Below are 115,343 nucleotides of genomic sequence, written 5' to 3' on the forward strand. Positions count from 1 at the left end.
GCAGGTTCGCTATGGAAATCAGAAACCTGGCTATTGCCATCGTGGTGGCTCATTGCCAAGGAGACTTGGACAAGCTCTTTAAAACATAAAAAGTGGTCAGAATTTCTTCCGACCACTCCTGCTAAAGCCTTCCCTTTTTTTATATCCGTTGTTTTTATTAGAATTCTAACACGACATCCTCCAGATCCCAGTTTGCCCTTACGTCAATGGGCTTCGCATACAGATAAACCTTTTCCGGAGCCTTATCGAAATCTGGTGAGCCAGCGTCCCATACCTTGTTATTGTTTTCATCTACCAGTACCCGTATCAGATAACTGCCTGGCTTAAGCTTTTTGAACTGGAAGGTTTTTGATTCCCCTGCTTCCTTCACGACTTTGTAATCGGGCGTGAGCAACTGTATTGTATACGAGGTGAATTTTGTCTGGACTTTTCCTGAGATACTTCCGGTGCCGGTAGATTGCTCTACTATTATAGGAATTGGGCTAAGTTTAATTGGTCCTCCTGTGCCAGGTTTTATCATAGTGCTGTCCAGCACTATGGTCAACGCTTTATTCCTTGCATTCAGCACAGGCATGATAAAACTAAGCTCCGTCTTAGTCGGATCTATTGAGACAAGCCCTGGGTAATCTAGTTTTTTTAGTAAAGTCGAGTCCGCGTAAATTTGGATAGGTTCTTTTCCTGTTATTCGTACCGGGGTTTCCAGTTCAATTTTTACTGGTTTTCCTTCGGCGTATGCATTCTCCGATGTGTTAACAACTTTCAAAGCTGCCCCCTTTATTCGGGTATTTCGTTTCCCCTCAAACTTTATTTCAAGTGTGTCAGAGGCTATATTGCCGGCAGAATCAACAGCGGTTACCAAGGCTTTTCCACCTTTGTAATTATCGGTTTTAAACAGCTCTACACTTCTGCCATCCGCTCCTATTTTATAGTACAGTGTGTCTTTTTGCTGCCCTTGTGTCTTTGCTGTGAATTGCTTTATGCCTTCGTTATAATTGGCCACAAATCGATCCGTGAAGGTTTCCCTTTTTAACAAGATAGGCTTTTTCGTATCGAATTTGGTTAGCTGTAATTTCACTGGCTCCGTAGTTGGGGTAACGGTAACAGGGTTGGTTAGATATCCGATTTTCTCCTCTTCCGAATCGTAGTAGAAATTGTTATTCTTTTCAGTCAGCGCATAGATTTTATAATCTCCCTGCCGCACGTTCGCTATTTTAAAATTGCCTTCTGCATCAGTTTCCGTTTGGTAATAGGGCCTGTTTTTTCGGATACTTAGTGTATCATTTGTCGGGTAAAGCGCCACAATTGCTTTTGCCTCCGGTTTCTGTGTCCGTAGGTTTACCACTGTTCCTGTTACTTTGCTGGAGTCAATAAATGCGCCGGTGCTGAACGATAGGACGATGCTTGGGGCTTTGTTCTTTTCTGTGATATCTGTTATACCCTCTCTGAAGTTAAAAGAGTAGGTGGTGTTTTCTAACAGGGGCTTTTCAAACTCCAGGCTAATTTCATTCTTGTCAGTCCTGATTTTATACTTGTTTTGGGTATTAGGTGTGATGAGTAATTCTTTCAATAGGTTGTTTTGCTGCACTTCCTCGTCAAACGTCAAGGTTATCGTTTTCGATTTTACGTTTAGCGCCTGATCCGAAGGACTGCTACTGACCAGCGTTGGCGGGGTTTCATCTTTTGGGCCTCCCTCCGGGGCGCTTACACTGGCACACGATGTGATGGCAATGACTGTGGATAAAAGCAATGAAATATGCCCTAGCTTCATGGTTTACCTGTTTTATAAAAGCAAAAGAGGCAAACTTTCGCCTGCCTTTTACTTTCTCTTGAACTGTTTGTTTACTTCTTCTTTGCTATAAATATGAGACTCGAGAAATCGTTCCCGTTCTTTTCTGCGTGGCTATTAGACTTAAAGCCATTCATCACACTGCTAATCATTTTCGCTTTGCCTTCCTTATGCTTTTCACTCAGCATGCTTACATAATAGGCGTCAAATTTCATTGGCAGTACTTCTTCCAGCTCCAGTTTGTGTTTTTTCAGAAGGCGTTTCATAGTTGGTTGCGTGAAATGATACAAGTGCCTGGGCACATCATAGGCAGCCCAGTTCTCCTTGTACACTTCCGCGTCATGCGAATCAGCATTCGGCACTGCTATGATGATCGTGCCGTCTGGCTGCAGCATGTTTACCAACTGCGCCATCGTTTCGTTTAAGCTGTGGATATGCTCCAGCACATGCCACATGCTGATGATGTCATACTTTTCACCGTCCAGCGCGTTTAGATCAGAGGCGATGATCTCTTCAGTTTCTGAGGAGGCAATCTCCCTTGCCTTTTCGCTGGGCTCTACTCCTCTTATTTCCCAGCCGTCTTTTTTACAGGCTTTCAGGAACACCCCTGTGCCACATCCATAGTCTAAAGCAGTGCCCTTCGCCGGGGCATACTTGTTGATAAGCTCTACTTTCTGCTTTGTGGTAATGGAGCGCACCACGTGGTAGGCTCTGTTGATAATACCGCTTTTTGTGTTGCTGTGCGAGATATAATCATCTGACTCGTAATAGTTTCCTATACTGTCAGCATCGGGCCTGGGATTGGTGAATTTTAACGAACAGTTCTCGCATTCCACAATCACGAAACTCTCTTTAGATATGGAATTATCAGTAACTACTAAAAAGTTTTTAAACTCTTCCTTCCCGCAGATCGGGCATTGTTCCAGTCGTTCGTAGCTCATTTATTTTCCCAGGTATACCATTAGCACAGAAATATCCGCAGGTGTTACGCCGCTTATCCTTGCAGCCTGGCCAATGGTTTCAGGCTGTACTTTCAGTAGCTTTTCTTTTGCCTCTGCCGACAAGGCAGGAATATTTCCGTAATTTACTTTATCCTTTATCAGGTAGTTCTCCAGCTCATTCATTTTTAAAGCCATGGCGTACTCCTTCTCAATATAGCTTTCATACTTTACTGCTATTCCGGCCTGCTCCACACTGTCAGCTTTAAACTTGCTCAGGTATTCTGCTACGGACGGTACAGCGGCAGCTATGTTTTCTATCTCAACGTTAGGGCGCCTGATTAATTGGCCTGCGCGCTGCTTTTCTGTTATTGGTGCAGATCCCAAGCTTTCCAGCATGCTGTTGATATCCTCTGGCTCAATCGGCTTATTGTTTAAGTAGGCGATGATTTCACCTGTTTCCACGACCTTCTTTTCCACATTTTCCAGTCTGTCTTTATCCGCCAATCCGAGTGCGTAACCCATTTTGGTCAAGCGGATATCGGCATTGTCCTGGCGCAACAGAATGCGGTGTTCTGCCCGCGAGGTAAACATGCGGTAGGGTTCCTCTGTGCCCTTGTTCACAAGGTCATCAATCAGTACGCCGATATACGCTTCGGAGCGCTTCAGTACAAATGGAGCCTGTGCATTGATCTTCAGGTGTGCGTTGATACCTGCCATTAATCCCTGACACGCTGCCTCCTCATATCCTGTGGTGCCGTTTATCTGCCCGGCAAAGTATAAGTTATTTACCAGTTTGGTTTCAAGGGTCAGGTTTAACTGCGTAGGCGGGAAGAAATCGTACTCAATCGCGTAACCCGGGCGGAACATCTTGGCATTTTCAAAGCCTGCTATTTTACGCAGCGCTTTTAACTGCACGTCCTCAGGAAGCGAACTGGAGAAACCGTTCACGTATACTTCCACCGTGCTCCATCCTTCCGGCTCCACAAAGATCTGGTGTCTGTCTCGGTCCGCGAACCGGTTTATTTTATCTTCTATTGAGGGGCAGTACCTGGGCCCTAGTCCTTGGATACGTCCCTGGAACATGGGTGATTTCTCGAATCCGGTTTTCAGGATTTCATGTACCTCTTCGTTGGTGTAAGTGATGTAGCAGCTCCGTTGTTTCTGGAGTGGCACGGTATCAGTGTATGAGAACTTGGATGGCTTATCGTCTCCGTATTGCTCTTCCATTTTGCTGTAGTCCAACGAACGGCCATCAACCCGTGGCGGTGTGCCCGTTTTCATTCTGCCAGCTTCAAAGCCCAAGGAAATGAGCTGCTCGGTAATGCCCTTCGCTGATTTCTCTGCTGCGCGTCCCCCTCCCAGCTGTTTCTCTCCGATGTGGATAATGCCATTCAAAAAGGTGCCGTTCGTCAATACAACAGCCTTTCCGGGTATAGTTATCCCCAGGCTGGTCTGTATTCCGGTAGCTTTTCCATCTGCTACGGTAATGCCCGTAACCATATCCTGCCAAAAGTCTATGTTCTCGGTTTGCTCCAGGGTCAGGCGCCACGCTTCGGCAAATCGCATTCTGTCGCTTTGTGCCCGTGGGCTCCACATGGCCGGACCTTTTGATTTGTTCAGCATCCGAAACTGTATCATCGTCTGGTCTGTGATGATGCCGCTCATGCCACCCAAAGCATCTATCTCTCGCACGATCTGCCCCTTCGCCACGCCACCCATGGCGGGGTTGCATGACATTTGCGCAATGGTGTTCATGTTCATCGTAGCCAGAAGCACCTTCGAGCCCATTTTAGCCGCCGCTGCCGCCGCCTCGCAACCTGCGTGTCCGGCGCCAACTACTATTATATCGTATTCTGGAAACATGTATTTCTGGATTTAGAGATGTTTCACGTGAAACACCGTCTTGGGGATGGTAATTCCTTTTTGCAATTAAAATTTCCGCAAAGATAAGGAAGAATCTTCTTGTTTGCGCATCAGCCGGGCCTCATCTTCTGACTTGTCTTTGTAACCCATCAGGTGAAGGACGCCATGGATGATAACCCGGTGCAGTTCATCCTCAAAAGGGAGCTTGAGATCGGCTGCATTATCCCGTATTCGGTCTATGCTAATAAAGACATCACCTTCAACAGTGCCCTCTTCGTCGGCATTATTGAAGGTGATGATGTCGGTGAGGGTGTCGTGATCAAGGTACTCCACATTGATCTCGTGTAGGTAATCGTCGGAGCAGAAAATATAGGTGAGGTTAACTAGCTCTAAGTTGTGCTCCTCAATAACCGTTGTAATCCATTCCGAAACTTTTTCTGGATCTTTTAGCTCAAACTCAACATTCTCGCTAAAAAACTCAATTAGATCCTCCATTCTGGGATGGTATGATATTAAATACTAATTGCACGCGTTTCCCCTCGTTCAAGAAATTAACCTCGTCGCAAAGGTTCCGCATTAAAAAGATGCCGCGGCCACCGGGGTTCTCCAGGTTTTCAGGGGCAGTAGGGTCCGGTAGGTTCTCGTAATCAAAACCCGGGCCTTCATCTTCGATCTCAAAATACAATTGGTTGTTTTCTACTTGCAGGGTAAGGTATACGTTTTTATCCTTATCAAACTTGTTTCCGTGACGGATGGCATTGTTCACAGATTCCGTAACAGCAACCATAATGTTACCATAGATATCATCTTCAAACTCGAATTCATCTTTAGAGTTATCTATAAAACTTTCAATTACTCTGATGTTTTCGATTAGCGAAGGAATCTGAATTTTTACCTGATTCATATTAATCGTTAAGTGTAAAATAGGTGCTTGTTATTTGCTTATGTTCTGAAAATACTCATTTACTTTCTGCTTGTAATACGGAGAAAGTGCTGGCGGTATAGTTTTGAGTAATTCAGTTTGCTTTTCTTTTGACTTCAAATACTTTTCAAATGAAGGAGGAACCCTTCGGGCAATATCCTGAGCAGTTTTCGCTTCACGCTTGTTGTCCAATTCGCGCTCCTTCATCGACTTCTCTGCCTGTAGCAATCTGGTCAGTATTTCGCGCTGACGCATAATGGTTTGTTCAGTCAAACGTTTATTAACGAGATCAGTCTCGCTTTGTTCCATCATCTTACTGATATTTCCCAGTTCGCCATTCTTGCCGTTTTCGCCTGGTTTTTGGCCCTGCTTCTCCATTTCTTTCAAAGCATTCCGGAGCGCTTCCTGCTCGGCAGCCAATTTAGCTAATTCTTCAGAAAGTGCCTTACCTGATTTGCCTCCTTTTTTCAAATCTTCGATTTTTTTATTCAATTGGTCCTGTAATTCCCCCATGTTTCCCGGTTTGGGCTTATTCCCCTTCTGTTTTCCGGCCATACTCCCCTGCATTTGCTGCATGGCCTGCTGCATTTGCTTCAGGGCGTCGTTCAGCATCAGGGCCAGGTTGTTCATGCTTGTCATGGCCAGTTGCTGCTGGGCAGTGGCCTTGCCCACGTTGCGTTCCCTGAGCTCATGCATGCTGTTATCCATACTTTGGTTCATGGCGGCTACTTCCCTGGTCACAAACGACTGGATCTGGAAGACCTTCTTGGCCAATGAAAAAAGGCTATCCTCCACCACCTTGGCATTATCGCGGAGGTTAAGCTGTTGCTGCGAGAGCGTGATAAAACGCGGATCGCTTTGGTTTACCCCACGGAAATCTTTCATCAGAGCTTCCTGATCAAAAGAAAGCTTGATCAGGTTCTCCAGTATGTCGCGCAGATCGTCCAGGTTCTGTTGCATTCCAGACATGCTCATGGAGCTGTTCATCTGCTCCATTTCCTGCGCCATCTTTTCCATCTTCTGCCCGGCTTTTTGCTGCGACTCACTTGCTTTCTTATTCTGGTTTTTCTGGAGCTGCTGCTGACTCTGCTGCATGTCCTGTTCTATACTTTGCTGTTCCTGCTTCTGCTGTTCCTCATCCAGTTGATTTGGGCTTTCCAGTTTGTCGTTTAGCTCTTTGAGCTCCTTCATTTGCTCTTTTACATCCTCAAAGTCCTGCTGAAGCTCTTTTTGCTGCTCTTGCAGTTGCGCGTTTTCCTGCTCCTTCTGGTCTGTTTTATCCGAGAGCTGTTTCTGCTCCTGCGCCATCTCCTTTAGTTTATCCGTGAGGTTATCCAGTTTTTGCTCGAACTGCAACTGCTTGAAAAGCTCCAGCGTACGCTCTAGTTCCTTCTCCAGGTTACGTTCCTTATTATTGAGCTTGCTCAGCATCTTCTGTAACTCCTCGTCGTTTGGCTGTTGCTGCTGCAGTAATTTATCCAGCTCCTCGTACAGTTTTTTGGTTTCGGGATCAAGCAGGTCGGCCATTAGTTTCTGCAGTTGCTGTGCTTTTTCGGCTAGCTGCTTATGCTGCTCACCGAGCATATTCTGTTTTTTGTTGAGTTCGTCGAATAGCTCCTTCATGGAGGCAATGTCCTGCTCCAACTGCTTCTTTTTCTCTACCATGTCTTCCAGCTGCTTTTTGTCCTGCCAGCTCAGGTCGCGCTTGGTCTTCATTTTCTCTTCTGACCGCGAAAGCTCTTTTTCAAGTTTAGTTGCTTTCTCCAGGGTTTTGCTCAACTGGCTGGCCACAGACTGCGAGTTGCTGTCAAGCTCCTTCTGAAGTTCGCGCTTGTCCGGCACTTTAAGCTCGTAACTGCGGGAGCGGGCACTTTTGGGGCCATGCAGGCCATCGTTATCCCAGACTTGCACAAAATACTCAACTTTATCGCCGGGCTGTAGGTTTAGGGCAGCTGTGTTCCACTGGTAATAATAGGTTTGGCTGGTTTGCCGGGCGGCAAGGGGCAGGGTGATGCTTTTATAAGCGGCTTTTGGGTTATTGTTCTGTGAGATACGGTAGAAGAGGGAAAGGCGGGTCAAGCCATAGTCGTCCGATACATCTCCCCCTAAAACCGTGTAGGCATAAAGTGCGGTGTCCTGGTATTGCTCCAGGCTTATTTGAGGGTGCCTGTCCGGGATGGTGTTGATCTGATAAGTTATCTGTTCTTTGTTGGAGCTATGCTCGTTCTGAAGTTTAATGCTGTAGTTCTGGCTTTGGGTAAACTCTTTTCGGGCACTGAAACTGTTCCCGTCTTTCTGTGCGATCAGCTTTTGCTCTGGTTGCTCAAAGGCTAATTGGATGCGGTCCGTTTCTGTTGCTTTAAACTGCCATTTGATGGTGCTGCCCTCCGCCACGGTGGCGTTGCCAGTATTTTGAATGTAGTCGGGCTTTCGATTTAGGTAAGCCGGATACTGTACCTCCAGGTAAAAATCTTTTAGGTTAGGCCGTGAGAGCAATTCAAGTTGGTAGGTATCCGACATAAACCCCGACCCCTCCAGTTGGAAGGATACGTTCTTTTGCGGCTGTTTGAAAGTATAGGTGTAAATGCCATCAGCCCCAGGTGCAAGCTTCTGGCGCCTTCCGCTGTAATTGATAAACACCTCGTTCGGTACAGCCTTGCCGGTTATGTCAACTTTCAGGTTAAAGTCCTCTCCCCTGTAAGTCTGCAGCGTGTCGTTTTTCACCACAAACCTAAAGGGGGCCAACGGGGTGTAATGTCTTTTATAATTAATGATACGCTCTGTGCCCTGCACAAAAATGCTGGGGTATACCAACACAATAAGCAAAGCGATGACCGCTGGTAGGGCAATGTATTTCAACAAGGGCCTGTTTTCGCGGTACGTCACCGCGTCTTTAAACTGAAAGCCCAATAGCTGACCCGAGCGTTGCTCGATACTGGCGGCTATCAGGGCATTGGTTCGGTCAAAATTCTTTAACTGAATGGCATTCAATAGCTTATCCCTGATCTCGGGATAATGGGTGCCGACGTGCAGGGCTGCCTGTTCATCGGAGAGTACTCTGCTGAGTTTGGCAAGGGCGCTGATGGGCCTGGCGATCCAACGGACAAAAACATAGACAACCAGGGCAACAAAGGAGAAAAGCAGGAACCCCCGCACCAGGGCCGGGAAGTAAAACACATACTCGAGTAAGCTGTAAACGATGTAAATGGACAACAAGAGCCCGACAGCAAAAATACTCCCCCTGAGCAACATGTTCAGGTAGAATTTCTGCTTGAACTCCTGTAGTTGACGCAGCAACTGGTCCATGGCATCGTTTTGGTCCATTCTTTTTTCGCTTTGTTTAAGGATACCTACTGGATATATACTAGAGTGATGGATTAACCCAAAAAGCTTAACATACTGTAATATAGTACGAAAAGAGAATCGAAAGGGCACCTCTACTATAACTTCTTTTTAGTCGGGTTTAGTATAGCATTTTTAGGCCAACTCAAGCAGTACCGGGCAATGGTCTGAATGCTTTGCCTCTGTCAGGATGGCAGAGCGCACCAGGCGATTGCGCAGGTTTTCGGTGGCCATGTTATAATCAATACGCCAACCCAGGTTTTTGTTGCGTGCCCCTGCCCTGTAGCTCCACCAGGTATAGTTGTGCGGCTCCGTATTAAAGTGCCTAAAGGAGTCTATAAACCCGCTTTCCAGCAACGTAGCCATCCACTGCCGCTCTTCAGGCAAAAAGCCAGAGCTTTTCGCGTTCGATTTCGGATTGTGTATATCTATCGGCTGGTGGCAGATGTTATAATCCCCGCTGACCACCAACCCCGGCAGCGTTTGCTTAAGGTCATTGATGTAGCCATGAAAATCGTCCATCCACTGAAACTTGAAACTCTGACGCTCCTCCCCGCTAGAGCCAGAGGGCATGTATACGCTCATCACCGACACATCGCCATAGTCTGCACGTAAAACGCGGCCTTCCGCATCGTAACAATCTATTCCGCAGCCGACGGCTACATGCTTCGGCTTTTCTTTGGAGAGGATAGCCACCCCACTGTAGCCTTTCTTAATGGCTGGATGAAGGTAAACATGGTACCCCATGTCCTCAAACAAGGCGCTGTCAAACGTAGTCTCGTCTGCTTTGATTTCCTGCAGGCAAAGCACGTCGGGGTTGGCCGCCTGTAGCCACTGGTCAAAGCCTTTGGTAATAGCGGCCCGGATGCCGTTCACATTGTAAGTGATAATTTTCATGGGTGTATGTTTGAGTCGCGTTCCACGTATAAGAGGTCACGACAATCAATTAGCCAATAATGAAGTATAAAATTCTGAACAGCCTCCTCATTGTAACCTTGCTCCTGCTTGCCAGGGATACAGGCAAGCAAAAGAAAGTATGATGGTAAGTGTAGTTTTCTGAACAGCCTAAGCTTCGTCGGCATGTCTGAAATACTCGATGACATGCCACTTCAGCATATTCTCCTGCTCCCTCAGGTTAGCAAACGGGATAGACTTTACGGCTCTATAATGGGGCCATCCCTCCTCGTCGGTGCCCGTAAGCTCGTAATAACCAGACAGGCTGAACACCTTGCATGTGGCAATGTGCATCAGATCCTGCTTCTCTTCCTTTGTAAACTCCCTGATTCCCCTGCCAAGTTCCTGTATACCGATCAGAAACAGGATGGCGTTCATGTCTGGCTTTTTGCCGAACTGCTTCATGAGCGCAGCCCGCAGCTGCGTCCAGTTATGCTCTAAATTATCGGATTCAAGATCTAATTTCATGCTTCCAGGTAAAAGTTAAGCGCCGTTTCCTATAATGCCTGAAAGAAAAAGGAATGGCTTAACCGGTTTAAAATAACTTTATTCGGCGCTTCCCCGCTCCTTTAGCTCTTCCCAGTACTCCACGGCACGGCGGAAATGCGGAATTACAATGGAGCCTCCCACCAGGTTGGCAATGGAAAACACCTCCATAATCTGAGCATCCGTTAACCCCTCTTCGTAACACTTGCCCACGTGGTACTTAATGCAGTCGTCGCAGCGCAGCACCATAGAGGCAACCAAACCCAGCATTTCTTTCGTTTTCACATCCAGGGCACCCTCCATGTAGGTGTTGGTATCGAGGTTAAAAAAACGCTTAATCACTTTGTTGTCATACGACATGATGCGCTCGTTCATGCGCTCGCGATAATCATTGAATTCTTCTACTAAACTCATTGTTCTATGCTCTGATTGCTTATATAGCTGTTAAAAGTATATGTATAAAGTTACGCGAAAATAACTACAATACCTTAAACCAACGCATCCGGCCAATGTTCGACGATTTGCTTTCGCTGCTGTTTCCTGAAAGTTGCTATGCCTGCGACGGGGCAATGGCGCGTGGGGAGAAATATATTTGCACAGGATGCAGCATAAAGTTGCCGTACACAGACTGCCATGTGCATGGCGCCACTGAGCTCAACCCGTTTCAGCGCCGTTTCTGGGGTAAAGTACCGGTGCGATTTGCCTTCTCGTATCTCCATTTTACCTCCAAGGGGCGGGTACAGCGGCTGTTACACAAACTAAAGTATAAAGGAGCCCAGGATCTGGGCGAGCACCTGGGGCACCGCTATGGCACTGTTCTGGCGGAGCACCAATACACCGAACAGTTCGACTTGATTGTGCCGGTGCCTTTGCATAAGCACAAGCTGCGTCGCAGGGGCTTTAACCAGTCAGAGTGCTTTGCCCGTGGCCTGGCGGAAAGTATGGCCTTGCCTTACGAGGCCCATGGCTTAGTGCGGACCATTGACACCGGCACGCAAACCCGCAAAAACAGACTGGACCGGTGGCAGAACGTGGAACAAGTGTTTTTGGTGAAGGAAGCATCGGTGCTAGCGGGCAAGCGCATTTTGTTGGTAGATGATGTGATGACAACAGGGGCGACTCTGGAAGCCTGCGCTGTCGCGTTGCTGGGGGCAGGCGCCCTGGAGGTGAGCGTGGTTGCCATTGCAGCCGCATAAAGTACGGGTAATAGCGTTAAGAATAATACCCTTCAGAACCGAAGCTGTTTGGGTCTGTGTTAAAGAGAGGGAAATTTTAGCAGCGCATTTGAATGAAGAGGAGCAGACATCTTAACCACGATAGAAGCAGGTCCGGCGGGTTGCGCCTAAGTTATAAGGTAGCTTTCTGGGCCATTTTTGCTTTGTTGTTAGCCAGTTTATGGGCTGCCGGGCAGCCGAAAGGCAATCCGGCGGTGCTGGTACTACGCGCTGAGCCAATGCCCTTTACGCCGAAGGAGTTCTTTGTGTCCGAGATTCTGGACGAGCGGCAGGATAAAAGAGCGGTTGCCTACCTCCTGCCGGTGTCGGCGAACGGCAGTCTGTCTACCGCTGCGGTTCCCGTAGATCTTGTGGGAGGAGGTTTGGTTGCTATCCGGCAGTTTATGGCTAAAAGCCTGAAGCAGGACCCCTCGTTGCGGCCCATAGTGGCCAGGTTAAAGCAAGTGCAGGTAACCGAGACAGCCGGGGAAAAAGGGCGGGTGAACGGTACGGTTGCGGTGCACCTGGCCTTTGATCTGCAGGGCGAAGGCGGCAATGTTCCTTTATTGGAGTTTAAAGGGGGAGCCCGGTACATCAGGCTGGCCAGCAAGCAGGATGTGGTAGAACCTGTGCTGCGCCAGACGCTTGTTGAGGGCCTGCGCTACTTCAACACCTGGATAGAGCGGGAAGCAGACAGCAATGAACTATTTGCAAAGGCCATTCAGGTCAGTTTTCAGGACTATGCGGTTCCTTTGGCCAATGATACGGTTTTCTATGGCACCCATCGCTTACTGGACTGGGCAGACTTTACCGGTTTGCCCAAAGCATCCAGTAAGTATGCGGCGGCCGTTTTCCCGGGCTTTTCCTACGAAGGGCAGACGCAGGTAGCGAACGGGGTGATCGATCTGAAACTGATCATGAAAGTGTTTGTGGTGAAGAGCTCATCCTGGGTTAAAACTGCTGCTCGCGATGCCTATAGCCTGAACCATGAGCAGCGCCATTTCGATATCGCCAAATTGGTGTCAGAGCGCTTCAAGCAAAAGGTGCAGCCCGAAAACCTTACTTTAACAGACTACAACAGCATCCTGCAGTTTCAGTACATCGAATCGTTCAGGGAGATGAACCGCTTGCAGGACCAGTACGATACCGAAACCCGACATGGCATAGACCAGGCGGCACAGCAGCGCTGGAACCAGCGCATTGATGAGGAACTGCGGGTTTTGGCTGGCAAGAAATAGGAGAAGATACTAAGATGAAAAGATAGTTTTAAAGCCGTAACGTAAAAAACCCCCTGGAGAGCTTCCAGGGGGTTTTTTACGTAGTGCTTATACTTTCTATCTGTTCGAGCCGGCGTTGATCATGGCGCAACGGAAGCCAATGGTTGCTGTAGAGGAGTCCTGCGCCATGAAGCGACGTGTGCCAGGAGATAACCAGTAAGCAACGTCCTTCCAGGAGCCCCCTTTGTAAACACGAACCTCATCGTTGATCAGGGAGTGGAATCCTTCGCTGGAGTCATAGTTCTCAGACTCATCCAGGTAACCGTCTCTTCTAAAAGGGTTAAGGTCTTCCACATCCTCAAAAGAAAGCGGACGGTAAACATCCTGTACCCACTCGTTCACGTTTCCTGCCATGTTGTATAAACCGAAATCGTTTGGCGGGTAGCTGTAGATATAGTCCGTGATCATGGCACCATCGTTTAAGGCACCTGCAATACCAGCATAGTCACCACGCCCACGCTTAAAGTTAGCCAGGAACTTGCCCATTTCCTTACGGCCGTAAGGGTTACGCACCTGATGTCCGTCCCAAGGGTAAAGGCGGCGGTTGTTCTGGTTCTCGTCTTCAGAATATTGTGTGCCGATCATAGCCTGGGCAGCATACTCCCACTCTGCCTCCGTCGGCAGGCGGTAATTAGGCAATACGTAGCCTGACTCAATAGCCGGTTTAGTGGACTCTGCTGCCTGGTCACCGCGTTTGCGCCCAAACAAGCCTCTTTTGCCTCCTCCTTTTGCCTGTCCGGCCAGGTTTTCGTTTACTTTAGCAGTACGCCACACGCAGTAATCGTTTGCCTGCAGCCAGCTTACACCAACCACCGGGAAAAAGCGAAAACCAGGATAACGCAGGTAATACGTTACGTATGGGTCGTTAAAGGATAACTGATTTGACCACACGGTTGTATCCGGTAAAGCGGCCGTGTATACCTCCGGAAGGGAATCCTGCTTCAGGTAATGCAGGTATTCCAGCCAGTGAATATTGGCTACTTCTGTTTCATCCATGTAAAAAGAGGCTACCGTAACTGTGCGCTCCACGTTGTCGCGCGTCATGGCCACATCCTCTTCCATCGATCCCAACACAGTACGGCCGCCTTCGATAAAGATAAGGCCCGGGCCTCCCTGTATGTCAGCGTAGTCATTAACGGCAAAAGATTTTTCGTCTTCGCCATACTCTATACCAGTGGCGGAGCTGTAATTACCAGGGTCTCTGCTTGTTGGCTGCTTTCCTTTGGAACAGGATGTCAGGAGAAGACCTCCCAAAGCGACAACTGTTAGATACTTTGCAAACTTCATAAAAATAGTACCCAGTTTAGATTAGATTCTTGTATCGTAATTTAATATGCAATTATAAATAAAATCAGAATGCCGGACAAGGAATGAATTTGTTAATTTTCCGCCCTGATCTGCTCTGAAAGATTTTATTTAACGCTAGTTGTTCAAAAACAACGGTAACTTCATTGGCCCCACCCGCCTGACTGCTAAATTCGCTAAGGCCAATATCATGGCTAAAGCCAATTTTAAGGTTCTCAAGGCGTAATCCAGCTATTACGGCCAGCGCCTGCTCCTGGTTAGCTTCAGAAACTACAGGAATTCCTTTATATATTATACCTAACGTAAGAGGTGTGTATATAGTGTGTAAGCCAAGGTCGAACCGGTTAAAATTTAATTGATGAATGTAAGTTGCTGAAGGTGTAAAACTTAGCTCAAACAGCTGGCCTCGCTCCTGATATGATTTTGCATAGAACTTGTAACCAGCATTAGCAACGTAACTTTGGGGTAGTTTTGTTTCATTTGCAAATCCGAATTTTGGTTTATTTAGGTTACTTACTTTTAAACCTACCCAAAGCTGATCGGTGTAAACAAGGCCGCCCACGGCAAAACTCACATAACTGCTGGGCTCAAAATTATTAGCCTCCGCCGATGTGAGCGCCACTAGCCCGTTGTCAGAAAGTTGATCGCCAAACACCAGGTTTCCATAGTTCACCTGCAGCCGCCCAAAGGTGGCCTCCAGGCCTGCTGCCATGCTCCATTTGTCGGTTACCCTGGTTTGGTAGGCGTAACCAACCGTGGCTTGTAATTTCTGAAGGCCCCCGATGCCGGCCCCGTCCTGCTGCACGAGCAGGCTAATTGCACTTTTAGTATTTTCGAGGCTGTAATCGGCGGCCAGTTGGTTCGTTATAAAAGAGCCGTTCAGGGCGGGCCATTGGTTGCGGTGTGTCAGCGAAACGCTCCAGCTGTGGTCCATGCCTGCAAAAGCGGGGTTCAGGTAAAGCCTGTTCGCATAAAGCTGCGTAAAATGGGCCTCCTGGGCCCAGGCCGAAACACAGCACAGGCATAACAGCAGGCTGCCATACACGCTCTTTAATCCCTTATAAAAAAGCTTTCTCAAAACCATTTAACAGGGTGTAACTGTATATCTGATGAGAGGCTAAGAATATTCTGCACGGTTTTAGCTATAAAATATATAGTTTAGCTACTATAAGCTGTTATAATTTTTACTACCAATTATTTAAACGAATGAAAAAAGTAGCATTAGGTTTTTTTATCTTTCTGGCGTTGTTGTTTGTTGCCGCAGCATTGGTGCCTGTTCTGTTCAAAGATAAAATTAAGCAAACCCTCGACAAAGAGATCGCTAAAAATATAAACGCACAGGTCATCTACGAGACCGATGATGTAAGTGTGTCCCTTTTCAGGAGTTTCCCTAACCTATCCCTGAACGTAGATAACCTTTCCATCGTCGGCAAAGACTCTTTCCAAACGGACACGCTGGCCTACATTCCCTCCTTCTTTATGGGGCTTGACCTGATGAGCGTGATCAGCGGGGACGAGTTAAAAGTAAACTCTATTACCTTAAACCAGCCTGTAGTGAAGCTTATTGTCCTGAAAAGCGGCAAAGCCAACTGGGACATCCTTATAGAGGACACCACGACCAACGTATCCGATACTACGGCTTCAGACTTTAAAATGGCCATTAAAAAATGGCAGGTAGAAAACGGTACCCTGTACTACGATGACCGCAGCATACCACTCAGCCTGGCAGGGTTTCATGTGAACCACAGCGGCAGCGGAGATTTTGAGCAGGACGTGTTTGACATGGTCTCTGAGACCACGGCCGAGAAGTTTAGCATGGTGTACGATGGGGTAAAGTATATCCAGGACGCGACACTGGCTGCGGATGTTACCATGAGCATGGACCTGGAGCAGTCGCTTTATACTTTTAAGGATAACAGCATCCGGCTGAACTCGCTGCCCTTTAAGTTCGACGGCTCTATCCTGATGCCCGAGGAGACCATCGCCATGGACCTGACTTTTACAGCAACCGATGCCGACTTTAAGAGCGTGCTCTCGGTGGTGCCGGGCATGTACTCTGATAAGTTTGAAGATATCCAGACAAAAGGCAAGCTCAGTTTTGACGGTTACATAAATGGGCGCCTGAACGATACCCTGTTGCCGGGCTTTGGAACAGAGTTAAAAGTAGTAGATGCCATGTTTAAGTACCCTGACATGCCGCAGGCGGCCACCAATATCAATGTGCACATGCTGGTAGACAACCCGGATGGCGACGTAGCTAAAACAGTAATAGATGTAAAGCAGCTGCACATGGAGTTTGGAAATAACCCCATTGACGGCCGTGTGCTGGTGCGTGGGCTGGAGCCCATGTACGTGGATGGAAACGTGAAAGCGAACGTAAACCTGCAGGAGCTGACCAGAGTGTTCCCGATAGAAGGCATGACGCTGCGGGGCTTGCTAAAAGTGGATGCCGATGCCAAAGGAACCTACAGCGACACCAAAATGCCGGTGATCGATGCGGACATGGTGCTGACCAACGGCTACGTGAAGTCGAAGGATTTTCCGGAGCCGATAGAGCGTCTGAACCTGGCGGGCAACATTCTGAACAAGACCGGCAACACCGACGATACCCGCATCAACATACAGCACTTTAAAATGGCCCTGGCCGGCGAACCCCTGGAGGGCCGTGCCCTGATAGTGGGCATTGACAAACCCGCCTTCGATTTTAAAGTGGATGGGGTGCTCGACCTCACCAAACTGACCAAGATCTTCCCGATCGAGAATACCACGCTGGCCGGGGTGATTAGGGCAAATGTGGCGGCAAAGGGCAAAATGTCTGATATTGAAGCTGAAAAGTATGCCAATGTGCAGGCAAACGGCACGGTGGCCGTAAACGACCTGAAGTATGTAAGCACCGATCTGCCAAACGGACTGCGCATTGATAAGGCGACGGGCACCTTCAACAACGATCGCATTCAGATACAAAGCTTGAGCGGTTACCTCGGCAAAAGCGATATTCGGGCCACAGGCTCCCTCTCGAACTACCTGGGTTACGCCCTGGCTGATAACCAGTCGCTGCGCGGTAACTTTAACATCAGCTCTAACCGGTTTGATGTGAACGAGTGGATGGTGGACGATGAGGGCGCCCCGGCTGACGCCTCTACGGAAGGGGTGGTGGAAGTGCCGGCAAACTTGGATGTGACGCTTAACATCGATGCCAAGCAAGTGCTGTACTCGAACCTGAAGCTAAACAACATGAACGGGCAGGTGCAAGTGAAAGACATGACAGCCAGGTTAGATAAAGTAACCTTTAACACACTTGGAGCCACCTTTGCGACCAGCGGAAGTTACAATACCAAAGACCTGTTGCACCCGCTCTTCGATATGAAACTCGACATTCAGAACCTGGGCTTTAAGGAGGCCTTTGATGCTTTTAACACCGTAAAGGTGTTTGCTCCGATCGCCAAAGTGCTGGAGGGAAAATTCTCCACGAAGTTCGCCTTTGCCGGTGAGTTGGGGCAGGATATGATTCCTGTGTTTCAGACCTTAGACGGCGAGGGAGTGATTAATGTGCTGAAGGCAGCGGTGAAAGACGTGCCGATCCTGAACAAAATCAGCTCGCTTACCAACTTCCAGGATCTGAAAAACTTTGTGATCGAGAACAGGTATATCGATGCTCAGATTGTGGATGGGAAGTTTGTGGTAAAGCCTTTCGACATAAACGTTGGCAACATTGGCATGTCGGTGGGGGGTAGCACCAGCGTAGATGGCGGCCTGGATTATATCACGGCACTTAACGTGCCCGCCGGCAAAGTGGGCCGGGAGGTTAACTCAAAACTAGCCAACATATTGGGCAAAGAGAACATGCAGGAATCAGAGCGGGTAACGCTGAAGCTGAATATCGGCGGCACCTATTCCGATCCGAAAGTGGCCCTGACCGGCGGGTCTGTAAAAGAGAAGGCAACTGAGTTTGTGAAGGAGGCCGTTGAAAATAAACTGGATTTGGCTAAGAAACAGGTAGATCTGCGTAAGCAACAGCTGCAGGACAGCATACAGGCCGAAGTGGACCGTAAGAAAATGGAAGCTGAGCAAAAGGCTTTGCAGGAGCTGCAGAAGAAACGCAGCGAAGCCGAACAGCAGATTAAGAAGCAGGCAGCAGATAAGATCAGCGATTTCCTGAAGCCTAAACCCAAGCCGACCCCCAAGCAAGAGCCAGTAAAACAGGATACCACTAAAACGGGAACAGATTAATGCAATTAGCGGTTTTATGAAAGGAATTAGGTTTTGACTTGTTCTTTTTAAAGAAAGATGCCCGGAGTAGATGCTCCGGGCATCTTTCTTTGGAGGGTGAACGTAATTTCGTGCAATTATTTCCCTTTGCAAAAGAAGGCAACAGGTAGCGGGAAAATTACTGAATGTATCCCTAAAAATAAATAAACGTTATTTTTAATCCTTCATGTTGTCTTCATGTTCCTGCCTGATATTTGGCAGATAACTTTAATGTACAATGATTATGAAAAGAAAAAACCTTATTCCATTTATGCTTGGCTGCCTGGTATGGTTCAGCGCATGCGACAGTGATAACGATACCACAGGTACTGCTAAAATGCAAGTTCGCATGACGGATGCACCCGGCGACTACCAAGAGGTAAACATAGATGTACGCTCGGTGCAGGTGCACAAAGATGCCGACGGGGACGAGAAAGGCTGGATCACGCTGGATGAGATCAATCCCGGCATTTACAACCTGCTCGATTTTGCGAATGGCAACGATACCCTGTTGGCCAGCTCAACCTTACCAGCCGGAAAGATCTCACAGATCAGGCTCATACTGGGCGATAACAATTCTCTAAAGCTGAAGGATGGCACCGTTAAGCCCCTTAAAACACCCAGCGGACAGCAGTCAGGCGTAAAACTGCAGATCAATGCCGACCTGGAAAGCGATGTTACCTATGTGCTGTTGCTGGACTTTGATGCAGCTAAATCGGTAGTGCCGCGAGGCAACGGCTTGTATAACCTGAAACCTGTGATCCGCACGCTTACGCAGGCAGTAGCCGGAGGCATCAGGGGAAAAGTAACGCCGGCAGCTTATGAGCCGGGCATCTTTGTAATATCCGCTGCGAACGACACCATTGGAGGCTTTGCCAACGAAAACGGCGACTTCCTGATTAAAGGCGTACCCGCCGGTACCTATACCGTTAAATTTTACACGGAAGGTGACGCGCACAACAAAACGGTTGAAAACGTAAGTGTGTCGCAGAACCAGATCAAAGACCTGGGCACCGTAGCCCTGCCCGAATAGCCTGCCAGGGTTTTTAAGCGCAGTTAAAATAAAAGAGGAGCCCTTCTCATCGGAGGGTTCCTCTTTTATTTAATCAAGTCTCAGGAATAACAAAGTATGCCAGCGTGTTTTTCTACTTTGCTAGAAAGCTTGACTGGCAGGCAATTACTTACAATTAGAACACCTGCCCCATCAGTTCACGCACATAGGTAACGTAATCTGTGTTGGGTGGCGTATGCCCGCTCTTGCGGAGGTCGGTGGCCACTTGCGCGCGGTGGTATGTAGCATGGTTAAAAGCATGCGTGAGTATATCCAGCACGCGCGTGCTGTATTGGTGGCCCTGGCTGTTGGTATAGCTGATGAGGCGGTTAAACTCTGTTTCATCCGCATTGGCTACCAACTCCGCTATCTTATAGGAGGCATACCGGTGCAGCTCCTTTAGCTCGTCGAGCGTGTGCTCCTGCCATACTTTTACCGGGCTCTCTGTGCCTGTGATACGGGCAATCCAGATAGCCTGTGCGTTCAGGGCATGGCTCTGTAGGCGTGAGGCCTGGGCAGGCACTTCGGGTAGAGCGCTGAATACATCCAGCATGGTCTGGTTTGCCCAGATATTATATTCTGATAGATTCTTTAATACGTCGTTTCCGGTCATTTTACTTAGCGTTCTCGTTTATCTTCCCAAATTAAAGTTTCATTTTCCCGCTGGTTAAAAAAATCAGGGCAGCGGCCATCCCCTCTTCCTGTTATGCCACCGTCGGGCTCACAAATGATATTGCCCTTCGCGTCAAACAACTTGCTCGGCATATCGCAGCAGCGGCCGGTCAGGTAATAGGTTTCCTGCCCATGGTAGGTGTAACGGTATATGCTGGCGGGTGGATTCGCAGGCTCTTCCTGTTGTAACTGTTTTATTAAACTGTTCAACCACGGATGGGCCTGATTGTTTACAGAAGTATCCGCAGTACGCTGGGTTGACCTGCCGGGCTGGCAAGCCGTGGTAAAGCATAGCAGTAGCAATGCCATGGCCCACACATCTATTTTCGCCTTTACCATATTCATTTACCTAGAAGGAGGGCGCAAAGGTAAATATTTTCCTTTTAATTACAGGGCGGTTGGCGCGAAGTTGCTAAACACTGCGTTTATCCTTTCATTTTAAGTACCGTGTGGCCATAAACCGGTGAAAGCAAGCAGGTAAGGCACAAACACTATGGCACCAATTACCGCAGCCGTTAGCGCAGCTGTCAGCACAGCGCCTGCGGCCAGATCTTTCGCTTTGCCTGCCAGGGGGTTATTTTCCGGAGAAACCAGGTTGGTGAGGGTTTCAATAGCTGTGTTAAAGATTTCAGCCGTTAGCACCAGGCCAATGCTCCCTGCCAGCAGGCCCCACTCTGTACGGCTAACGTGCAAGGCAAATCCGGCTATAACCACTGCCACCGCCGACAAAATATGGATACGCATGTGCGGCTCAGACCGCAGGGCAGCGTTTATGCCGTTAAAGGCAAACCGAAAGCTATTGTATCGCTTCTTAAAGTATGTGCTCAAGGTTTTGTTCGTTTAATATTGAAAAGGTTTTATGGCGCTTTAAGCCCTGCGTTAATCCAGGTTAAACAAGCAGGAAGACCACCTACCGGCGCGTTTTACAAGATGGCAGGCTACGCAGGAGCCCTGGCCGCAATTTGCTGAAAAATTACTGGTTTTCAGCGTTGTTCTCCCAGGCGCTGTTTGCCAGTTCCAGCAGTACCGTATAGTAGGGCTGGCGAAGCATTTTTGCTTTAAGCCAGGCATAGAAACTCATGGCCTGGATATCGGTGCTCTCGAAAGTGGTAAACTCCAGTGTAGCCTCTACGTGCTGTACGAATTCAGGCCTTTCTATCGCTTCCGGCTGGTCGAGCATGTATTTGATCAGCTGCAGGTAATGCTTTACGTTTTTATAAACCTGCCCGTGCAGAAGTTTCCCGAAGGTGCGCTCTATAGCCCGCACTTTGTTCAGCACCAGGTCCTCGTTGCCCAATTCATACTGCAGGATCAATTCCCCCAGGTTTTTCTTCAGTACCCATTCCCGCCCCATTTTGCCTTCGCACCATTTATCTGAACGCTTTATGCTCATGAGCACCCGGTTTGCTTTGGCATAGGCTCCCTGGGCAAAGTAGTTAAAGCTTAGGCCTAACTGTGCCGTAAGCATGTCTTTGGTACCCAGCGTCAGCTTGCTTTTACAGAGCAGGTGCTCCATCAGGTCAATTGCTTCGTCGTTGCGGCGCTGAAACACCAGGTTGGCCACCATCAGGAAAATATAGCGCGGATAAAAAAGGGCATAATGGCTTTTCCCTTCCTTACGCATACCCTCTTCCAAAAGCCCCAGGTAATGCAGCGACTGCCCGAATTTCTTATTGCGGTAAAGCACGTGCGCAATCATGTACAGCAGGCTAAGTTTATAATACTGGTGCGCTTTCTTAAAGCCAAAGCGCTGCTCCGCCTCCTGGTACTGCCCAATGATGTAGGGCTCAAAAGAGAGGAAATCCTTACGGGCAAGTATGGCACTGCGGGTAATGGACATGAGTTTGTATAGCAGCGAAGGACGTTTGCTTACGGCCTCCAGCAGGTTGTAGGCGCGGAGCACTTCCTCCATGATCTTATCGAAGTGCAGGTCGCTGCCTTGCTGGCGCACGGCATGCAGGCGTTGGTTTATAATGCTGCTGGCAATGTTGGCGCGCTCGTCTTCGTCGGCTATCTTCTTATTCTCGTTTCGCTTGCCGATGATGCGCTCCAGCGGGTCCGCAAACTCGTTGTCCGCCTTTTCGATCTGCAGGTTATACACGGCGTTGAGCAGGTCATACTGTTCGTTGGCCTGTGCCAGTTTCTCGGCCTTGCGCAAGTGCGACCAGGCCAGGCGGTCTACCCGCGCATCGAAAAGATAGCTGGCCAGCGAGAGCAGGCCCATGATAGAGGAGGCGGCAGTAACGTCTTGTTTGGTGCGCTTGAGCAATATAAAATCGGTCAGGTGCCGTGCCAGGCGCTTGCGCAGGGCGTAGTAAGCCACCGGGTTGGGCGCCTCGGGGTATAGGCGACACACTATCTGCTCCGGTGTGAAACTCTGTGGCTGTTGTAATATCTGAAAAAGCTCCAGGTCCTTGCGCTGCTGCTTCTTTTTCTGCCGCTTGATAAACATGGCCAGTTCGCGCTTATCCTCCTCTGAGAGGGTATCCAGGGTAATTTTCAGATCGTCCATGCCTAAACCGACTTATTATCAGTATTTTATTGCCTGTTTCAAGGTAACTAAAATTTCATAAAGTCTGATATAAAAATTATATACTATTGTAAATCAGTAAATTATAGTAGCTATAACTTATTTTTAAAAGTCCTGTAAAGTGTAAAGATGGCTTGGCCCTGTTCTGCTGCTAACTTACTTTTATATAAATTATATCGTTAAATACTTTAATTAATCCTCAAAACAATGAAAAAGATCACGCTGATGTGCATTGCCCTGCTTAGCTGCCTTTTATGCCAGGCGCAGGACCTGTTAGTGAAACGCAATGGCGACGAGCTACAAGTTAAGGTCCAGGAAATAGGCTTGGACGCTATTAGGTACAAGCGCTTTGATAACCTGGAGGGGCCGGTAATTTCTGTGGCCAAAGCCGAGGTGTTTATGATAAAGTATGAAAACGGCACCAAGGAAATATTCAACGAAGTGGCAAGGCCTGCTGCTACACAGCCAGTGCTAAGGAACCCAGGCAGGCAAGGATATTACGAGCAGGAAAGCCTGAAACTGGCTGGTCCCCGCATAGGGTTCACCATCCTTAGCCAGCGGTACACCGACAACATCAGGGACGAGTTTGATACCGACATCAACAATTTTATGACCCAGTTTGGCTGGCAATTCGAAACCAGGGTATTTACGCTGGACAACGGCGTGTCGGGTTTATTTGAGTTTGTGCCTTTGGTAGGAGGCCTGGAGCAGGGTAAGTTCTTGCCCAGCCTGAGTGCCCTGATCGGTATAAGAGGCGCCAAGGGGCTGGAGTTTGGCGTTGGGCCGAACGTATCGTTGAGCGGGGCCGGCATTGTGCTGGCGGCAGGTACTAACTTCCAGAGCCAGGGGGTAAATTTCCCGGTGAACATAGCCTTTGCCCCTTCCAAAGACGGAGGGCGTTTTAGTGTGCTTTTTGGGTTTAATGCCCGCAAATACTAGTTACTTGTTTTACAAAACCAAACATGCTTTGCCCATGAAAAAGTATTTTATGCTGGCCCTGCTGGCGCTGGTAGTGCAGCAGGCCTTTGCCCAGGATGTGATTGTGAAAGTAAACGGAGAGGAACTTGCCGCCCGCGTTACCGAGATCACGCTTCAGAACATCGTGTACCAGCACCCCGACTCTGCACAGGGCATGCTGCACCGTATTGCGAAAGCAGATGTATTTATGGTGCGCTATGCCAATGGCACAAAGGAAGTGTTTGCTGAAAACCTGCCGGTTGCCCAGAGCGGGGCTACTGCCGCCCCCAACCCCGATGAAATGTATGCGCTGGGACGTGAAGATGCCCTTCGGTACTACAAAGGCAACGGAGCCATGTGGGGCTCAGCCGCCTGCGGACTCCTTATCCCTTATGGTCTGGCAGGCACGGCTGCTATTGGGTTCACCAGGCCAAAAGCCCACAACAATCCCGTATCGAATGTGAGCTATCTGTCAGACCCGGCCTACGTGAAAGGATACGAAGACCAGGCCCGCAAAAAGAAAACAGGAAAGGTACTGGCAGGCACAGGCATTGGTGTGGGTGCTTTATTGGCTGTAATTGTGGTTGTTGTCAACACGCTGCCTTACCAATAGGTAATTTTAAATTTTCCAGCAATTTTAAAAAGGCAATGGCCTTTTTAGGTAGGTTTATACTTTATGGCGGCGTTATTAACGCAGTAGCGCACCTTTGTGGGCGTACGGGCATCGTCGAAAAGGTGACCCAAATGTTGGCTGCACTGTTGGCAAAGCAACTGAGTGCGCTGCCTGCCATAGGTGTTTAGCGGCTTTAGCGCCACGTTCTCCCCTATCTGCGCCCAAAAGCTGGGAAACCCCGAACCCACATCGAACTTTTTACTGGATTCAAACAACCTTTCGCCACAGGATGAGCAAGTATAAATGCCCGGCTCATCCTGCCGCGTTTTAAGATCTACCTTCTGGTTCCGGACCATGTGTTGGCGCTTTAAATATCAGCCGACTGCAAACAGGCTGTTGCTTTTACTTCTATTGCTTTTCCAGTTCATCCACCGGCACAAACTTCATAGAGAGCGAGTTTACACAGTGGCGCACGTTTTTTTCAGTCAGGTATTCCCCCTCAAATACATGCCCCAGGTGCGCACCGCAGTTGGCGCAAACGATTTCGGTACGTCTTCCGTCAGCATCTGGTATGCGTTTTACCGCGCCGGTTATCTCATCGTCAAAGCTGGGCCAGCCACAATGCGACTCAAACTTGTACTCTGAAGTATAAAGTGGGTTGTTGCAGCGCTTGCACAAGTATACACCCTCGGCTTTGTTATGCTCATATTCGCCTGTACCCGGGTATTCTGTGCCTTTGTTTACAATAATGCGGGCTTCCTCGGGGGTAAGCGTGTTATATTCTGATGGATCTTTTGCTATTTTCATAGGATGTGGTTTTTACGTTGGTCTTTTTATACGTGTGGATTAAAGAACATGGGAAAGCATGTAAGTGTTTTAGCAATTCATACTTTCTAAACCCATTTCGCATTTCTCCATTTTGTCTGCTGCCCCGCATCCAGAAAAGTCCAGGCGACAAGGCGGCTCACTTTGTTTCCCTGGCTCATTTCAATGGTTCTTACATCTGTAGCACCTGCTTTTTCTATAGCATAGCGAACACTTTTCAGGTTGTCAGCTTTCGAGATCAGGGTTGTGAACCAGAAACAGGATGTAGCGAATTGCTTGCTTTCTTTTACCATGCTCTCTACAAACCGGGCCTCCCCTCCTGCGCACCACAGCTCGGCCTTCTGGCCACCAAAGTTCAGGGTAAGCTTGGCAGGTTTCTTTTGTTGCAGGTTTTTCAGTTTGCGCATGGTTCCTGCCTGGGCTTCTGCCAATGAGCTATGGAAGGGCGGGTTGCATATGATTAGGTCAAAGTATTCGTCTTCCCTGATGATGCCGTGAAAGATATGCCTGGGCTCTTGCTGCAGCCGTAGTTCCACATTCCCCTTCAAAGCAGGGTTGGATTCAACTATCTTACTGGCCGATTTAACGGAGACAGGGTCAATGTCTGACCCGACAAAAGCCCAGCCATACGTTTTGTGCCCGATGATGGGGTAAATGCAACTGGCCCCGGTGCCAATATCCAGGCATTTTATTTTGCTCCCAGCTGGTACCCTGCCTTTGTTTGAGGTCGCTAGTAAATCTGCTACGTGATGTATATAGTCTGCTCTGCCGGGAATGGGTGGAGTTAAGTAATTTTGAGGGATGTCCCAGTAGGTAATGCCGTAGAAGTGCATTAGCAAAGCCTTGTTCAGCATCCTCACCGCTTTAGGATCGAAGAAGTTTACAGCCGCATCGTTATAGGCATTTAGCGTAACAAACGGCCCCAGTTCCGGACAGCTGTTAACAAGCTGCGTGAAATCGTAGCGTTCACGATGCCAGTTTCTGGGGTGCAAACCCGCTTTCTTTGTTGGGAGTAATTTCTTTTGAGGTGCCATAGCGCTAAAGGCAAGGTACGAATATGCCTTTAGTAAAGCCAAAAGCTATCCGGATTCCGTTTTTTCAAATGTTTATAATAATGGCGCAAGCAGCTTTACGTATGCCAAAGCGGTTATGCCAGCTTATACTGTACAGGCGACTGGCCTTGCACGCGTTCAATCTCCTTTCTTGCTTCCAGATCCAGTTTAACCCACTCCATATGCCAGGCAACAGATCCCTTGAACGGCGTATTGTGCTTACTAAGCTTCTGGGTCACGGCTTCTGATATTTCAGTGTGCGTAGCTTCGCCTCTTTCTTTCAGGAAACTCAAAACAGCTTGCTTCAGGGTTTCATACTTGCCCGTTTCCATACGTACCGCTTTTTTGCCGGCAGGGTGCTGAAGTTGCATTTTGGTTGTCATGGTTACTGGGCTTGTCTATAAAAAATATGTTCTGATAGTATAGCGGATGCACAACTTTCGGGATGGAAGAAGGTGTTAGCAGGATACTTTATTTAGTCCAACTATCAGGTATTCCGGCTATCTTTAATCTTTTTCTGGCAATGCTATCTAGCCATTTGCTTTCAAGTCTGTTGAGAATAAATTCCAATGGTCTTTTCCCCTCAGCTCCTTCTGCTCTTTGATTGCCCTGGGTCGAGTCAGCTTTTATTTTCTCATTGTCGGCTGAAGTTAAGCTGTCGATGAGCGCATAATCCCCGTTGGTCAAAATCGGCTCTGTAAATCCGCTATGGTCAGTGTGAATGATTTCTTGGATAGCTTGGGAATTATTATAACTCTTAGCGAGTATCTGCCGGAAATAAATCAACTTAAACTGATCAATGTATATCTGCTTATATTGTTTTTTTAGCAGTGTTGCTCGACTTGTGCTACACTGCGTAAAAATTGCGCTGAGTAAAAAGAGAAGAGTTAAAGTAATCGTATGTTTTATCATAAAGCTCTGATCTTTGTATCTGATTGACAGCATTTAGGCGTGAATGACATGATTAGCTTACTTTAAGCATAAAGTAAGGCGAAGCCGTGGAATCTATTATCCCGCAAATCTGAGCGAGGAGGCAGCTGGTAGTAATATAATAATGGCTGCAAGTTTTTAGAGTGTGAAAGTATGGTTGCAGGAAACGCCAATTACAAACTGCCTCCAAAGTATAACCTCAGGTTGCGCTGAAGCTATACTTGCGGAATCGTAAATAGTTTAAAGTATAAATATAACCAACTCTCTTGCTGGCGCGAGCTTGCTGCCTTATCCTGTCCCATAACTTTTCTGAGAAGCAATTTTATAGCTCATTTATACCGCCAGTTTGAGCGCAGCGGTAAAGGTGGTTGATTTTGGAGCCAGTTTGCAACTGGCGCAACCCATTTTTATACCTCCGCCTTTACAAACTGGCCTCATGTGCAGTCACAAGTTGCGCTACCGCTAAACTTGCGACATGTACCGTTATTTCAGTTCATAATGGCCTCATTCCAGAAAAGTTATAGGACAAGAAAAGGCTTGCAGCTCGTGCCTTTACTTTTATGATGGAAAGGTAAATAAGAGCTACAAGCTCGCACTAGCGGGGCGCCACTTTTAAATTCGTAAATTCGCAATTACGTACAACGTACTTGGCCATAAGGCGGCGTAGCTGGCTTATGGGTGTGGTTATCTTTTAATCTTTTTTCAACATGCAGCTTTAACTATTTCAAATTGCTTATAATTTTTCCAATCCCATTACTGTTCTTTCAAGGTTTATTCTGTTCCTGACTGAATCTGGATGATGGTCTTTATGGAAACCGTAAGTGCCATATTTAGAATAGCCATTCACTTTATAGTTTACTCTGTCAAATAAATCCACGTACATGTTTTTATTAATTACAGAATCTGAATAATACGCTTTATCAAGATAAGGTAGAATTTGCTGGGAAAATTCTGTAGTGTTAAAATTGTGGTGTATTACTAGCCAAATAGCCATTGACGCTTCATTACCCATATCCTTTGTGTCGGGCCAACCCCCAAGATTGTTTAATAAATGAACCACAACTCTCTGATTCATTTTATCCCAACGGGACATTTCCTTGCTGTATTTCTTAAATTTAATTTTGTCGGAAATCCACGCATTACCATCCATCAGGCTATCACGATATACTTGATCCCAGTAATGAATAGTTTGTAATACTTTTTTAAGCGAGTCTTTAGGCATGTCTGGTCGTATGCCTTTGGTAATACTACTGTAAACAGACTGTATTTCCTGGTTCTCCCCACTCTCTTTATCTATTAAATGGCCTGCAAACTGATCAGAATAAATGCTTCCCATACCCGTTTCTGAAGAAGGAACCATGGTGTTGTTTGTGGTTTTATCCTTTGTACAAGAGCATGACAGTAGTAAAAGCAATATTATTAGTTTATTCATGTGACAGCTATTTTGCTTAAAGATTAAAGATAACTCGTGTATAGCAGGAATAAACTCCTGCTTTACACTCAAATCCGGTGGCTAAACGGAATCGGGCTAACGAATGTACTATATATTGTTTACAAAATATAACTAATTCAAACAAAAATAGCAGCCCCATCCGGAGCTGCTATGCCTTTATCTTACAAACGCAAAGTATTGCGTCTCTACAAGTTTAATCTAACCTTTATTTCAAGCTACCGATCATATCCTCCGGCTTCACCCACTCGTCGTACTGCTCGTTGGTGAGTAGGCCAAGTTCGATGGCTGCCTGCCGAAGCGTGGTGCCTTCTTTGTGCGCTTTCTTCGCGATTTTGGCGGCGTTGTCGTAGCCAATGTGCGGGTTAAGGGCCGTAACCAGCATCAGTGAGTTCTCCAGGTTGTGCTTGATGCGCTCTCTGTTTGGCTCAATACCTACCGCGCAATGCTTGTCGAATGAGTCGCAGGCGTCCCCGATCAGTTGTGCGCTCATCAGCAGGTTGTAGATCATTACCGGCTTAAACACGTTCAGCTCGAAATGGCCGTTCATGCCTCCTACCGAGATCGCTACATCGTTGCCAACTACCTGGGCGCACACCATGGTCATGGCCTCTGCCTGGGTTGGGTTCACCTTGCCTGGCATGATAGATGAACCCGGCTCGTTTTCCGGGATCATGATCTCAGAGATGCCCGAACGCGGTCCGGAAGCCAGCAATCGAATATCATTGGCAATCTTCATCAAGCTAACCGCCAGCTGCTTTAAAGCACCAGACGTTTCTACCATGGCATCGTGTGCGGCAAGCGCCTCAAACTTATTAGGAGCCGTGCGGAACTCATGACCAGCATACTGAGAGATCTTTTTAGCTACCAGCACATCGTATCCAGCAGGCGTGTTAAGGCCTGTACCAACTGCTGAACCACCTAGCGCAAGGTCTTTCAGGTGATCCAGTGTGTTCTCCAGCGCTTTCATGCCATACTCCAGCTGCTTCACGTAACCGGAAAGCTCCTGGCCAAGCGTAAGCGGCGTAGCATCCATCAGGTGCGTTCGGCCAATTTTCACCACATCCATAAACTCCTCCGACTTCGCCTGCAGGGTATCGTGCAGTTTCTTTACCAATGGCAAGGTATGCTCTACCACTTTCTTGTAAGCGGCAATGTGCATGGCCGTCGGGAAGGTGTCGTTCGATGACTGCGATTTGTTCACGTCGTCGTTCGGGTGGATCTGCTTCTTCTCGTCCATCAGGTCGCCGCCCAGCAGTACGTGCGCACGGTTGGCCACCACTTCGTTCACGTTCATGTTAGACTGCGTGCCCGAACCTGTCTGCCATACAACCAGCGGGAACTGGTCGTTCAGTTTGCCTTCCAGTATCTCGTCGCATACTTTAGAGATGATATCCGCTTTATCCTGCGACAGCACACCCAACTCAGCATTGGCTTGTGCCGCAGATTTCTTAAGGATGGCAAAGGCCTCGATTACCTCCTGCGGCATACGCTGGCCACCAATCGTAAAGTTCTCTTTTGAGCGCTGTGTCTGGGCGCCCCAGTATTTGTCTGCAGGCACCTCTACAGGCCCCATGGTATCTTTCTCTACGCGAACTTGCATATAGTTTTATGTTTGGATTAAAAGATCAGTTTCTGAGGTAAAATTACAAAATTATTCTTTCGGGATGCTAGCCTTTGGTTTTACTACAGCAGGCGCGCAAGGTTGGCGGGGTAAAATTGGTTATCGGATTACGCGCTTGCCGGAGCGCTCCGCCAGCAAGGCGATCATTTCGAGGGGCACCGGTTTCAGGTAGGCTGTATTAAAACTGGTCTGGTCGTTAAAGGATACCAGGTACTCCCCCTCCGTGCCCAGGTAATGTATGGACTGAATGTCCTGCATCCGGTACGTGCGCTCCTGTTTCAGCAGGTTGGTTAGCTCCAGTTTCTCTGAGTCGATGGCCACGTGCCAGCGCATGGCATACCACGATAAAATACCGGCCAGCACCAGCATGCCGGCAAACAGGTAATTATACTTTTGGGCGGACCTGTGGCCCTCTACGTGTTGCTTGTAGTTCTGATAAAGTTCGAGGTCGTGGCTGAGCAGCGTGCTTTGTGCCAGCCGGAGCGGAACGGTAGCCAGGGTGAGGCCCAGCAACAGGCCCGGCGCAAAAAGAGCCCTGAAATTAGGCGTTAGCACAAACAGGTGCTCCCGGGAAGCATGCATGATACTAGATGCCATGGCCAGTACCCCGGCACTGAGTACGGCCAGCACACAGGCAAAGAAAAAGTATAGAACGGTTAGTTTTACCTCCTGCCGCTGCATATACTTTGCCTCGTCTGCTGAGAGTGGCGTAAGGCCCCGCGCCGGCGAAAGCGTGCGAAGCATGTAACGCACCACAGGCAAAAGCACGGCAACAGCAAAAAAGGCTAGAAGTAGAATTTTGATAATCTCGAGCATAGGGCAAGTGTTTATCCCACAAAGTTAATACGGGATACCTAATTTCCGATAAATAAAGCCCAGCAGCCAGGCAGGCCCGATGAGCAGAAACTGTATGTCCTTCAGGAAAGACGGCTTTTTGCCTTCAATCCGGTGCCCGTAAAATTGCCCTATCCAGGCCAGCACGAAAACCGCCAGACTAACAAGCCACAGGGGGGCAGGCGCCTGGGTGTTCACCAGAAACACGGCCCAGAGCATAAAAGCACTGACCAGCAGCATGCCCATGAAAATAGGGAAAGACAAGCGGAGGTAAAACAGCAGCCCCAGCAACAACACCACCGTTCCGAAATGGATGAAAGGCTGTACCTGGGCCGGAAAAACAGCCTTTAAAGCAGCGCTGGGAATACTGGCCAGCAGCCCAATGATACTGAAGAAGATCAAAGGCACGCATACCCAATGGATGAGTTTATTTGTCTGGTTCCGGTGGCTTGCACCATACTCCTCGAACCAATGCTGTATTTTTTTCATAAAAGGCAGGCTATTTATAAATACTATAGGGGTGTATGCTTAAGGAAAGTACAATCTTTAGGAATGGTAAGCAAAATAATTGGCTGATTTAGTAAAGCTTGAAGGAGCCGTGGGCCAATGAATAGATTTTGAACTAATATGATGTTATCTTTTTTTGTATATTTGACTATAACAAAGCACAGGTTCAGACTATCACGGGGGTACTTATTCTTTTAAAGTCTGATTTGATAATCCCAAATTTATGAAGCTTGCCAGGCTTGCCTTTTTTATAAAAGATTACTTCATCGCAATATTTTCCTTCCTGCTTATTTTTCTGCTAACAATCTTTATTTACACCGAAACGAAGAAAAAAGCAGAGGAGCGCAGCGAAAAGCTGTTTGAGCTAAGGGCCAGCCAGGCTACCGAGGCCATCGAAAAGCGTATGCACGATTATGTGCAGATCTTGGTTGGAGCCAAGGCCCTTTTTGTAGCTTCCGATACGGTAAAACGAAAAGATTGGCACGAGTACTACAAAACGCTGCACCTGGAGGAGAACTACCCTGGTATTCAGGGCTTTGGCTATGCGCACTACATTCGGGCTAATGAGTTGGGGCAGCATGAGCAAAAGATACGGCGGGAGGGTTACAAATCTTATAAAGTGTACCCTGAAGGGGCAAGGCCAGCTTATACCTCAATTATCTACCTCGAGCCTTTTACAGACCGAAATCTCAGGGCTTTCGGTTTTGATATGTACAGTGAGCCCACGCGGCAGTCTGCCATGCGTATTGCCCGCGACACCAAACAGCCGGCGTTGTCGGGTAAGGTGCGGCTGGTACAGGAAACCGGGCAAAACGAGCAGGCAGGTTTTCTGATCTACCTGCCCGTTTACAAGTATAATGCCGACCCTTTGTCTATTCAGGAGCGGCAGAAGCTGATCAAAGGGTTTGTTTACAGCCCTTTTAGGGCAAGTGATCTGATGAACTCGGTGCTAGGCGATAGTTTCGGGGATATTGACGTGGAGGTATACGATGGCACCGCCATGGACCGGGAATCGTTGCTCTTCAGCTCCGGCTCCTCCCTGTACTTTCATACCAAGACAGACAGGCGCTTTAGCAAGGTGGGGACTATTAGCATCGGAAACCATACCTGGCGCCTGTTTATCTCAGCTAAACCGGAATTTGGGAGATCAGCCGACACGGAGCTGCCCTATTTTATCCTGATGGGCGGCTTGATCATCAGCCTGCTGATGTTTTTTATTATCTGGACCTTATCCAACATAAGACGTTCCAACAGGCTAAAACAAACTATTACCGACAATGCAACGGCAGCCCTTTTTATTATGGATGCACGGGGTTATTGTACTTTTATGAACCCAGCTGCCGAGGAGATGACAGGCTATACATTTGAGGAAATCTCCAGAAAACCGCTTCATGACATGGTGCACCATCATCATCCGGATGGCACACCTTATCCGCTGGAGGAATGCCCTATTGATAGGGCACTACCGACAAACAATGAGATGCGCGCTCACGAAGATGTATTCATTCGGAAAGACGGTACCTTCTTTAATGTAACCTGCGCCGCCCGTCCGATTATGGAAAGCGGCAGGCCAGCCTATACTATAATAGAGGTGCGTGACATAACAGAAGAGAAGCGCACCCAACAGGCTATACTTGAGAGTGAGGCGCGTTTCCGGAACATGGCAGACAACGCGCCTGTTATGATCTGGATCACGGATGTTTGGGGGCAGTGCGTGTTTGTAAACAAGCAGTGGGAAAATTTTACGGGCCATACCTTCGAAGAAAGTATAACAGAAGGTTGGCGCCAGGTGCTTGAGCCTGCGGAACTACAGAACTTTCTGGAAGTCTACCAGCAGTCCACCGACGATACCGCGTCATTCCGGGTGGAGACCAGGATGAGGCGCCACGATGGCGAAATGCGCTGGGTGGTAAACACCGGAACGCCGCGCTTTGGCATCGCCCAGGAGTTTCTGGGCTATATCGGCTCCGTTATCGATATTACAGAAATTAAAGAGGCAGAGCGTAAAATACAGCAGAATGCCGAGCTACTGCAAAAACTTTTCCTGGAGGTGCCGGCCCTGGTAGGCCTGGTGCGCGCACCGGATTTCCAGTATGTTTTGGCAAACCCTGAGTATCGGAAAATGTATGGCAACCGCCCGCTGGTTGGCCAAACCATGCTGGAGGCGCATACCGAACTGGAAAGGAGCGGCTTTTATGCCAAGATAGAGCAGGTGTTTAAAACCAGCAAGGCTTACGTTGGCAAGGAGGTGCCTGCCGTAATAGAGCGTAAGAAAAGCGGGGAACTGGTGCACGGCTACTTTAACCTGGTGTATCAACCGCTGCTGGATAGCGTGGGCCAGGCAGAAGCCGTGCTGGTGTTTGCCGTGGAGGTAACTGAACTGGTAAATGCCCGCAAAGAGCTGCTTAATAAGAACGATGAGCTGCATGACAAGAACAATGAGTTGCAGCGCATCAACAACGATCTCGACAATTTTGTGTACACCGCCTCGCACGACCTGAAATCCCCGATCGCTAACATGGAAGGGCTTGTGGCACTGCTGCGCGATATCCTGCAAGAAAAGTTAAATGCCGAGGATATCCAGGTGCTGGACATGCTGCAGAATTCAGTGAATAAATTAAAAGGCACCATTGCAGACCTCGCCGAGATAACAAAGGTGCAGAAAGAACTTCAGCTGCAGGTAGAGCCACTCTACTTCGAAGACATCCTGCAGGATATCACCAGTGATGTGCAGGGTATGCTCGATGAGTCGGGGGCTACTATTGTAACCGACCTGCAGGTGAGCAGCATGATGTACGCGCGCAAAAACCTGCGCAGCATCCTCTACAACCTGGTTTCCAATGCCATCAAGTATAAATCAAAGAAACGCAATCCACTGGTAAGCATCAAAACTTATCAGGAAAACGATAGGGTGGTGCTGGAAGTAAAGGACAATGGCCTGGGTATTAAAAAAGAGCAGCAGCACAAACTTTTTACCATGTTCAAGCGCCTGCATAGCCATGTGGAGGGCACCGGTATAGGGCTGTACATTGTAAAGCGCATCATCGAAAACAACGGCGGGCGCATTGAGGTGGAGAGCACGCTTGGGGAAGGTACTACTTTTAAAGTATACTTTCAGCAGGAACCGGTAGCGGAAGTGGTTTAAGCCTGCCAGTCTGCAGTAAGCCGATTTTAGAGCGGCGCCCCGCGGCGGTGCCAGGTAAGGGCAGCGCAATCGGAATGTATCTTTAATCAGAAGCAAACAGACCTGAATGGCCAAGATAAAAACATCATACTTTTGCCAGAACTGTGGCGCCCAATCAGCGAAATGGATAGGCAAGTGCCCCGCCTGTGGGGAGTGGAACACCTACGTAGAGGAAGTGGTGCAACGCGAAGAGCTAACCCCTACCACTGCCTGGAAAGTGGGCAGCAGCTCAGCGCAGGTATCCAATAAACCCAAACCGATAGCCGACATCAGCTTTCAGGAACAGCAGCGCATCATTACCACGGATCAGGAGTTGAACCGGGTGCTGGGCGGCGGCATCGTGCCGGGGTCCATGGTGTTAATCGGCGGCGAGCCCGGCATCGGTAAATCTACGCTGATGCTGCAGATAGCGCTTAGCCTGGCGGGTATGCGCATACTCTACGTAAGTGGCGAGGAGAGCGAGCAGCAGATAAAAATGCGCGCCGAACGCCTGGTGACCCAAACCTCCGACTGTTTTATCCTGACTGAAACCGGCACCCAGAACATCTTTAAGCAAATAGAGCAGCTACGGCCGCAGGTACTGGTCATCGACTCGATCCAGACGCTCCACTCCTCTTTTATTGAGGCTGGCGCCGGCAGCGTGAGCCAGGTACGGGAGTGTACTGCCGAACTCCTGAAGTTTGCCAAAGAGAGCGGCACGCCAGTGTTCCTGATCGGCCACATCACCAAAGAAGGCAACCTGGCCGGGCCCAAGATACTAGAGCATATGGTAGACACGGTGCTTACCTTTGAGGGAGACCGGCACATGACTTACCGCATTCTGCGCACCACCAAAAACCGCTTTGGGTCTACTTCGGAATTGGGCATTTACGAGATGCTGGGCACCGGCCTGCGCGAGGTGAGCAACCCTTCCGAGATACTGATCTCGCAACGTGAGGATGCCTTTAGCGGGATAGCCATTGGCGCAACGCTGGAAGGCAATCGCCCTTTGCTAATTGAGGTGCAGAGCTTGGTTAGCCCCGCTACCTACGGTACGCCGCAGCGGGCCAGCACCGGTTTCGATGCCAAGCGCCTGAACATGCTGCTGGCTGTGCTGGAGAAGCGCGGGGGCTATAGGCTGGGCGCGCAGGACGTGTTCCTGAATATTGCCGGCGGCTTAAAAGTGGAAGACCCTGCCCTGGACCTGGCGGTGTGCGCCTCCATCCTGTCCTCTTTCGAGGATATGGCCATTCCGAGTACCGCCTGCTTTGCGGCAGAGGTAGGCCTGGGTGGGGAGATACGGGCCGTAAACCGTGTAGAGAACCGCATCACGGAGGCAGAAAAGCTGGGCTTTAAGGATATCTACATCTCGAAGTATAACAAAAAGGGCCTTGACCTGAGTAAGTTCTCGATAAATGTGCATCCCTTTGGCCGCCTGGAAGACGTGTTCAGCAGCCTTTTTGGGTAGCACTCTGAAAACATAAGCGATCAGCGCAAGAACGGCAGAAGCAGCCTGGCACCCGAAAAGCGCCAGGCTGCTTCTTTTGTTAGGGCCATTGAGGTAAAAGCCTATCTTTTGCACCTCAATAACCGTTCATACTATAGACGCGTACTTTATCTCTACCTCTCTGTTACTTTGAGCGAGAAAGAATAAACTGTTTTCAGACAAGCAAACTAAATAATAACAAACTATGGCATTGATCAACAAAAATGACATTGAGAAACTGCTTAACGTGCAGACCAACTCAAACAATGCGCTATGCATTTCCATTTACATCCCTACACACCGCGCTGGCAAGGAAACCTTGAACGGCCAGGATCATATCTTATTTAAAAACAAAATTAAAGAAACAAAAGCCCTGCTGTCCAGGCATGATGTGCCGGATTCGGAGATTGAGGAATATATGAAGCCTGCAGAGGCGCTGTTAAACGACACCAACTTCTGGCGCCACCAGGCAGAGGGCCTGGCAGTGTTCATTACCAAAGGTTTTTCCACGCATTATACTGTGCCCGTAGAGATGCCTGATGTGGTTTACGTGCTGGATCACTTTTACTTCACACCGCTGCTACCTATCCTGAGCCAGAACGGCCGCTTCTTTATACTTAGCCTCTACCGCGAGAAGATCGGCTTCTTTGAGGCTACCATCGAAAGGATCAGGCCGATTGACGTGAGCTCTTTTGTGCCTGAAACCATGAACAAGGCGCTAAAGTTTGATGTGAAGGGAAATGACCAAGACTTCACCAACTCCACCACAACCGTGAACGGCACCAACATTGTGCACGGCCCGGGCTCCACCAAAGGCGATGAAGAGCATGAGCGCGTGCGTGAGTTTATGCTGGAGATAGACAACAGCCTCCAGAAAATTCTGCACAACGAGTCGGAGCCGCTTGTGCTGGCAGGCGTAGACCATTACTGCGGCATTTACCGCAACATCAGCAAGTATAAAAACATAGTGGCCGAGAACGTGAACATCAACGAGAACACTGACGTGGCTAACATGAACAGCCTGCACGAGAAGGCACTTGCCGTAATGAAGCCTTTGATGCAGCAAAGCCACACCGATTCGCTTAACCGTTACCAGAACGTGGCAGGCACAGGCGTTACCTCTGAGGATATCGCCACTGTGGCCGCAGAAGCCGTGCATGGCCGCATCGACACGCTTTTTATATCGCCCAGCGAACCGGTATGGGGCAGCTACGACGCTAAAAGCGCCACCGCCGAGATACACGACAACTACCAGCGCGGCGACCACGACCTGATAAACCTGGCGGCCACCAAAACGCTGGCGCAGGGCGGAAAGGTATACGTGAGCAGCTACGATGGGATGAAGGAGGCAGGTGATAACCGGGCCAACGTGAAAGCGCTCTTCAGATACTAATAAAGACCGAGATTTGGCCTTTAACGCCAGATAGCATAACTTAGTGGGGCAGCCTTTGCGGGCTGCCCTTTTTTTAGGCAGGAAGCACTTATTGCTTTTCGCTGATGTTCCAAAGTCTCCGATTTACATGAAGCTGCACTTAACCGACGGGTTTAATTTTCTGTCTAAACAAACGCCGCTGCGTGCCTTTAACGCACTGCAGGTGATCGGGAGTTACCTGGTGTCGAAGGTGACGGGCAGGGCAACCCATTGGGGGCAGCCACTGAGCATCTCCCTGGAGCCCACCACATCCTGTAACCTGCGCTGCCCCGAGTGCCCCAGCGGCCTGCGCTCTTTTACCCGGCCAACCGGCATGCTCCAAGACGACCTGTTTACCCGCACCATCGATCAGCTGCACAAGCGCCTGCTTTACCTGATCTTCTATTTTCAGGGGGAGCCTTACCTGCACAAGAATTTTCTGGGCCTGGTAAAATACGCTTCCGACAAAGGCATCTATACGGCTACCTCCACCAACGCCCATTACCTTACCGACAATATGGCGCGTAAAACAGTGGAATCCGGACTTGACAGACTCATCGTATCCATCGACGGCACCACGCAGGAAACCTACGCTGCTTACCGCATTGGGGGCAAGCTGGAGAAAGTGCTCGAAGGCACCCGCAACGTGGTGAAATGGAAAAGGGCGCTGAAGTCGAAAACCCCGCACATCATGTTTCAGTTTTTAGTGGTGCGGCCTAACGAGCACCAGCTGGAGGACGTGAAGCTGCTGGCAAAGGAACTGGGCGTGGACGAAGTTGTTTTTAAAACGGCCCAGATCTACGATTACGCGAACGGCTCGCCACTGATACCCACCATAGATTACTATTCGAGGTACCAGAACAACCATGACGGCAGCTACTCCATTAAAAATAAGTTGTTGAATCACTGCTGGAAAATGTGGCACTCCTGCGTTATTACCTGGGATGGCCTGGTAGTACCCTGCTGCTTCGATAAAGACGCCGAGTACAGGCTGGGCGACTTAACGGAGGGCAGCTTTACCGATGTGTGGCGCGGCACCAAGTATAGCAAATTCAGGCAGGCGTTGCTGGGCTCACGCGCCAACATAGAAATGTGCCGTAACTGCACAGAAGGCACCAAAGTATGGGCTTAAAGCAACTGAACGGAAAGATTAACTTTAATACTAACATGAAAGACATCAACAATTCTCTGGAACTGCTTTTAAGCAAACTGGAGTCATGGGGAGATCAAATTATCCTGATGCTTCCGAACCTTTTTGTGGCGCTGGTGCTGCTGATCATCACTTTTTGGTTGGCAAAGATCATTCAGAATGCCCTTGAGCGCGTTATAGGGCGCTTTTCGCATAGTGCGGCCATCAACAACCTGGTTTCTACCATCGTGTACCTGGTATTGCTGCTGATCGGCTTCTTTTTTGTGCTGAGCGTGCTGCAGCTCGATAAGGTCGTGGTATCGTTGTTGGCTGGTGTCGGTATCATTGGCTTGGCCCTGGGTTTTGCTTTTCAGGATATTGCCGCCAACTTTATTTCAGGAGTCATTATTGCGGTGCAAAAGCCATTCGGTGTAGGCGACATGATCGAGACCAACGAGTATTTTGGCATCATTGAGCGGATTTCCCTGCGTACGGTGGATATTCGGAAACCGACTGGCGAGTTGGTGAAGCTGCCCAACAAAATGGTTTTTGAGAATCCATTAACCAATTACTCCGTTCATGGCATTCGCCGTGTAGATGTGGAGGTAGGCATATCGTATGCCGAAGACCTGGAGCAGGTGCAGGGCATTGTGATCGAGGCACTGGAAGACGTGAAGAACCGCGTGAAAACGCGTGACATTGAGGTGATGTATGATGCCTTCGGCGATAGCTCCATCAACTTTAAAGCGCGGTTCTGGATAAGTTACAGCCGGCAGGTGGATTATGTGGGGGCCAAAAGCGACGCCATTATCCGCATAAAGAAAGCCTTCGATGCAAAAGACATCCTGATCCCGTTCCCGATCCGCACCCTGGATTTTGCCATAAAAGGCGGCGAGAAGCTAAGCGACGAATTGCAGTCTATCAATTCGTCCATCAAAAATGGCCAGGGCCTGAGCGGCAATGGCCATTAATAAAGCACTTTGAGCTTAAGTAACCACAAGGGCCGGCAGTGAAAGCCGGCCCTTGTGGTTACTTGTCTTTCTTGTCCAGGTTTTTACCCATGTCCTCTACTTGCTTCAGGAAATTATCCACCTGCTCATCGGCATAAGGGCCATACGAGTTGGAAATCGTGCCTTTTGTTCCGGCTGTTGTTTCCAGAGCATATAAAATAGACATGTCACTGGGGTCACTTTCACCTTCGAAGCGGTAAAAGTCTACAATGCGCACCTGGTCAGGCGAAAAGGTTTCTTTCTCCTCCATGGTGCATAAATTCCCATCTCCGGATATTTTGAAATCATACTTAAAGCCGTCTTTGCGTAAGCGGTTGAGTACGTTAACCAGGGATCTTTCTTCAACTTTATCTTGCATAGCAATTTGTGTTTATAGTTCTAACTTGTGGGTATAGAACTATACGCAAAAACAAAGTTTGGATACAAAAGAGAGGGAATTAATACGCAATTAAGCAGCAGATGAAAAGAGCAGGCCTTTAGGAGGCGTTTGCTTTCTGCTGATCCAAATCTTTCTGAATCTTTTTGAAATCGATGGAGGAGCAGGCGCCTCCGCAGCCCTTGGTGCAGCCGCTTTTAGCCGTGAAGCTGCGGTAAAACATACGCCCCATGTAAAAAGCCGCTGCCAGAAAAATGAGTAGAATGATGATTTCCTGTACCATATGCTCTAACAACCTCACAAAGGTATAAAAAGTTTACTTGCCGGGGTGTTTCCAGTGCGCGGCTATGGTTGCCAGCATCTCCTGGTGTATGGCGGTGTTGCTGGCTACGATCTCCCGGCCAAACAGGTAATCGCCACCCGCAGTGAATTTGCTCACCTGCCCGCCGGCCTCCTGCACGATTAGGGCCCCGGCTGCCACATCCCAGGCATTCAGGTTGTACTCAAAAAAGCCCTCGAACCTGCCAATAGCCACATAGGCCAGGTCTAAAGCGGCCGAACCCAAGCGGCGTACCCCATGCGATTTTTGCATGAAACTGCCCAGCACCTGCAGGTAAGACTGGGTCAGGCCGAAGTCATAGTACGGAAAGCCTGTGGCTACCAGGGAGTCTTTAAGCGCTGGTGCATCCGACACCCGAATGGGGTTGTCGTTGCAATAGGCACCCCCTCCTTTGTAGGCCCAGAAGCACTCGTCGCGGTTGGGGTCATACACCACGCCTACCACTACTTCGTCCCCGTCGGTTAGCCCCACGCTTACCGAGTAAGCTGGCAGGCTGTGCATAAAGTTTGTGGTGCCATCCAAGGGGTCCACTATCCAATTGTAGCGTTCGCCTTTGGTGTTGTCTGTGTCCTCTTCTGTAACAAAACCGGCCTCGGGGCAAAGTTGCCGCAAGCCATCCACCAGTTTTTCCTCTGCCTGCTTGTCAACATAAGAAACCAGGTCGTTCACACCCTTTTCCTCAATTTTAGAACGGTCGAAATGCTCGCCCTCATGCCGAATAAAGGCCCCTACGCTGCGGGCGAGTATGTTCAGGTTCTGACTTAGCTGGTGGAGGTTCATATACGCTCTTTTACTTTAGGGATTTGTATGGTTGCTTTGGCTGCCCTGGAAAACCATACTGTGTACGCAGCCCGTACGCCCACAGCCAGTACCAGGGGCAAAAAAGCCGCGTTAAACTCCTGGGGCCACCAAGGCCAGGCAACAACCACTATGGCCGCCACAACCGCTGTTACCAGCAGGTATACAGGCACCCAGTCAGGAAGCGTTCTCCTGATCAAGTAAAAAGCAACGATCAGGTGCGTAGGGATTCCCCACAGCAGGTTAAAGTTGTTGGCGGTTGCCTGATGGTCGGTGGCAAACCACAGCAACAGGAACAGCAGGCCAAGCAGGCCGGTGCCAAAGAACCAGGCGAAATCGAGGCCACGGCTTCTGGAGCGTTTCATATAATCGAAAGCGGTAAGGGCGAGCGTAAGCACCAGCAGCACCCAACACAGCAGAAAAGGCGTGAACACGGGTGTTTCAGGTAAGCGGGAGGTATCCTGCAGAAACACTGCCTGGGGCAAGCCTGTGAGCGGGGTGGCCGTGCCGTTTTGCGTAATGCTGGCATTGGCGAACCCTTTGGAAAGGTAATCTGGCAGGAACATGTACTCGTAAGGCGTGGCCTCCCGATCGATGCGCGCCCCCAGTGCCAGGTCGATACCAAAATCGCCCCATGGCTGCGGGGGCAGGTAAAGGTCAATTAGGTTTCTGAAAGTATAATCTTTGTCGAACTGACTGATGTTAAAGGTTACCTGGTTTGGAAAAGTGGCCTCTAGGCCGTCACGGATGCGGGTGGCACAGTTATCGAAGAAGAAGTCGTAGAGGTAAAAGCGATTTTCAGGCAGGTAATTGTTCGTCAGGAAATTCCAGTACTGCTGCCGCTGCTCCGGGTTCAGGTTAAGTACCTGCTCGTACACGGAGCGGTTATCCATGGTGTAGCTATACAGGAAGTCGGAGAAGTAGGCCGCCGATAGCTTATAGTTCAGCTTTCCCTGGGCAAACTTGAGATAAAAATTAGGCTCGTTAAAATCGAAGGTGCCGTAGTTAAAAATGATGTCCAGGCCGCTGGCGGGGTCGTTTACCCGCACGGCACTGTGTCCGAAAACGGCATACAGGTCGTTTCCGCTGGAGCAGGTAATCAGGCTGATTTTAGCTTCCGGTGAAAGCTGGTAACCTTCGAACTGTGCCTGCCCCGGCAAGGCGTAAAGGCAGAGGGCAAGTAAGAATAAGAGTTTTTTGAGGTGTTGCTTCATATAAAACGATTGCCCGAACTAGGCTTTTGCTCCTGCTACTACTATAACAAATTCACCTTTAATAGGCTTGGTGGTAAACAGCGTTACCAGCTCATTCAAGGTGCCATTAATCGTCTCTTCAAACATCTTGGAGATTTCACGTGAAACAGAAGCCTCGCGCTCCCCGCCAAAAAACTCCCCAAACTGGGTTAAAGTTTTCAGCAAACGGTGGGGCGACTCGTAGAAAAGCATGGTGCGCTCCTCTGCTGCCAAACTTGTCAGGCGCGTCTGACGTCCTTTCTTCACAGGCAGAAATCCTTCAAATGTAAAGCGATCGGTGCTGAACCCGGACTTGACCAGGGCAGGCACAAAAGCGGTAGCCCCTGGCAGGCACTCGATTTTGATGTCGTTTTTCAGGCATTCGCGCACCAGGAAAAACCCCGGGTCCGAAATGCCCGGCGTACCTGCGTCCGAGATCAGGGCCATCACCTCGCCGGCCTTCAGGCGGTCTACCAGGTGGGCGGTGGCCTTGTGCTCGTTGTGCAGGTGGTGGCTGTGCATGCGCTTCTCAATGCCCAGGTGCTGCAGCAGCTTTCCGCTGGTGCGGGTATCCTCGGCCAGTATCACGTCCACCTCCTTAAGCACACGAATCGCGCGCAGCGTAATATCCTCCAGGTTCCCGATCGGCGTGGGCACCAAGTACAGATGAGTTTTTTCCTGTTCCTGCATATTACAAAGGTAAGGCAAAAAGAGATAGCAGCAGAAACCTACTTTCCGTACGATCGGGTGATCTGGTCATAAATTTTATCGATGCTGGCGGCCAGGCGATGGTCTTTTTCAGTAACGGTGTTCCCGGCGTCGTGTGTGGTAAGCTCTATTTCCACTTTGTTATACAGATTGCTCCACCATGGGTGATGGTTCGTTTCCTCCGCAACGGCAGCTACCGCATTCATAAAGGCCATGGCTTGTTTAAAATCCCTGAATGCAAGGCTACGGGTTAATTTATTATCTTTTTCCTGCCACATATTTTCTCTGATTGAATGTATACCTGTCTTGCCTGCTCCCCTACAACGCGTACAGAAGCGGGGGCGTATAGTGTTAGAACGAGCAAAGCAAACGGAACCATCACATAAAGCTATGAAATCTACGGAAAAGAAACCTAAAACTATGCCCGCCCAGGTGCAGAAAGACCAACCCGGCGACCAATATAAAATGCATCCGGAGCCGGAAGTGATCAAGGCCTCCTACAAGGGCAGCGGCAAACTAAAGGATAAAGTGGCGCTGATCACCGGCGGCGACAGTGGCATTGGGCGCTCGGTGGCTGTCCATTTTGCCCGCGAAGGTGCCGATGTGGCCATTGTTTACCTGGATGAGGACAAAGATGCCCAAGACACCCGGGAAATGGTGGAGAAAGAAGGGCGCAAGTGCCTGTTGCTTTCCGGTGATATCGGCGATGAGAAGTTCAGCCAGAAAGTGGTGGCCCAAACAGTAAAGGAGTTTGGAAAGCTGGACATACTGGTGAATAACGCCGCAGAGCAACATGAACAGACCGACCTGAAAGACATCTCCAAAAACCAGCTGCAGCAGACCTTCGAGACGAACATATTTAGTATGTTCTATATAACGAAGGCGGCTTTAGAGCACTTGAAAGAAGGAAGTAGCATTGTAAATACCACCTCCGTTACCTCTTATCGCGGCAGCCACCACCTCATGGATTACGCCGCCACCAAAGGCGCCATTACCGCCTTTACCAGGTCGCTGGCTCAGAACCTGGCCGAAAAAAATATCCGGGTAAACGGCGTTGCTCCCGGACCAATCTGGACACCGCTCATTCCAGCTTCTTTCGGGAAAGAGAAAGTGAGCGAATTTGGGAAAAATGTGCCCTTAAAACGGCCTGGGCAGCCCTCTGAGGTCGCGCCTGCCTATGTGTTGCTTGCCTCTGAAGACGGTTCCTATATCACTGGTCAGGTGATTCATGTAAACGGAGGAGAGCAGGTTGGTGCCTGACAGCGCTAAACCCTGCGGCTTTAAAAAGAGTAAAAAGTACAGGTTGCGCAAGCGCAGCAAGTATAAAAATTAAAGAAAAAGCAATTATGGCAGAAGATAAAGAGCAAGAAGGCCAGCTTTCAGGCCAGGCACCTAACAAAAGGCCCGTTCGCGTGATTGAGGACGATACCAGCGAGCAGGAAATGAAAGCAGGCCACATCGTGCCAGGCGCTGACCCGCCCAAGAATGAGCACCAGCGCGGTGGTTTTGGCAACCGCGACGGTAAAGAGGGTTACGGCAGCGACACTGCATCGGAAGGACCATCGGCCACCGGCGTAAACGACTATGCCGACGACGGCACTCCGCCGCCCGACAACATGCGCACCGAAGAGGAAGGTCGCGGCACCTGATGCACACAATTAAAGGCCTGAAACGATCAGGCTAGTTTTTAATTATATATTATATAAAGGAGGAATTATGCCATCTTACAAGCACACACAGGACAGCTCTGAAAACAAAGGCAATCCCGCTGGCAAGGGCCAGGACAAAGCCGCCGGCGGAAAGCCAGTAGACCCCGGTCAGACACGGGCCGAGCACAAGGATTTGAAGAAGAAGTATACGGAAGGGGCCGATGACGCAGGAGCCAACACCAAAACCAACAACCCCAACCGCAACACCGACAAAACCGAAACAGACAACAACACATACAATTAGCAACCGATGCTTCTGTATAAAAATAGCACCTGCCATACAGGTGCTATTTTTTATATATTTGCTGGCCGAAAACAAAAACTCAATGGCCCGATACACCCTTACTGACATCCATGGCTGTGCCCGCACACTTAAAAGCCTGGTGCAGGACCAGCTTAAGCTTAACAAAAAAGATGAACTCTATATTTTAGGTGACCTGGTAAACAAGGGGCCTGACAGCAAAGGCGTGATCGATTTTATTCAGCACTTGCAGAAACAGCATTACCAGGTTTTTTGCCTGCGAGGCAACCATGACCAAATGCTGCTCAATTCCTCTAAAAAAGGCGAGAAGGCCCTTTCCTTAACCAAAACGGAAAAAGAGCTGCTTTTACAGAGTTTTGGGATCTCTGATTTCGAGCACCTGCCCGTTAAGTATGTCCAGTTCTTGAAAAGCCTCCCCTATTATATAGTGCTACCGGATTTCTACCTGGTGCACGCCGGTTTCGACTTCCACCAATCCAATATCTTTAAAGACACGGATGCCATGATGAACATCCGCAACTACAAGGTGGACTGGGACCTTCTGGATAACAAGCGGCTCCTGCATGGCCATACCCCCACCCCACTTCATAGTATAAAAAAAGCAACCGGCCATAAAGACGCTAAAGTAAACCTTGATGCCGGCTGCGTGTATTACCGCAATGCCGCCTTGGGCAACCTTGTGGCCCTAGACCTCGACTCCCAGGAGCTTTTCGTGCAGCCCAACCAAGACAGGCCTTATGCTGTAGCCAGAAAAAGCTAATTTTCTCCTCCTTATAATTGTGCATTCTGTTTAGGCACAGCTGGGTTTAAGCCATCTTTTCTATAAATTGAATTAATTGAATATACATATATATTTTAATAACTTTATTAAATTATTATAGTATATTGAATAGGTTAAACTGCTCTAAACCCTGAATACAGCATCAGATAAGGGTAAGTTTATATTCATCTGCAAAGATACAGTTGATTTTAATCGTTTCTGCTGCGCGTCAGCCTAAGAAGTCCGGATTATAAGGTTTGTAATTTTCAAATATTTGCTGCTGATGTTTCCACAATTTGTACTATAAAAGCTAGAGTTATGAAGCAACTTTACGTAACGCTCCTTCTTCATTATCCATCTAATAATCTGGGGTTGTATTTAAGGTGCTGGCAACAGAAATGTTTAGGTGTAAGCGTGTGGGCAATAGCTGTTGTGGTGTTACTGTGGTGCCCCTTGGTATCATCGGCAGCAACGTTTACTGCTAAGAATAGTGGTAACTGGTCGGCCACAACAACCTGGACACCTGGTGCAGGAGCCACTACAACCATACCAGGTGCGGGAGACATTGTGAATATACCAGGGGGCATTACAGTGACGGTTTTAGAGACCACGCTAGACGCAGTCTGCACTACACTGAACTTAGAATCCGGGGGCACGAGCAGCACTGGCGGAGGCATCATTATTATTAGCGGCACCCTGCAGGTGACAACTATTAACCAGTTAGCAGATAACTCTACAAATAAGAATCCTAAATTACAGATAACCGAAAAGGGGCATCTTAAAATATATGATGCATATAATTTTGAGGCTCCTCCAAGTGGGTGGGTGGGTTATAGTTTTCTGGCTGGGAGCAAGGTGGAGTATAATGGAACGGGAACAGAACAGAAAATATTACCCTGGCTCAACTATAGGAACCTGATACTAAGTGGCCAGGGAACAAAGAAGCTAATTACAACCATAACTTTAAATAATAAAACCTATGCCCTTAATCCGTCACTAACTATCCTGGAGGATTTTACCGTAACAGCATCAGCGAACTTCAATGCAAGCCCAGATGCACCTACCGCTGTTCCGAACCCTTCACACAACGTAACAGGAAACATGATTATCTCGGGCAATGGGGTATACAACGGCAACACCTGCACCATGGCTGTGGCAGGATCGGTTACAAATGGGATAGTAAGTAACAGCAGCGCGAAGTTAAACCTAAACACAAGTACGCTGACAATTGCTCAAAGCTTCACAAATAACGGTACTGCAAATGGGGGAACAGCTGGGCAAATGAGTATCGGGGCGAATTGGGTTAATAACAATAGCTTTGTTCCTGGTACCTCTACCATAAAACTCACGGGTAGTTTAGCATCCGTCTCACAGGTGGGCATTGGGGGCACATCCGAAACCACATTTAACAACCTGAGTGTTGAGCTGCCGGCAACACCGGTTAAAAGTGCGCTGATGACCAATAACATCACTGTAAACAGTAGCCTGAGCCTTGCCAACGGGAAACTGCATACAGGAAGCGGGACATTAGCCAATTATAAACTGATTACCCTCGGGAGCGCGGCCAGCCTGATCACTGTAGAAACGGATAACTCCTATATCAAGGGCAGGATAGCCTCTACGCGTACAATGCCTGCTAGCGGAACGCAGGGATTTGGGGGTTTTGGCATCAACGTTTCCAGTAATACGGTAAGTCCGGGCACAGTAAAGGTAGAGCGCGTTACAGGTTTTGCTCGTGCCGGCAACGGTAACCTAAGCGTTCCCCGCTATTATGAAGTGAATTTTGGTGTACCCAGTGTGTCTGGCCTGAAGTTAACCATGGATTTTGCCTTTTTGAATTTCGAATTGGGGTCTTTGCCCATTACAAGCTATGAGCTCGTTCGGGAAATAGTAGATAATGACTTTGATAATGTGTCGAGCAAAGTTTTAAGTACAGACACACGGGCTTCGGTAGTTCAGAACACGAACAAGGGAACCTATGCGCGGTACACGTTAAGCAATAAGAATACCCCCCTACCTGTTGACCTGGTATGGTTTAAGGCTGAGCCAAAAGGCAGCAATGTGGTGCTAAGCTGGCAAACGGCCTGGGAACGCGAAAATGCCGGCTTTGAGGTACAGCTATCAGATGATGGGGAGGTGTTTAAGAAAGTTGGTTTTGTGCAAAAAGGCTCCGCTACAAAGAATGGAGCACAGCTTTACAACTTTGTGCATGAGGGTTACTTTAAAACAGGCACCCGGTATTACCGCCTGGCCCAGCACGACCTGGACGGCACGATTAGCTTCTCGATGGTAAAGCCAATGGAAATAAGAAGCGAGCAGCACGTGTCAGTCTACCCTAACCCCTTCACCGATCAACTTACCGTGGTGCTACCGACAACCGATACGTATACCATAACCCTGGTAAACCAGCTCGGGAAGCAAGTATACCTGTCAAGCTCTAAGGAGGCGATGCACAGCGTTAGGCTCGAAACTACTTTGCAAAACGGCGTGTACTTCCTGACAGTGCGGACGCAGAGCAGTACCTACACCACCAAGCTGGTGAAGCGCTAATCTATTTCAATTCTTAGCAAGCGGGCTGCCGGCATTTGAGATGCTGGCAGCCCGCTTTTGCTTTAAGTTGCTGTGTGCTGTAAGTTATTTCAAGGGTGCAAAATCTGACCCGGCGCATACCCCCGTATATAAACATCTGAAACATTGGTTTATTCCGGCACAAGCCTTAATTTTGGACGCTTATAAACCAAAAATAGTAATGCAGAGAGATACAGCCATATTTGACCTTATCGCACAAGAGGAAGCACGCCAAAAGCATGGCATAGAACTCATCGCCTCAGAGAACTTTGTTTCGGACCAGGTGATGGAGGCCATGGGAAGCGTGATGACCAACAAATATGCCGAGGGCTTGCCCGGTAAGCGTTACTATGGCGGTTGTGAGATTGTAGATAGATCTGAGCAGCTGGCTATTGACCGGGCAAAGGAACTTTTTGGTGTAGCCTGGGCAAACGTGCAGCCGCACTCCGGGGCACAGGCAAATGCGGCCGTCATGCTGGCGGTACTGCAGCCCGGCGATAAGATCCTGGGTTTCGACCTGTCGCATGGCGGGCACCTGACGCACGGCTCTACGGTTAACTTTTCCGGCAAACTGTATAACCCCTCCTTTTATGGGGTGGAGCAGGAAACGGGCCTCATCGATTTCGACAAGGTAGTAGAAACAGCCAAACGCGAGCAGCCGAAGCTGATCATTTGTGGGGCCTCTGCCTATAGCCGCGACTGGGACTACAAGAAGCTGCGTGAGGCTGCCGATGAAGTGGGTGCGCTGCTGCTGGCAGATATCTCCCACCCATCAGGAATGATTGCCCGCGGTTTACTGAACAATCCGTTTAAGCATTGCCACATTGTAACCACCACCACCCACAAAACACTGCGCGGGCCGCGGGGCGGAATGATCATGATGGGGCAGGACTTCGAGAATCCGTTTGGCCTGAAAACACCAAAGGGGGAAACACGTATGATGTCTTCTGTGCTGGATGGCGCCGTTTTCCCGGGTACGCAGGGCGGGCCGCTGGAGCATGTGATCGCTTCGAAAGCTGTCGCGTATTACGAGGCCCTGACAGATGAGTACCTCGCCTATATCAAGCAGGTGCAGCAAAATGCACAGGCTATGGCAAAAGCCTTTGTGGCGCAGGGGTACCATATCATTTCAGGAGGCACAGACAACCACATGATGCTGATTGACCTTCGGTCTAAAGGCATCACGGGCAAGCTGGCAGAGAACACGCTGGTAAAAGCCGACATCACGATTAACAAGAACATGGTGCCTTTCGATGATAAGTCGCCGTTTGTTACCTCTGGCATGCGCGTTGGAACCGCTGCCATTACCACGCGTGGTTTAAAAGAGCAGGACATGGGGCGTATCGTAGAACTGATTAACCATGTATTAACCAACCACGACAACGATACCAAGATCGGGGACGTGCGCAAAGAAATAAACAGCTGGATGCAAGAGTATCCGCTTTTCGCTCATTAATTAAAAGAATAGGAGCCACATTTGATGGATCAAGCATATACGGATAAAGAGCAGCCGCAGGAAATGTCCTTCGTGGACCACCTGGAAGAGCTCAGATGGCACGTAGTAAGGGCTTTGGCCTCTGTGATCATCTTTGGTACGATTGCATTTCTGGCCAAAACCTTTGTCTTTCATGACATTATCCTGGCCCCCTCCCGCACCGATTTCCTGAGTTATCGGCTCATGTGCGAGTTAGGGCAAAAGATCGGCTCCGAAGCCCTGTGTATCGATCAGATGGGCTTCACGATACAAAGCAGGCAGATGAGCGGGCAGTTTACCATGCACCTCATGGTGTCGGCTATACTTGGGCTGGCCGCCTCTTTCCCTTATGCTTTCTGGGAAATATGGCGCTTTATCAAGCCAGGGCTGTACCCGCAGGAGCGTCAGAGCTCGCAGGGTGCGGTATTCTTTGTATCTGTCCTTTTTGCGCTGGGCCTTGCGTTCGGTTACTACGTGGTATCGCCTATCTCCATTAATTTTCTGGCAGGCTATCAGGTAGACCCCACCATTATAAATGAATTCGATCTTTCCTCGTATATATCTACACTCACCACGCTGTGCCTTGCCTGCGCGTTTATGTTTGAGATGCCGGTGATCGTGTTCTTCCTGACGAAGGCAGGCCTGATCACCCCCGAAACCATGAAACTCTACCGCAAGCACGCACTCATAATCATCCTGGTGGTAGGCGCCATCATCACGCCTCCCGATGTGGTGAGCCAATTGCTGGTAGCGATGCCCCTGTTGCTGCTTTATGAGGCAAGTATCAGGATATCGAGGTGGATACGTGACAAAGACCTGAAGCGGTTAAACGAAGAAAATACAAAGTAACAATGGCGCTTAAAATTGCAATAGGAGGAGACCACGCAGGGTATACTTATAAAAGCACGCTGAAAGGCATGCTGCAGGAGTTAGGTTACGAGGTAGAGGACTTCGGCCCGGATTCAGAAGCATCTGTGGATTACCCGGACCATGTACACCCGCTGGCGAAAGCCGTCATCCACAAAAAGGCTGACTTGGGCGTGCTGATTTGTGGCAGCGGCAACGGCGTGGCCATTACGGCGAACAAATACAGCGAGATTCGGGCTGCCCTTTGCTGGACACCCGAGCTGGCCCAATTGGCCAGGCAGCACAATAACGCTAACATACTGTGCATCCCTGCGCGCTTTGTGTCAGAAGACACAGCTAAAGAAATGCTCAGGGCATTTATAGAAACGGAATTCGAAGGTGGACGCCACCAGACAAGAGTAGATAAAATAGCCGCCTGTTAAGCGGCTATTTTTATTTTAACTGGTAAATGGCTGGCGTTTCGGTTTGCCGGTATCGGCCAAATACAGCCGGCAATTTAAAGGCCAGCTCCGGCATTAAGCCTGCTTTGTCGATTAAATAAGCGGGCATCTCCTGGTCAAAGTTCTGGTAAATCGCGAACACCGCCTCGTATTCATCCAGGTGCCCAAAATGCCGCTGTGCCAGCTGCCAGTTCAGGTAAGGGGTTGCCGGCTTGTTGTTGATATAATAGCTAATGTCATCGCCTAATACCAGCACTTGCTGGTTGCTGATAGGGGCTACGTTGTCCGTAGGCAGCAGTAGAGGAGACTCATCGAGGAGCAGGTGCTTGTTAATGCCTAACACCAGCCTGTAACGGAGCAGCAAAACGCCCGCAAGCGTTACCAGAATCACCGTATTCAAGATCCATACTTTACGATTGGAGTTAAAAAAGAATTCGCTGAAGTACGCGATGGGTGGCAGGAGCAGTACAAAGGTGGCAACCGATATCTCGTCGCGGGTAAAAGTGACCAGGACGCTGGTAATTAACCAGACCCACATCAGTTGCTGAAACTTTACCTGGAAAACCAGGCGTTGCGGCAGTGCAGAAGCGCTGAACAAAGAAAGGCCCAGGATGGCAGCCGGAATTGCCATGAGCTTTGCGACCTCGGCAGGAGGCCGTAAAAAGTTGATCTCCAGCTGCCAGGGGCGCAGTAAGTGCAGCTCTATGAACCCGGAAAGCGCGCCTGTGTAGAAATAGTACGTCATGAGCACGGCATACGGAAACGCAAAGCCACACAGCATGAGCAGGAAGCTCCGCAGAGCCCCGGAAGCAAAGAAGATAACGGCAAACAGCCCCACCACCAGAAACATGGCCAGGGGCAGATAGCTCAGGGCGGCCAACCCAAACACAAAACCACCCACAAACAGCCTGTTGTTGTCGTAGCCCTCCCGGGATAGGGTGAGGATGTATGGCAACGAGAGAACGATAAAGGTGTTCCCAATTAGCAAGGGTGTGAGCATGTTAAACTCAAAGGAGAGGCTCCCGAGCAGTAGGTAGAGAAGTGCCGGCAGGTAGCTGTTGCTGGCATACACCTTGTGCCTGTTCAGCGTGCTGTTCAGCAGCAGCGCCTGCAGCAACAGCAATACCATGGCTATTAGCCGGTACACTAAAAATGAGCGGCCAGCCAGCTGGTCTATTATCCAGAAAACCATGGCCGAGAGCGGGGCCGTGTTGTCATAAACCCCGCTGTACATGCTAAAGCCGTCGGCCAGGCGCTCGCCTACCAGCATCTGGCGCAGCTCCGGGCCGGTGGCCGGTATGCCCCAAAGAATTAAAGGAAGCTGAATGCCAAGGTAAATTAAAACCAACAGGATCAGTCGGGAAGGCAGTATGCTTCGGAAGTAACTAATCAAGTAAAGACAGAGTTAGAAGGAATTTAAACTGGCCCTGCCCGAAATGAGTAAGGCGCTTTTGGGGTAAAAATGCGAAATTAATATGATATTTGCATCTTCGTATGGAAAGTAAAAGACAACAGAAGTTTTCGCGCCTGATTCAGAAAGAACTGGCAGATATTTTTCAGCGTGAAGTTCCGCACCTTTTTAGCGGCGCTTTTATATCGGTAAGCACAGTGCGCGTATCGCCTGACCTGGGTCTGGCGCGCACTTACTTAAGCGTTATGATGGCCCCTAACCCACAGGAACTTCTGCTGGAGGTACGTTTAAACATTAAAACCATCCGCCATCACCTGGCCCAACGCATAAAAAACCAGGTGCGCGTGATACCGGAACTGGCATTTTACCTGGACGACAGTGCCGAGTATGCCGCCAACATGGATAAAATTTTCAATAAACTCGATATCCCCCCCGCAAGTGAAGACGAGGAGGAAGACGACACTTACAAAAAATAAAAGTGAAAGCTAAGGCTCACCCTTATGCAGTATGATCCGATAAAACGCGTGCTTGGAGAAGCCTTCAACAAGACGCCTTTCCTCCGCCGCGTATTTTATAACCTGCTGGACCTGCTGTTGCTGCGAACCTGGCACGTGCACAAAGAGTTGCGGGAATGGACTGTAAGCCGCCGCGACAAAGAACAGCACATCCTGGATGCCGGCTCTGGCTTTGGGCAGTATACGTATTACCTATCAGGTATAAGCAGTAAGTGGAGTGTGCTGGCGGTGGATGTAAAAGAAGAGCAGGTTTCGGATAGCAACTGCTTTATACGCGCTATTGGCCGCCACAACGTACTTTTTAAAATAGCTGACCTGGTTAAGTACAGGCAGCCGAACAGCTACGATCTCATCCTATCGGTAGACGTGATGGAGCACATCCTGGAAGATGTGGAAGTGTTCCGTAACTTTCAGGCCTCCCTGCGTTCCGGCGGGATGCTCGTGATCTCCACCCCCTCCGATCAGGGAGGCTCGGATGTGCACGGCAAAGGCGAGGAGTCGTTTATAGAAGAGCATGTGCGCGACGGCTACAACATCAAAGAAATACAGGATAAGTTAAAGCTGGCGGGGTTTAGAAGAGTGGAGGCCCGATATTCTTACGGGAAGCCGGGCCAGATCTCCTGGCGCTTGTCTATGAAGTACCCGATGCTGTTGCTAAACGTGTCTAAAATATTCTTCCTGCTGCTGCCGTTCTACTACCTGGTTACGTTTCCGGTAAGTATGGTGCTAAACTGGCTGGATGTGAACCAAAAGCACCCTTCCGGCACAGGCCTGATCGTGAAGGCCTGGAAATAGCCGAACGGGCTGTTGGTTACGCTTTTATCTCAACCCCTTGGCCGCTAAAGCAAGTAGCATAAAACGTAAAATGATCAACGACCACATGTCCTCAAGCCTCAAATAATGAACGTGCCTTTTCTGATAGCGAAGCGTTATTTTTTCTCTAGAAAGAAGAGGAACATTATTAGCATCATCTCGAACATCGCCATGATCGGGGTGGCTGTAGGTACGGCAGCGTTGATCATTGTGCTCTCCGTTTTCAACGGGCTCGAGGATCTGATCCGCGAGATCTACTCCAGCTTCGACTCCGACCTGAAAATCACCGCTGTAGAGGGCAAGTCGTTTGAGACAGACACTGAATTTATGAACCGGATACGCCGCACGCCCGGTGTGGCCATTGTGTCGGAGGTGATCGAGGACAATGCCCTGTTGCGCTACAACGACCGGCAAATGGTGGTTAAGGTGAAGGGTGTGAGCGATAACTTTTTTGAGCAAAACGAGATTGCCGACGCCGTGGTGGAAGGCAACAGCCAGCTAATTCGCAACGATACGTACCACGCTTTGGTAGGGCGCGGCGTGCAATACCAGCTCTCCATCCGGCCCAACAACCAGTTTGTGCCTTTGCAGTTTTTGTACCCACGCAATGCCAAGTTTAACCCCCTGAACCCCGAAGGGGCCTTTAATAGCTTAAACATAGTGCCCGGCGGGATTTTCGCCATCGAACGGCAGTATGACGATGCGTACGTGTTTGTGCCCTTGAACTTTGCCGAAGAGCTGTTGGAATATGGCAGGCGGCGCACATCCCTGGAGATCAGGATTGAAGCGGGTGCTAAACTCGAGCAGGTAAAGCGCGCACTGCAGCAGACATTGGGCACTGGATTTAAGATACAGAACAGCGATGAGCAGCACACCAGCTTGCTGCGCGCTGTAAAAGTGGAGAAACTTTTTGTATTCATTACCTTTGCCTTCATTCTGTTCATCGCCTCGCTTAACATCTTTTTCTCCCTTTCGATGCTGGTGATCGATAAGAAAAAGGACATTGCCATACTCGCCTCCATGGGGGCCACGGCAAAGACAATCCGCAATATATTTTTACTGGAGGGTGCCCTGGTGGCCTTTATTGGCGCCGCTTACGGCCTTACCACGGGCATGCTAATCTGTAACCTGCAACAGTCGTTTGGGTTGGTAAGTATGGGTATGGCCACCTCGGTAGTAGAGGCTTATCCAGTTAAAATGGAAATAGAGGATTTCGTTTTCACCGGCCTCGCTATCGTGGTAATTACCCTGCTGGTATCCATACGGCCTGCCCGTAAAGCCGCTGCCATGTCGGTTACGGATAACCTGTAGTTTTCCCCAGATACCTTGCATGCTTTTCCGGGTGTTTCAGACGCCTTGTTCAAGATCGCCAAAATGGTTGGTTTCTGCTAAGCAGGCAGATTTAGCTAAGTGGGATAATATCGGGGTGAATAGCCACTTTATTGATAGGAATTAAGCTGCTTTAGGATTAAATTTGAAGTCCTAAAAACTGACTTCGGCATGAAAGTTTATACCACGCAGCCTTTTCAGGTCATTTATTCGCTGTTCGAGCACGAGTACCTGGGGTACCTTTTCGAGTCTTTTGTGGTGCAGGTAAACTCCCGGGGGCAGCTTACCCTACAGCACCAGAACATCTCCGCTAAAAACGCCGATGAGTTTGCCTCCCGGCTCGATGACAACGATTTCAAACTGATCCAGCTGATCGACCAGGTGCAGCAGGATGCCGTGCTGAAGCGCTTCTCAACCAAAAAGATGTCGCCGGTAGATTTTTTCCTGAAAGTATACGATCCGGAGAAAGGAGATAAAACGCTACAGGAAACCATCAGCCATTATATTCAGGTGCGGATGGGCAAGATTCTGGAACTCTTGCGCACCAAGATGACCTTTATCATGGGCAAGGATGGCGAGCCTACCTGGAAACGCATCAGCATAGCCCCGGAAAAAGCCTCGGTGCTTTTCCATTTCATGCGCAACACCGACAACACCCACTATTTCCCTACCTTAAAATACAACGGCCAGAAGCTGGAGTTTCAGTACCGGAATGCAGCGCTTATATGTTATGAGCCTGCCTGGCTGATGCTGAATGATGTGGTTTACAGTTTTGAGAAAGCTGTTGATGGGAAGAAGCTACAACCCTTCCTGAATAAAAAATTTATCGTGGTGCCCCGTTCCGTAGAGGAGAACTACTACCGCAAATTCGTGGCCCCTTTGCTGGAATCGTTTGATGTGCATGCCAAAGGGTTTGACATCCAGTCAGAGAAGTATGAGCCAAGCCCCTATCTGCAGTTTTCCGAGGTTGCCGCCTCCGATGCACCCTCCGGCAAGGCAAACGGCAACGGCGCAGGCAATAAGATCCTGTTCAACCTTTCCTTCAAGTATGGCGAGCACATGGTGCAGACCCAGGAGGCAAAGCGCATCAGTGTAAGTATGGAGAAAACACCGGACTCCTATATTTTCCATAAGCTGATTCGGAACGCGCACCACGAGAAAGAATATGCTAAAGAGCTGAGCAAGCGTGCGCTGGAGATGAAGGGCGGGCAGGCAGTGCTGGATAAAAGTGAGGCCTTTGCGTGGCTAAACACAAACCTGCAAGAGATTGAACAGCTGGGTTTTACAGTAAAGCAAACCGAAAAGAACGGAAAGAATTATTATATCGGGGAGATTAACCTGGAGGTAGGCATCTCAGAGAAAAACGATTGGTTTGATATTTACGGCACCGTTCGGTTCGGAGAGTTTGAGGTGCCCTTTATCAAGCTGAAAAACCATATACTTACCAAGAACAACGAGTTTCAGCTCCCTAACGGGCAGATAGCCATTATTCCGGAAGAGTGGTTTACGCAGTACATCGAACTTTTTGCGTTTTCGGAGGGCGAGCACCAGCTCACCTTAAAAAAGCACCACATGGCGTTGGTGAACGACTTGCAGAACGGGAACCTGGCTACCGTAACCATGAGCCGCAAGCTAGAGCAACTGCGTGAGTTTGAAGCCATAGAGGACAAGCCGCTGCCCTTAGGTTTTGTGGGTGAGTTAAGGCCTTACCAGAAAGCCGGGTATAACTGGCTGCATTTTGTGCAGAATTACAAGTTCGGCGGCTGCCTGGCCGATGACATGGGCCTGGGGAAAACCGTGCAGACTCTAGCCATGCTGCAGCACCGGAAGGAAAACGGGGCAGCATCGGCTTCGTTGCTGGTAATGCCGACATCGCTGGTGTATAACTGGATAAACGAGGCGCAAAAGTTTACCCCCAACCTGCGCGTGCTAAACTATACGGGCACCTACCGCACCAAAAGCGTGGAGCAGTTCGCTGATTATGATGTTGTGCTTACCTCTTATGGCATTGTGCGCTTGGATGCCCTGCTGCTGAAGTCTTATTATTTCGATTACATTATCCTGGATGAGTCGCAAGCCATTAAGAACCCTGATTCCAACACATCCAGGTCGGTGCGGGAGCTAAAATCGAGACATCGGCTTATCCTTACCGGTACGCCGGTAGAAAACAGCACTATGGACCTGTGGTCGCAGATGTCGTTTATTAACCCGGGCCTGCTGGGCAACCAGCATTTTTTCCGGAACGAGTTCCTAAAGCCCATCGAGAAAGAGAAGGACCTGCAGAAAACCCGCAAGCTGCACGCGCTGATCAAGCCGTTTATATTGCGCAGGCATAAATCGCAGGTGGCCAAAGAGCTGCCGGAAAAGATAGAGCACACGACCTTCTGCAAGATGACGGAGGAGCAGGAGCATGCCTACGAGGAGACCAAATCGTTTTATCGCAACAAGATACTCAACAACCTGGAAGAGAACGGGCCGGGCAACACGCAGTTCATGCTTTTGCAAGGCCTAACCAAACTGCGCCAGATTGCCAACCACCCCCTGATGACCGATCCGGGCTATGAGGGGGAATCGGCCAAGCTGAAAGAGGTGCTACGCATGACCAAGAACATCGTTGGCAAAGGGCACAAGGTATTGATTTTCAGCCAGTTTGTAAAGCATCTGGAGATCATTCGAAAAGTGCTCGACGAAAGAGAGATTGCTTATACGTACCTGGACGGAAACACCAAAAACCGGCAGGCGCAGGTAGAGCGTTTCCAGAACGACGAAAGCATTCAGGTATTCCTGATCTCGCTGAAAGCCGGCGGCGTGGGCCTTAACCTGACGGCCGCAGACTATGTGTTTATACTTGACCCCTGGTGGAACCCGGCTGTGGAGGCCCAGGCCGTTGACCGCGCGCACCGCATCGGGCAGCAGAAAACGGTGTTTACGTACAAGTTTATCACCAAAGACACCGTAGAGGAAAAAATCCTGGCCCTGCAAAACCGCAAGATTCAGCTGGTAACCGATTTGATCAGCAACGACGAGACCATTATCAAGAGCCTTTCGAAAGAGGACATTGATAACCTGTTGAGCTAAATTGTTAATTAGAGGTTATGTAAATAAGGGGTTAAGAGAAATTTTAATAACATTTAAGTAAGGGTATAGCTTATAAACACACGTTTTTGAGCTCCTTCTACTTAAACGTAAATCTTTATTACCAATAACTTCTTGTTCTATACAACCTCTAATTAACGATTAAGCCCATGCAGCTCCATCTCAAAACTAACGTCAGCCAGGATTACCTGCAGGTTTTCAATGCTTTTGATGAACAGCTGTTCGGGAAGCTGTCGCCTGCTTACCCCAAGCTAAAGCTGTTGCGTTTTGATGGCAGCGAGCCAGGCGATGTAGTGGATGTGGAATTGCAAACCGGCCTTGCCTCGTTTCGCTGGACCAGCCTGATCACTGAAAGGCACATAACGGACAGGGCTGCATACTTTGTGGATGAGGGCCAGCAATTGCCCCCGCCTCTGCGGCTGTGGCACCACAAGCACCTGGTCACAAAACAGGGCACGGGCGCCATTATTCACGACATCATTACTTACAGCACCGGCTACAAGCTCCTGGATCTGGTACTATTTCCCATCATGCGGGTTCAGTTTGGAATGCGAAAGCCCGTATACCAACAAGAGTTCGGGAAAATATAGAACCTGCAAAACCTTTCCTGCCCACGCTAGTTTAGAGCACAGTAAGTAGAAACCCGTAAAGGAAAAGATGGCAACGGCCCACATTATAGGAGCAGGAATTGGCGGCATCGCCTCAGCAATCCGGCTGGCCCTAAAAGGCTACGATGTAACGGTGTTTGAAGCCAACGATACCTTCGGGGGCAAGATGCATCAGTTCAGGCTGGGCGGCTACCGCTTCGATGCCGGCCCCTCGCTGTTTACCCTTCCTCACCTGGTGGATGAACTCTTTACACTGGCAGGCCGGCAACCGGAAGATTATTTCACGTACACCCGCCTCGACCCGATCACACACTATTTCTGGCCCGATGGCAGCCATGTAAAAGCCTTTGCCGACCCTGCGCAGTTCGCAGCAGAAGCCGAACAGCAGCTGGGCGTGCCCAAACAGGCGGTGCAGGATGCGCTTGCCAAAAGCGGCCGGCTCTACCAAGGCACAGCAGACACGTTTTTGCACAAGTCGTTGCACAAGCTGGATACATACTTCAGCACCGATGTGCTGAAAGCCCTGAAGTGCCTGCCGGACCTGGGCCTGACCAGCACCATGCACGAGGCGAACGCAAGGCAGTTCACCGATACGCGCTTTGTACAACTGCTGGATCGTTTTGCCACTTACAATGGCTCCGACCCCTACCAGGCACCAGGCACCCTGAACCTCATCCCGCACCTGGAGCACAATGTAGGGGCGTTTTACCCTAAAGGTGGCATATACGCTATTGCGGAAAGCCTTGTAAAGCTGGCGATGGAGTTAGGCGTGGCATTTAAGTATCAGGAGCCGGTTGAGCGGATAATTACTGAAAACGGTGCGGTTACAGGCGTGCAGACAGAAAGGGGCAAATATAAGGCCGATGTGGTGGTGAGTAACATGGATGTGGTGCCTACCTATCGCAAGCTGCTGCCCGATCAGCCGGCGCCCGAAAAAACTCTGCAGCAACCCCGCTCCAGTTCTGCACTGATCTTTTACTGGGGTATAAAGCTGGCTTTTCCGCAACTGCACGTACACAACATCTTTTTCAGCCAGGATTATAAAACGGAGTTTAGGCATATCTTCCAGCAGCAGCGTGTTAGTCCGGACCCGACTGTGTATGTAAACATTACCTCCAAGGCCGATGCCGCAGATGCCCCTACTGGCTGCGAGAATTGGTTTGTGATGGTAAACGTGCCGCACAACCAGGGCCAGGACTGGCGGAAGCTGACCGCCGATACACGTGAAGCTGTTCTGAACAAGCTTAGCAAGATGCTTCAAACCGAAATCGCGCCGCTTATAGAGGCAGAACAAGTGCTGGACCCGCTCCAGATCGAGCACCGCACCTCCTCATACGCGGGGGCCTTGTACGGCAGCAGTTCTAATAACCGAATGGCCGCCTTTCTGCGACACCCGAACTTTAGCAACAAAGTAAAAGGATTATACTTTTGTGGAGGAAGCGTACACCCGGGCGGAGGTATCCCGTTATGTTTGTTATCAGCTAAAATTGTGGGAGAGATGGCCCCTGCGCCACATAATTATAATTAAGTTTGGCTATGCCCGATACTAAAGTTGCGCCTGCTGTAGTGCCCTTCCTGGGGAGGTATAAAAAATTCGCGCTGCCTCTGGCGGTGGCCGTGTTGTTTATCTTTCATGCCGTAGGTGCCTGGGGCCTGGTGTTTAGCGGCGAGCCGGCTTATTTTCAGAACCTTACTCCGCTTAACCTGCTGCTAACCCTGGGGCTGCTTTTTGCCTTCCATCGGCAGTGGACCAGATCTTTTTTCATGTTTGTCGCCATTGTATTTCTGACAGGCTTTTTTTCGGAGGTGCTGGGTGTGCACACCGGTCTGCTGTTCGGCAATTACGCCTATGGGGAGGCGCTTGGCTTTAAAGTATGGGAAGTACCGGTACTCATCGGGTTAAACTGGCTCATGCTGGTGTATGTTACGGGAATGGTGAGCAACAGGCTACCGCTGCCCTGGGTAGCTAAGGCCTTCCTGGGTGCCGCCCTTATGCTGCTGTTAGATTTCTTTATCGAGCCTGTTGCCATGCAATATGATTTCTGGCACTGGCAAGGAGGGCAAATTCCGGCCACCAACTACGCAGGGTGGTTTAGCCTGGCCCTGCTGCTACAGGTCTTTTTCCAGAAAAGCACTTTTATTAAAAGTAACCGAATTGCGCGCTACGTATATCTGGTGCAGCTTCTTTTTTTTATTTTCGTTTATGCGGCTCATTAACCCGTTAAAATCGTAAAGCATATAAATAATTTAGGTCGCTTCATACTGTAATGCATTACCCAAAAGTCTAACTTGCGTTTTTAATTATCTACGCCATGCTCGCGTAAGTGAATAATCATATAATCCCTACATTTAAAAGATGACATTTCAGGAAACCATACTGGAGGAAACCCTTCAGATATTCAAGAGAGAGGGCATTGCGGCAAATTCTGAAGATGCGCTGATTAGCAAACTGGATATCAGAAAATCCACTTTCAATGAGATGTTTGCTGATAAGGCCGACCTGGTAAAAAAGACAGTTCTTTTTGATATGGAAACTCAAAAAACTGACCACGTGCGCATCATGGCGAATGCCCAAAACCCGATAGAATCAATCATGCTGTTGCTGAAGGATGGCCTTGAGAACCTTAAAGTTACCAATCCATTGTATTATGTAGATATCCAGAAGCATTACCCTAACGTATGGCAGCTGTGCCTGGATCATTTAGGAACGTATTCTTATAATCAAATATCAACCATTATTAATGATGGGATCTTGCAAAGTCTTTTCAGAAAGGATCTCAATTTGCAGCTGGTAACAAAAATTATACTGGAACAGCTTACCATGATTCTGAATCCACAGGTTTTCCCGCCCGAGCGTTACAACATTGGAGAGGTGTTCCGGAGTGTTTACTTGTATTACATCAGGGGGATCTGTACGGAGCAGGGAGGGAAAATGGCCGAAACATTTTTTACGAAAATCAACTCATAAACTAGAAAGCTGCCCAATGTAAACTGGGCAGCTTTCTAGTTTATGGGTTTTATAAGAAGGTACGCCCGTTTGCCGGTAATTCGTTTTGCCTGCCATATAAAGCGGCAAAAATTTCTGAGGCTGGTTTATCGCCTGCCCTATCTAACTGATTGATACGCGTACTTTTTTCGTATACTCCCTCAACGATGTTTTAAATTCGTTTTCATTTTCTTTCATGTCGTTCAGAATCCAGACGGCAGCCAGAACATGCGTCAGCATCTCGCCTTCATCCTCCCCTTCCACAGCAATGGCTGGTTGCCGCTCATCCACAATCGCTTCCTCGGCAGCCAACAACTCATGTAGTTTGTAGTTTTCAACCAGGTTCTTTATAGCGGGTATCTTCATGGTGGTTTAAGCGTCGAGTTTATGGATAAGTGCAAGTACAGCTTCTTCCTTGCTGGCAGCAACAGAATCTACCAACTCCCCGTTTTTGAAGATAGCGAAAAACGGGAGGTTTGTCACCTCAGCCAACTTCCGGGCCTCCGGGCTCGTTTCTGCATTCACGTCAACAAAGGCAATGTCAGCAAAGCCCTCACTATCGGACATGCGCTTAAATTTAGGCGAAAACAAGCGGCAACTGCCGCACCAGTCGGCATAGTACTTTACTACAACCTTTTTATTAGAACCAACAATGTCGTTAAAATCGCTGTCGGTTGCTTTTATAATAGCCATATAATATATTTTAAATCAGTTTAAAAATAAGATAGTGCCTCCCTAATCATACTGCCTGCAAAAGTAAATGTTACAGGCCAAATATGCAGGTTTTTCCATGCTGAAAGTAAACAAGACCCGGTGCACAATGTTTTATTTACCCGCCCGGTAGCCCGTGTAGTCAGGAAACTATAACAGCCCCGGCGGGGGTTATAACAGGAGATGAGCACCCGAAATGAACATCTTTTAAACCTGAATTGTATAAAAGAAACTACACTGCAATTTTGTATCTTTGTAGTCTAAAACCAGATAAGAACAATGTTAGATAAGTTAGAAGCCATTAACAAGCGTTTTGAAGAGGTAAGCCAGTTGCTTATCCAGCCTGACGTGGCCAGCGACATGAAGAAGTACAAGGCGCTGAACAAGGAATACAAGGACCTGGACAAAATAGTAGTTGAATATAAGAAGTACCTGAACATCCTGAGCAACATAGACAGCGCCAAAAAGGTGATCGCTACAGAGAAGGACGAAGACTTCCGTGAAATGGCCAAAGGGGAACTGGATGAACTGCTGCCGCAGCGGGAGCAAATGGAAGATCATCTGAAAGAGCTCCTGATCCCCAAAGACCCAGACGACAGCAAGGATATCATCATGGAGATCCGTGCGGGTGCGGGTGGCGACGAGGCTTCGATCTTCGCCGGCGACCTGTACCGCATGTACATCCGTTTTGCTGAGAAAATGGGCTGGCGCACCGAACTGATCGATGCGACAGAGGGCACCTCGGGTGGATACAAAGAAATTATGGTGGGCATGTCGGGTGAGGATGTGTATGGCAAGCTCAAGTTTGAGTCTGGCGTGCACCGGGTGCAACGCGTGCCGGCAACAGAAACACAGGGGCGTATTCATACTTCGGTAGCCTCTATTGTAGTGTTGCCAGAGGTGGAGGAGTTTGATGTGGAGATTGACATGAACGACATCCGCAAAGACCTGTTCTGTTCTTCCGGACCTGGTGGGCAGTCAGTAAACACGACGTATTCTGCGGTGCGCTTAACCCACTTGCCAACGGGCCTGGTAGCCCAGTGCCAGGACCAGAAATCACAGTTAAAGAACTTCGATAAAGCCCTGGCGGTACTTAGGTCCCGTATTTACGAACAGGAACTGGCCAAGAAAAACGAGGTGGAAGGCGCCCAGCGTAAGTCGATGGTAGGTAGCGGAGACCGCTCTGATAAGATCCGGACGTATAATTACCCGCAGGGCCGCGTGACCGATCACCGCATTGGCTACACCGTGTATAACCTGCCTAACGTAATGGATGGCGGCATCGACGACTTTATCGAGGAGTTGCGCATTGCCGAGAACGCAGAGAGGTTGAAAGAAGGCGTTACGGCTTAACAATACCAGATAAACAAAAACGAAAAGGAATGCAGAAGGCAAGTTTAGCTGTGCTGCATTCCTTTTTTCTGTTTTATAGTTAAATTGATGCACACTTGCCATGCCATTACTAAAGCGCTAGTTTGAAGTACCTACTTGCCATACTGCCCCTGCTCCTTACGCTTGCGATGCTCTCGTGCGAGCCCAAAGATGAGGTTTTCACCACCGACCCTGGCGCCGTGCTGGAGTTTTCGGGTGATACCCTGCTGTTCGACACCGTGTTTGTGAGCCGTGGCAGCATTACCAAGCGGCTAAAAGTATATAACCGGAACAAAAGAGCCGTTAATGTAGGTGAGGTGTCGCTGGCCGGCGCTGGCGCATCCCCTTATCAGCTAATCGTGAACGGCGTGCAAAGCCCGTTGGTGAACAACCTCACTATCCGGGGCGGCGACAGCGTATACGTGCTGGTAAAGGTCAACATCAACCCCTCCGACGAGAACCTACCTTTCCTGGTAGCCGATTCCATACTTTTCAGGACCAACGGGCAGCAGCAGAACGTAAAGCTGGTGGCGTATGGGCAGAATGCGTATTTCCATCGCAAAGAAACCCTGACCACCACCACTTGGAAGAACGACAAGCCACACGTGCTCCTGGACACGGTGCTGCTGCAGGAGGGTGCCATACTTACCATCGAAAAAGGCACGCATGTATTTGGCAGCAACAAGTCAGTGTTGCTGATAAACGGGCAACTGCTCGTAGAAGGCACCCCGGAGGAGCGCGTGGTCTTCAGCGGGTACCGCCGGGAACCCGACTACCTGGCCGCCCCCGGGCAATGGGAGGGCATCCGGATTCTGGTTAAGAGTGCCGGTAACAGCATTCGGTACGCCGACATCCGCAACACGCAGTACGGGCTCCGTATTGGCAACCCCGGTAGGGTGGGCACGCTGGTGGAGGGTTGTGCCATACAATATGCTTTCCTGGACGGTATTGTGGCCTTTACTTCTGATGTGCGAGTCGTGAACACGCTGATCAGCAACTGCGGGCAGTATGGCTTCGGAGGACTGGGAGGTGGGAACTATGAGATCATTTATTCTACCATTGTAAGTTATAAGAACCCCCTTTTACGCGAAACTCCCCTGCTGGCCATTGCAGATTTTATACCCGGCACGCAGGTGAAAGAGAAGCCTACGGTACTGCGACTGATAAACTCGATTGTATACTCCGATGGTTTCAGCGCTGATAATGAGGTGCTGGTGCTACCTATAACGGCGGCAGTGGAAGTAGCCAACAACATTCTGCGAACGGATGTTTACAAAGAGCAGCTGAAAGGCAACGGTAACAAACTGAATGTGCTCCCCAAATTCAAAGCCCCCGATAAAGCCGATTTCAGACTGGATACCCTCTCCCCGGCCAATGGCGCGGCTAAGTATCTGCCAGCGGTGTTGCAAGACAAGCGCGGTAAAACACGCAGCCAAACCGCACCGGATATAGGTGCCCTTGAAAGGTTGATCGATTAAACCCGGGCGGCAAGTAGCGCACCCGTCAAGTATAGTTAAGCGCGCACCACGCACTCAAAAAAAATACCTATGTGGTTTCAGAAAGAGATAAGGTTGCCTGCAGTAAAGCGAGGATTTCATTTAATTACGGACCTCTTAACCGCACAGCTGCCGGAATTAGATAACATAGCAGTTGGCCTGGCGCATGTTTTCATCAAGCACACCTCGGCAAGCCTAACGATAAATGAGAATGCTGACCCCACCGTGCGGCAGGATTTTGAAAGCCACTTTACCCGCATGGTTCCTGAGAACCAACCTTACTACCGGCATACGCTGGAGGGCCCGGATGATATGCCGGCACACCTGAAAGCGGCTTTGCTCGGCACTTCGGTAACCATACCCATCCGGGACGGGGAACTGAACCTGGGTACCTGGCAGGGAATTTACCTCTGCGAGCACCGCGACCATGCCTCCAAACGCACGATCGTTGTTACGCTGCAGGGGGAATAACGGCTGCGTTTACCGCACGATGCTTACCTTCTTAACCACCGTGCCGTTTGTGCTGGTGATGTGCAGGAAATAAACCCCCGGCGAAAAGTCCCGGACATCCATGCGCAACACGCGATCGCGGGCCTCGGCGGTAAACATTACCTGGCCTACGTGGTTCATGAGCTGCACCTGGCGCACCAGAATGCGGGCAGGTTGCTCAATGGTAATAAAGCCTGTGGATGGGTTTGGATAAACAACCAGGTCGTTCACCGTCACATGCACATAATCTGTTTTAACCTCGGTGCTTGTCAGGTTGCCACTAGAAATCGTCAGCTTCACATCATACTTGCCTGGACAGGGGTAGCTCACCACCGGGTCTTTTTCTGTGGAGGTGGCTGGCACGCCGCCCTCAAACTCCCATTGATAAGAGGTGGGCCGTACGCCTGCAGAGGCATTTGCAAAATTAACCTTGCTGCCAGCAAGCACCAGTGTATCGCCGGTAAGGGCGGTTTTAAAGTCAGAGCGCAAGGTGGCGGAGCAGGAAAGCGAGCTGAACAGCGAGCCCCGGGAGGCACTGAGCGCTGCCTGCATACGTTGTGCCTGGCCGGCAGTGAACAGGTTCATGCAGGCATCATCGGTATAGTCCATGTAGTTCTGGTACATGTCGCCGTAAGGTCCGTTATCACAGGATAGTTTGTTGCCCGTTGGGCAGCCCACGTTCTCTTCCAGTTGGTTTGGGGTATCCTCCACCCCGTCAGAATCGTTGCAGGAGGAGCCATTTCCCCATATGTGGCGCAGCCCAAGCCAATGACCTACCTCATGGGTGGCCGTGCGCCCCTGGTTATAGTTCCAGATTACCTTGTTGTAGGGTGGGGCACCTACCGTGGCAAAGTGCAGCACCACGCCATCTGTGGCAGCAGGAGACCCCGGAGGGGCTGCATACCCAAGTATGTTGTCAGAGATGCGGCAGATCCAGATGTTCAGGTACTGGGTCCGGTCCCAGGCATTGATCCCCCCTGAGCTTGAGAACTTCATCTCGTCGGTTAAATAATCAAAGGTGGTCTTGCTGGTGGGTGTGCGGGTGATGCCGTTGGAAGGGTCACCGTTCGGATCGAGGGTGGCCAGGCAGAACTCAATTTCAGTATCCGCTGCGAAGGGTTTGAAATAGGAGGGTGTGTTCGACGCGTCTGCATTTTTTCTGCGGAAGTCAGCATTTAAAATGGCTAATTGCGAGAGTACCTGCTCGTCCGAGATATTCTCGGAGGCAGTGTTGTAGATGACATGGAAAACGACTGGCACTGTAACCGTGGCCTGCCGTTGGTATTGCCCCTGTGGTTTTGTTTGCAGCGCCTGCTCAATAGCCTGTTCGGCCTGTTGCTGCATTTGGGCAAAGTCAGGGTTCTTTTGCAGCAGCTCCTTCACATAGGTCTCTGTGCCACAGTTGCGTCGGGCAGCGGGAGGCGGGGTAAAGGTATCCTGGGCAAAGCAAGCCTGGGGCAGGCAGAAACAGATCAGGAGAAGGAGTAACGTGTGGCGCATATACAGATAAAGCGTAAAAGCAGCCCCAGCTTTTTTAAAAAGAAGGTGCCTGCCTGGCAAGATACTAAATTCGCCGCACTTTTAAGAGTAAGTAGCTTTGTAACAGGCCCTAAAATATTTGCTTACAGGTTAACGTCTACCTGGTAGTGCAAAGAATCGCTGAAGATCAGCTTTTGAACCCCCTGTACGTTGTAATTGGAAATATTGCCCGTGGCCGGGCTGGTTTGCAACTCAATACGCCGGCGGGTATAAAACAAGGGGTTTTTATCCTGCAGTACGGCATTCATTTGCTGCAGCTGACGGTCGGGGGTAACAACCAGGCGCAGGTATTGCACCACGGGCTCGCTATCCGGTATTTTATGGTACTCAATGGCTGTGCTGCCATCTGGCAGCACAGTTTCCTGCTTGGTGTAATACTCTTTCAGGGAGGGGCGGTTCAGGTCAGCCTGGTTGAAAGCCGCCAGTTCATCTTCCCAATCAATGGCGTTGGTCTGTATAGTTTCTGTGGGCTTTTTCTCCGTTCTAACCGACTTAAGTACCATCGGCTTCTCAGAGCTAAGGTACTGCTGCTGCCGTTTCAGGAAGTCTGTCAGGTCATAAGTGGTGCCTTGCTCGTCAGAAACAGGTGGAACAGGCCGTTCGCAGGCTGAAGCGACAACCAGAAGACTTAAAAGAAACAGCGAAAGATGCTTTGCCACAGGCGCGCTTAATTATCGATTAGTGAAACACCATTCATCTCCCCGGGCTTCTCCAATCCCATCAACTCCAGGATCGTTGGTGCCAGGTCTCCTAGTTTACCCGCATGCAGGGTGCCCTTAAAATCGTTGCTCACCAGCACGCAGGGTACCAGATTGGTGGTATGCGCGGTGTTAGGCGTGCCGTCGGGGTTAATCATCATGTCGGCGTTGCCGTGGTCCGCGATTACAAGAATGGCGTAATCATTTTCCAGAGCAGTGCTGATCACCTTTTCTGCGCATTGGTCTACTACCTCGCAGGCTTTTATGGCTGCTTCAAACACACCGGTATGGCCAACCATGTCCGGGTTTGCAAAGTTGAGGCATATAAAGTCAGCGGATTTTTTCTCCAGCTCCGGCACGATGGCATCGCGTATCTCGTAAGCGCTCATCTCGGGCTGCAGGTCGTAGGTGGCAACTTTGGGCGAAGGGCATAGCAAGCGGCTTTCCCCCTCAAACTGGGTTTCGCGCCCTCCTGAGAAGAAAAAAGTAACGTGAGGGTATTTTTCTGTCTCCGCGATCCGAATCTGCTTCCTGCCGGCCTTGGCTAAAACCTCCCCGAGCGTGTTATTCAGGTTATCCTTTTCAAAGATCGGCTCCACGCCTGTAAACGTGTCGTCGTAGTTGGTCATGGTGATGTAGCGCAAGTCAAGTTTGTGCATGTCCTGCTCCGGGAAATCGCGCTGGGTCAGGGCCTGTGTAATTTCGCGCCCCCGATCTGTTCTGAAGTTAAAGCAGATCACCACATCGCCCTCTTTAATCGTGGCAATGGGCTCCTGGTTATCGTTTACCTTCACGATTGGTTTGATAAACTCATCCGTAACCCCCTCCTTGTAAGACTCCAGCATCGACTGGATGAGGTTCTGAGAGGGTTTGCCCTGTCCTTTCACCAGCAGGTCATAGGCCAGTTTTACGCGTTCCCATCGGTTGTCGCGGTCCATGGCATAGTATCGGCCTACTATGGAGGCGATGGTGCCGGTGGTGTTCTCGAGGTGTTGCTCTAAGGTGTTGATGTATTTCACGCCGCCTTTGGGGTCGGTGTCGCGGCCGTCGGTAAAAGCATGGATATACACCTCCTGCAGCCCCTGGTCGGAGGCGGCGGTGCAAAGGGCTTTTAAATGATCAATGTGCGAGTGCACGCCGCCATCAGAAAGCAGCCCGATCAGGTGCACCGGCTTTTTGTTTTCCTGGGCGTACGTGTATGCGTTCGCCAGGGCAGGCAAGGTGCGCAATTTATGGTCTGCTATCGCTTTGTTGATGCGAACCAGGTCCTGGTACACTACGCGGCCGGCGCCTATGTTCATGTGCCCCACCTCGGAGTTGCCCATTTGCCCATCGGGCAAGCCAACCGCCTCGCCCGATGCCTGGAGCTGAGTAGTGGGATACTTCTCCATGATGCCGTCTATAAAAGGTGTTCTGGCATGTTTGATCGCTGAAACTTTCGGATCAGTGGTGATGCCCCATCCATCTAAAATCACTAAGAGAACCTTTTTATCCATGCTGCAAATATAGTTATAATCTTTCAATGGCTGTTTAAAGCCTTTTGGCGCTGTTGCTCCAGTAACGGCTACTGCTAAAGCCAGCTTTTGGTTTTTAATCTATACTGATTGTACGTGAGTAAGTGCATTTTTCTTATCTTTAGATGATACCTGCTGCTCTGCAGCACAATCAACCGGGCGTGGTACTATGTGGCATAGTTTTAGCTAATAGTATGGCAAGATTACAAACATGATTTATGAAAAACCTTAAACACATTGCAGTAGTATTTTCGTTGTTGGTCGCCGCTATGTTTTTTGCAACCGGGCAGGTGATGGGCCAGGGCGATGCCATGGGCGGCGTAAAGTCGGCTATTAAAATGGGTTCCTCTAAAGACCTGGCCCGGAACTTTAACAGCGTAGTTGAGATTACATTAGACGGAGGGGAGGCTACTAACTACAGCAGCACACAGGCTGAGTTTGTGATGAAGAACTTTTTCAGCAAGAATCCTCCCCTCGATTTTTCCTATAGCCACCAGGGAACATCAGACAAAGGGCAACGTTATGCGATTGGTACCTATGCCTCAAAAGGCGGAACGTATACTGTGCTTGTGCGCATGAAGGACTCGGGAGGCAAGTATTTGATCCAATCCATGAACTTTATCAAAGATTAAAAAGATAATAATGAGATTTTTAAGAAGGCTCGGGGTTTATACCGAGCCTTTTTTTATTTTTGCACCGTGAAACCGACATACCTGACCGAAAAAAGTATAAGCGAGTTTATTTCGCTGGCCCTGGCCGAAGATGTAAGAGACGGCGACCATTCCTCGCTCGCCTCCATTCCGGAGAGCGCGCAAAACCAGGCGCACCTGCTGGTAAAAGGGGAAGGCATACTGGCAGGCGTAGAGCTGGCGGGTTATATTTTTCGTGCCGTGGACCCCAATCTGCGCGTGGATGTGCTGTTGCAGGATGGCGCACCAATAAAATATGGAGATGTGGCCTTTACTTTAAAAGGCAAGGCGCAAGCCATACTTACTGCAGAGCGCCTGGTGCTTAATTGCATGCAGCGCATGAGTGGCATAGCCACTTACACGCACTACCTGGCCAGCCTGATAGAGGGCACGGGAGCCAAACTGCTGGATACCCGCAAAACAACCCCTAACTTCCGGATAATGGAGAAATGGGCCGTGCTGATTGGCGGAGGGCATAATCACCGTTTCGGTTTGTTCGATATGATCATGCTGAAGGATAACCATGTGGATTATGCAGGCGGCATCCGGGAGGCAATTACAGCCACACAGCGCTACCTGAAAGAGAAGGGCAAAGACCTGCGCATTGAGGTGGAAACGCGTAACCTGGCCGAGGTGCAGCAGGTGCTCGATACCGGCGGCGTGCACCGCATTATGCTCGACAACATGACCCCGGACACAATGAGGGAAGCAGTGGCCATGATCGGTGGGCGGTACGAAACAGAAGCCTCGGGTGGGATAACGGAAGAAACCATTCGTGCTGTGGCAGCATGCGGCGTTGATTATATTTCGGTAGGTGCCTTAACGCATTCTATCAAGAGTATAGACCTCAGCTTAAAGGCATACTAAAAAGTAAAAGCGTACTTGCATTTATAAAGCCAGTGCGCCCCCTGACATTCTCTTTATAGCCAAGGCCGGAGAGTAGGAAGAGAACAGCGAATCTTATTAAAACTAATATGCAGCAACCAAACCAAAGAGGTCACCGGATGCAACAGGGCGCAGCCCCAGGAGCCATCCGCACAAAAAAGTACCAGTTAGATAAAGATCTGTTTACCAAAATCGCGGTAACGCAGGTATGGCGAACTGAATGGTGGTACGCCCTGATTCCACTGGTTATTTTACTGATACCCGCCATCTTCAGTTTTTCGTGGTGGTGGGTGACGATAGCCGTGGTGGTAACATTGCTGTTTGTGCTGCTGCGCTCGGCACAGGTAATGGGCGTAACGCGTGTGGAGCAAGGCAATGTGCTGTTCGAGAAACTTACCTATGAGATCGATAACCGCCAGATACTTATGAAGCGCAACGAGCGCGAAGGCATGGCACTCACCTGGGACATGATCCAGAAAGCCCAGCGAAGGGATGATGCCTTTATGCTGTGGCTGAAGCCTCCAACAGCCGATCAGTTGCCCGGAGGCTGGAAAGGCTGGGTGGCCCGTACGTTTCAGGCCCCTGTTTTCATCCTGCTTCCCTACCGCATCTTCAACAGCCAGAACGATATAAAGCTGATGGAAAGCATTTTGCGAAGGAAAAGCCTGGGCGCTTAGTACAACAAAAACCTTTGCCTGAGATTTAAGCGTAATTAAATAAGAGTCAGGGTATCGCGGTTTGTGTGAATGCGCGGCACCTATAACCCTAAGTATAAAACCAATAAAGATGAATAAGAACGTAACAGCAGTTTTTGCCGTTGTTTGTGGGCTGTTTATGACTGCCTGCGATACCCCAAAAGATCTGAGACCAGGTGAGAAAGTATCTACAGAGATGGTTGCCCCCGGCACGCGCGATACTTACAACGTTTCGGATGCAGGTGGCGCCGAGGTAGCACATGGCGCGGTGCAGCACAGTAAGGTAGAACACGAAGAGGTAATGCCAGACGCTGACCTGGGGGGAAATTCCATTCAACCGGGTGATAGCATATTAGAAGTGACGGAGACAAACAGCAAAGCCGGCGCTGAGCAGCACTAGTCCGACACCATATACAAAGGGGCCTGACGCTACTCAAAAGTGTCAGGCCCCTTTATTTTGGCTGAGGCCGTGGATAGCCGCCTTCAAATAAATCGGCTATATTTGCAACACTATTGCTTTTACCTAATTCATGGCACAACAGGAAGTAGAGTGGTTTAGTACCTGGTTCGATTCGCCGTACTACCATATATTGTACAAAGATCGTGACCTGCAGGAAGCCCGGTTGTTTATTGACAACCTCCTCGCCTACCTGCATCCTAAAGCAAACGATAAGTTACTGGACCTTGCCTGCGGCAAAGGCCGCCATTCTGTGTATCTGAACCAGAAGGGCTACGATGTGACAGGCATCGACCTGTCTGAGCAGAGCATTGCTTACGCCCGGCAGTTTGAGAACGAGCGCCTCCATTTCGATGAGCATGACATGCGGCTGGTATACAAGCCGGAGCATTTCGATTTTATATTGAACCTGTTCACCAGCTTTGGGTATTTCGATAACGAAACCGAGAATGTGGTTGCCTTGCGCGCCACCGCCGAAACCCTGAAGCATGGCGGCAAGCTGGTGATCGACTTCATGAACACCAACAGGATCATTGAGGAACTGGTGGCAACGGAAGAAAAAGAGGTGCAGGGCATCACATTCCGGATCACGCGAAAACTCGAGAACGACTTTATCGTTAAAACGATCCGCTTTCACGATAAAGGGGAGGAGTTTCATTTTGAGGAGCGCGTGCGTGCCTTACGGGAAGAAGACTTTATGGAGTATTTCAGTATGACGCAGCTGCGGCTCGTGGAAGTATTCGGAGACTATCACCTGAACCCCTACCACCGGCAAACCAGTGACCGGATGATCTTTGTACTCAAGAAATAAGCCAGCGGCATGTTAATAGCTATCCTTGCATTATTTTTCACTGTCGTTTTATCGGGTTTTCTTGTAAAAGTGTTTCCGCCCCATAGCTCGAAGTGGCTTAAAATGGCACTGGCATTTAGCGGGGCTTACCTGTTTACCATCACCATCATTCATTTATTGCCCGATGTGCTGGCTGGCAGTGCAGACAAAACGTATGGGGTCGGGTACTGGGTGCTGGCGGGCTTTTTCCTGCAGTTAGTGCTGGAGCTCTTTTCGCATGGCGTGGAGCACGGGCACATACACCACCATGACCAGGGGCGATTGGGCTCCATGCCCTTCCTGCTGCTGGGGTCTTTGTTTGTGCATTCGTTTTTAGAGGGCAGCATACTGGTAGAGCAACGTTTTACCGAGGCGGCAGGGCATGTGCATAGCACAAGCAATAATTTCTATGTCGTGCTGCTGGGCATAGCCCTGCACCATATCCCGGCAGCCTTCGCTTTAATGTCGGTGCTGCTGGTGCGGCTCGAGAACTTCAGGAAAGCGTTTATATGGCTGCTCATTTTTGCCTTGGGCTCTCCTTTGGGCATTGTTTTCAGCAACCTGGTGCTCGGCCAGGAGGCCCCTGACGGCCTGGTATACACAGCGCTTACGGGCCTGGTGGCCGGTAATTTCCTGCACATTTCCACCACCATACTTTTCGAGACCAGCCCGGACCACCATTTTAACCGGAACAAACTGGTGGCAACCTTACTCGGCCTTCTGCTGGCATTGGCAAGCGACTTTGTATAACACAGTCCCACCCACCAGCATCATTTATACTTGTCTTATTCCTGGGTTGCTGTTTGGCTCACTGCTTTCAGCACTTGTTGCCTTAACTGCAACTGAGCAGGCGTTGCCGCGTCGTTTTCCTCCAGCACGAAAGTGAGATCTACTGCTTGCTGTGTTGGAGTAAAAGCCTTGGTATACTTTTGGTTCTGCCGGATATAGGAAACCTCTACGGCGTCCTTTGTTTTTACCTCAAGCAATGGCTTCAGGAGTTGGTAGATGTTGTCTTCGGTTAGCGGCACCCCGTTAACGGCATACAGAATGTCATACTTTTTAAGGCCAAAAGCATTGTTCATAGGCGCCGCTATCCAGAAAAACTTTCGGAGTTTCTCAAATCCTAGCCTGAACTCCCCGAATGTATACTTTGTGCCGGGCTTTTTATCCGTAAAGGCCCACCCGATTTTATGATAGTACTCCGCGTAAGGCAAGGGGGTGTTGCCAGTTACGTAGGCGTCAAAGAACTCACGTACCTCAGGGGCAGTGTGTGCCACGATCACCTCTATCAACTCATCGTCTTTAAAAGGTTTGTTGGGGCCGTATGTTTTCGAAAGATCGAGCAGCAGCTCCCGCAACCCTTGGCGGCCATGGCTCAGCTCCTTTAAGCGGATGTCGAGCAGGAAGCCGATCAGGGCCCCTTTCTGATACACGTTATTATACATTTCCTGGTACGCAGGCGCTATGATGCGGCGGCTCATCTCCGTAAACGAGACGTCGGGGTATTTGCTGCCCTCCCGCATTTTTCCCATCATCTCCTCCTGAAACGTTGCATAGCTTTTAAGGCCCTCGTGCAACTGTACCAACTGCGAAAAGTACTCGGTTACGCCCTCATACAGCCAGAGGTGCTGCGAAAGTTTTGGGTCTTTAAAATCGAAAAACTCAATTTCTTCGCTATGTACATTCAGGGGCGTGAGGATGTGCAGAAATTCATGTGAGGCCACGTCAAGCACCATGCTGCGCAGGTCTTCGCCGGTTTGCTCGGGCAGAAAATAAACAGAGCTGTAAGAATGCTCCAGTGCGCCAAAACCGCCGAACCGGGTAATTTTTTTATCTGATAGCTGCGGAAAGTACATGATGAACTGGTACCGCTCCACTGGCATGCCATCGAAAAAATTATGCAGCGCGGTTGCCAAAGGTTTTATCATTTCCCGCACAGCGGCAGCCTTTACCAGGCCGGTTTCTGAATGCACCGCCACCGATACTGTGGTGGCGCCTATGCTAAAACTGGCGGTGTCGGGCAGGCTGTACATAACCGGCGCATCGGCCAGGCGCACATAGTCTGCCGCATGTAGCTCATCCAGCTCCGGGTTTACGTGGGTTACGGGCAACGATGTGGCAGCCCACAGGTGCGCAGGCTTCTGTATCTGAATGGTATAAGGCAGCATTTTGTAGCCCTCCAGGTAGCCGTAAAAACCAAAGTGGTTCACCATAAAGCTCTTGTTGGCCTCAATATTGGTGCCCCCTGGCTGAAATATGTAATTATCGTCCTTGGCCACATCCCATGTATCATCCACAAGGTACTCGATGCGATCCAGCTTATTGGCACGCTCAATTACAAAGAGGTTTTTGTTCTGCTGCGTTGTTTTTAGCTTCCTGCCTTTGGCATCGTACGCCTTGAATTTGCTGATAAAACGGCCATAGTCTTTTTGGGCATACGAGCCAGGAATTACACTCGGAATGATATAGGTTATCTGGCTTTCCCTTATTTGGGGCAGATGCACCACTACTTTCACCTTGTCGTCGGTAACATGTTTCAGATCGAGGTTGATGCGGTAAGCATCCTCCTGCGCTTTGGATGTATGGGATACCAGGAGCAGGGCAGCCAGTAAAAAAAGGCTTGTTAGCTGGTGAGGAAAGTTAAGTTTGCTGGCCATGATGAGGAAATTGTAAGGTGTTAAAGATACTGAAAAATGGGAATATGCTGTAGACGGCAGTGTGGTTACCCGCCTCAGCGGCACACAAAGAAACAGGCCAAAGCAATTAGCTGTGGCCTGTTAACACTTAAACACAAACATGGGAATTTTGTATTACACCCTTGGTAAGAGGCTTATGCAAAAACAACTAACACCAGCGCAATATGTTTTAAACAAGTTGCGCTAAAATTGCCGTTAAAAGCAAGTAGTAAGAAATTACAGAATGGTGGAGAGCAGTGTAGCAACCAGTGCCTTGATCGTAATAACTACAGCACTTGAACTTGGTGATGCTTCTGACTCATCTTCCTCAGAAAAGAAAGCGCTTCTAAAGTAAGCAATGGGGCTGGCGAGCACCTCTGCATCATAAACAGATTTTTCGTGCGGTTTGGTAGCAGCTTTCACCTTAGGCTTGACATTTTTCGTGTCATCGGTGCTAATATCTGCAGCGTTGGACTGTGGAGCAGCCTGCTGTGTTATTCCGGTGCTGTTGCTGTTCTCGTGAGAATAAGTAACGGGTGCAACAAATAGGCAAAATAGCGTTAGTATAGCTATTAGCACATGATTACCTACACTTTTCCACAGTTTACTCATAGGCCAAAGTAACTAATATTTTTATGTAAATCAAAATATTTTTGGTATAATTTAGAGAACGTCTTGTTTAATTTGGTAAACGAGGCTAAACATATAATATTGTGTATATACTATTAATTTTACCTTCTAGCAGCGCTTTTTACAACCTTCATCTTAATGGGCACCACGCCGGCTTTGGTAGAACCTATTCGTCTGGCCGCTGCTTCTGATAAATCAACTATTCTGCCTTTAACAAAAGGCCCTCGGTCAGTTATCTTAACTTTTACCGTTTTATGCGACTGTAAGTTGGTTACTTTCACCTTTGTGCCAAATGGCAACGTTTTATGGGCGGCCGTTAATTTGCCACGCCTGTACGGTTGGCCGTTAGCCATTTGCCGGCCCTGCAACTTCGGGCTATAGTAAGATGCCCGGCCCTCCTCGGTATAACCGCGCTCACCAAAAGCCGGTGCCGAGCCCACGCAGGAACTCAAACACGCAGCAAGTAAAAAGAGCAAGGCCGAACCGCGAAAGAAACGAGTTAAAATTTTACAAGTGAAAAAAAGATGCATCGTAATAATATTTAAATCATGGAGGCCAAGGTGCCGGTAAAAAGTCGGATTTCATAACTTAACCTTTCCACAGGAACATCCTCCAATGGGTGTTTTGTGGCAGGCAGCACCAGCAGCCGCGCATTTGGTAAAAGCTGGAAGGCCCAATGGGTTTCAGCTAAGCTCACCATGTGGTCCCGATCACCGACTGCTACCTGCACGGGCACGCGCAGACCTGGTAAATTCTGAGGCGTAAGGGAAGGGCTTTCGCCTAGTAGTCGCATCATTTCTGCCGTTTTGTGTACCACTTGCTTCCAGTCTTGGGGGGCATGCCGTGTGGCGAGCAACTGCGCGAACTGGGGCACTTTCTCCGCTATCTTTTCTGGCAACAGCCGACTGGCTTCCTGCGCAGCGACCTCCGCAGACCAGGCAAACTTTGTTGCCAGGGTAAAAATGCTGATCACACGCTCCGGATACTGCTGGGCAAAAATTAACGCGGCGTATCCTCCCATGCTATAGCCAAATACATGCACCTGATCCAAGCCTTCCCGGTCTAAGAAGTTTAGTATGTTTTGGGCAAACAAGTGCATGCTAAATGGCTGCTCAGGGAGTGCGTGGCCGCCATGCCCTGCAAAATCGAGGGTAAAGACGTGGTAATGCCCATCAAGTTCTGCTCGAAGCGCACCAAACATGGCGCGGGCGCCCAAAGCTCCGTGCAACAGCAGCAGGTTGTCCATCGCTAACAGTTTTTGCGGTAAAAAAAATACACCAGACAAGATATCGGCTTTGCACCAAGGTAGTTTAGTATGGCGTGTACTACTGCCTGATCTGATAGTTGTAGACCTCCATAGCCTGCGTCAGCTTATCTTTCTGAAAGAGGTTGATCACAAACTGAGCGCCCAACACCCCTACCCCGGCATACATTAAAGGGGATAGTTTTACGCCTGTGTTGGGGTCAGCAGAGTTATTAAGAGAACTTAGCGTGCCAGCCGCCAACAAACCAACACCAAGTATAGATACGCCGGTATTAATCAGCTTGTCTCTTCTGTACTTACCCAGTATATCCATACTGGCGGCATTATCAGCCAATGCCTGCTGCAAGTTGTTAAAGTCCAGAAGGTACAGTGGCCCGTCATCTTTCGAGAAAAAATAAATACGCTTCCGGTTGGTGCGCGGGGCCCCGTATCCATAGGGCGAATAGCCCCCGTAGCCATAATCATATACTGTCCGGGAAGTATAGAATTTGTCAATGCGGGGGCCATCGAGCAAGCGCTTGGCAAAGTCGTCATAACTGTTGCCTGCCTCTACACGTGCAAAGTATCCATCTTCGTTTTGGTAAGCTGCCACCATGCTTGGGTTATATTTCAGGGAGTCGTTCAGCAGGAAATGGTTTGTCTTAAAAAGCGGCGACTTCAGCTGTATCCTATTCGCATAAATGATCTCCCCATTCTGGAGCTGTATGTAATATCTGCCTGGTTGGCTGTTTCCGGTTTGCGCGGATGCTGCAGCGCTTACCAGTAAGCAAAGCAGCCATAAGTAAATGTTCCGTTTCATTTTCAAAAACAAGTATAAGCAGGTGTTCCTGCGGTTTTTAATAGATAAAGAAAAGCATGACCACCATGCCCACCAGCGCCAGGTATACCCAACGCATAAGCTGGCGCCGATGTTTGCTGGGCACCAGGTTGCTGGTTAACATCACAACGAACAAAAGGCACAAAATGTATAGCAGTATGAACGTTACGGCCTTTACCCAGTTAGGAATTACCGTATTCTCGGCTTGCAGCTGGTTGGTATTGCCCATGCCAGAGAGCAGCCATTGCAGCCCCAGGAAAACAACCGTCTCAAATATAATAAAATAAAAGAGCCAGCTCATCCAGCTATATTTCCCGTTGTTGCTCATACGCAAATCCTGACTATGTAAGCAGGCACCTAGTTAAGTAAAAATATCTGTATTCTGTAAAAAACTGTCATGCCAGTCTGTTATGCAAGCTTACCATTTAACAACCTAATATTACGAAGTTAAATCCAGTTGCCTCTATTTTGATATAACCTAAAAGGTAATCCTTTTGAAAAACCGTAGCCTTAAGCAACTTGCCCGGTTGCCCCTTCTAGGCTTGCTTAAATATAAGCATATTTAGATGTAAATAAATAAGTGAAATTGTTATGATTATAAGAAGAATCTGATGGTACAACTACAGGTTAATGAAACAAAATAGACCTATAACCCCGTTAAAATACCAGACAGGTGTTGGAATATGAGGTTATTAAAGAACATAAAGTTGGATAATTATAAATATTATCATGGTATAGAACCCCGTAAGATCTTCAGTATAGGATATGAAGATCTTACGACGCTTATTTTTTACCAGGATAAGAGCGACCATTATACGCTAGTGGTTTCAAAGGATGACGACCCTCCCCTGATCCTGGAAAAAGATATTTCCAGGGCTGAAGCATTTAAACTAATGAATACCCGGCTGTAAAACAGCCGGGTATTCATTTGCCCTTTCTTAAAATACTACAGCTTTCCGCTTCCTCTGCATTTTCACTTGAAGTTTTAAGTGCACTTTGGCACCTTTTTAGTTAATACAGACATTATAGAAGTGCCAAAGAAAACTTTACACCTATGTCTGATCAAAATGTTATGGCAGATGTGAATCACGTGGAGCACATGTTTCTGCATGTTGAAAGCAGCGACATGGAGTGCGTGATGAACATTGCGGGTCACCCGTACCGATTACGGGAGCTGATTTTTATGATGATTCAGAACAGTTGTTCTGTAAAACAAACCTCAGCTGAGTTGTATAACACCTTTATTTATGACAAGGAAACTGTGGAGATACACGATTTCCTGACATCCATTATAAAAGCCAGGTTTATAAATTAACCCTTCTCCTCTTTTTAGTTCTTTGCCTTAATTGCATGTTAAAGCAGCATGCTGCTGGTGCTGTGTTTTGCCGAATCTATAACGTTGGCTTTTGCAGGTGCGTACAGTAAGGCATAACCAAACTAACACAACTATGAAATTAAACGCAACAATCACACTATTGGCAGCCGCTGGCTTACTGGCAAGCTGCAACGAGGTAAAAGAAGATAAAGTGGACAGTGCCGCCGAAGTACGCGAGATTGCGACAGAGGATACGGCCGTGATGTACAGTGAAGACGCCCTGAACGGAGGTGTTCTGGAGGCGGATGAGGAGGAGTTTAAAGAAGTGGACTTCAATGCCCCCGCTATCGAGAATCCAGCGCTACGTGCTGAGAACATAGAATTACGGGGCTCTGAGGGATACCGTATTTATGCCGTTGGCGAAGACATTATGTTTGATCTGGACAAAGCGCAGATCAGGCCAAGTGGGGTGAAAAAACTGCAGGCAATCGCCAGTGCCCTTAAAAAAGAAAATAAAGAAGGTATGATCAGGGTGTATGGCTTTACAGATGCGTTGGCCAGCAAAGACTATAACAAAGCGTTAGCCATGGAACGGGCCAAAGCAGTGGAAGACTGGCTGCAAAACAATAGCGGACTTGATGCCTCGCGCATGAAATTGGTGCCTGTTGGTGAAAATATGTTTGAAGCTACCAACCAGACTGCCCGGGGAAGACAGCAGAACCGGCGCGTGGAAGTGGTTTTTGTTGAGAAATAGGCCTATGCGCACGAACTTGGTGCTTTAGAGTTTACTGTGTTTACAGACAGTAAAGCCAGGCAATTATTTATTATAACGCAGCCAGTGGAAGATCATCTTTCACTGGCTGCGTTTTTTCTGCCCTCCAATATTTCTGAGCCCCCCAAGCTCCATTTATCTTGCTATACTTCATTTTATCTGCTCGCTATCTACTTGCCCACCTCCCTTCTGGCTTCCCAAAAGGCTGTATTTAAACTGTAGAGCTTCTGCTGCGTACGCTGTAGTATGAAACAAAATCAAAACACTATGAAAAAAAGTACACTATTGATGTTTATGGGGATCGGGCTTGTAACAGCTTGTAACGACCCCAAAGGGAATGTAGAGAACGATACGTTAGGAGATGCCACAGCCGACACGGCTGTGATGTATAACGATGACCGGGGCCGGGTAGAGGCTGATGGCATGGAGATCAAGGATGTTGGAGATGATTTCTGGGCCGGTATTAACTGGGACGCCCCCGTGGTGGATGACCCCGAGATGAAGACGGCTCAGGTAGAGATGCGCTCCGACAATGAATACAACATCTACACTATGGATGACAGAATGTTGTTTGATACAGACAAAGCGCAGATCAGGCCAGAAGGTGAGCAGAAGTTGAAGGAAATTGTAAATGAAATAAAGGATTTGCCAAAAAATGGTCAGATACGAATATTCGGACACGCTGATGCACGGGCAAGTAACGAATATAATAAAGAACTGTCTGCGGAGCGTGCAAACGCTGTAAAAAATTGGCTGCAAAGCAAGGGGGGGATAGATGCCCGCCGACTGTCTATAGAAGCGATGGGGGAAACAGCACCAAGGGCCACTAACGAAACCGCACGTGGTCGCCAACTGAACCGCCGTGTTGCAGTGGTGGTAGTTACACGAGAGCAATAGTTGCCTATAACAGTTTATAACAAGAAGGCCGCTGGTGTACACCAGCGGCCTTCTTGTTAATGAGCATTTCAAAATTACTTACGCTAGCACCTGCACCATTGCCTGAGAGGATTATGAAATAAATTCTTAATTTGGTATTTCTGCTATATTTACAGCTTGCTGCATGCAATTATACTTTCAGAACAGCTTTGTAACCATCCAATACGATGAGAAGGCTCATCTGGGCATAGCCAGGTGGAATGGTCTGCTTCGTGGAGCAGAGTTGCGCGAAGTGCTGCTGCTTTGTATGGAAATGATTGATCGCTTCTCTTTAACGCATTGGCTTGCCGATGACCGGCTGATGAAGTCGATCGCACCCACCGATATGGGCTGGATAATGGAAGTATACCTGCCGCATGTAACTAAAAGCTCGATGCAGTGCATGGCACGCCTCCCCTCCCTGTCCGAGAAAAACCGTGAGGCTGTAGAGGTCCTGATCGACAAAGGCCAGTCCTTTAATAGTAAGCTGGTCCTCCGCAACTTCGATGATGAACACGAAGCGATGGAGTGGTTGATGGCAGCTGTGTGAGGTTACTTTAGCTGAGGTTGCAGGCTGCGTTATAAGATGGAGCCTGTATAACTAGAAAAGGGAAGCCCGGCAGCTTCCCTTTTCTAGTTATACAGGCTCTTAAATACTTACGATCCGCAGGCTTCGCAAGCGTCCGGGTTATCGAGGGAGCAACTCATGTCGGTGCGGTTCTGATCCTGGTTGTAGACCGGCGATAAGGTTTCGGCGGCTTGCTTCTCTACGGTAAACTTTATGGCATCCACCGCTGACTTGGTGCGCAGGTAGTACATACCCGTTTTCAGGCCCATTTTCCAGGCGTGGAAGTGCATCGAGGTCAGCTTGCCGAAGTTCACGTTCTGCACGTGCAGGTTCAGCGACTGGCTTTGGCAGATGTAGGCGCCACGCTCGGCACTCATGTCGATTACGGTGCGCTGGCTTATCTCCCACACTGTTTTGTACAGGTCCTTGATGTGCTGCGGGATATTGGGGATATCCTGCACGGAGCCGTTCGCGGCTATGATGTCCTGCTTCATTCTGTCGTTCCAGATGCCCAGGGAGATCAGGTCCTTGAGCAGGTGCTTGTTTACCACCATAAACTCACCGGACAGCACGCGGCGCAGGTAAATGTTAGAAGTATAAGGCTCGAAAGACTCGTTGTTACCCAGGATCTGTGCGGTAGAAGCCGTAGGCATAGGTGCTACTAACAGCGAGTTACGTACACCATACTCCACTACATCTTTGCGCAGGCTTTCCCAGTCCCAACGGCCAGATTCAGGCGTTATGCCCCACAGGTCGAACTGGAACTTGCCCTCAGCCAAAGGAGAGCCTTTAAACGTTTCGTACGCACCGTTCTTCTTGGCCAGGTCCTTGGAGGCCGTCATGGCGGCAAAGTAAATCGTCTCGAAAATGTCTTTGTTTAGCCCGCGCGCCTCGTCGCTCTCGAAAGGCATGCGCAGGTGAATGAAGGTGTCGGCCAGGCCCTGCACGCCTAAACCGATCGGGCGGTGGCGCATGTTAGAGTTCTGCGCCTCCTGCACCGGGTAATAGTTGATATCGATCACCTTGTTGAGGTTAACCGTGGCATGATAGGTTACATCAAAAAGCTTCTGGTGATCGAAAGTCTTGCTGCCATCCTCTTTTTCTACTACATAACGGGGCAGTGCCAGGGAGGCCAGGTTGCAAACGGCAATCTCATCCTCGCTGGTATACTCCATAATCTCGGTGCAAAGGTTAGAGCTCTTGATGGTGCCCAGGTTCTGCTGGTTGCTCTTGCGGTTGGCGTGGTCTTTATAGAGCATGTATGGGGTGCCGGTCTCTATCTGCGATTCCAGCACCTGAAACCACAGTTCCTGCGCTTTTACCGTTTTGCGGGCCCGGCCCTCCCGCTCATACTTGGTATAGAGCCGCTCAAAGTCCTTTCCCCAGCTATCGGCCAGGCCAGGGGCCTCGTTGGGGCAGAACAGGCTCCAGTCGCCGTTCTCCTCCACACGTTGCATAAACAGGTCGGGTGTCCAGAGGGCATAGAACAGGTCACGTGCGCGGTTTTCTTCCTTGCCATGGTTTTTCTTCAGCTCCAGAAAGTCAAAGATGTCGGCATGCCAAGGCTCCAGGTAAATAGCGAAAGCGCCCTTACGCTTGCCGCCGCCCTGGTCCACGTAGCGGGCCGTATCGTTAAACACCTTCAGCATTGGGATGATGCCGTTGGAGGTGCCGTTGGTGCCCTTGATGTAAGAGCCCGTGGCACGCACGTTATGGATGCTCAGACCAATGCCGCCCGCACTTTGCGAGATTTGGGCGCATTGCTTCAGGGTATCGTAAATGCCTGGTATGCTGTCGTCTTTCATGGTAAGCAGGAAGCACGACGATAGCTGCGGTTTGGGTGTTCCGGCGTTAAACAGGGTGGGGGTGGCATGGGTAAACCACTTCTCCGACATCAGGTTGTACGTCTCAATGGCAGACTCAATATCCTCCTTGTGAATACCTACGGCCACGCGCATCAGCATGTGCTGCGGGCGCTCTATGATCCTGCCATCCAGGCGAAGCAGGTAAGACCGCTCCAGGGTTTTATAGCCGAAATAATCGTAGTTATAATCACGGTCGTAGATGATGGTAGAGTCGAGCAGGGCCGCATGCTTACGGATGATCTCATACACGTCCTTGGCCAGCAACGAGGCATTCTCGCCTGTTTTGGGGTCCTCGTAAGTATACAAGCGCTTCATGGTATTCGAAAACGACTTGCTCGTAACCTTGTGCAGGTTAGAGATGGCCACCCGCGCAGCCAAGGTAGCATAATCGGGGTGCTTGGTGGTAAGCGAGGCGGCTGTTTCGGCAGCCAGGTTATCCAGCTCCACGGTGGTCACGCCATCGTAAATGCCGTCAATCACTTTTTTAGCCACCTCAATAGGCGACACATAGTCCATGTGCAGGCCATAGCAAAGTTTTTCTATTCGTGCGGTGATCTTATCGAATTTGACGGATTCGCGGCGGCCGTCTCGTTTTACTACTAGCATAGCGTATACATTTAGCGGGTGTCAAGGGCCCGATTTATTAAAGGATATAGAAAGGCCACTGCCTGTGCAGGAGGCCGGTAACGCACTGTTTAGGCTTAAAAGTCCTCGTCAAGCGAGAAGATATTCTTGTCTTTGTCGCCCATTACGCCGGCTTTCTGGTACTCGCCCACGCGCTTCTCGAAGAAATTGGTCTTGCCCTGCAGCGAGATCATCTCCATAAAATCAAAAGGGTTGGTGGAGTTGTAGATCTTCTGGCAGCCAAGCGCCACCAACAGTCTGTCGGCTACAAACTCGATGTACTGGCTCATCAGCTTCGAGTTCATGCCGATCAGGTCTACCGGCAAAGCATCTGTTACAAACTCCTGCTCAATGTCAACCGCGTCGCGTATGATGGACTGCACCCGCTCTTCGGGCAGCTTATTGTTCAGCATTGAGTAGAGCAGGCAGGCAAAATCGCAGTGCAGGCCTTCGTCGCGGCTGATCAGTTCGTTAGAGAATGTAAGGCCGGGCATCAGGCCACGCTTCTTCAGCCAGAAGATGGAGCAGAAAGAGCCGGAGAAGAAAATCCCTTCCACCGCTGCAAAAGCAATCAGCCGCTCAGTGAAATCCTCGCTGTTGATCCACTTTAAGGCCCATTCACCTTTTCGCTTCACGCATGGCACTGTTTCCAGGGCATTGAAGAGGTGATCCTTCTCGCTCTGCTTCTTTACATAGGTGTCTATCAGCAGCGAGTAGGTTTCGGAATGGATGTTCTCCATCATGATCTGGAAGCCATAGAAGCAACGGGCTTCCGGCAACTGCACCTCCTGCATGAAGTTGATCGCCAGGTTCTCGTTCACAATGCCGTCCGAGGCCGCAAAAAATGCCAGTACGTGTGTGATAAAGTGGCGCTCGCCGTCGTTCAGGTTCTCCCAGTCCTTCAGATCCTGGCTCAGGTCAATCTCCTCAGCTGTCCAGAAACTGGCCTCAGCCTGCTTGTACATTTGCCACACTATATCGTTCTGAATTGGGAACAGGACGAATCGGTTCGGGTTTTCTTGTAAAATTGGCTCCATAATCAAGTAAAAAGTGTTTTATTGGTTGAAGGGGTAAGCAGTTTGCTTAGAAAACACCCCATTGTGTTAATTGTTGCAGGCGCATGTTGGGTTAGCGTCCAGTAACATCGTGACTTCAAATATATAGATTTGAACTTGAAATAAGGGGCTAAAGTTGTTCAATTTATTAACACTCTTTTAAGTGGCTGACAGCTTGTTGGTTATAATGAAATAAACATCTTTATCCACATAAGTTATCAACTATATAGCTTTCTTAAAATATCATAAACTAAACAATAAATCAGTGATAAATGCTCTTTCTGGTCATCTGCTGGTGTTTTAGCCAGATACATGCTTAAATTTGGGGTTTGCTGTATGTGTAAAACGGGAGTTGATGAGTAATTTGTGGGAGCCGCGACAGGGATTTATACAGTATATGTTGAAAATGTGGATTACTTGGCTGGCGGTTATGTTTCTGACTTTGAATTGATTGGGGCTGTTTTTAACTAGCTTATAAAATGCACGTGTGGATGTCAACAATGTTATCCACACGTGTGTGGGGATGTGCTTGTTGCTGATATGCATTAGAGTAATGTTGGGCTATAGTTAAGGCCCAAACAGAGTGAGGTAGCTGGTGTATAAGTATATTGTAACTTTTATAGATTATGTTTGCATATATATATATATATATATATGATTAGTATTGAAAGACAATTTATTTAACAATCCAATACTAAAAAATGAAACACTTAATTTCAAAAATTGCATTAGTTGCCTCATTAGCTTTAAGCGGAGTATTTGTTCAATGCTCTTCTAACGATGAGGACGTGGTAACCCCTGTTATTATCAGTAGTAATGATGTTAATCATGTCACGCAAAATGCTTTATATTCAGCAGAACATCTTGCTGCTGATACTTCTTTTATAGAGTCTGTTAGAGTTAATAAGAAAGTAATTGGTATATTAAATCATAAACTAAAGACTTTAGGTAACAAGCAGGCCCGCGAGCAACAATTCAAAAAGGTTGCAGCAATACACAATCAAAAAAATATAACAAATGCTGACTTTCTGGTGCTTGTTCGTGAATTAGGATTTAAAGACATAAAAGAATTTGCAGAGCTTTTATCTGAAACTAGTAAACGGAACGAAGAATTAAAACTGAAAGGGATTGATTTAGGGAGTGTTAGTAGAGAAGTTTATAGTAAGGCATATAAAGCTGCTGCTGACAAACTCGATTTTGGGGTAGCTTCGTTTGATGTGTGTGTAGAGTGTCCCTTTAACAATTGTAATGAGTGTTGGGGTGGAGGTGGTGGTACCGTAGGAGGTGGTGACCAGCTTGAGCAACCAGGAGGAGGCGGTGGTGGCACCGTAAGTTGCCAAACTGCTTGTGAAACTATAAGGAATTCAAAAAAGGGGAAAGCTGAAATGGATCTTGCGGTAAGCTTAACAGCTGTTTGTGGATCAGCTACATATACTGCTTGGAAAATTGGAAGCTGTTTAGGGCTTTTAGGGGCAGCTACAGGCGGAGTATGCACAGCAGCGGTATGTGGATCAATTTATTATTTTAACTATGTACAAGATATTCAAATTATAGAATCAGAATATGTATTATGTATTAATGGGTGTAAATAAGTATTCGCTTGCATCAAAAGTTAATTATCTGCTCAATAATTTATTGAACATTAGACGATTTTTATAAAATGAATAAATTTGCTGAAGATCTCAGAATCAGAATGTGGCGTAAAGTTGAGGTGTTAGGTTACCTTCTGACATGGTTGACTGTTCCGATTTATTTTTCCTATGTCATGATTCATCTGGAAGGGCGTCGGGACGAAATTGCTCTATGGTTTTGGGTGGTAACGCTGGGCTTATGGTATATCGGCTTTATGCTCTCAGGTTTAGCCCGCTACAAAAAGCATGACCACACACCTGTTTCTATCTTCTTTACAGTGTTAGGTATTGTCGGTCCTCTGGCAATTTATTGTATCAGAAATCTATAGTTGCAGCTTTGTAATTAGACAGAACCAACAAACAGCTATGAATTTATCTTTAAAAAGAAAACTACAGGTAACGCAGGTATTTCTGTCCGTAACGCTGTACTTTCATTACATAGCTGGAAACAATTCCATTGCAACCACTACAGGCAAAGTTACATTGCTGGCTATTGCCGTGTTTACTATGCTCTTGTTATATTTCTGGCATAAGCATGAACCTACTAAAGCCAGGGTTGTTATGAAAGCTGTGTTTACTGCGATGCTTATAACCTTTATAGTTGTAATGGTATTCGTGTTCTGATAATTACTGAAGTAACTATGGGAAACGAACAGATAGAAGACACATTAAAATACTGGAGAGAGTAGAGCAATTAGGTTATAGCTTAACATTGCTGGGACTATTCACTAAATTAATCTGGGTGCTGGCGCTATCCTATAAAATAGGCCACCAAACATTTAGCGGCGAGTATTATGCGAATATACCAGTAGCAGGCTGGATTGCACTTTTCGGGTTATGGTATGCTGGAGTTATGCTTTCTGGCTTTGCCCGCTAAAAAAACACGACCATCCACTTATCTCTGTTTTTGTTACAGTATCCAGCCTGGTCGGGCCACTGGTTATCTACTATATCAGTAATCTATAGCTATAGTTGTGCAAATAAATTAAGCAGCAAGCCTTTGCATATTTAAAATTTGTGCCGTACTTTTGCAGACTAATTTTAAATTATACATTGAAGCTGATGTACGCAATTGTAGAAATCGCAGGTCAACAGACCAAAGTAGAGAACGGCATGTTCATCTACGCTAACAAGCTTTCCGGCAATGAGGGTGACGCCGTAGAGTTCACCAATGTTCTTCTTACTGATGATAACGGAAGCATTACTTTAGGTGCTCCTTTCGTTAGCGGTGTTAAAGTGGTTGGAAAAATCCTTGGCAACGTGAAAGGCGACAAAGTGATCATTTTCAAAAAGAAGAGAAGAAAGGGATACCGCAAGAAGAATGGCCACCGCCAGCACTTCACTAAGGTCCTGATCGAGAGCATTGGTTAAGCAGTAAGAAGAAAATTATCGTAAAATCTTTTCAGGCAACGCCCCGCTAACCTGAATTAAATAGTAAAAAAGATGGCACACAAAAAAGGAGCCGGTAGTTCTAATAACGGACGTGAGTCGCATTCTAAACGACTAGGTGTTAAAATTTACGGTGGCCAGGATATCATTGCTGGTAACATCATTGTAAGACAAAGAGGTACTGCGCACCACCCAAGTGTAAACGTGGGTATGGGCAAAGACCACACGCTGTTTGCCTTGACAGACGGTGTTGTATCGTTCAGAAAAGGGAAGAAGAACCGTTCTTACGTTTCTGTAGTACCTAAAGTAGCGGCAGAGGCTTAATTCCAAGCTCTGTTGATGCAATAAAAAAGGGATACCGAAAGGTGTCCCTTTTTTATGTAAAATTGGTTTTACTGCAACCGGCCTTTTTGGAGGACGTATAAACTATCATAGGATCGGATTCGCTAATAAGCGAAAAAGATCCTGTAGGAAAGGGACACTTATAGTGTCCCTTTCTGTTTATATATACTTATAGCACGAAAAAAGGCGTACAGAGCAACAAAATTTTGTATTTACCGGATATGTATATAATTTACAGTTTCTTATCAAGAAAGACCGAGGGATAGGGCCCGATGACGTCTTAGCAACCTTGTTAAAGCCTGGTGCTAATTCCCTTCCAACCGCAACAAGCGTCTGGAAAAGATAAGAATGTCCATCCTCCCGGCAGGGTGTCCTTCTTGATAAGCTGATGCAGAAGACTTACGAGAAGAAAGACACCGGACATGAAGTACAACCATTCTATTTATCAACTGCTGAAAGAACGCATCTTAGTGCTTGACGGCGCGATGGGCACCATGATTCAGCGCTACAAGCTAACAGAAGAAGATTTCAGGGGCGAACGTTTTAAAGATCATCCAGGTGATCTGAAAGGTAACAATGACCTGCTTTCAATTACCCGCCCCGATATCATTAAATCCATACATGCCGAGTATTTAGAGGCCGGAGCTGATATTGTAGAAACAAATACCTTCAGCGGAACCAGTATAGCCATGGCCGATTATCACCTGGAAGACCTGGTGTATGAACTGAATTACGAATCAGCCAAAATAGCGCGTGAGGCAGCAGATGAAATAGAGGCAAAAGTGGCTGGCAGACCCCGCTTTGTGGCAGGCGCCATTGGTCCGACAAACCGGACCGCTTCTCTCTCTCCGGACGTAAATAACCCCGGATACCGCGCCGTTACCTTCGATCAACTGGTAGAGGCATACTATGAGCAGGTGCGCGGCCTGGTGGATGGCGGCTCTGACCTGTTGCTGGTAGAAACCGTATTCGACACCCTGAACTGTAAAGCCGCCCTGTTTGCCATACAGCAGTACGTGCAGGATGGTGGTAAAGAGCTTCCGATCATGGTATCCGGTACTATTACCGATGCCAGTGGCCGTACCCTGTCCGGTCAAACAGTGGAAGCCTTCTGGAACTCTATCGCGCATGCGAACATCTTAAGTGTTGGCTTCAACTGTGCACTGGGTGCCCGCCAACTAAAAACACATATACAGGAGCTGGCGCGTATTTCTGACTGTTACATCAGCGCCTACCCAAATGCCGGTTTGCCCAATGCCTTTGGCGGCTACGACGAAACAGCCGAGCAGATGGGTGGTATCGTGGAGGAGTACCTGAAGGAAGGCCTAGTAAATATTCTTGGTGGTTGTTGTGGCACTACGCCTATGCACACCAGAGTTATCTCCGATCTTGTTCAAAAGTATAAGCCGCATATTCCCTCACCGGTTCCCCCTCTCCCACGTTACAGCGGCCTCGAACCCCTCACCATCACTCCTGAAACACTATTTGTAAATATTGGCGAACGTACCAACGTGACAGGTTCTAAAAAATTCTCGCGCCTGATCGTGAACGGAGAATTTGAGGAAGCCCTATCGGTAGCGCAGCAGCAGGTAGAAGGCGGGGCGCAGATCATTGATGTGAACATGGATGAAGGGATGCTCGATTCGGAGCAGGCCATGACAAACTTTCTTAACCTGATAGCTTCCGAACCGGACATTTCCAGGTTGCCAATTATGATCGACTCCTCTAAATGGAGCGTGATCGAAGCTGGATTGAAGTGTGTACAAGGAAAAAGCATTGTTAACTCCATCAGCTTAAAAGAAGGCGAAAATGCTTTCAGGAAACTGGCCCGCAAGGTGCGGCAGTATGGAGCCGCTGTGGTAGTAATGGCTTTTGATGAGCAGGGGCAGGCAGATACGCTGCCGCGTCGTATTGAGATCTGCGAGCGCTCCTACCGCATACTGGTTGATGAGGTTGGCTTCCCGCCCCAGGATATCATTTTTGACCCGAACATACTGGCTATTGCCACAGGTATAGAAGAGCATAATAACTATGCCGTTGATTACATGGAGGCGGTAAAGTGGATAAAAGCCAACCTGCCGCACGCACAGGTAAGCGGCGGTGTAAGTAACCTGTCTTTCTCCTTCCGGGGTAACGATGCCGTACGTGAGGCCATGCACACCGTTTTCCTGTATCATGCGATCCAGGCCGGTATGGACATGGGAATTGTGAACGCCGGCATGCTTGGCATTTATGAAGAAGTTCCGGAAGAGCTCCGTGATCTTATTGAAGACGTCATCTTTAACCGTCATCCTGAAGCTACCGAGAAACTGGTCGCCTACGCTGAAACGATCAGAGGAAAAGGCAAAACAGCTACAGCAGCTGACAGTGCCTGGCGCGAGGCCCCCGTGGAGGAGCGCTTAAAGCATGCGCTGGTAAAAGGTATTGTAGAGTACATTGAAGAGGATACTGAGGAAGCCCGTCAGAAAGCTGCCAAAACCCTTGATGTGATCGAGGGCCCGCTGATGGCAGGTATGTCTGTTGTCGGAGATCTGTTTGGAGCAGGTAAGATGTTCCTGCCGCAGGTGGTAAAAAGTGCCCGTGTCATGAAAAAGTCTGTAGCTTACCTGCTGCCGTACATGGAGGCGGAAAAGGCTGGCTCCTCCTCTTCTTCGCAAGGTAAAATACTGATGGCTACTGTAAAGGGTGATGTACACGATATCGGGAAGAATATTGTGGGTGTTGTGTTGGCCTGTAATAATTATGAGGTAATAGACCTGGGCGTGATGGTGCACCTGGATACGATTCTGACGGAAGCCCAAAAGCAGCAGGTAAATATTATCGGCTTAAGTGGTTTGATCACGCCATCTTTGGATGAAATGGTGTATGTGGCGCAGGAGATGGAGCGACGAGGCATGAAAATTCCGTTGCTGATTGGTGGGGCTACTACTTCGCGGGTTCATACGGCTGTAAAAATAGCGCCGCAATACAGTGGGCCGGTTGTGCACGTGCATGATGCTTCGCGTAGCGTAACGGTAGTGAGCAGCTTGCTTGGCAGCAACAAAGAAAGCTACATAGCTGAGATAAAAGCAGCGTATGAGAAGCTGCGCGAAGATCACCATAACCGAACCAAAGACCGTGCTTTTGTAAGTATAAAAGATGCTCGTACAAATAAGTTTAAAGTAGACTGGCAAGCTACACGCCCAACAAAACCAAGCTTTATCGGCAACAAAACATTTACGAATTATCCACTCTCCGAGATCATCCCTTTCATCGACTGGACACCGTTCTTCCATACCTGGGAGCTGAGGCGGCAATACCCGAAAATTCTTAACGACCCTGAGTTGGGTGCAGAAGCAACCAAACTGTTTGCCGATGCGCAGGAAATGTTGAAAGACATTGTGGAAAAGCAGTTGCTGGAAGCGCGTGCCGTGGTTGGGTTTTACCCTGCCAACGTAGAGGCTGATGACACCATTGAAGTTTACGCTGATGATGCGCGTGGAAACGTTGTCACTGAGTTCCATACGCTGAGGCAGCAGGGGAAGAAGGGTGGCAATGTGCCTAACCTGGCCTTCTCTGATTTTATAGCCCCTAAAGACACAGACCTGCCAGACTACATAGGAGGCTTTGTCGTGTCGGCTGGCTTTGGCATCGAGAAGCTTATAGAACAATACGAAGCCGAGCACGATGACTACAAATCCATTATGGTAAAAGCGCTGGCAGATCGTCTGGCCGAAGCATTTGCAGAACTGATGCACCAGAAGGTGCGCCGTGAGCTCTGGGGATATGCACCGGAAGAGCAACTGGACAATGAAGGTCTGATAAAGGAGCAGTACAGAGGAATTCGACCGGCACCGGGTTATCCGGGTTGCCCGGACCACACCGAAAAGGTTACGCTGTTTAACCTGCTTGATGCAGAAAGAACGTCAGGGGTTATACTTACCGAAAACCTGGCGATGTACCCGGCGGCCTCAGTAAGCGGCTTATACTTCTCGCACCCTGAGTCGCGCTACTTTGGCTTAGGTAAGATTGGTGAAGACCAGGTGGCTGATATTGCACAGCGCAAGAATATGCCAAAAGAAGAGCTGGAGCGCTGGCTGTCGCCAAACCTGAACTATGAGCCAAAGCCGGTAGCAAAGCAGGTGGTTTGATGGGTATACTTCAAGTAGTATAGCTGGAGACTTTCGAATGCAGTAGCACAAACTATGAGCTATAGAGATTCAAGTAATAGGTATAAATCCCCCGCCTTGGCTAAGGAGGGGCTAGGGGTGGTTAGACAAGGTAATGCGAACCAGCCATTTAACAATTTAGCAATCTAACAATTTAAAATAAATTGAAAGTAACAGACCACTTCAAAAACGCTAACGACAAAACGCTATTCACTTTTGAGATACTGCCTCCGCTGAAAGGCGAGAACATGAAAACCTTGTTTAACCACATCAACCCACTAATGGAGTTTAAACCGCCGTTTATCGACGTAACGTACCATCGGGAGGAGTATGTGTATAAGCAGCGGGAGAATGGGCTGTTGGAGAAGATCACGACACGAAAGCGCCCGGGAACTGTTGGTATTTGCGCCGCTATCCAAAACCACTATAAGGTAGATACTGTGCCGCACCTGATCTGCGGAGGCTTTAGCAAAGAAGAAACAGAGAACGCCCTGATCGACCTGCACTTTCTGGGTATAGACAACGTGCTGGTACTACGTGGTGATTGCGTGAAAAGTGAGCAACGTTTTGTGCCAGAGCCGAACGGCCACAATTATGCTTCTGAGCTGATAGAGCAGGTGGTAGACATGAACAACGGCTGTTACCTGGACGATGAGCAGGTAAGCAACAGCTGCACCGACTTCTGCATTGGGGTAGCGGGTTATCCGGAGAAGCATTTCGAAGCGCCAAATTTGAAGTCGGATCTGCGGTGGCTGAAGAAGAAGATAGAACTGGGCGCCGAATACATCGTGACGCAAATGTTTTTTGAGAACCAGCGATACTTTGATTTTGTGAACCGCTGTCGCGAAGAAGGCATCACGGTGCCCATCATTCCGGGTTTAAAGCCCCTGACCACCCTTTCGCAACTTACGGTGCTGCCCAGCTACTTCCACATCGAAATACCCTGCGACCTGGCGGATGCCGTGGAGGCATGCGCGGATAACAAGGCAGCGGCTCAGGTAGGCGTGGAGTGGGCTATTCAGCAATCCAAAGAGCTGATGGAATTTGGCGTCCCCTGCCTGCATTATTATTCCATGGGGAAATCTGAATCGGTACGAAAAGTGGCAGAAGTACTGTTTTAAGCATCCTGTAAAGCATACAGAACCGGCTTGCTGGGGCTGGCATCCAGCTGCAGGCTTGTGATTTGGATATTGAGCAGGTAAAGCCCATCAGGGATATGGTTTGGCGCAAAGATGAGTTCCGTAATAGTTGAGCCGTAGCGGGTATTATAAGGATACTGCCAGAAAGCATGGTGGCATAAAAGCCTGCCTTCATCGGACTCCCGGTCAACGGAGGGCAGGTCTAGCAAGAGGTGCGCGATGTTATGTTCGGCCAGAAAGCCACCGATGCGATGGTCCAGGTAAGGAGGGTTGGTTCCGGAGTAGTGGCGGGTAAGTTTGGCAGCGGTGTTTGGCAGGGTGCGCAGGATGACCGCCTCCGGCGGTGTACCTTTCAGCTGCGTACTTACATCCTCCAACATAACCACCAAATCGCCGTTTTCCTGTTTCTGCGGCTGAACGGTAAGCAGCCGTGCAACAAACAAAAATCGTGTCAGGCAATTGTGGATGGTGGCGTTCGGGTCGGGGGAGATGTGGCCGTAACACTCGGTGTGCGTGCCGTTACCGTGCGGTGTAAGGTGTACCCGCTTATAATTGGTAGTGCCCCCATCAGCCACGCTGCCAACAAAATCCCCCATACGTATGGTTTCAAAGGTAACAGGGTCGGCCCAAAAACACTCTGGTTGCGGAAGCCCCTGGTGCAAGGGCATGGAGATATCATGTGGCTCCAGCGGGTTAAACGTGTATGTTTTATGGTGATAGGTTATAGTGGCAAGCATAGGGCAAGTAGGGGTTAGCCTTGCTAATATCGCCGAATATAGTTAATAAAGAAAATGAAGAGGCCTAAACCCAGCCCAGGAGATAAGCTGCACGGGTTTAGCTGAGAAGCCAGGCAAGTGCCGGCTCCTCATCCTGGAAGCTTTTCACTTCATAGCCTAAGGGCGACAAGGCGTCGGCTCTGGTGATAAGGGACTCCAGGGCTATTTGCTTAAAAAGATTATGCGGAAGTATCCGGGCCAGTTTCTTGATACCGGTATGCGACAATACATTATAGTATGTGGTGGAGAGCCACTCTTTTGTTGGGGTGCTCAGGCTGTTGAGGTTTTGTGCATTAGCTGCCACATACTTTATCCGGTTCGACTCCAGGATCTTTTTTAGCTCCATGGCGCCTTCCACTATCTCCTCATTCGTTACGGCGCGCTTCCATTGCGAACGCACAAGCGAGTGTTCCAGAGCTGCCTCAATCAGAAAGTAATCCGACTCAAACAAAGTATTCAATTGCACAGTGGTGGGAGGCATCATTTAAAAGAAGTACACGGTATACCGATGTTCAAACTTTATAAATATACTAACAATTTGTAAAAGTAGCCCTTGCGGCATGTTATTATTTTGTGAAAAAAACAGGTAGGTCATCCAGAAACAGATCCAGTGTAATCTGATCTGCTAGTAGTTTTCCTGAGTCTGTCAGGTACAATACCTCGTTTTCAAGGCGCGCATGCCCTTTTGCTTCCAGGTCGTGCAGGTAAGTGCTGTGGGTTGCCTGCACATCGTATTGGAACAGGTCACGCATTTTAGCCAGATCACATCCCCAGATGGTTCGAAGGGTGGTAAGCAGGTAATCATTAGCCTGGTCGGCAATGGAGAGCGTTTCTAAGGTGCAGGGGATGACGTTTTGCTGAATATACTCTACATATTTGCGGTTGTGCGCCACGTTGTGCTGGCGCGAGGGGCCGTTGAAAGAGTGGGCGCTGGGGCCTGCACCCAGGTAGGGCACGCCGCACCAATAGTTGCTGTTATGCCGCGACTCGTAACCCGGCTGGCAAAAGTTTGAGATCTCGTACTGCACAAAGCCATGCTGTGCCATTTGCTCCAGTAAGGTTTCGAACTGCTGCGCCGTAAAATCATCGTCTGCAGGTTTAAATTTGCCCTTCTTGCTCCAGCGGCCCAAAGCAGTATCGGGCTCAATGGTCAGGGCATAGCACGACACATGCTGCACGCCCAATGCGAAAAGTGTTTCCAGGTCGTGGTGCCAGATAGCATGGTCGGGTGCCGGAATGCCATAGATAAGATCAACGGAGATATTGTTGAAACCCGCCTGCTGGGCATCCTGCACGCTTTTCAGGCTTTCGACAGCGTTATGGGCGCGGTTCATCAGTTTCAGGTGCGGCTCATGGAAAGACTGCAGCCCAATGCTCAAGCGGTTGATGCCTGCTTCTTTCAGGGCGCTTAATTTTGCAGGCGTCAGGTCGTCGGGGTTTGCCTCCAGGGTTATTTCCGCCTCGGCAGAAACTATGTACAGCCGCTTTATTGTTTCCAGCAGCAGCAGCAGTTCGTGCTGGTCTAGCAGCGAGGGCGTTCCCCCTCCAAAATAAATGCTGTGCACAGGTTGCTGCTGCAGGTAGGTGGCCCGTAGTTCAAGCTCCCGGACGATAGCCTGCACAGTTTGCGTTTTTAGCCCCATGGAGGTACTGAAATGGAAGTCGCAGTAGTGGCAGGCTTGCTTACAGAAAGGGATGTGGAGATAGATTCCGGCCAATTTTAAAGTGCTTAGGAGTTAAGTTGCTAAAGAATTAATGCATATAATTACTTAATTGTTCAATCATTGCCTGTTCAGCAACGAAAATCGGCTTTAAGCATGCGTTAATTACTTACAGTAGCATGGCGGATGTTGTATTAACCCTGCTATAAACCGATTGAGCACCATACTTTCGCTTTACAAATGTACAAAAAAGCCTCCTTACTTCTTGCCTTCCTGCTGTGGCTGCCACCGATAGGCTTGCAGGCGCAGGCACCCGGCGCAAAGCAGAAAGTAAGCTTGCAAATAAGCGCGCCGGATGCCAGTGGGCAGGCAGTACTACAGCAGTACAGCTACCGCACCGCCTTCCCCGACTCTGCCACCGCAGCGCAGGAAGCCCGGCAGTTGATGTACAGGCTGCAGCAGGATGCTTACCTGCTGGCCTCGCTGGATAGCCTGTACCTGCGCCGCGACACGCTCCACGTGAAACTATTTGTCGGCCAGCCGCTTGCATGGGCCCGGCTACGCAGCGGGAACCTAAGCGAAGGCATTTTAATGGAATCTGGCTTTCGGGAGAAGTTCTACCGCAATACCCCTTTTAAGCCAGCTGAGTACGTAAAGCTGCAGAAACGTATACTGGCCTACGCCGAGCGCAATGGCTATCCGTTCGCCTCGGTCTGGCTCGACTCCGTTAGCATAGCGCAAAACAAGATAGAGGCCACCCTGATGGTGGAAAAGGCGTTTGTGGTCACCTATGATTCACTGGCCATTGTAGGAGACACCAAAACGCAGCCCAAATTCCTGATGCGCTACCTGCAGCTTTTGCCCGGCCAGATCTATAACCAGGACCAGATCAACGCCTCGCAGCGGATGCTGACGCAACTCCCCTACATCCGGGCCACCCGTCCGCCGCAGGTGCGCTTCGCCCGCGACAAAGCCAAGGTGTATTATTTTTTAGAAGACCGGCAAGCCAACCAGATCGATGGGGTGGTGGGTTTCCTGCCGGACCCCACCCGCAAGGACAAGCTGCTGATAACGGGCGAGGCGAACCTGAATATCCGCAACATACAGGGCACCGGCAAGCAACTGGGGCTGCACTGGCGCCGGGTAAACAAAGGCTCCGTTATCCTGAACGGGGAGTACCTGCACCCCAACCTTTTCGGCACCCCGTTTGAGCTGGGCACAAACTTCAGCCTTCTCAAACAGGACTCCTCTTTTATTACCATTCAGCCCCGCGTGCAACTGGCTTACTACACTTTAAAGTATGGCAAGTTCAGTGTGTTTACCGAATGGCGCAACTCGCGCGTGCTGTCCTCGGCCAACACGCAAAGCCTGCAGCAATTCAGTCTGGCCGATGCCCGCACTAACACGTATGGTGTTGATTACCTGTGGAACAACCTCGACGACTTTTACTTTCCGAAGCGGGGCAGGTTGGTAGAGCTACAAGTGGCCGCCGGCAATAAAAAGCTGCTGCGCAACGCCGACCTTGAGAAAAGCTTTTACGATACGCTGCACATTAAAACATCGCAGCTGAGCCTGGGCTTGCGGTTGGAGAATTTCCTTAGAGTGGGCAAGAGCAGTGCCCTGCTTACCCGCCTGCGGGGCGAGGCGCTGCTCAACGATCAGATCTTTCTGAACGACATGTACCGGCTTGGCGGCCTGAACACGCTGCGCGGGTTTGATGAGTACTTCTTCTACGCCTCTTCTTACGCTGTGGGGACCTTGGAGTACCGCCTGTTCACAGCCCAGGACTCGTATGTGCTGCTGTTTTATGACCAGGGCTACTACCGGAGCGACCTGGAGAACTCGCTGGCGGAAGATTTGCCCTTCGGGGTTGGCGGAGGAATAAGCTTTAGCACCGGAGCAGGCATTTTTCAGCTGGTCTATTCTTTAGGCAAGTCGGAGCAGCAACCCCTTTCCTTTAAGTATTCGAAGATACACTTTGGCATAACCAGCAGGTTTTAGACAGAAGTAACTTTTTTTGCTCTTTATAGTAAATATAGTTTGCATGGTATAAAACAAAAGCCTACTTTTGCATCATACTCTTCGGGAGTATAACAGTGCGGGATGGAGCAGTTGGTAGCTCGTTGGGCTCATAACCCAAAGGTCACAGGTTCGAGTCCTGTTCCCGCTACCTCAGTAAAAAAGCCGTTTCATGTCAAATGAAGCGGCTTTTTTGTTCGATAATTTATCTCGTTTGGTTAAATCACTAACTAACAGAATCACCTTCCACTGATTTGTTAATAATCAACGCCTCCTGCTCCAGTCCCTTTTTATACTTATGCAACAGCTCAATCATGCTAAGTATTGCAGGTTCCTCGATCAGGTTTTGATCGAAGGTGATCTTCTGAATATCGTACAGGTTTTTACTACCCCACTTTACGAGCAATGATTCCACATTCTCCGGAACAAACCAGGTAGCGCGGGATCCTAAATGCCGCTTGTACTCATGAAGATAAATTCCGATACCGGCAAAATCGAAATCTCCGAAATGAAGATAAGGGTTAGGTATAGTCTTAAGCCACCTGATCAGATCTTTGCTTTGATACTGTGGATAGCGACTCACGAAAAGCGGATGAATATTTTTAAAAAGATGTCGTTGCCTATCTACCTGACTGAAATTCTCTGGATTTTCAATTCCCACGATTGTAACATCCGGATGTGGCACAAAAGATTCATATTCATAAATAAATTGAAAAGTTCCGGCAGGTGGAGTAATTAGGTAGCTTGCTTCATGCAGAGAAGAATGTACAGGTTCGTAGCAATTCACCAAGAAACCTTTAAAAGTACGAACCTTCTTTATCTTAGAATCTGCAGCTATCTGCACCAATTGTGATCTACTAACTTCATCACTTAATACCTGAATATAGTTCTCCAGATTGGCTATGGCATACCTATTCAACAAAAAGGCTTTGAGCTCCTCTGGCCGTGGGAGGGACAAAACACTTTTAGATCTTCCTGCGCGGTTGTCAACAATAATACCCTCCTCCACTAATTCACTTACTAGCGGATAATTTAGTTTACTTGCCGGCAGCTTTTCACCTTGGCACAGCTGCAACAGTTTTTTTGCTAGCGCCTTAGACAGCTTCATTAACAGGAATGTTTTTTACAAGTTTTTTTACCGTAGTTACGTTTCTGCTATCTTTAGCTAATAAGTAAGTATAACGGTAATCCATGGCGTTGTAGGATGTAGGAGAGCTATTGATTAATAAAATGTTTCGATCGTTGGCAAACTTCAGTATACCCTTTACATTGAACCTGTTTAGAGTTTTTGATTATTACCGTTTTTTGGTTTTAAGCGGGCAGAGTTAGCAAATATACACTTCTGATTCTGGCCTATGACTTCTGGATTTTGGAGTGACTCTACACTTAGAGTCTATTTCCTTCGGATATTTTGGCTATTTTTAAAAACTCTATACAGCTTCATCTTCTAAAAGGAGTATATAAATCAGCACTTGCCCGTCAAATAAGTGAAATTTCATTGGAGTATTAGAAGTATGTCGTGTAGAACAGGAGACAATTATTTGAACATGGCATAAATTTCCTGTCATAACCGAAGCTTTCTTACACTTCTCCAGTTTCATACATCTGCTTAACGAAAGTAAATACTATTATTACAAGATACTACTGCAGTGCCTGTTGTGCTCCGTTTGAATCTACCAAGTCATCCTCCAGTCTACCTTTGGAGCCTGAGGTTAAGGTAGGGTCCGATGCTCAGGGTGTAGGTCCTGTTGAAGCGGGAGGGAACGCTGCCGCTGCCAAGGAAGATGTTCTCCAGTCCCCGCTCCACGCTCAGTCCATAGCCCAACGTGGCTGGCCCGATGCGCCTTTCCTGCCCCAGGGCAAGGCGAACACCGTAGTCTGACTTGCTGTAGCTGCTCTCTATGGCCCTCAGCTCGCCCTCTCTCTGGTGTAATAATCCCCCGTACAGCCCCACTTTGGCGGTAAGATCGGAGAAGATAGATTCCCTGTGCCGCAGGAAGTTGTGCTGGTACTGTACGTAAAGCTTATAGTAGGTCAGGTCAAGCTCCTTGTGCAGATAGCTGCCCCCGTCGAACATGCTATACTCCTGCCCGCTGCCGGAGAGGTGAAGCTCAGTGGAAAAGAAGCCCCCTCCGCTTATTGGGTAGTGGAACGTTAAGCCGATAGCTCGCCTGAAGGTTGGGCTAGTGGAGATCAGGCTTCCTTTCTCCAGGCTGCTCTTCGTTTCGTTGTTCAATAGCCGACTGTTGTTGTAAGCCCAGCTTATTCCAAATTCAGTGCGCCTTCCCGCCTTTTGCTTTCCTTTATTCTCCTTTTCAGCAGTCGGACGTAAAGCGGATGACCGTAACTCCACAACCCTTGGCTCCATCACTTGCCCCTGCAGGTTTGACGAGACAGCTATCACTCCCCGCGTATTGAGCTTCTCATGCACATGGGCTAAGTGTGAACTGCGAGGCTGGGACGGTATTGAGGAAGAGGATGATTTAGCGGAGGCGGTTACACTATGCATCTCTTCAACTCCAGCCGATGATGGAAGCCCTTTGACAGATGCTAAGCCTCGTTGCTTCGATAGTGAAAGCAAACTTGGCTCATTAGCCACAGCCTCATCTATTGCCCCGGCTTCAGATGGCAGAGATCTATAATTTTGAACAGCCCTTTTTTCACTTAAAAGCGCCCTCCCTTCGCTCTCCTTAGCTTGTTGAGTGGATGGAGCTGTTGAAGCCCCTCCACGTTCAGATCTTGCGGTATCTGGCGCTTTTCCTGCGGAAAGATAAGCAGGGGTCTTCTGCTGGTAGTAAAAAGCGGAGGCAAAGGAAAGCAACAGGAGCAGCGATGCGGCTGCCGCCCATCTTCTCCACGGCCTCACATCGCTGCCGTGCCCGTCCAGCTCCCTGTCAATCCTTGTCCACACGAGGTCGATGTTCAGCTGCCTGTTAACAGCCTGCCACACGTGGGCCAGCGCCCGCCTCCCGTCTCCTGCGGCAAAGCTGCACCGCACCCTCCGGTAAACAGGGTCCGACTCCGGACTTCCTTCCGCAGAGTCTTGCTCCACAGCGTCAAGAGAGGAGGACACCCTCTCCCACAGAAAGGGGGGAGCCTTCCTGTCCATCCTGTTAAAGCTGCCCTTGATCTTCCCGTGCAGCTTGTCGTCCTTCTCTTGCATGCTTTTTTAAAAATCCTCCCTTTTAGACCTTTAGTAAACGAAAAGTATCTCGGCGGCTTTCCCCACTCTTTTTTCCAGTATGTCGTAGATGCCTTCGTTTACCTCCTCATTGATAAGGATGGTGCGTACACCGTTCACTTCAACTATCTCCGCCTGTTCAAGCATTGACAGGGGCACGGCCTGAAACCAAAATATAGGGTTCAGCTTGATATAGGCCGAGGCCGGGGCCTCTTTCTTCAACACGACCTGGTCTCCGTCGGTGCGGCTCTTGGCCCTGAGGGAAAACTCTTCAGAAGACTGCAGCTCAAAAACAAATGGGTATTCCCCTCCCCTCTCTGACCGATAGATGCCCTTGATTACCAACCCGGCTGTCTCCCTATCCTTGTCATCCTCATCGTCTTCGGTTTCGCTGGCCGTCTCAAGCGCTATGCTGATACGGCTGTAGACGCCCTGCGGGATCTGAAAGCGTAGTTCACCAACCGGCTGGTCTGGCGAGAAGGTAACCGGCAGCCCCTTCTCAAACTCTTTCTCAAAGCGCACATCAGCAGCTTGCTCCCTATACCCTTCAAACTCAAAGGAAGATAGTAACATGTGCCCCTCTGTTACCCGCAGGGGACTGGAGGCATCGGTTGTCCGCTGGATGTCCACGTAAAAGCCGACATCCACGGGTACTTTGAACTCCTCCTCCTTTTCACACGAAAACAATAGCAAGGGAACCAGGAGTACCATGAGCACCCTGCTTCCCCTGGCCATTTCCCATAAGTTTATATTCTTGTTCATTTTCTTCAAACCTGCATAACAAAGACCAGCGCAAGGGGCAAAACGTTGGAATACTGCGGTGGTTGCTTCATATTTCTTCATAGGGCTGTGGCTACTATCTCTCATTTTCCTTTTGTTGCTGGACGGGCGCCTGAACCGGAAAAGGGATTACCTTCGTTTCCCGCTTCTCCAGGGCCTCTTTCAGAAGGTACCGCGCCCTGTTCAGTTGTGACCTGGAGGTGCCCTCGGAGGTGCCCATCAGTTCGGCTATCTCCCGGTGGTCGTACCCCTCTATGGCAAACAGCTTCAGCACCATGCCGGCCTTGGCCGGCAGCTCATTCACCAGTGCGATGAGCTCCCCGGCGCTGATGTGGTCTATTGTGTCGTCCACTGCCGTCTCCGCAAAACCATGATAGGCATCGCTACTTTCCTGATCTCTTTTTCTCCTCTGGTAAGAGGCCAGCGCGGTGTTGACCATGATCCTGCGTACCCATCCCTCAAAGGAGCCGTTGAAGCCGAAGGAGCCAAGGCTCCGGAACACCTTGATGAACCCCTCCTGCAAAATATCACAGGCCTCATCCTCATCCCTGCAGTAGGTGAGGCAGACATTGTACATCTTGTCGGCGTGTTGCCTGTACAGCGTCTCCTGCGCCCTGCGGTCATGGGCGATGCATCTCTCTATCAGCTCTTTTTCACTCATGTTTGCTTAGGGGTGGCAGCATGCATTACCGGGCTACTGTTCAAAGATACTCTTCGGGTCTGATATGTTGGAAAGAGTACAAAATATTTTTTCCTACTGATACTTTGGGCAGTACCAAAGCTAGAAACAACCTTTCCAGAAAGCCGGATCTGCGATGCTACAGCGGTTTTGGCCCGGAAGGGAAAGCAATAGTGCTCGTCTATATAGGCTGCCAAAAATATTTTTCGGTGCAATTCCAACGAAAAGGAGACGGGCGATGTCTTGCCATAAAACAAAAGACTTTTTTTATGAAAACAAGATCACTCTTTATGGTAGGCGCACTGGCGCTGGGACTGGTTGCCTGCGGCGATGACGCCGAGAGCCCTGTCTCCGATGTAACTGTTGTGGCGAAGGCCACGCTGGACCCGACTTCCTCTGGTGGGCGGCTTGCTGCGGGAAGCGCCGGCGTGACGCTGGACGAGTTCAAGATCAACATCCGGGAGATAGAGTTTGAGTATGACAAGGAGGACGATGAGTCAGAGGTGAAGGATGTCTATGATGACGTGAAGCTTTATGGCCCGTTTGAGATAGACCTGCTAAACGCCCAGGGTGACGCCCTCAGCAAAGCCCTCACTTCAACAAGCATCCCCAACGGTAATTTCGAGGAGATTGAGTTCAAGCTGCACAAGGGCAAGGTTGAAGGCAACACCATGTACAACAAGTCGGTGCAGGCATCGGGCACCATCAACGGCACGCCTTTCGTGTTCTGGCACGACACGGACGAAGAGTTCGAGATCGACTTCGAGGACGTGAACAAGGACATCGCCCTGCGCGGTCAGTCACTGGAGGTGATCATCAACTTCAATTTGGGGCTGCTGTTCAACTCGGCTAGTGGCGTGGACCTGTCGCAGGCCCGCGATGGTAACGGTGACGGCGTTATCACAATCGACCCTAAAAACACCGACGGCAACAAGTGGCTGGCCGACCTGCTGAAGGATGCGCTGGAAAACGCCACAGACCTAATCGACGATAAATAGAAGAATGTGCCCAAAGGCCTTTCTTAGGCCCCCAACATTCAGCTTCATGTAAGTTGGCCAATAACATCATGTCCGACAGAAATCAGCAAAGGCAGCTAAATTATCATGGATGATATTCGATAATTGAGTGCTTTGGTCTACCTCAGCAAAAAAGCCGCTTCACATATAGTGAAGCGGCTTTTTTCGTTCGATAAGATTGACAAATTTCTCTGTTATTACTCCTGATTATCTTAAGCTTATAAAGCTAAGCAACGCTCATATAAAATACTTTTAATAAAAAATAGGGCCTGCCCTATTGGCTAAGCCCTATTAAGAAACAAAACTAATCTTGACTTTCTACAGCTCCACTACCATAGAGACATTAAACGCTGCCCCTTTGCCCTTCGTGTACAAGTTAGGCCCTGTGAACCACTGGGAGCGGGCAGGAAAATAGTCTTCGTTGAAAATATTCTCCACACCAACATTGATTGTTGTGTTACCACTTAGTTTATAGCTGGCAGACAGATTCACCAGCTGGTAAGACTCTACCGGCCCCTGATAGAAGTTATAGGTGCCTTTCTCATTTAACTCAAATCTTTCTCTGTCACCAATGCCCGTGTACTGCAGGTTAAAGCCTAACTTATTATCCAGGAGCGAGTAGCGCAGGTAAGCAGTATACTTCGGGGGAGAGATGCGCTCGCCTCCCAGGTAAACATCTTCGGCGTCATCAAACTTGCCGTTCAGATTCACATCCATCTTTCCTTCCACATAAGAATAAGTGGCACCAAAGCTCAGGTTGTCGAGTAAAGCAACATCGGCAGTTGCCTCAAAACCATGGATCTTCTCCGGCGTACGCATCACCACAAACACACCGTCTTTGTAGAGTCCGCTGGCACCAAGTTCAGAGGTGCTGATAAAACCAACTCCTTCAAATCTTATCTTGCTGAACTTGCTTACAAAGCCCACTTCATAGTTATTGATCACAATTGCTTCTGTGCTGATCTTATTGATGTCATCCACTCTGGCCGAGCGTAGCAGCACGCCAATGTCAGCCACTGAGAACCCTTGCGAGAAGCTGGCGTACGGAGTAAATAATTCAAACTTGTTATATCTTAATCCTGCATTGAAAAGATAAGCGTTATAGCCCAGTTCGCCGCCCTTGACCGCAAACCCTGGATTGTCTATCTCTCCGGTCTTTGTATTCACAGTTCTGAGTGTGGTGTAGTCATCCACTGAAATACTCACCTTCTCGGCTCTGAAACCACCTTTCAGGATCAGGTCTTCGGCAATGGTAGTCTTCAGCTGCACAAAAGGCGCTACATTCATCATGTTCATTTCCGGCACCCAGCTTCTTCCATCGACCAGCGGTTGTGAAGTTACATCGTTCAGCACATCAAGTCCATAAGTGACATCTCCGTCAATGGCAGAGCTGATCTTATATGGCGTTGTAAGGACACCCCTTGCTCCTTTTTTCACAGAAGAAATCATGGACTGCCCCCCAAACTCGAAAGCAGGAGACCAGAAAAAGACATTGTCCACTGACTGGATGTAGGCATCTGCTTCGTAGCGGCTGTTCAGGAAAGTGTGCTCTCCGGAAAAGCGCAGGTTCAGGTTGTGATTTGAACGCACACCCTGCGGCACACCAAGCGTCTCACCCAGCACGGCTGTACTCTTCTGCCTGTTCTGGTAGTTGCCATACTGCGGCACATAGTTTGTCTTCTGCTCACTGCTATAGTAATTATAGGTCAGTTGTACACGGTTGAATGATGTAATATCGTAGCCAAGTTTCACAAAGCCATTGTAGGAATCCGTCTCACCCAGTCCGTAGTCAGGCGGAAGCACATCGCCTTCAGCATCTTTCCATTCCCCTGTCTGCTCATAAGCGCCACTCAGCACATAGTCAAATTTACCAGTCTTACCATAGAACATCTGGCTAACCCTTGCCCCGATGCTGTTGTCAGCATCCACCAGAGAGCCAGTCATACCGAGTGAAGTTTTAGAAGAAAATGGTTTTTGCTGAACCGGCGTTCTGGTGATATAATTAATAAGTCCGCCTGCTGCACCGTTGCCGTAAATGGCCGTGGCTCCTTTAATAACCTCAACCTGCTCGATCGCGTCCGGATCCAGGGCTCGCATGTCCACAGCACCGTTACGAAGGGGAGTTGATTGCGGCACGCCATCGATCATTACCAGCATAGCCCTGCCTCTCAAGGTCTGCCCCCAGTTACTGCTGGTGCTGGTGCTGGGAGCAAGCCCTGGCACTTTATTGCTGAGTATATCGATGATATTGGTGCTTACAAGCATGTCCTGTTCTATCGCTTTTCTGGAAAGTACAGTAATAGAAGAAGGCACCTGATCAATGGTCTCGGGTGTTCTGCTGGCCGAGACAACTACTTCGTTAAGCCCCTGTTGACTCGGAGACAAAGTCACCCGAACTTCCGTAACGATGCCTTCTGTAACCTGAACAGTTTTAGTCTTACGCTCAAAGCCTATCGCAGACACCACTAGCTTATATGTCCCGGGCTTCAGCCTTTCCAGAAGGAAAGCACCATTTGCATCAGTTGCTGTTCCCGTGCTGGTGCCTTGCAGGAAGGCGTTGCCATAAGGCACAGGATTATTTTCGGCATCATAAACGCTGCCACTGATGCTGCCTGTCTGGGCAAAAGCACTGATTGAAAGCAAGAAACAAGCTATCAGTAAGGGTATATTTTTTTTCATGAAGTTTATTTAGAATGGTTTTAAATAATATATCCGGCAAAAGTAAAGCGTAAATTCAAAAAGACAAATATTATTTAGAATAATTTTAAATAAGCTTTTGACCTTACCCCATTTCGCTATAGTTTTGCTCCTATTCTAATGCACCAAGGCTTTGCAAACTGGTAAGGACAAAGTATTTTATGATGTGAATAAATTTAAAAGATTTGAAAAAGCGGGTTAAAATAACATTTTCCATTCATCACTGGCTGGGCCTGCTGGCAGGCGTGTTTCTTCTTATTAGCAGTATTACAGGGTCAGTGCTAGTATTCCACCACGATATTGACCATGCCCAGTTTGCCCGTTTCGCTACGTTACCGGCACCAGCAAACAAGCTTATCGTTGATAATTCCATTAAGCGTATACTTGCTGATTACCCGCCAGGTGACATCCGGGTGCCTGAGCTTCCGAAGGACCCTATGCAGGCGTTGAAGTACGAGGTCCGGCAGGGAAGTACCAGAGAATGGATCTTTGTACATCCGGAAACTGGTCAAACTTTGGCCACAGTGGCGCGTGCAGACAAAAGATTGGTGCATGTGCTGCTGGATATTCATTACAATCTTTTATCAGGCACACCCGGCAAGATTATAGTGCTGTTAGGTGGCTTGTGTTTAATTGTACTTTCCATCACGGGCTTTCTGCTGTACCGTAAATCCATTCTGAAAGTACTTACGTTCAGGCAGCGGATTTCCTTCAAAAGCAGGCGCTATCTTTTCTCCAGCCTGCACCGGGTTGTTGGGGTGTGGAGTCTGGTGTTTAACCTCTTGCTGAGCATTACCGGCACCTATATAGCTTATACCATTGTACAAAGCGCCCTTGCCCCCGCAAGCGCAGGCCCAGTTGCTAATTCACCAGCAATAATCTCTGTCGATTCTGTGCTTGAAAAGGTGATGCAGGACTATCCGGAGTTTGAGGTAAACTACCTCAGATTTGCAGGCGGAAACTTATCGGTGCTCGGTCGGCTAAAATCTGACCCAGCTTATTATGGGGCAACATATAGCAATCTGCAGGTAGATTTGAGTTCTGGTGAGGTGAAAAGTGCAAGCTTTGTGCGGGACAAGCCGTGGCATGAGCGAGCCATCACGGTGCTCAAGCCGCTGCATTTTGGAGACTATGCCGGCCTAGCTGTTAAACTGCTCTATAGCTTTTTCGGCCTGATGCCTGGAGTGCTCGCTGTTTCAGGCTTCTTTATCTGGAGACTTAAAGATCATAAAACTGATAAAAGAGCGCATCAGCGCAAGGCTCCTGCTCGCTACGTGTATGCGAGTAAGGTGGTGTAATTAACTGATTGTAATACTTATTTGGTGCTGGCGGTTAATACATCCTAGTGTAAATTCTTAAAAAGAGAGTTTTGGGCATGCTGCTTTATCCTTAAATCTATTGTTGACTTTATTTTATTCTTGATTCTTGGGATGAACGGTAATACTCTGCGATAGCAATCAAGTCTTTCTGCAAAAAGTTAGATATTTGAGTGTCTTGGTCTACCAAAAAGAGCCTGATTCAGAAATGAGTCAGGCTCTTTTTATTTTAGACCACTTGCCGCTTCTTGCCCACCAAAGACTCATCCAGGCATTGAAATAAATCAGATGCATACACTTGGCTGTGGCTTAATTTGGTGCAGCCAAAAATGCGATTCAACCCTTTCGTCTAGCGGTTGGATAATATTTCGTACATTGTGCAGGATTTAGCGATAGCAAGGCGCTACAAAGAAACTAAGAGGATGAGAGGTTGTAAAATATTAGTGGTTGATGATGAGTTTTCGAGCCAGTACCTGATTCAGGATTTGTTGAATTCTTTAGGGCTGGGAAACGATGTTTGCCTGGCAACCAGTGGGCCGGAAGCGCTGGAAATATTGGAGGATTGCGTGCGAAACAACAACATTCCCGAGCTAATTCTGCTGGATATCGTGATGCCGGAGTTCAGCGGTTTTGATTTTCTGCAGCACTATAAAGCTTTGCAGCACCCCGGCCTGTCTAACACCAAAGTGGCCCTGCTCAGTTACTACGGCAGCCGCAAATACCGCGAGATGGGGGAGCATTACGCCGTAAGCGCATACTTCCAGAAGCCCCTTACAAAAGAGATGTTGCAGGAGGTGCTTCATTAAATAAGCGCTCCTTTATTCTTTCGGAATCTCAATGTAAAAAGTAGACCCTTCGTTTTCTTTTATCTCAAACCAGATCTTGCCGTTGTGCAGCTGCACAATGTTTTTGATGATCGACATGCCCATCCCTACAGATTTCTCTCCTCTGAGACCCGGCCGCCGGGCCTTCGTGAATTTATCGAACAAATAAGGCTGCAGACTGGCAGGAATACCAATGCCGTCGTCGGCTACAGTAAGCAACACAGTCGATACCCGCTCTTCTAAAGTGAGGGAGATGGTGCCGTTGTTTCGGGTAAATTTTATGGCGTTCGAGAAAAGGTTGTTGAGCACCTGCATGAACTTCATTACATCGAGGTGCACAAAAATAGCCCGGTCGGGTGCCTCAATCCTGAAGTTTTTATCCATCAGGTCTTTGCGCTGTTGGTAGTTGTCCACTAATACGCGGCATTTCTCGAGCAGGTCTACCCGTTCTTTGTTCAGCACCACCTGCGACGACTCCAAAAACTCATTGTTGATAAAGTCGCTTATCATGTTGGAGCCTTTGCGGGCGTCCTCTTCTATAATGTTCAGGAGTTCCTGCAGGGTTTCGTCTGCAGGGCTGGTACTGATCTGCTTTTTAATAAGGTTGCTGATGCCTTCTATGTTACCGAAAGGAGCTGCCAGGTCATGGGCCAGAATCTCCAGCGTAGAATTTTTCTTGGTGTTAAACTTCTGAATATTTTCGAGGCATTCTTTGGTGGTGGTGGTATCTTCGGCGTAGCCGCCCACAGTAGCTTCTCCCTGCGCATTCTGGAAAAGGTTAGCCGAAATGCTCACCCACCTAACCCCATCGTTTGGCAACACAATCCTGCACTCCAGTTGCAGCTGCACTTTGCGCTGCTCCACTAATTTGTAAAAACGCTGATACAGAAACTCCTTATCGTCGGGGTGCACCACCGTAAGCAAGCTTTTCGGGTCCTGCCGGATCGACTCGAGTGGAAGGCCGGTGAGTTGCTCCATCGCCTCGTGCAGATAGGCAAAGGTTCCGGTGCTGGTGTTTAACGCAAAGTAAGCCAGGCTAAACTTTTCTACAATTTGCTTAAGCATACTGGCGTCTGCTATACTATCTGTGCTTGGCATAAGCATTTCTAAGGGGGTAAGGGTGATTCGAATAAAATTTTAGGAAGTTCTTTACTATACGAAGCTTTTGCCATCTCGTTTGGCACTCAATTTCCTGCGCTGTACACCACGTAAAGCATAGCAAAGTTTTAAGCTCTTTTTCTGGTTAGTAGCCAATGGATTAGGTGCCGGTTTTAATATAAGAAGCTAATAACCCAAGTCGCAATTACCCCCCTAGCCCCTTCGAGGAAGGGGGGGTACTCGTGCATGTAATTCCCCTCTTTGGAGGGGGTAGGGGTGGGTTTACACCTTCCATGCATAGTATGAAATAAATCACAACTTGAATTAACAGGCAAATCTTCCCTGCTATCCGCTGCGGGTTTAAGCCGTCAACCTGCCTTAAAATTAAGTTAACATGTTCAGTAAGAGCGCATGTAGCAACATGGCTATACTTTGTATTTGTAATATATCTAAGACAAAATATAGAATATTCGATTTTAATAATTTAATAACTGATTTTACTTCCACTTGGGGGAAATATTGCAAAACTTGTATGCCTTATTTTACCCTTAATGTTAGTGAATGATGAAAAGTTACCCTGCCAAAGTCTTATTTTTCTTGCTGCTTGCCTGTAGTGTGTTGCCGGGTCTCTCGGCAAATGCACAGGTCATTATCTCCCAGTACTACGAGGGTACGGGCGTAAACAAATGGATTGAGCTAACCAATTTAAGCGGCTCAGAAATAAACACCGCCTCACCCCAGCTCAAGCTGGCCGCCTGGCAAAAAAGCGGCGACACCGGTAACATCGCCATTGCAGGCACTCCATCCAGCACCCTCGCTCTTAACGTGATCATACCTGCGTATGGCTCGGTACTGATCGGCAACCCAAATAACGGTTCAGAAGTACCCTACCTGACGGCAGGCAGTGCCGCACTAACATCTTCCAGCGTCATAAACTTTAACGGAAATGATGGTATTGCCCTGCTGGATGCGGCTGACAATGTACTGGATGCCTTCGGGAACGGCATAAATGCCAAAGACATCAGCTATGTTAGAAATGCCAGTGTTTTAAGCACCAACCCAGCGTTTACCCTGGCCGAATGGACGAGCACCCCGATCGGAACCGTGCAGGACGCAGACGGACTGGATGACTCAAACCGCCTGGGCGTGCACATTGCCGCCAACCTGCCAGCCTGTGTTACCCCGGCAAACCAGCCATCGGGCCTGGTGTTCGGGGCCACGAACACTGTAAGCATCTCGGCCTCCTTTACAGGCGCGTCCGGAACCGATGAATACCTCGTGATCAGAAGCACTGCAAACACACTTACAGCCCAACCCGCAGATGGCACATCCTATAGCCCCGGAGAAAACCTGGGAGGCGGAGTAGTGGTTAGCCGTAATGCAGCGGCTGCGTTCACGGCCTCTGGGTTAACACCGGGTACAACTTATTATTTCTTCGTGTATTCCCAAAACAGTTCTTCATGTAACGGTGGGCCGCTTTACCAGGTGGCAAATCCGCTTGTGGGCGTTCAGGCCACTACCACGCCTCCAGCTTGTGTTGCGCCGGCCGGCCAGGCTGCCAATTTTGGCATTACCTCCTTCACCTCCTCTAAAATACAGGGTAAGTTCGATGCCTACTCGGGGGTTGATGAGTACCTGGTGGTGATGAGCGCCTCCGCTACTTTGTCTGCCCTGCCCGCTAACGGCACCAGCTACCCCGCAGGCGCAAGCATAGGCAACGGCAGGGTAGTGCAGCAAAGTGCTGCAACTTCCTTTTTGCAAAGCAACCTCGACCCAGGCACGACTTATTATTTCTATGTGTTTGCTGTAAGCAGCAGCTGCACAGGCGGACCTGTTTACCTGACGAGCACCCCCCTGACCGGTTCGCAGCAAACCCGCGAGCAGAACACAGGCGGCTATAACTTTTACTACGGCAACATGCACGCGCACAGCAGCTATTCTGACGGAAACAAAGACGATGCTACCAAAACGCCGGTAGATAACTATGCTTATGCCAAAGAATCCATGCACATGGATTTTCTGGGTATAAGTGAGCACAACCACACAGGGGCAGGCATGAAACTAGCCAATTGGAAGCCAGGAAGGGATGCAGCTAAAGCGGCCACCACCAGCACTTTTGTGGCGCTCTATGGCATGGAGTGGGGCACGATTTCCGGAGGCGGCCACGTGATCGTTTACGGGTTAGATTCCCTGGTGAACTGGGAAAGCGGGCAATACCAGATCTATGTGCCAAAAAGCACCTATTCGGGCACGACAGGCCTTTTTAACCGGATAAACAAACACGGCGGCAACGCCATTGCCTACCTGGCTCACCCCAACACCTCAGACTATAACAACCTGGCAGCTAGCTACGACGAGCTGTGTGACAAAGCCGTGATCGGTTCTGCAGTAGAATCCGGGCCGGCTTTCTCTACGTTTACCGATTACTCGAACCCCGGCAGCAGCATGAGCTACCTGAGTTATTATAACAGAATGCTTAGCAAAGGGTATTACCTGGGCCCTACCATAGATCATGACAACCACAACTTAACGTTTGGGCGCACCGCCCGCTCCAGGTTGGTGGTGCTGGCCCCGGAACTTACCGAAGACTACCTGCTGGAGGCCATGAAGAGCATCCGCTTTTACGCTACCCAGGACTATGAGGCCAAAGTATACTTCACGATCAACTCGCAGCCCATGGGAAGTATATTTACCGACAGAGCCGCCCCTAATATTTCAGTAAATACCGAGACAACATCTCCTGTTACAAGTATAAAGCTGATGTACGGGGTGCCGAAAAGCGGTGTTTATGCTACCCAGATTGCCAGCAGCAATGGCCCAACCCTGGCTTACACAGACAACAACCTGGCAAACATGGCCACGGGCTATTACTATCTGGATATTACAGAAGACGATGGCAGCAGAACCATCACGTCGCCTATCTGGTATACCCGCGACGATAACACCGTACTCAGCGCCAAGGAAGATATAAGCCAAGCTGTGAGGTTCAGCGTTTGGCCCAACCCAACGCGTGGCAACCTGCATGTATCCTTCGACCTGGCAAAAACAGGGCAGGTGAACATTAGCGTTATTAGCCTGACAGGAAAGGTGGTTTGGCAGGAGAACATGGCCGGTGCAAATGGCCACATAGAGAAGCAATTAGAGCTGAACAATGTGGCCAAAGGCCTTTATGTGCTGCAGGTTCGGATGGGTGCCACAACGATAAGCAAGAAGATCGTTATCCGATAAATCAGCTATCCGGATTTGTTTAAGGTACCCAGGCCGGGCCGTGCAAATAAAATTGCACGGCCCGGCCTTTTTATGGCACTGGATGCTGGGGAAACTTATACAATTTTGCTGATTATAAAAGCGTTAGAATATAAACATTTGGGAAAAAAGGATGTTGCTATGTAACCTTTTACAGAGTTTGGCAATAGAGGTCTAGAGCGATCGTGTTTCTGTCCCTGGCTCTCTGCCAGTAGGTACATCTATCCCGGCTATCTTTTTATTGCTGCAATTTCACAGGTACTGCTTAAGGATATGTGAAATGTGAACCTTAGAATATATTGTTGTCGTAATGTAATAAGCCGAAAGGCTTTGACTTCACCCCTTAATAAAGTTTGAATGCGTCTTCATTTACCGAAGCACCTCTACTCCTGTATCTTATCCCTGTGCGTGCTGCTGGGCAGCTCCCTTTTGGCAGTGGCGCAAACGCCACCTTGCCCGGCTACTGTAACAGTAGATGGCAGAACTGCTTTATGCGAAGGCGAAACCACAACGCTAAGGGCAGGCGCAGGCGCGGGGCTTACTTATCAATGGATCAGAGACGGCATCGACCTAACGGGCTCTGTTGGGGAGACCATTGAGGTGAGCACTGCCGGCAATTACCAGGTACGGGTTTCAGGAGGCAGCTGTACCACAAACGTTTCTGCAGGAACAGCTATCACTGTAGATCCCCGCCCCAACCCGCCGGGCTTTATCGTAGACCCCTCTACTACTGCCTGCTCGGGCACGCCCCTTACTTTTTCTATCAATGCGCCGATGCCCGACCTGGTATACACCTGGGACTTTGGGGATGGCAGCACAGGCCGGGGCGCAGAAATAACCCACACCTACGATGTAAGAGGCACAGGCGTAGAGACTTTCACAGTAGCAGTGTTTGCCACCAGCTCAACCTCAAGCTGCGAGTCGGAGCCGGTGCTGCGCGATGTGCAGGTAAAGCGCCTGCCGGAGATTTCCTTTACAGAGAAAAACAACTTTTTAACCTGCCTCAAAGATTCCATTGCAGATAAAGACATAAAGGTAACGGCAGAAATAACGAACACTACCCAAGCCCCTTACTTAGCAGATATCAGAAGCTATACCGTGAACTGGGGCGACGGCAGTGCACCCGTAATCTACCGTGCTTCCGATTTCCCGATCTCCAACCCCAACCCCTACACGAAGGAGGGCGAATTTAAAATCATGATCACCGCACTGGCAGGCAACGGGTGCCCTGAAACCTTTACCCAGACCTATGTTGTCAGTAAAAATCCCAAAGCAGGATTCGAGATAGACAAGCAACGGGAAAAGCAAGATCAGCTTCCGCCCTGCGTGCCTGTAATTGTAACACCAACCGATACGGCCTCCGGCCAAGGACTTTCCTATAAATGGTCGGTGCAGCCAGAGCAGGGCTGGATCTTTGTGACAGGCAATGATTCTTCCGCTGCACCGGTCTTCAAATTCACCGAGTCTGGGGTGTATACCATCGAGCAGATTGTGAGTAATGGATGCGACAGCGATACTGCCTCGCAGGGGATCGTGGTAGGCTGGCCACAGGTGCAGCCGCCATCCGGAGGTACTTTTTGCGGGCCTACCGCCATCAGGTTCAGTAGCAGCGGACCTGCCGGCGGCGGAGGCGGCTCCGGTGCGGGGAGTATCC

Annotated in this window: 106 protein-coding genes, 1 tRNA gene and 1 riboswitch (1 of these 108 running past the window's edge); of the genes, 54 read left to right on the forward strand and 53 right to left on the reverse strand. The window is 49.0% G+C overall.

Features of this window, described 5'->3' with window-relative positions:
* Window positions 1–157: 157 nt before the first annotated feature.
* The 9 genes from AC4BAN_RS06430 to AC4BAN_RS06470 form a co-directional block, all read right to left on the reverse strand.
* Window positions 158–1,768, reverse strand: a complete 1,611-nt coding sequence (locus AC4BAN_RS06430; protein ID WP_490563560.1) for an Ig-like domain-containing domain — start codon at window positions 1,766–1,768, stop codon at window positions 158–160.
* Between the two features lie 71 nt (window positions 1,769–1,839).
* Window positions 1,840–2,727: a class I SAM-dependent methyltransferase gene (locus tag AC4BAN_RS06435; protein ID WP_490563561.1), complete on the reverse strand. Its 888-nt coding sequence runs from the start codon at window positions 2,725–2,727 to the stop codon at window positions 1,840–1,842.
* Window positions 2,728–4,590 carry a tRNA uridine-5-carboxymethylaminomethyl(34) synthesis enzyme MnmG gene (gene mnmG / locus AC4BAN_RS06440; RefSeq protein WP_490563562.1) on the reverse strand — a complete coding sequence of 621 codons (1,863 nt, stop codon included), beginning with the start codon at window positions 4,588–4,590 and terminating at the stop codon, window positions 2,728–2,730. It lies immediately after the preceding gene.
* A 66-nt stretch (window positions 4,591–4,656) separates the two neighbouring features.
* A complete protein-coding gene (gene ybeY / locus AC4BAN_RS06445) occupies window positions 4,657–5,085 on the reverse strand; it encodes an rRNA maturation RNase YbeY (RefSeq protein WP_490563563.1) in 429 nt (142 codons plus the stop codon).
* Window positions 5,069–5,494 carry an ATP-binding protein gene (locus AC4BAN_RS06450; RefSeq protein ID WP_490563564.1) on the reverse strand — a complete coding sequence of 142 codons (426 nt, stop codon included), beginning with the start codon at window positions 5,492–5,494 and terminating at the stop codon, window positions 5,069–5,071. The genes ybeY and AC4BAN_RS06450 overlap by 17 nt, the downstream gene beginning before the upstream one ends.
* A gap of 30 nt (window positions 5,495–5,524) precedes the next feature.
* On the reverse strand, window positions 5,525–8,836 hold the full coding sequence (locus AC4BAN_RS06455; protein ID WP_490563565.1) for a DUF4175 family protein: 3,312 nt from the start codon (window positions 8,834–8,836) through the stop codon (window positions 5,525–5,527).
* Between the two features lie 153 nt (window positions 8,837–8,989).
* A complete protein-coding gene (locus AC4BAN_RS06460; RefSeq protein WP_490563566.1) occupies window positions 8,990–9,751 on the reverse strand; it encodes an exodeoxyribonuclease III in 762 nt (253 codons plus the stop codon).
* A gap of 168 nt (window positions 9,752–9,919) precedes the next feature.
* Entirely contained in the window at window positions 9,920–10,276 is a 357-nt protein-coding gene (locus AC4BAN_RS06465; protein WP_490563567.1) for a hypothetical protein, read from the reverse strand.
* Between the two features lie 78 nt (window positions 10,277–10,354).
* Window positions 10,355–10,708, reverse strand: coding sequence for a carboxymuconolactone decarboxylase family protein (locus AC4BAN_RS06470; RefSeq protein ID WP_490563568.1), 354 nt, complete (start codon window positions 10,706–10,708; stop codon window positions 10,355–10,357).
* 95 nt (window positions 10,709–10,803) lie between these two features.
* On the opposite strand from AC4BAN_RS06470, the gene AC4BAN_RS06475 reads away from it, so the two are divergent.
* The gene (locus AC4BAN_RS06475) at window positions 10,804–11,490 is read left to right on the forward strand and encodes a ComF family protein (RefSeq protein WP_490563569.1); all 687 of its coding nucleotides are present in this window, start codon (window positions 10,804–10,806) and stop codon (window positions 11,488–11,490) included.
* Window positions 11,491–11,582: 92 nt separating this feature from the next.
* Entirely contained in the window at window positions 11,583–12,746 is a 1,164-nt protein-coding gene (locus tag AC4BAN_RS06480) for a hypothetical protein (protein ID WP_490563570.1), read from the forward strand.
* Window positions 12,747–12,842: 96 nt separating this feature from the next.
* On the opposite strand, the gene gldJ is transcribed toward AC4BAN_RS06480, so the two are convergent.
* Both gldJ and AC4BAN_RS06490 read right to left on the reverse strand, forming a co-directional pair.
* Window positions 12,843–14,072, reverse strand: coding sequence for a gliding motility lipoprotein GldJ (gene gldJ, locus AC4BAN_RS06485; RefSeq protein ID WP_490563571.1), 1,230 nt, complete (start codon window positions 14,070–14,072; stop codon window positions 12,843–12,845).
* A 64-nt stretch (window positions 14,073–14,136) separates the two neighbouring features.
* Window positions 14,137–15,168 carry a PorP/SprF family type IX secretion system membrane protein gene (locus AC4BAN_RS06490; protein ID WP_490563572.1) on the reverse strand — a complete coding sequence of 344 codons (1,032 nt, stop codon included), beginning with the start codon at window positions 15,166–15,168 and terminating at the stop codon, window positions 14,137–14,139.
* A 128-nt stretch (window positions 15,169–15,296) separates the two neighbouring features.
* Here AC4BAN_RS06490 and AC4BAN_RS06495 point away from each other — a divergent pair, with 128 nt between their 5' ends.
* Window positions 15,297–18,320, forward strand: coding sequence for an AsmA family protein (locus tag AC4BAN_RS06495; protein ID WP_490563573.1), 3,024 nt, complete (start codon window positions 15,297–15,299; stop codon window positions 18,318–18,320).
* A 262-nt stretch (window positions 18,321–18,582) separates the two neighbouring features.
* Window positions 18,583–19,371 carry a DUF4382 domain-containing protein gene (locus tag AC4BAN_RS06500; RefSeq protein WP_490563574.1) on the forward strand — a complete coding sequence of 263 codons (789 nt, stop codon included), beginning with the start codon at window positions 18,583–18,585 and terminating at the stop codon, window positions 19,369–19,371.
* A 154-nt stretch (window positions 19,372–19,525) separates the two neighbouring features.
* On the opposite strand, the gene AC4BAN_RS06505 is transcribed toward AC4BAN_RS06500, so the two are convergent.
* The 4 genes from AC4BAN_RS06505 to AC4BAN_RS06520 form a co-directional block, all read right to left on the reverse strand.
* Entirely contained in the window at window positions 19,526–20,002 is a 477-nt protein-coding gene (locus tag AC4BAN_RS06505) for a DinB family protein (RefSeq protein ID WP_490563575.1), read from the reverse strand.
* A 5-nt stretch (window positions 20,003–20,007) separates the two neighbouring features.
* Entirely contained in the window at window positions 20,008–20,400 is a 393-nt protein-coding gene (locus AC4BAN_RS06510; RefSeq protein ID WP_490563576.1) for a DUF6970 domain-containing protein, read from the reverse strand.
* Window positions 20,401–20,499: 99 nt separating this feature from the next.
* Entirely contained in the window at window positions 20,500–20,889 is a 390-nt protein-coding gene (locus AC4BAN_RS06515; protein WP_490563577.1) for a diacylglycerol kinase family protein, read from the reverse strand.
* Window positions 20,890–21,034: 145 nt separating this feature from the next.
* Window positions 21,035–22,573, reverse strand: coding sequence for a hypothetical protein (locus AC4BAN_RS06520; RefSeq protein ID WP_490563578.1), 1,539 nt, complete (start codon window positions 22,571–22,573; stop codon window positions 21,035–21,037).
* A 225-nt stretch (window positions 22,574–22,798) separates the two neighbouring features.
* Here AC4BAN_RS06520 and AC4BAN_RS06525 point away from each other — a divergent pair, with 225 nt between their 5' ends.
* A complete protein-coding gene (locus tag AC4BAN_RS06525) occupies window positions 22,799–23,530 on the forward strand; it encodes a hypothetical protein (protein WP_490563579.1) in 732 nt (243 codons plus the stop codon).
* Window positions 23,531–23,564: 34 nt separating this feature from the next.
* Window positions 23,565–24,161 carry a hypothetical protein gene (locus AC4BAN_RS06530; protein WP_490563580.1) on the forward strand — a complete coding sequence of 199 codons (597 nt, stop codon included), beginning with the start codon at window positions 23,565–23,567 and terminating at the stop codon, window positions 24,159–24,161.
* Window positions 24,162–24,205: 44 nt separating this feature from the next.
* On the opposite strand, the gene AC4BAN_RS06535 is transcribed toward AC4BAN_RS06530, so the two are convergent.
* The 9 genes from AC4BAN_RS06535 to AC4BAN_RS06575 form a co-directional block, all read right to left on the reverse strand.
* The gene (locus tag AC4BAN_RS06535; protein WP_490563581.1) at window positions 24,206–24,517 is read right to left on the reverse strand and encodes a peptide-methionine (R)-S-oxide reductase; all 312 of its coding nucleotides are present in this window, start codon (window positions 24,515–24,517) and stop codon (window positions 24,206–24,208) included.
* Window positions 24,518–24,569: 52 nt separating this feature from the next.
* Window positions 24,570–24,968 carry a methionine-R-sulfoxide reductase gene (locus tag AC4BAN_RS06540; protein WP_490563582.1) on the reverse strand — a complete coding sequence of 133 codons (399 nt, stop codon included), beginning with the start codon at window positions 24,966–24,968 and terminating at the stop codon, window positions 24,570–24,572.
* 86 nt (window positions 24,969–25,054) lie between these two features.
* Complete coding sequence (gene rlmF, locus AC4BAN_RS06545) at window positions 25,055–26,020, reverse strand: 23S rRNA (adenine(1618)-N(6))-methyltransferase RlmF (RefSeq protein ID WP_490563583.1); 966 nt, start codon at window positions 26,018–26,020, stop codon at window positions 25,055–25,057.
* A gap of 113 nt (window positions 26,021–26,133) precedes the next feature.
* Complete coding sequence (locus AC4BAN_RS06550) at window positions 26,134–26,421, reverse strand: DUF6958 family protein (RefSeq protein WP_490563584.1); 288 nt, start codon at window positions 26,419–26,421, stop codon at window positions 26,134–26,136.
* 88 nt (window positions 26,422–26,509) lie between these two features.
* Entirely contained in the window at window positions 26,510–26,950 is a 441-nt protein-coding gene (locus AC4BAN_RS06555) for a hypothetical protein (RefSeq protein ID WP_490563585.1), read from the reverse strand.
* A 751-nt stretch (window positions 26,951–27,701) separates the two neighbouring features.
* Complete coding sequence (locus AC4BAN_RS06560) at window positions 27,702–28,400, reverse strand: hypothetical protein (protein WP_490563586.1); 699 nt, start codon at window positions 28,398–28,400, stop codon at window positions 27,702–27,704.
* 226 nt (window positions 28,401–28,626) lie between these two features.
* Window positions 28,627–30,021, reverse strand: coding sequence for a class II fumarate hydratase (gene fumC, locus AC4BAN_RS06565; RefSeq protein ID WP_490563587.1), 1,395 nt, complete (start codon window positions 30,019–30,021; stop codon window positions 28,627–28,629).
* A 120-nt stretch (window positions 30,022–30,141) separates the two neighbouring features.
* Complete coding sequence (locus tag AC4BAN_RS06570; protein ID WP_490563588.1) at window positions 30,142–30,858, reverse strand: hypothetical protein; 717 nt, start codon at window positions 30,856–30,858, stop codon at window positions 30,142–30,144.
* 24 nt (window positions 30,859–30,882) lie between these two features.
* Complete coding sequence (locus tag AC4BAN_RS06575; RefSeq protein ID WP_490563589.1) at window positions 30,883–31,365, reverse strand: Mpo1 family 2-hydroxy fatty acid dioxygenase; 483 nt, start codon at window positions 31,363–31,365, stop codon at window positions 30,883–30,885.
* Between the two features lie 241 nt (window positions 31,366–31,606).
* On the opposite strand from AC4BAN_RS06575, the gene AC4BAN_RS06580 reads away from it, so the two are divergent.
* The 5 genes from AC4BAN_RS06580 (at window position 31,607) to AC4BAN_RS06600 (ending at window position 39,543) form a co-directional block, all read left to right on the forward strand.
* Complete coding sequence (locus tag AC4BAN_RS06580) at window positions 31,607–34,528, forward strand: CHASE domain-containing protein (protein ID WP_490563590.1); 2,922 nt, start codon at window positions 31,607–31,609, stop codon at window positions 34,526–34,528.
* 106 nt (window positions 34,529–34,634) lie between these two features.
* Window positions 34,635–36,014, forward strand: coding sequence for a DNA repair protein RadA (gene radA / locus AC4BAN_RS06585; protein ID WP_490563591.1), 1,380 nt, complete (start codon window positions 34,635–34,637; stop codon window positions 36,012–36,014).
* Window positions 36,015–36,237: 223 nt separating this feature from the next.
* Window positions 36,238–37,425 carry a baeRF3 domain-containing protein gene (locus tag AC4BAN_RS06590; protein WP_490563592.1) on the forward strand — a complete coding sequence of 396 codons (1,188 nt, stop codon included), beginning with the start codon at window positions 36,238–36,240 and terminating at the stop codon, window positions 37,423–37,425.
* Between the two features lie 127 nt (window positions 37,426–37,552).
* Window positions 37,553–38,575 (forward strand): SPASM domain-containing protein, encoded by a 1,023-nt coding sequence (locus AC4BAN_RS06595; protein ID WP_490563593.1) that lies wholly within the window; start codon window positions 37,553–37,555, stop codon window positions 38,573–38,575.
* Between the two features lie 35 nt (window positions 38,576–38,610).
* A complete protein-coding gene (locus AC4BAN_RS06600; RefSeq protein ID WP_490563594.1) occupies window positions 38,611–39,543 on the forward strand; it encodes a mechanosensitive ion channel family protein in 933 nt (310 codons plus the stop codon).
* A 58-nt stretch (window positions 39,544–39,601) separates the two neighbouring features.
* On the opposite strand, the gene AC4BAN_RS06605 is transcribed toward AC4BAN_RS06600, so the two are convergent.
* The 6 genes from AC4BAN_RS06605 to AC4BAN_RS06630 all read right to left on the reverse strand — a co-directional run bounded on the left by AC4BAN_RS06605 (window position 39,602) and on the right by AC4BAN_RS06630 (window position 43,314).
* The gene (locus tag AC4BAN_RS06605; protein ID WP_490563595.1) at window positions 39,602–39,940 is read right to left on the reverse strand and encodes a hypothetical protein; all 339 of its coding nucleotides are present in this window, start codon (window positions 39,938–39,940) and stop codon (window positions 39,602–39,604) included.
* Between the two features lie 118 nt (window positions 39,941–40,058).
* On the reverse strand, window positions 40,059–40,241 hold the full coding sequence (locus AC4BAN_RS06610) for a FeoB-associated Cys-rich membrane protein (RefSeq protein WP_490563596.1): 183 nt from the start codon (window positions 40,239–40,241) through the stop codon (window positions 40,059–40,061).
* 33 nt (window positions 40,242–40,274) lie between these two features.
* Window positions 40,275–41,078, reverse strand: a complete 804-nt coding sequence (locus AC4BAN_RS06615) for an inositol monophosphatase family protein (RefSeq protein ID WP_490563597.1) — start codon at window positions 41,076–41,078, stop codon at window positions 40,275–40,277.
* Entirely contained in the window at window positions 41,075–42,310 is a 1,236-nt protein-coding gene (locus AC4BAN_RS06620; RefSeq protein WP_490563598.1) for an Lnb N-terminal periplasmic domain-containing protein, read from the reverse strand. The genes AC4BAN_RS06615 and AC4BAN_RS06620 overlap by 4 nt, the downstream gene beginning before the upstream one ends.
* A gap of 18 nt (window positions 42,311–42,328) precedes the next feature.
* Window positions 42,329–43,018 (reverse strand): 16S rRNA (cytidine(1402)-2'-O)-methyltransferase, encoded by a 690-nt coding sequence (gene rsmI, locus AC4BAN_RS06625; RefSeq protein ID WP_490563599.1) that lies wholly within the window; start codon window positions 43,016–43,018, stop codon window positions 42,329–42,331.
* A gap of 38 nt (window positions 43,019–43,056) precedes the next feature.
* Window positions 43,057–43,314 (reverse strand): 4a-hydroxytetrahydrobiopterin dehydratase, encoded by a 258-nt coding sequence (locus tag AC4BAN_RS06630; RefSeq protein WP_490563600.1) that lies wholly within the window; start codon window positions 43,312–43,314, stop codon window positions 43,057–43,059.
* A 112-nt stretch (window positions 43,315–43,426) separates the two neighbouring features.
* Between AC4BAN_RS06630 and AC4BAN_RS06635 the strand changes: the two genes are divergently transcribed.
* The 8 genes from AC4BAN_RS06635 to rpiB all read left to right on the forward strand — a co-directional run bounded on the left by AC4BAN_RS06635 (window position 43,427) and on the right by rpiB (window position 51,098).
* A complete protein-coding gene (locus AC4BAN_RS06635) occupies window positions 43,427–44,296 on the forward strand; it encodes an SDR family oxidoreductase (protein WP_490563601.1) in 870 nt (289 codons plus the stop codon).
* 86 nt (window positions 44,297–44,382) lie between these two features.
* Window positions 44,383–44,685, forward strand: a complete 303-nt coding sequence (locus tag AC4BAN_RS06640) for a hypothetical protein (protein WP_490563602.1) — start codon at window positions 44,383–44,385, stop codon at window positions 44,683–44,685.
* A 67-nt stretch (window positions 44,686–44,752) separates the two neighbouring features.
* Entirely contained in the window at window positions 44,753–44,989 is a 237-nt protein-coding gene (locus tag AC4BAN_RS06645) for a hypothetical protein (protein WP_490563603.1), read from the forward strand.
* Between the two features lie 82 nt (window positions 44,990–45,071).
* Window positions 45,072–45,767, forward strand: coding sequence for a metallophosphoesterase family protein (locus tag AC4BAN_RS06650; protein WP_490563604.1), 696 nt, complete (start codon window positions 45,072–45,074; stop codon window positions 45,765–45,767).
* Between the two features lie 453 nt (window positions 45,768–46,220).
* The gene (locus tag AC4BAN_RS06655) at window positions 46,221–48,317 is read left to right on the forward strand and encodes a T9SS type A sorting domain-containing protein (protein ID WP_490563605.1); all 2,097 of its coding nucleotides are present in this window, start codon (window positions 46,221–46,223) and stop codon (window positions 48,315–48,317) included.
* Window positions 48,318–48,516: 199 nt separating this feature from the next.
* Window positions 48,517–49,791, forward strand: a complete 1,275-nt coding sequence (glyA, locus tag AC4BAN_RS06660; RefSeq protein ID WP_490563606.1) for a serine hydroxymethyltransferase — start codon at window positions 48,517–48,519, stop codon at window positions 49,789–49,791.
* Window positions 49,792–49,815: 24 nt separating this feature from the next.
* Window positions 49,816–50,658: a twin-arginine translocase subunit TatC gene (tatC, locus tag AC4BAN_RS06665; RefSeq protein WP_490563607.1), complete on the forward strand. Its 843-nt coding sequence runs from the start codon at window positions 49,816–49,818 to the stop codon at window positions 50,656–50,658.
* Window positions 50,659–50,660: 2 nt separating this feature from the next.
* Window positions 50,661–51,098, forward strand: coding sequence for a ribose 5-phosphate isomerase B (rpiB, locus tag AC4BAN_RS06670; RefSeq protein WP_490563608.1), 438 nt, complete (start codon window positions 50,661–50,663; stop codon window positions 51,096–51,098).
* 10 nt (window positions 51,099–51,108) lie between these two features.
* Here the strand turns inward: rpiB and AC4BAN_RS06675 are convergent, their stop codons facing one another.
* Complete coding sequence (locus AC4BAN_RS06675; protein ID WP_490563609.1) at window positions 51,109–52,509, reverse strand: hypothetical protein; 1,401 nt, start codon at window positions 52,507–52,509, stop codon at window positions 51,109–51,111.
* A gap of 101 nt (window positions 52,510–52,610) precedes the next feature.
* Here AC4BAN_RS06675 and rbfA point away from each other — a divergent pair, with 101 nt between their 5' ends.
* The 8 genes from rbfA to AC4BAN_RS06715 all read left to right on the forward strand — a co-directional run bounded on the left by rbfA (window position 52,611) and on the right by AC4BAN_RS06715 (window position 61,856).
* The gene (gene rbfA, locus AC4BAN_RS06680; protein ID WP_490563610.1) at window positions 52,611–53,003 is read left to right on the forward strand and encodes a 30S ribosome-binding factor RbfA; all 393 of its coding nucleotides are present in this window, start codon (window positions 52,611–52,613) and stop codon (window positions 53,001–53,003) included.
* A 24-nt stretch (window positions 53,004–53,027) separates the two neighbouring features.
* On the forward strand, window positions 53,028–53,837 hold the full coding sequence (locus AC4BAN_RS06685) for a class I SAM-dependent methyltransferase (protein WP_490563611.1): 810 nt from the start codon (window positions 53,028–53,030) through the stop codon (window positions 53,835–53,837).
* A gap of 105 nt (window positions 53,838–53,942) precedes the next feature.
* The gene (locus AC4BAN_RS06690; protein ID WP_490563612.1) at window positions 53,943–55,166 is read left to right on the forward strand and encodes an ABC transporter permease; all 1,224 of its coding nucleotides are present in this window, start codon (window positions 53,943–53,945) and stop codon (window positions 55,164–55,166) included.
* Window positions 55,167–55,355: 189 nt separating this feature from the next.
* The gene (locus AC4BAN_RS06695; RefSeq protein WP_490563613.1) at window positions 55,356–58,262 is read left to right on the forward strand and encodes a DEAD/DEAH box helicase; all 2,907 of its coding nucleotides are present in this window, start codon (window positions 55,356–55,358) and stop codon (window positions 58,260–58,262) included.
* Window positions 58,263–58,429: 167 nt separating this feature from the next.
* Complete coding sequence (locus AC4BAN_RS06700) at window positions 58,430–58,870, forward strand: SRPBCC family protein (protein WP_490563614.1); 441 nt, start codon at window positions 58,430–58,432, stop codon at window positions 58,868–58,870.
* A gap of 67 nt (window positions 58,871–58,937) precedes the next feature.
* A complete protein-coding gene (gene crtD, locus AC4BAN_RS06705; RefSeq protein WP_490563615.1) occupies window positions 58,938–60,416 on the forward strand; it encodes a 1-hydroxycarotenoid 3,4-desaturase CrtD in 1,479 nt (492 codons plus the stop codon).
* An 8-nt stretch (window positions 60,417–60,424) separates the two neighbouring features.
* Entirely contained in the window at window positions 60,425–61,105 is a 681-nt protein-coding gene (locus AC4BAN_RS06710) for a carotenoid biosynthesis protein (protein WP_490563616.1), read from the forward strand.
* A 139-nt stretch (window positions 61,106–61,244) separates the two neighbouring features.
* The gene (locus tag AC4BAN_RS06715) at window positions 61,245–61,856 is read left to right on the forward strand and encodes a TetR/AcrR family transcriptional regulator (protein WP_490563617.1); all 612 of its coding nucleotides are present in this window, start codon (window positions 61,245–61,247) and stop codon (window positions 61,854–61,856) included.
* Window positions 61,857–61,997: 141 nt separating this feature from the next.
* On the opposite strand, the gene AC4BAN_RS06720 is transcribed toward AC4BAN_RS06715, so the two are convergent.
* A complete protein-coding gene (locus tag AC4BAN_RS06720; protein WP_490563618.1) occupies window positions 61,998–62,240 on the reverse strand; it encodes a DUF6952 family protein in 243 nt (80 codons plus the stop codon).
* 6 nt (window positions 62,241–62,246) lie between these two features.
* Window positions 62,247–62,567 (reverse strand): thioredoxin family protein, encoded by a 321-nt coding sequence (locus AC4BAN_RS06725; RefSeq protein ID WP_490563619.1) that lies wholly within the window; start codon window positions 62,565–62,567, stop codon window positions 62,247–62,249.
* Window positions 62,568–62,864: 297 nt separating this feature from the next.
* Here AC4BAN_RS06725 and prfA point away from each other — a divergent pair, with 297 nt between their 5' ends.
* The 3 genes from prfA (at window position 62,865) to AC4BAN_RS06740 (ending at window position 65,923) form a co-directional block, all read left to right on the forward strand.
* Window positions 62,865–63,938 (forward strand): peptide chain release factor 1, encoded by a 1,074-nt coding sequence (prfA, locus tag AC4BAN_RS06730; protein ID WP_490563620.1) that lies wholly within the window; start codon window positions 62,865–62,867, stop codon window positions 63,936–63,938.
* Window positions 63,939–64,060: 122 nt separating this feature from the next.
* The gene (locus AC4BAN_RS06735) at window positions 64,061–65,434 is read left to right on the forward strand and encodes a hypothetical protein (protein ID WP_490563621.1); all 1,374 of its coding nucleotides are present in this window, start codon (window positions 64,061–64,063) and stop codon (window positions 65,432–65,434) included.
* Between the two features lie 69 nt (window positions 65,435–65,503).
* The gene (locus AC4BAN_RS06740; RefSeq protein ID WP_490563622.1) at window positions 65,504–65,923 is read left to right on the forward strand and encodes a secondary thiamine-phosphate synthase enzyme YjbQ; all 420 of its coding nucleotides are present in this window, start codon (window positions 65,504–65,506) and stop codon (window positions 65,921–65,923) included.
* Window positions 65,924–65,932: 9 nt separating this feature from the next.
* Here the strand turns inward: AC4BAN_RS06740 and AC4BAN_RS06745 are convergent, their stop codons facing one another.
* The 3 genes from AC4BAN_RS06745 to gpmI all read right to left on the reverse strand — a co-directional run bounded on the left by AC4BAN_RS06745 (window position 65,933) and on the right by gpmI (window position 69,674).
* Window positions 65,933–67,441, reverse strand: a complete 1,509-nt coding sequence (locus AC4BAN_RS06745) for a M43 family zinc metalloprotease (protein WP_490563623.1) — start codon at window positions 67,439–67,441, stop codon at window positions 65,933–65,935.
* A gap of 122 nt (window positions 67,442–67,563) precedes the next feature.
* The gene (locus tag AC4BAN_RS06750; RefSeq protein ID WP_490563624.1) at window positions 67,564–68,139 is read right to left on the reverse strand and encodes a hypothetical protein; all 576 of its coding nucleotides are present in this window, start codon (window positions 68,137–68,139) and stop codon (window positions 67,564–67,566) included.
* An 8-nt stretch (window positions 68,140–68,147) separates the two neighbouring features.
* Window positions 68,148–69,674, reverse strand: coding sequence for a 2,3-bisphosphoglycerate-independent phosphoglycerate mutase (gene gpmI / locus AC4BAN_RS06755; protein WP_490563625.1), 1,527 nt, complete (start codon window positions 69,672–69,674; stop codon window positions 68,148–68,150).
* 236 nt (window positions 69,675–69,910) lie between these two features.
* Here gpmI and AC4BAN_RS06760 point away from each other — a divergent pair, with 236 nt between their 5' ends.
* From AC4BAN_RS06760 to AC4BAN_RS06785, 6 genes are all read left to right on the forward strand, one after another.
* A complete protein-coding gene (locus tag AC4BAN_RS06760; RefSeq protein WP_490563626.1) occupies window positions 69,911–70,324 on the forward strand; it encodes a DUF4783 domain-containing protein in 414 nt (137 codons plus the stop codon).
* A 66-nt stretch (window positions 70,325–70,390) separates the two neighbouring features.
* On the forward strand, window positions 70,391–71,248 hold the full coding sequence (gene nadC / locus AC4BAN_RS06765; RefSeq protein ID WP_490563627.1) for a carboxylating nicotinate-nucleotide diphosphorylase: 858 nt from the start codon (window positions 70,391–70,393) through the stop codon (window positions 71,246–71,248).
* Window positions 71,249–71,355: 107 nt separating this feature from the next.
* Entirely contained in the window at window positions 71,356–71,943 is a 588-nt protein-coding gene (locus AC4BAN_RS06770; RefSeq protein ID WP_490563628.1) for a hypothetical protein, read from the forward strand.
* 109 nt (window positions 71,944–72,052) lie between these two features.
* The gene (locus AC4BAN_RS06775) at window positions 72,053–72,361 is read left to right on the forward strand and encodes a hypothetical protein (RefSeq protein WP_490563629.1); all 309 of its coding nucleotides are present in this window, start codon (window positions 72,053–72,055) and stop codon (window positions 72,359–72,361) included.
* 130 nt (window positions 72,362–72,491) lie between these two features.
* Window positions 72,492–73,229: a class I SAM-dependent methyltransferase gene (locus AC4BAN_RS06780; RefSeq protein ID WP_490563630.1), complete on the forward strand. Its 738-nt coding sequence runs from the start codon at window positions 72,492–72,494 to the stop codon at window positions 73,227–73,229.
* Between the two features lie 102 nt (window positions 73,230–73,331).
* Window positions 73,332–73,997: a ZIP family metal transporter gene (locus tag AC4BAN_RS06785; RefSeq protein ID WP_490563631.1), complete on the forward strand. Its 666-nt coding sequence runs from the start codon at window positions 73,332–73,334 to the stop codon at window positions 73,995–73,997.
* A 35-nt stretch (window positions 73,998–74,032) separates the two neighbouring features.
* Here the strand turns inward: AC4BAN_RS06785 and AC4BAN_RS06790 are convergent, their stop codons facing one another.
* The 6 genes from AC4BAN_RS06790 to AC4BAN_RS06815 all read right to left on the reverse strand — a co-directional run bounded on the left by AC4BAN_RS06790 (window position 74,033) and on the right by AC4BAN_RS06815 (window position 78,961).
* Complete coding sequence (locus AC4BAN_RS06790; RefSeq protein WP_490563632.1) at window positions 74,033–75,904, reverse strand: M61 family metallopeptidase; 1,872 nt, start codon at window positions 75,902–75,904, stop codon at window positions 74,033–74,035.
* A gap of 255 nt (window positions 75,905–76,159) precedes the next feature.
* Window positions 76,160–76,534, reverse strand: a complete 375-nt coding sequence (locus AC4BAN_RS06795; RefSeq protein WP_490563633.1) for a hypothetical protein — start codon at window positions 76,532–76,534, stop codon at window positions 76,160–76,162.
* Between the two features lie 119 nt (window positions 76,535–76,653).
* Window positions 76,654–77,082 carry a septal ring lytic transglycosylase RlpA family protein gene (locus AC4BAN_RS06800; RefSeq protein ID WP_490563634.1) on the reverse strand — a complete coding sequence of 143 codons (429 nt, stop codon included), beginning with the start codon at window positions 77,080–77,082 and terminating at the stop codon, window positions 76,654–76,656.
* An 11-nt stretch (window positions 77,083–77,093) separates the two neighbouring features.
* Complete coding sequence (locus AC4BAN_RS06805) at window positions 77,094–77,798, reverse strand: alpha/beta fold hydrolase (RefSeq protein ID WP_490563635.1); 705 nt, start codon at window positions 77,796–77,798, stop codon at window positions 77,094–77,096.
* A gap of 79 nt (window positions 77,799–77,877) precedes the next feature.
* On the reverse strand, window positions 77,878–78,615 hold the full coding sequence (locus AC4BAN_RS06810) for a hypothetical protein (RefSeq protein ID WP_490563636.1): 738 nt from the start codon (window positions 78,613–78,615) through the stop codon (window positions 77,878–77,880).
* Window positions 78,616–78,652: 37 nt separating this feature from the next.
* Window positions 78,653–78,961: a hypothetical protein gene (locus AC4BAN_RS06815; protein WP_490563637.1), complete on the reverse strand. Its 309-nt coding sequence runs from the start codon at window positions 78,959–78,961 to the stop codon at window positions 78,653–78,655.
* A gap of 379 nt (window positions 78,962–79,340) precedes the next feature.
* Here AC4BAN_RS06815 and AC4BAN_RS06820 point away from each other — a divergent pair, with 379 nt between their 5' ends.
* The 5 genes from AC4BAN_RS06820 to AC4BAN_RS06840 all read left to right on the forward strand — a co-directional run bounded on the left by AC4BAN_RS06820 (window position 79,341) and on the right by AC4BAN_RS06840 (window position 82,185).
* Complete coding sequence (locus AC4BAN_RS06820; protein ID WP_490563638.1) at window positions 79,341–79,544, forward strand: hypothetical protein; 204 nt, start codon at window positions 79,341–79,343, stop codon at window positions 79,542–79,544.
* Window positions 79,545–79,687: 143 nt separating this feature from the next.
* Complete coding sequence (locus AC4BAN_RS06825) at window positions 79,688–79,948, forward strand: hypothetical protein (RefSeq protein ID WP_490563639.1); 261 nt, start codon at window positions 79,688–79,690, stop codon at window positions 79,946–79,948.
* A 133-nt stretch (window positions 79,949–80,081) separates the two neighbouring features.
* Window positions 80,082–80,702 (forward strand): OmpA family protein, encoded by a 621-nt coding sequence (locus AC4BAN_RS06830; RefSeq protein ID WP_490563640.1) that lies wholly within the window; start codon window positions 80,082–80,084, stop codon window positions 80,700–80,702.
* Window positions 80,703–80,987: 285 nt separating this feature from the next.
* A complete protein-coding gene (locus tag AC4BAN_RS06835; RefSeq protein WP_490563641.1) occupies window positions 80,988–81,617 on the forward strand; it encodes an OmpA family protein in 630 nt (209 codons plus the stop codon).
* A 163-nt stretch (window positions 81,618–81,780) separates the two neighbouring features.
* Window positions 81,781–82,185 carry a hypothetical protein gene (locus AC4BAN_RS06840; protein WP_490563642.1) on the forward strand — a complete coding sequence of 135 codons (405 nt, stop codon included), beginning with the start codon at window positions 81,781–81,783 and terminating at the stop codon, window positions 82,183–82,185.
* Between the two features lie 107 nt (window positions 82,186–82,292).
* Here AC4BAN_RS06840 and AC4BAN_RS06845 read toward each other — a convergent pair whose 3' ends face one another.
* Together AC4BAN_RS06845 and AC4BAN_RS06850 are read right to left on the reverse strand one after the other, a co-directional pair.
* Entirely contained in the window at window positions 82,293–84,674 is a 2,382-nt protein-coding gene (locus AC4BAN_RS06845; protein ID WP_490563643.1) for a ribonucleoside-diphosphate reductase subunit alpha, read from the reverse strand.
* Between the two features lie 95 nt (window positions 84,675–84,769).
* Entirely contained in the window at window positions 84,770–85,729 is a 960-nt protein-coding gene (locus AC4BAN_RS06850; protein ID WP_490563644.1) for a ribonucleoside-diphosphate reductase small subunit, read from the reverse strand.
* Window positions 85,730–86,448: 719 nt separating this feature from the next.
* Here AC4BAN_RS06850 and AC4BAN_RS06855 point away from each other — a divergent pair.
* The 6 genes from AC4BAN_RS06855 to metF all read left to right on the forward strand — a co-directional run bounded on the left by AC4BAN_RS06855 (window position 86,449) and on the right by metF (window position 94,378).
* Window positions 86,449–87,339: a hypothetical protein gene (locus AC4BAN_RS06855; protein ID WP_490563645.1), complete on the forward strand. Its 891-nt coding sequence runs from the start codon at window positions 86,449–86,451 to the stop codon at window positions 87,337–87,339.
* Between the two features lie 68 nt (window positions 87,340–87,407).
* Window positions 87,408–87,707, forward strand: a complete 300-nt coding sequence (locus tag AC4BAN_RS06860; protein WP_490563646.1) for a hypothetical protein — start codon at window positions 87,408–87,410, stop codon at window positions 87,705–87,707.
* Window positions 87,708–88,440: 733 nt separating this feature from the next.
* On the forward strand, window positions 88,441–88,749 hold the full coding sequence (gene rplU / locus AC4BAN_RS06865) for a 50S ribosomal protein L21 (RefSeq protein ID WP_490563647.1): 309 nt from the start codon (window positions 88,441–88,443) through the stop codon (window positions 88,747–88,749).
* A gap of 72 nt (window positions 88,750–88,821) precedes the next feature.
* Complete coding sequence (gene rpmA, locus AC4BAN_RS06870) at window positions 88,822–89,091, forward strand: 50S ribosomal protein L27 (protein WP_490563648.1); 270 nt, start codon at window positions 88,822–88,824, stop codon at window positions 89,089–89,091.
* 257 nt (window positions 89,092–89,348) lie between these two features.
* Window positions 89,349–89,458, forward strand: a riboswitch (SAM riboswitch).
* 73 nt (window positions 89,459–89,531) lie between these two features.
* Window positions 89,532–93,239 carry a methionine synthase gene (gene metH / locus AC4BAN_RS06875; protein ID WP_490563649.1) on the forward strand — a complete coding sequence of 1,236 codons (3,708 nt, stop codon included), beginning with the start codon at window positions 89,532–89,534 and terminating at the stop codon, window positions 93,237–93,239.
* A 182-nt stretch (window positions 93,240–93,421) separates the two neighbouring features.
* A complete protein-coding gene (gene metF, locus AC4BAN_RS06880; protein WP_490563650.1) occupies window positions 93,422–94,378 on the forward strand; it encodes a methylenetetrahydrofolate reductase [NAD(P)H] in 957 nt (318 codons plus the stop codon).
* Here metF and AC4BAN_RS06885 read toward each other — a convergent pair.
* The 3 genes from AC4BAN_RS06885 to hemW form a co-directional block, all read right to left on the reverse strand.
* Entirely contained in the window at window positions 94,375–95,133 is a 759-nt protein-coding gene (locus AC4BAN_RS06885) for a cyclase family protein (RefSeq protein WP_490563651.1), read from the reverse strand. The genes metF and AC4BAN_RS06885 overlap by 4 nt on opposite strands.
* 97 nt (window positions 95,134–95,230) lie before the next feature.
* Window positions 95,231–95,656 (reverse strand): hypothetical protein, encoded by a 426-nt coding sequence (locus AC4BAN_RS06890; protein ID WP_490563652.1) that lies wholly within the window; start codon window positions 95,654–95,656, stop codon window positions 95,231–95,233.
* Window positions 95,657–95,738: 82 nt separating this feature from the next.
* Window positions 95,739–96,890, reverse strand: a complete 1,152-nt coding sequence (gene hemW / locus AC4BAN_RS06895) for a radical SAM family heme chaperone HemW (protein WP_490563653.1) — start codon at window positions 96,888–96,890, stop codon at window positions 95,739–95,741.
* A 183-nt stretch (window positions 96,891–97,073) separates the two neighbouring features.
* Here hemW and AC4BAN_RS06900 point away from each other — a divergent pair, with 183 nt between their 5' ends.
* Window positions 97,074–98,834 (forward strand): BamA/TamA family outer membrane protein, encoded by a 1,761-nt coding sequence (locus AC4BAN_RS06900; protein ID WP_490563654.1) that lies wholly within the window; start codon window positions 97,074–97,076, stop codon window positions 98,832–98,834.
* A gap of 96 nt (window positions 98,835–98,930) precedes the next feature.
* A tRNA-Met gene (locus AC4BAN_RS06905) sits at window positions 98,931–99,003 on the forward strand.
* A gap of 75 nt (window positions 99,004–99,078) precedes the next feature.
* Here the strand turns inward: AC4BAN_RS06905 and AC4BAN_RS06910 are convergent.
* The 4 genes from AC4BAN_RS06910 to AC4BAN_RS06925 form a co-directional block, all read right to left on the reverse strand.
* Window positions 99,079–99,960: a DUF7281 domain-containing protein gene (locus tag AC4BAN_RS06910; RefSeq protein WP_490563655.1), complete on the reverse strand. Its 882-nt coding sequence runs from the start codon at window positions 99,958–99,960 to the stop codon at window positions 99,079–99,081.
* A gap of 585 nt (window positions 99,961–100,545) precedes the next feature.
* The gene (locus AC4BAN_RS06915; RefSeq protein ID WP_490563656.1) at window positions 100,546–101,283 is read right to left on the reverse strand and encodes a hypothetical protein; all 738 of its coding nucleotides are present in this window, start codon (window positions 101,281–101,283) and stop codon (window positions 100,546–100,548) included.
* Window positions 101,284–102,045: 762 nt separating this feature from the next.
* Entirely contained in the window at window positions 102,046–102,795 is a 750-nt protein-coding gene (locus AC4BAN_RS06920) for a hypothetical protein (protein WP_490563657.1), read from the reverse strand.
* A 94-nt stretch (window positions 102,796–102,889) separates the two neighbouring features.
* Window positions 102,890–103,474, reverse strand: a complete 585-nt coding sequence (locus AC4BAN_RS06925; protein ID WP_490563658.1) for an RNA polymerase sigma factor — start codon at window positions 103,472–103,474, stop codon at window positions 102,890–102,892.
* A 287-nt stretch (window positions 103,475–103,761) separates the two neighbouring features.
* Between AC4BAN_RS06925 and AC4BAN_RS06930 the strand changes: the two genes are divergently transcribed.
* Window positions 103,762–104,490 (forward strand): DUF4382 domain-containing protein, encoded by a 729-nt coding sequence (locus AC4BAN_RS06930; RefSeq protein ID WP_490563659.1) that lies wholly within the window; start codon window positions 103,762–103,764, stop codon window positions 104,488–104,490.
* Between the two features lie 336 nt (window positions 104,491–104,826).
* Here the strand turns inward: AC4BAN_RS06930 and AC4BAN_RS06935 are convergent, their stop codons facing one another.
* On the reverse strand, window positions 104,827–107,187 hold the full coding sequence (locus AC4BAN_RS06935; RefSeq protein ID WP_490563660.1) for a TonB-dependent receptor: 2,361 nt from the start codon (window positions 107,185–107,187) through the stop codon (window positions 104,827–104,829).
* 203 nt (window positions 107,188–107,390) lie between these two features.
* On the opposite strand from AC4BAN_RS06935, the gene AC4BAN_RS06940 reads away from it, so the two are divergent.
* Both AC4BAN_RS06940 and AC4BAN_RS06945 read left to right on the forward strand, forming a co-directional pair.
* The gene (locus AC4BAN_RS06940; RefSeq protein WP_490563661.1) at window positions 107,391–108,503 is read left to right on the forward strand and encodes a PepSY-associated TM helix domain-containing protein; all 1,113 of its coding nucleotides are present in this window, start codon (window positions 107,391–107,393) and stop codon (window positions 108,501–108,503) included.
* Window positions 108,504–108,943: 440 nt separating this feature from the next.
* Entirely contained in the window at window positions 108,944–109,327 is a 384-nt protein-coding gene (locus AC4BAN_RS06945; protein WP_490563662.1) for a response regulator, read from the forward strand.
* 12 nt (window positions 109,328–109,339) lie between these two features.
* Here AC4BAN_RS06945 and AC4BAN_RS06950 read toward each other — a convergent pair whose 3' ends face one another.
* Window positions 109,340–110,443: a PAS domain-containing sensor histidine kinase gene (locus AC4BAN_RS06950; RefSeq protein ID WP_490563663.1), complete on the reverse strand. Its 1,104-nt coding sequence runs from the start codon at window positions 110,441–110,443 to the stop codon at window positions 109,340–109,342.
* Between the two features lie 561 nt (window positions 110,444–111,004).
* On the opposite strand from AC4BAN_RS06950, the gene AC4BAN_RS06955 reads away from it, so the two are divergent.
* Entirely contained in the window at window positions 111,005–113,671 is a 2,667-nt protein-coding gene (locus AC4BAN_RS06955) for a CehA/McbA family metallohydrolase (protein WP_490563664.1), read from the forward strand.
* A 375-nt stretch (window positions 113,672–114,046) separates the two neighbouring features.
* On the forward strand, window positions 114,047–115,343 hold the 5' portion of the coding sequence (locus tag AC4BAN_RS06960) for a DUF8696 domain-containing protein (RefSeq protein WP_490563665.1). The gene runs 2,372 nt beyond the window's last position; the window shows 1,297 of its 3,669 coding nt (coding positions 1–1,297); its start codon is at window positions 114,047–114,049; its stop codon lies off the right edge, out of view.

The organism is Pontibacter sp. GD13, assembly GCF_058216355.1.

Coding starts and splice junctions, on each gene's coding strand:
- AC4BAN_RS06430 (WP_490563560.1), bottom strand. CDS start 1,768: ATGAAGCTAGGGCATATTTCATTGCTTTTATCCACAGTCATTGCCATC.
- AC4BAN_RS06435 (WP_490563561.1), bottom strand. CDS start 2,727: ATGAGCTACGAACGACTGGAACAATGCCCGATCTGCGGGAAGGAAGAG.
- mnmG (WP_490563562.1), bottom strand. CDS start 4,590: ATGTTTCCAGAATACGATATAATAGTAGTTGGCGCCGGACACGCAGGT.
- ybeY (WP_490563563.1), bottom strand. CDS start 5,085: ATGGAGGATCTAATTGAGTTTTTTAGCGAGAATGTTGAGTTTGAGCTA.
- AC4BAN_RS06450 (WP_490563564.1), bottom strand. CDS start 5,494: ATGAATCAGGTAAAAATTCAGATTCCTTCGCTAATCGAAAACATCAGA.
- AC4BAN_RS06455 (WP_490563565.1), bottom strand. CDS start 8,836: ATGGACCAAAACGATGCCATGGACCAGTTGCTGCGTCAACTACAGGAG.
- AC4BAN_RS06460 (WP_490563566.1), bottom strand. CDS start 9,751: ATGAAAATTATCACTTACAATGTGAACGGCATCCGGGCCGCTATTACC.
- AC4BAN_RS06465 (WP_490563567.1), bottom strand. CDS start 10,276: ATGAAATTAGATCTTGAATCCGATAATTTAGAGCATAACTGGACGCAG.
- AC4BAN_RS06470 (WP_490563568.1), bottom strand. CDS start 10,708: ATGAGTTTAGTAGAAGAATTCAATGATTATCGCGAGCGCATGAACGAG.
- AC4BAN_RS06475 (WP_490563569.1), top strand. CDS start 10,804: ATGTTCGACGATTTGCTTTCGCTGCTGTTTCCTGAAAGTTGCTATGCC.
- AC4BAN_RS06480 (WP_490563570.1), top strand. CDS start 11,583: ATGAAGAGGAGCAGACATCTTAACCACGATAGAAGCAGGTCCGGCGGG.
- gldJ (WP_490563571.1), bottom strand. CDS start 14,072: ATGAAGTTTGCAAAGTATCTAACAGTTGTCGCTTTGGGAGGTCTTCTC.
- AC4BAN_RS06495 (WP_490563573.1), top strand. CDS start 15,297: ATGAAAAAAGTAGCATTAGGTTTTTTTATCTTTCTGGCGTTGTTGTTT.
- AC4BAN_RS06500 (WP_490563574.1), top strand. CDS start 18,583: ATGAAAAGAAAAAACCTTATTCCATTTATGCTTGGCTGCCTGGTATGG.
- AC4BAN_RS06505 (WP_490563575.1), bottom strand. CDS start 20,002: ATGACCGGAAACGACGTATTAAAGAATCTATCAGAATATAATATCTGG.
- AC4BAN_RS06510 (WP_490563576.1), bottom strand. CDS start 20,400: ATGGTAAAGGCGAAAATAGATGTGTGGGCCATGGCATTGCTACTGCTA.
- AC4BAN_RS06520 (WP_490563578.1), bottom strand. CDS start 22,573: ATGGACGATCTGAAAATTACCCTGGATACCCTCTCAGAGGAGGATAAG.
- AC4BAN_RS06525 (WP_490563579.1), top strand. CDS start 22,799: ATGAAAAAGATCACGCTGATGTGCATTGCCCTGCTTAGCTGCCTTTTA.
- AC4BAN_RS06530 (WP_490563580.1), top strand. CDS start 23,565: ATGAAAAAGTATTTTATGCTGGCCCTGCTGGCGCTGGTAGTGCAGCAG.
- AC4BAN_RS06535 (WP_490563581.1), bottom strand. CDS start 24,517: ATGGTCCGGAACCAGAAGGTAGATCTTAAAACGCGGCAGGATGAGCCG.
- AC4BAN_RS06540 (WP_490563582.1), bottom strand. CDS start 24,968: ATGAAAATAGCAAAAGATCCATCAGAATATAACACGCTTACCCCCGAG.
- rlmF (WP_490563583.1), bottom strand. CDS start 26,020: ATGGCACCTCAAAAGAAATTACTCCCAACAAAGAAAGCGGGTTTGCAC.
- AC4BAN_RS06550 (WP_490563584.1), bottom strand. CDS start 26,421: ATGACAACCAAAATGCAACTTCAGCACCCTGCCGGCAAAAAAGCGGTA.
- AC4BAN_RS06555 (WP_490563585.1), bottom strand. CDS start 26,950: ATGATAAAACATACGATTACTTTAACTCTTCTCTTTTTACTCAGCGCA.
- AC4BAN_RS06560 (WP_490563586.1), bottom strand. CDS start 28,400: ATGAATAAACTAATAATATTGCTTTTACTACTGTCATGCTCTTGTACA.
- fumC (WP_490563587.1), bottom strand. CDS start 30,021: ATGCAAGTTCGCGTAGAGAAAGATACCATGGGGCCTGTAGAGGTGCCT.
- AC4BAN_RS06570 (WP_490563588.1), bottom strand. CDS start 30,858: ATGCTCGAGATTATCAAAATTCTACTTCTAGCCTTTTTTGCTGTTGCC.
- AC4BAN_RS06575 (WP_490563589.1), bottom strand. CDS start 31,365: ATGAAAAAAATACAGCATTGGTTCGAGGAGTATGGTGCAAGCCACCGG.
- AC4BAN_RS06580 (WP_490563590.1), top strand. CDS start 31,607: ATGAAGCTTGCCAGGCTTGCCTTTTTTATAAAAGATTACTTCATCGCA.
- radA (WP_490563591.1), top strand. CDS start 34,635: ATGGCCAAGATAAAAACATCATACTTTTGCCAGAACTGTGGCGCCCAA.
- AC4BAN_RS06590 (WP_490563592.1), top strand. CDS start 36,238: ATGGCATTGATCAACAAAAATGACATTGAGAAACTGCTTAACGTGCAG.
- AC4BAN_RS06595 (WP_490563593.1), top strand. CDS start 37,553: ATGAAGCTGCACTTAACCGACGGGTTTAATTTTCTGTCTAAACAAACG.
- AC4BAN_RS06600 (WP_490563594.1), top strand. CDS start 38,611: ATGAAAGACATCAACAATTCTCTGGAACTGCTTTTAAGCAAACTGGAG.
- AC4BAN_RS06605 (WP_490563595.1), bottom strand. CDS start 39,940: ATGCAAGATAAAGTTGAAGAAAGATCCCTGGTTAACGTACTCAACCGC.
- AC4BAN_RS06610 (WP_490563596.1), bottom strand. CDS start 40,241: ATGGTACAGGAAATCATCATTCTACTCATTTTTCTGGCAGCGGCTTTT.
- AC4BAN_RS06615 (WP_490563597.1), bottom strand. CDS start 41,078: ATGAACCTCCACCAGCTAAGTCAGAACCTGAACATACTCGCCCGCAGC.
- AC4BAN_RS06620 (WP_490563598.1), bottom strand. CDS start 42,310: ATGAAGCAACACCTCAAAAAACTCTTATTCTTACTTGCCCTCTGCCTT.
- rsmI (WP_490563599.1), bottom strand. CDS start 43,018: ATGCAGGAACAGGAAAAAACTCATCTGTACTTGGTGCCCACGCCGATC.
- AC4BAN_RS06630 (WP_490563600.1), bottom strand. CDS start 43,314: ATGTGGCAGGAAAAAGATAATAAATTAACCCGTAGCCTTGCATTCAGG.
- AC4BAN_RS06635 (WP_490563601.1), top strand. CDS start 43,427: ATGAAATCTACGGAAAAGAAACCTAAAACTATGCCCGCCCAGGTGCAG.
- AC4BAN_RS06640 (WP_490563602.1), top strand. CDS start 44,383: ATGGCAGAAGATAAAGAGCAAGAAGGCCAGCTTTCAGGCCAGGCACCT.
- AC4BAN_RS06645 (WP_490563603.1), top strand. CDS start 44,753: ATGCCATCTTACAAGCACACACAGGACAGCTCTGAAAACAAAGGCAAT.
- AC4BAN_RS06650 (WP_490563604.1), top strand. CDS start 45,072: ATGGCCCGATACACCCTTACTGACATCCATGGCTGTGCCCGCACACTT.
- glyA (WP_490563606.1), top strand. CDS start 48,517: ATGCAGAGAGATACAGCCATATTTGACCTTATCGCACAAGAGGAAGCA.
- tatC (WP_490563607.1), top strand. CDS start 49,816: ATGGATCAAGCATATACGGATAAAGAGCAGCCGCAGGAAATGTCCTTC.
- rpiB (WP_490563608.1), top strand. CDS start 50,661: ATGGCGCTTAAAATTGCAATAGGAGGAGACCACGCAGGGTATACTTAT.
- rbfA (WP_490563610.1), top strand. CDS start 52,611: ATGGAAAGTAAAAGACAACAGAAGTTTTCGCGCCTGATTCAGAAAGAA.
- AC4BAN_RS06685 (WP_490563611.1), top strand. CDS start 53,028: ATGCAGTATGATCCGATAAAACGCGTGCTTGGAGAAGCCTTCAACAAG.
- AC4BAN_RS06690 (WP_490563612.1), top strand. CDS start 53,943: ATGAACGTGCCTTTTCTGATAGCGAAGCGTTATTTTTTCTCTAGAAAG.
- AC4BAN_RS06695 (WP_490563613.1), top strand. CDS start 55,356: ATGAAAGTTTATACCACGCAGCCTTTTCAGGTCATTTATTCGCTGTTC.
- AC4BAN_RS06700 (WP_490563614.1), top strand. CDS start 58,430: ATGCAGCTCCATCTCAAAACTAACGTCAGCCAGGATTACCTGCAGGTT.
- crtD (WP_490563615.1), top strand. CDS start 58,938: ATGGCAACGGCCCACATTATAGGAGCAGGAATTGGCGGCATCGCCTCA.
- AC4BAN_RS06710 (WP_490563616.1), top strand. CDS start 60,425: ATGCCCGATACTAAAGTTGCGCCTGCTGTAGTGCCCTTCCTGGGGAGG.
- AC4BAN_RS06715 (WP_490563617.1), top strand. CDS start 61,245: ATGACATTTCAGGAAACCATACTGGAGGAAACCCTTCAGATATTCAAG.
- AC4BAN_RS06720 (WP_490563618.1), bottom strand. CDS start 62,240: ATGAAGATACCCGCTATAAAGAACCTGGTTGAAAACTACAAACTACAT.
- AC4BAN_RS06725 (WP_490563619.1), bottom strand. CDS start 62,567: ATGGCTATTATAAAAGCAACCGACAGCGATTTTAACGACATTGTTGGT.
- prfA (WP_490563620.1), top strand. CDS start 62,865: ATGTTAGATAAGTTAGAAGCCATTAACAAGCGTTTTGAAGAGGTAAGC.
- AC4BAN_RS06740 (WP_490563622.1), top strand. CDS start 65,504: ATGTGGTTTCAGAAAGAGATAAGGTTGCCTGCAGTAAAGCGAGGATTT.
- AC4BAN_RS06745 (WP_490563623.1), bottom strand. CDS start 67,441: ATGCGCCACACGTTACTCCTTCTCCTGATCTGTTTCTGCCTGCCCCAG.
- gpmI (WP_490563625.1), bottom strand. CDS start 69,674: ATGGATAAAAAGGTTCTCTTAGTGATTTTAGATGGATGGGGCATCACC.
- AC4BAN_RS06760 (WP_490563626.1), top strand. CDS start 69,911: ATGAAAAACCTTAAACACATTGCAGTAGTATTTTCGTTGTTGGTCGCC.
- AC4BAN_RS06770 (WP_490563628.1), top strand. CDS start 71,356: ATGCAGCAACCAAACCAAAGAGGTCACCGGATGCAACAGGGCGCAGCC.
- AC4BAN_RS06775 (WP_490563629.1), top strand. CDS start 72,053: ATGAATAAGAACGTAACAGCAGTTTTTGCCGTTGTTTGTGGGCTGTTT.
- AC4BAN_RS06780 (WP_490563630.1), top strand. CDS start 72,492: ATGGCACAACAGGAAGTAGAGTGGTTTAGTACCTGGTTCGATTCGCCG.
- AC4BAN_RS06785 (WP_490563631.1), top strand. CDS start 73,332: ATGGCACTGGCATTTAGCGGGGCTTACCTGTTTACCATCACCATCATT.
- AC4BAN_RS06790 (WP_490563632.1), bottom strand. CDS start 75,904: ATGGCCAGCAAACTTAACTTTCCTCACCAGCTAACAAGCCTTTTTTTA.
- AC4BAN_RS06795 (WP_490563633.1), bottom strand. CDS start 76,534: ATGAGTAAACTGTGGAAAAGTGTAGGTAATCATGTGCTAATAGCTATA.
- AC4BAN_RS06800 (WP_490563634.1), bottom strand. CDS start 77,082: ATGCATCTTTTTTTCACTTGTAAAATTTTAACTCGTTTCTTTCGCGGT.
- AC4BAN_RS06805 (WP_490563635.1), bottom strand. CDS start 77,798: ATGGACAACCTGCTGCTGTTGCACGGAGCTTTGGGCGCCCGCGCCATG.
- AC4BAN_RS06810 (WP_490563636.1), bottom strand. CDS start 78,615: ATGAAACGGAACATTTACTTATGGCTGCTTTGCTTACTGGTAAGCGCT.
- AC4BAN_RS06815 (WP_490563637.1), bottom strand. CDS start 78,961: ATGAGCAACAACGGGAAATATAGCTGGATGAGCTGGCTCTTTTATTTT.
- AC4BAN_RS06825 (WP_490563639.1), top strand. CDS start 79,688: ATGTCTGATCAAAATGTTATGGCAGATGTGAATCACGTGGAGCACATG.
- AC4BAN_RS06830 (WP_490563640.1), top strand. CDS start 80,082: ATGAAATTAAACGCAACAATCACACTATTGGCAGCCGCTGGCTTACTG.
- AC4BAN_RS06835 (WP_490563641.1), top strand. CDS start 80,988: ATGAAAAAAAGTACACTATTGATGTTTATGGGGATCGGGCTTGTAACA.
- AC4BAN_RS06840 (WP_490563642.1), top strand. CDS start 81,781: ATGCAATTATACTTTCAGAACAGCTTTGTAACCATCCAATACGATGAG.
- AC4BAN_RS06845 (WP_490563643.1), bottom strand. CDS start 84,674: ATGCTAGTAGTAAAACGAGACGGCCGCCGCGAATCCGTCAAATTCGAT.
- AC4BAN_RS06850 (WP_490563644.1), bottom strand. CDS start 85,729: ATGGAGCCAATTTTACAAGAAAACCCGAACCGATTCGTCCTGTTCCCA.
- AC4BAN_RS06855 (WP_490563645.1), top strand. CDS start 86,449: ATGAAACACTTAATTTCAAAAATTGCATTAGTTGCCTCATTAGCTTTA.
- AC4BAN_RS06860 (WP_490563646.1), top strand. CDS start 87,408: ATGAATAAATTTGCTGAAGATCTCAGAATCAGAATGTGGCGTAAAGTT.
- rplU (WP_490563647.1), top strand. CDS start 88,441: ATGTACGCAATTGTAGAAATCGCAGGTCAACAGACCAAAGTAGAGAAC.
- rpmA (WP_490563648.1), top strand. CDS start 88,822: ATGGCACACAAAAAAGGAGCCGGTAGTTCTAATAACGGACGTGAGTCG.
- metH (WP_490563649.1), top strand. CDS start 89,532: ATGAAGTACAACCATTCTATTTATCAACTGCTGAAAGAACGCATCTTA.
- AC4BAN_RS06885 (WP_490563651.1), bottom strand. CDS start 95,133: ATGCTTGCCACTATAACCTATCACCATAAAACATACACGTTTAACCCG.
- AC4BAN_RS06890 (WP_490563652.1), bottom strand. CDS start 95,656: ATGATGCCTCCCACCACTGTGCAATTGAATACTTTGTTTGAGTCGGAT.
- AC4BAN_RS06900 (WP_490563654.1), top strand. CDS start 97,074: ATGTACAAAAAAGCCTCCTTACTTCTTGCCTTCCTGCTGTGGCTGCCA.
- AC4BAN_RS06910 (WP_490563655.1), bottom strand. CDS start 99,960: ATGAAGCTGTCTAAGGCGCTAGCAAAAAAACTGTTGCAGCTGTGCCAA.
- AC4BAN_RS06920 (WP_490563657.1), bottom strand. CDS start 102,795: ATGAACAAGAATATAAACTTATGGGAAATGGCCAGGGGAAGCAGGGTG.
- AC4BAN_RS06925 (WP_490563658.1), bottom strand. CDS start 103,474: ATGAGTGAAAAAGAGCTGATAGAGAGATGCATCGCCCATGACCGCAGG.
- AC4BAN_RS06930 (WP_490563659.1), top strand. CDS start 103,762: ATGAAAACAAGATCACTCTTTATGGTAGGCGCACTGGCGCTGGGACTG.
- AC4BAN_RS06935 (WP_490563660.1), bottom strand. CDS start 107,187: ATGAAAAAAAATATACCCTTACTGATAGCTTGTTTCTTGCTTTCAATC.
- AC4BAN_RS06945 (WP_490563662.1), top strand. CDS start 108,944: ATGAGAGGTTGTAAAATATTAGTGGTTGATGATGAGTTTTCGAGCCAG.
- AC4BAN_RS06950 (WP_490563663.1), bottom strand. CDS start 110,443: ATGCCAAGCACAGATAGTATAGCAGACGCCAGTATGCTTAAGCAAATT.
- AC4BAN_RS06955 (WP_490563664.1), top strand. CDS start 111,005: ATGATGAAAAGTTACCCTGCCAAAGTCTTATTTTTCTTGCTGCTTGCC.